The 115,343-nt window shown below is 55.0% G+C and carries 102 protein-coding genes, 1 tRNA gene, 1 pseudogene and 5 riboswitches; of the genes and pseudogenes, 87 read left to right on the top strand and 17 right to left on the bottom strand.

The window, feature by feature from the left end; genetic code table 11:
* The first annotated feature begins 90 nt into the window (after positions 1 to 90).
* The 4 genes from ACTNC3_RS00520 to ACTNC3_RS00505 all read left to right on the top strand — a co-directional run bounded on the left by ACTNC3_RS00520 (position 91) and on the right by ACTNC3_RS00505 (position 3,099).
* Positions 91 to 1,431 (top strand): hemolysin family protein, encoded by a 1,341-nt coding sequence (locus ACTNC3_RS00520; protein WP_441226114.1) that lies wholly within the window; start codon positions 91 to 93, stop codon positions 1,429 to 1,431.
* Positions 1,415 to 1,972: an NUDIX hydrolase gene (locus tag ACTNC3_RS00515; RefSeq protein ID WP_410042493.1), complete on the top strand. Its 558-nt coding sequence runs from the start codon at positions 1,415 to 1,417 to the stop codon at positions 1,970 to 1,972. Before ACTNC3_RS00520 ends, ACTNC3_RS00515 begins: the two co-directional genes overlap by 17 nt.
* 93 nt (positions 1,973 to 2,065) lie before the next feature.
* Positions 2,066 to 2,596, top strand: coding sequence for an adenine phosphoribosyltransferase (locus tag ACTNC3_RS00510; protein WP_441226113.1), 531 nt, complete (start codon positions 2,066 to 2,068; stop codon positions 2,594 to 2,596).
* The gene (locus tag ACTNC3_RS00505; protein ID WP_441226112.1) at positions 2,596 to 3,099 is read left to right on the top strand and encodes a GreA/GreB family elongation factor; all 504 of its coding nucleotides are present in this window, start codon (positions 2,596 to 2,598) and stop codon (positions 3,097 to 3,099) included. The genes ACTNC3_RS00510 and ACTNC3_RS00505 overlap by 1 nt, the downstream gene beginning before the upstream one ends.
* 214 nt (positions 3,100 to 3,313) lie before the next feature.
* On the opposite strand, the gene ACTNC3_RS00500 is transcribed toward ACTNC3_RS00505, so the two are convergent.
* Complete coding sequence (locus ACTNC3_RS00500; protein WP_410042496.1) at positions 3,314 to 3,754, bottom strand: CBS domain-containing protein; 441 nt, start codon at positions 3,752 to 3,754, stop codon at positions 3,314 to 3,316.
* 314 nt (positions 3,755 to 4,068) lie between these two features.
* Between ACTNC3_RS00500 and ACTNC3_RS00495 the strand changes: the two genes are divergently transcribed.
* From ACTNC3_RS00495 to brnQ, 19 genes are all read left to right on the top strand, one after another.
* Positions 4,069 to 6,327 carry a RelA/SpoT family protein gene (locus tag ACTNC3_RS00495; RefSeq protein WP_441226111.1) on the top strand — a complete coding sequence of 753 codons (2,259 nt, stop codon included), beginning with the start codon at positions 4,069 to 4,071 and terminating at the stop codon, positions 6,325 to 6,327.
* A gap of 101 nt (positions 6,328 to 6,428) precedes the next feature.
* The gene (locus ACTNC3_RS00490) at positions 6,429 to 7,124 is read left to right on the top strand and encodes an MBL fold metallo-hydrolase (protein WP_441226110.1); all 696 of its coding nucleotides are present in this window, start codon (positions 6,429 to 6,431) and stop codon (positions 7,122 to 7,124) included.
* Between the two features lie 70 nt (positions 7,125 to 7,194).
* Positions 7,195 to 9,018, top strand: coding sequence for a coproporphyrinogen dehydrogenase HemZ (gene hemZ / locus ACTNC3_RS00485; RefSeq protein ID WP_441226109.1), 1,824 nt, complete (start codon positions 7,195 to 7,197; stop codon positions 9,016 to 9,018).
* A gap of 67 nt (positions 9,019 to 9,085) precedes the next feature.
* Positions 9,086 to 9,257: riboswitch (Lysine riboswitch) on the top strand.
* Between the two features lie 200 nt (positions 9,258 to 9,457).
* Positions 9,458 to 11,077 (top strand): Na+/H+ antiporter NhaC family protein, encoded by a 1,620-nt coding sequence (locus ACTNC3_RS00480; RefSeq protein WP_410042500.1) that lies wholly within the window; start codon positions 9,458 to 9,460, stop codon positions 11,075 to 11,077.
* A gap of 558 nt (positions 11,078 to 11,635) precedes the next feature.
* Positions 11,636 to 11,857, top strand: coding sequence for a hypothetical protein (locus ACTNC3_RS00475; protein WP_410042501.1), 222 nt, complete (start codon positions 11,636 to 11,638; stop codon positions 11,855 to 11,857).
* A gap of 301 nt (positions 11,858 to 12,158) precedes the next feature.
* Entirely contained in the window at positions 12,159 to 13,001 is an 843-nt protein-coding gene (locus ACTNC3_RS00470) for an SDR family NAD(P)-dependent oxidoreductase (protein WP_441226108.1), read from the top strand.
* A 267-nt stretch (positions 13,002 to 13,268) separates the two neighbouring features.
* Positions 13,269 to 14,240 (top strand): substrate-binding domain-containing protein, encoded by a 972-nt coding sequence (locus ACTNC3_RS00465; protein WP_441226107.1) that lies wholly within the window; start codon positions 13,269 to 13,271, stop codon positions 14,238 to 14,240.
* Between the two features lie 239 nt (positions 14,241 to 14,479).
* Positions 14,480 to 15,379 (top strand): phosphate ABC transporter permease subunit PstC, encoded by a 900-nt coding sequence (gene pstC / locus ACTNC3_RS00460; protein WP_441226216.1) that lies wholly within the window; start codon positions 14,480 to 14,482, stop codon positions 15,377 to 15,379.
* Between the two features lie 11 nt (positions 15,380 to 15,390).
* The gene (pstA, locus tag ACTNC3_RS00455; protein ID WP_441226106.1) at positions 15,391 to 16,215 is read left to right on the top strand and encodes a phosphate ABC transporter permease PstA; all 825 of its coding nucleotides are present in this window, start codon (positions 15,391 to 15,393) and stop codon (positions 16,213 to 16,215) included.
* An 18-nt stretch (positions 16,216 to 16,233) separates the two neighbouring features.
* A complete protein-coding gene (gene pstB, locus ACTNC3_RS00450; protein WP_441226105.1) occupies positions 16,234 to 16,989 on the top strand; it encodes a phosphate ABC transporter ATP-binding protein PstB in 756 nt (251 codons plus the stop codon).
* Positions 16,990 to 17,002: 13 nt separating this feature from the next.
* Positions 17,003 to 17,209 (top strand): hypothetical protein, encoded by a 207-nt coding sequence (locus ACTNC3_RS00445; protein WP_441226104.1) that lies wholly within the window; start codon positions 17,003 to 17,005, stop codon positions 17,207 to 17,209.
* An 11-nt stretch (positions 17,210 to 17,220) separates the two neighbouring features.
* Entirely contained in the window at positions 17,221 to 17,985 is a 765-nt protein-coding gene (gene phoU, locus ACTNC3_RS00440; protein WP_441226103.1) for a phosphate signaling complex protein PhoU, read from the top strand.
* Between the two features lie 191 nt (positions 17,986 to 18,176).
* Entirely contained in the window at positions 18,177 to 18,890 is a 714-nt protein-coding gene (locus ACTNC3_RS00435; protein WP_441226102.1) for a response regulator transcription factor, read from the top strand.
* A 136-nt stretch (positions 18,891 to 19,026) separates the two neighbouring features.
* Positions 19,027 to 20,379, top strand: a complete 1,353-nt coding sequence (locus tag ACTNC3_RS00430; RefSeq protein ID WP_441226101.1) for an ATP-binding protein — start codon at positions 19,027 to 19,029, stop codon at positions 20,377 to 20,379.
* 431 nt (positions 20,380 to 20,810) lie between these two features.
* Complete coding sequence (locus ACTNC3_RS00425; RefSeq protein WP_410042510.1) at positions 20,811 to 21,860, top strand: 3-deoxy-7-phosphoheptulonate synthase; 1,050 nt, start codon at positions 20,811 to 20,813, stop codon at positions 21,858 to 21,860.
* Positions 21,861 to 21,945: 85 nt separating this feature from the next.
* Positions 21,946 to 23,166, top strand: coding sequence for a tyrosine--tRNA ligase (gene tyrS / locus ACTNC3_RS00420; protein ID WP_410042511.1), 1,221 nt, complete (start codon positions 21,946 to 21,948; stop codon positions 23,164 to 23,166).
* A 182-nt stretch (positions 23,167 to 23,348) separates the two neighbouring features.
* Positions 23,349 to 23,909, top strand: a complete 561-nt coding sequence (locus ACTNC3_RS00415; RefSeq protein WP_410042512.1) for a hypothetical protein — start codon at positions 23,349 to 23,351, stop codon at positions 23,907 to 23,909.
* Positions 23,910 to 23,989: 80 nt separating this feature from the next.
* Complete coding sequence (locus ACTNC3_RS00410) at positions 23,990 to 25,804, top strand: DUF5722 domain-containing protein (protein ID WP_441226100.1); 1,815 nt, start codon at positions 23,990 to 23,992, stop codon at positions 25,802 to 25,804.
* A 77-nt stretch (positions 25,805 to 25,881) separates the two neighbouring features.
* The gene (gene brnQ / locus ACTNC3_RS00405; protein WP_410042514.1) at positions 25,882 to 27,006 is read left to right on the top strand and encodes a branched-chain amino acid transport system II carrier protein; all 1,125 of its coding nucleotides are present in this window, start codon (positions 25,882 to 25,884) and stop codon (positions 27,004 to 27,006) included.
* 292 nt (positions 27,007 to 27,298) lie between these two features.
* On the opposite strand, the gene ACTNC3_RS00400 is transcribed toward brnQ, so the two are convergent.
* Positions 27,299 to 27,778 carry an S-ribosylhomocysteine lyase gene (locus tag ACTNC3_RS00400; RefSeq protein WP_410042515.1) on the bottom strand — a complete coding sequence of 160 codons (480 nt, stop codon included), beginning with the start codon at positions 27,776 to 27,778 and terminating at the stop codon, positions 27,299 to 27,301.
* A 296-nt stretch (positions 27,779 to 28,074) separates the two neighbouring features.
* Here ACTNC3_RS00400 and ACTNC3_RS00395 point away from each other — a divergent pair, with 296 nt between their 5' ends.
* Positions 28,075 to 29,316 carry an SPFH domain-containing protein gene (locus tag ACTNC3_RS00395; protein ID WP_410042516.1) on the top strand — a complete coding sequence of 414 codons (1,242 nt, stop codon included), beginning with the start codon at positions 28,075 to 28,077 and terminating at the stop codon, positions 29,314 to 29,316.
* A gap of 171 nt (positions 29,317 to 29,487) precedes the next feature.
* On the top strand, positions 29,488 to 30,672 hold the full coding sequence (locus ACTNC3_RS00390; protein WP_441226099.1) for a hypothetical protein: 1,185 nt from the start codon (positions 29,488 to 29,490) through the stop codon (positions 30,670 to 30,672).
* 65 nt (positions 30,673 to 30,737) lie between these two features.
* Here the strand turns inward: ACTNC3_RS00390 and leuB are convergent, their stop codons facing one another.
* A complete protein-coding gene (gene leuB, locus ACTNC3_RS00385; RefSeq protein WP_441226098.1) occupies positions 30,738 to 31,832 on the bottom strand; it encodes a 3-isopropylmalate dehydrogenase in 1,095 nt (364 codons plus the stop codon).
* 319 nt (positions 31,833 to 32,151) lie between these two features.
* Between leuB and uvrB the strand changes: the two genes are divergently transcribed.
* Positions 32,152 to 34,146, top strand: a complete 1,995-nt coding sequence (uvrB, locus tag ACTNC3_RS00380) for an excinuclease ABC subunit UvrB (protein WP_441226097.1) — start codon at positions 32,152 to 32,154, stop codon at positions 34,144 to 34,146.
* A gap of 49 nt (positions 34,147 to 34,195) precedes the next feature.
* Here uvrB and ACTNC3_RS00375 read toward each other — a convergent pair whose 3' ends face one another.
* Positions 34,196 to 35,053: a MurR/RpiR family transcriptional regulator gene (locus ACTNC3_RS00375; protein ID WP_410042520.1), complete on the bottom strand. Its 858-nt coding sequence runs from the start codon at positions 35,051 to 35,053 to the stop codon at positions 34,196 to 34,198.
* A gap of 184 nt (positions 35,054 to 35,237) precedes the next feature.
* Between ACTNC3_RS00375 and ACTNC3_RS00370 the strand changes: the two genes are divergently transcribed.
* The 5 genes from ACTNC3_RS00370 to ftsH all read left to right on the top strand — a co-directional run bounded on the left by ACTNC3_RS00370 (position 35,238) and on the right by ftsH (position 41,543).
* A tRNA-Arg gene (locus ACTNC3_RS00370) sits at positions 35,238 to 35,310 on the top strand.
* Between the two features lie 283 nt (positions 35,311 to 35,593).
* Complete coding sequence (serC, locus tag ACTNC3_RS00365; RefSeq protein ID WP_410042521.1) at positions 35,594 to 36,676, top strand: 3-phosphoserine/phosphohydroxythreonine transaminase; 1,083 nt, start codon at positions 35,594 to 35,596, stop codon at positions 36,674 to 36,676.
* Between the two features lie 110 nt (positions 36,677 to 36,786).
* The gene (locus tag ACTNC3_RS00360; RefSeq protein WP_441226096.1) at positions 36,787 to 37,956 is read left to right on the top strand and encodes a phosphoglycerate dehydrogenase; all 1,170 of its coding nucleotides are present in this window, start codon (positions 36,787 to 36,789) and stop codon (positions 37,954 to 37,956) included.
* A gap of 40 nt (positions 37,957 to 37,996) precedes the next feature.
* Positions 37,997 to 39,286 carry a DUF1015 domain-containing protein gene (locus tag ACTNC3_RS00355; protein WP_441226095.1) on the top strand — a complete coding sequence of 430 codons (1,290 nt, stop codon included), beginning with the start codon at positions 37,997 to 37,999 and terminating at the stop codon, positions 39,284 to 39,286.
* Between the two features lie 316 nt (positions 39,287 to 39,602).
* Complete coding sequence (gene ftsH / locus ACTNC3_RS00350) at positions 39,603 to 41,543, top strand: ATP-dependent zinc metalloprotease FtsH (RefSeq protein ID WP_441226094.1); 1,941 nt, start codon at positions 39,603 to 39,605, stop codon at positions 41,541 to 41,543.
* 104 nt (positions 41,544 to 41,647) lie between these two features.
* Here the strand turns inward: ftsH and ACTNC3_RS00345 are convergent, their stop codons facing one another.
* The gene (locus tag ACTNC3_RS00345) at positions 41,648 to 41,905 is read right to left on the bottom strand and encodes a helix-turn-helix domain-containing protein (protein WP_410042525.1); all 258 of its coding nucleotides are present in this window, start codon (positions 41,903 to 41,905) and stop codon (positions 41,648 to 41,650) included.
* Between the two features lie 265 nt (positions 41,906 to 42,170).
* On the opposite strand from ACTNC3_RS00345, the gene ACTNC3_RS00340 reads away from it, so the two are divergent.
* From ACTNC3_RS00340 to ACTNC3_RS00315, 6 genes are all read left to right on the top strand, one after another.
* A complete protein-coding gene (locus ACTNC3_RS00340) occupies positions 42,171 to 43,055 on the top strand; it encodes a metallophosphoesterase (RefSeq protein WP_410042526.1) in 885 nt (294 codons plus the stop codon).
* Complete coding sequence (locus ACTNC3_RS00335; RefSeq protein ID WP_410042527.1) at positions 43,040 to 43,846, top strand: segregation and condensation protein A; 807 nt, start codon at positions 43,040 to 43,042, stop codon at positions 43,844 to 43,846. Before ACTNC3_RS00340 ends, ACTNC3_RS00335 begins: the two co-directional genes overlap by 16 nt.
* Positions 43,846 to 44,661, top strand: coding sequence for an SMC-Scp complex subunit ScpB (gene scpB / locus ACTNC3_RS00330; RefSeq protein WP_441226093.1), 816 nt, complete (start codon positions 43,846 to 43,848; stop codon positions 44,659 to 44,661). The genes ACTNC3_RS00335 and scpB overlap by 1 nt, the downstream gene beginning before the upstream one ends.
* Positions 44,662 to 44,736: 75 nt before the next feature.
* On the top strand, positions 44,737 to 45,174 hold the full coding sequence (locus ACTNC3_RS00325) for a dUTP diphosphatase (protein ID WP_410042603.1): 438 nt from the start codon (positions 44,737 to 44,739) through the stop codon (positions 45,172 to 45,174).
* Positions 45,175 to 45,190: 16 nt separating this feature from the next.
* Entirely contained in the window at positions 45,191 to 45,823 is a 633-nt protein-coding gene (locus ACTNC3_RS00320; RefSeq protein WP_410042529.1) for a tetratricopeptide repeat protein, read from the top strand.
* Between the two features lie 211 nt (positions 45,824 to 46,034).
* Positions 46,035 to 47,378, top strand: a complete 1,344-nt coding sequence (locus ACTNC3_RS00315) for an aminotransferase (protein ID WP_410042530.1) — start codon at positions 46,035 to 46,037, stop codon at positions 47,376 to 47,378.
* 78 nt (positions 47,379 to 47,456) lie between these two features.
* Here ACTNC3_RS00315 and ACTNC3_RS00310 read toward each other — a convergent pair whose 3' ends face one another.
* Positions 47,457 to 47,975, bottom strand: a complete 519-nt coding sequence (locus ACTNC3_RS00310) for a DUF4364 family protein (RefSeq protein WP_410042531.1) — start codon at positions 47,973 to 47,975, stop codon at positions 47,457 to 47,459.
* A gap of 126 nt (positions 47,976 to 48,101) precedes the next feature.
* Between ACTNC3_RS00310 and ACTNC3_RS00305 the strand changes: the two genes are divergently transcribed.
* The 6 genes from ACTNC3_RS00305 to rlmH all read left to right on the top strand — a co-directional run bounded on the left by ACTNC3_RS00305 (position 48,102) and on the right by rlmH (position 56,744).
* Positions 48,102 to 50,771, top strand: a complete 2,670-nt coding sequence (locus ACTNC3_RS00305) for a DUF5717 family protein (RefSeq protein ID WP_441226092.1) — start codon at positions 48,102 to 48,104, stop codon at positions 50,769 to 50,771.
* Positions 50,772 to 50,784: 13 nt separating this feature from the next.
* Positions 50,785 to 52,017 (top strand): DUF5716 family protein, encoded by a 1,233-nt coding sequence (locus ACTNC3_RS00300; RefSeq protein ID WP_441226091.1) that lies wholly within the window; start codon positions 50,785 to 50,787, stop codon positions 52,015 to 52,017.
* Positions 52,018 to 52,031: 14 nt separating this feature from the next.
* Complete coding sequence (locus ACTNC3_RS00295; RefSeq protein WP_441226090.1) at positions 52,032 to 52,826, top strand: hypothetical protein; 795 nt, start codon at positions 52,032 to 52,034, stop codon at positions 52,824 to 52,826.
* Between the two features lie 96 nt (positions 52,827 to 52,922).
* Positions 52,923 to 55,562, top strand: a complete 2,640-nt coding sequence (locus ACTNC3_RS00290) for a valine--tRNA ligase (protein WP_410042535.1) — start codon at positions 52,923 to 52,925, stop codon at positions 55,560 to 55,562.
* A gap of 19 nt (positions 55,563 to 55,581) precedes the next feature.
* Positions 55,582 to 56,178 carry a cell wall-binding protein gene (locus ACTNC3_RS00285; protein ID WP_441226089.1) on the top strand — a complete coding sequence of 199 codons (597 nt, stop codon included), beginning with the start codon at positions 55,582 to 55,584 and terminating at the stop codon, positions 56,176 to 56,178.
* An 86-nt stretch (positions 56,179 to 56,264) separates the two neighbouring features.
* On the top strand, positions 56,265 to 56,744 hold the full coding sequence (gene rlmH / locus ACTNC3_RS00280) for a 23S rRNA (pseudouridine(1915)-N(3))-methyltransferase RlmH (protein ID WP_410042537.1): 480 nt from the start codon (positions 56,265 to 56,267) through the stop codon (positions 56,742 to 56,744).
* A 22-nt stretch (positions 56,745 to 56,766) separates the two neighbouring features.
* Here the strand turns inward: rlmH and ACTNC3_RS00275 are convergent, their stop codons facing one another.
* Positions 56,767 to 56,985 (bottom strand): hypothetical protein, encoded by a 219-nt coding sequence (locus ACTNC3_RS00275; protein WP_410042538.1) that lies wholly within the window; start codon positions 56,983 to 56,985, stop codon positions 56,767 to 56,769.
* A 252-nt stretch (positions 56,986 to 57,237) separates the two neighbouring features.
* Between ACTNC3_RS00275 and ACTNC3_RS00270 the strand changes: the two genes are divergently transcribed.
* From ACTNC3_RS00270 to ACTNC3_RS00240, 7 genes are all read left to right on the top strand, one after another.
* Complete coding sequence (locus ACTNC3_RS00270; protein WP_410042539.1) at positions 57,238 to 57,672, top strand: GtrA family protein; 435 nt, start codon at positions 57,238 to 57,240, stop codon at positions 57,670 to 57,672.
* Between the two features lie 90 nt (positions 57,673 to 57,762).
* Positions 57,763 to 60,489, top strand: a complete 2,727-nt coding sequence (locus tag ACTNC3_RS00265) for a YfhO family protein (RefSeq protein WP_441226088.1) — start codon at positions 57,763 to 57,765, stop codon at positions 60,487 to 60,489.
* A 29-nt stretch (positions 60,490 to 60,518) separates the two neighbouring features.
* Positions 60,519 to 61,865 carry an argininosuccinate lyase gene (gene argH / locus ACTNC3_RS00260; RefSeq protein WP_410042541.1) on the top strand — a complete coding sequence of 449 codons (1,347 nt, stop codon included), beginning with the start codon at positions 60,519 to 60,521 and terminating at the stop codon, positions 61,863 to 61,865.
* Between the two features lie 441 nt (positions 61,866 to 62,306).
* The gene (locus ACTNC3_RS00255) at positions 62,307 to 63,569 is read left to right on the top strand and encodes an argininosuccinate synthase (RefSeq protein ID WP_441226087.1); all 1,263 of its coding nucleotides are present in this window, start codon (positions 62,307 to 62,309) and stop codon (positions 63,567 to 63,569) included.
* A gap of 131 nt (positions 63,570 to 63,700) precedes the next feature.
* Positions 63,701 to 64,930 carry a bifunctional glutamate N-acetyltransferase/amino-acid acetyltransferase ArgJ gene (argJ, locus tag ACTNC3_RS00250; protein ID WP_410042604.1) on the top strand — a complete coding sequence of 410 codons (1,230 nt, stop codon included), beginning with the start codon at positions 63,701 to 63,703 and terminating at the stop codon, positions 64,928 to 64,930.
* A 1-nt stretch (position 64,931) separates the two neighbouring features.
* Entirely contained in the window at positions 64,932 to 65,816 is an 885-nt protein-coding gene (argB, locus tag ACTNC3_RS00245) for an acetylglutamate kinase (RefSeq protein WP_410042543.1), read from the top strand.
* 149 nt (positions 65,817 to 65,965) lie between these two features.
* Positions 65,966 to 67,171 (top strand): aspartate aminotransferase family protein, encoded by a 1,206-nt coding sequence (locus tag ACTNC3_RS00240; RefSeq protein WP_441226215.1) that lies wholly within the window; start codon positions 65,966 to 65,968, stop codon positions 67,169 to 67,171.
* Between the two features lie 147 nt (positions 67,172 to 67,318).
* On the opposite strand, the gene ACTNC3_RS00235 is transcribed toward ACTNC3_RS00240, so the two are convergent.
* Entirely contained in the window at positions 67,319 to 68,200 is an 882-nt protein-coding gene (locus ACTNC3_RS00235; RefSeq protein ID WP_410042544.1) for a bifunctional 5,10-methylenetetrahydrofolate dehydrogenase/5,10-methenyltetrahydrofolate cyclohydrolase, read from the bottom strand.
* 121 nt (positions 68,201 to 68,321) lie between these two features.
* The gene (locus tag ACTNC3_RS00230; RefSeq protein ID WP_441226086.1) at positions 68,322 to 69,005 is read right to left on the bottom strand and encodes a cyclodeaminase/cyclohydrolase family protein; all 684 of its coding nucleotides are present in this window, start codon (positions 69,003 to 69,005) and stop codon (positions 68,322 to 68,324) included.
* Positions 69,006 to 69,189: 184 nt separating this feature from the next.
* Positions 69,190 to 69,301, top strand: a riboswitch (TPP riboswitch).
* A gap of 60 nt (positions 69,302 to 69,361) precedes the next feature.
* On the opposite strand from ACTNC3_RS00230, the gene thiE reads away from it, so the two are divergent.
* The 4 genes from thiE to thiM all read left to right on the top strand — a co-directional run bounded on the left by thiE (position 69,362) and on the right by thiM (position 72,561).
* Positions 69,362 to 70,018, top strand: coding sequence for a thiamine phosphate synthase (gene thiE, locus ACTNC3_RS00225; RefSeq protein WP_441226085.1), 657 nt, complete (start codon positions 69,362 to 69,364; stop codon positions 70,016 to 70,018).
* A gap of 195 nt (positions 70,019 to 70,213) precedes the next feature.
* Positions 70,214 to 71,017: a bifunctional hydroxymethylpyrimidine kinase/phosphomethylpyrimidine kinase gene (thiD, locus tag ACTNC3_RS00220; RefSeq protein WP_410042547.1), complete on the top strand. Its 804-nt coding sequence runs from the start codon at positions 70,214 to 70,216 to the stop codon at positions 71,015 to 71,017.
* A 145-nt stretch (positions 71,018 to 71,162) separates the two neighbouring features.
* Positions 71,163 to 71,708 carry an energy coupling factor transporter S component ThiW gene (thiW, locus tag ACTNC3_RS00215; RefSeq protein WP_410042548.1) on the top strand — a complete coding sequence of 182 codons (546 nt, stop codon included), beginning with the start codon at positions 71,163 to 71,165 and terminating at the stop codon, positions 71,706 to 71,708.
* Positions 71,709 to 71,718: 10 nt separating this feature from the next.
* The gene (thiM, locus tag ACTNC3_RS00210) at positions 71,719 to 72,561 is read left to right on the top strand and encodes a hydroxyethylthiazole kinase (RefSeq protein ID WP_441226084.1); all 843 of its coding nucleotides are present in this window, start codon (positions 71,719 to 71,721) and stop codon (positions 72,559 to 72,561) included.
* Positions 72,562 to 73,041: 480 nt separating this feature from the next.
* Here thiM and thiT read toward each other — a convergent pair whose 3' ends face one another.
* Positions 73,042 to 73,575 (bottom strand): energy-coupled thiamine transporter ThiT, encoded by a 534-nt coding sequence (thiT, locus tag ACTNC3_RS00205; protein WP_410042550.1) that lies wholly within the window; start codon positions 73,573 to 73,575, stop codon positions 73,042 to 73,044.
* Positions 73,576 to 73,644: 69 nt separating this feature from the next.
* Positions 73,645 to 73,746: riboswitch (TPP riboswitch) on the bottom strand.
* Between the two features lie 212 nt (positions 73,747 to 73,958).
* Here thiT and ACTNC3_RS00200 point away from each other — a divergent pair.
* From ACTNC3_RS00200 to ACTNC3_RS00135, 14 genes are all read left to right on the top strand, one after another.
* Entirely contained in the window at positions 73,959 to 74,606 is a 648-nt protein-coding gene (locus ACTNC3_RS00200) for a ComEA family DNA-binding protein (protein WP_410042551.1), read from the top strand.
* A 153-nt stretch (positions 74,607 to 74,759) separates the two neighbouring features.
* Positions 74,760 to 75,146 carry an Asp23/Gls24 family envelope stress response protein gene (locus ACTNC3_RS00195; protein WP_410042552.1) on the top strand — a complete coding sequence of 129 codons (387 nt, stop codon included), beginning with the start codon at positions 74,760 to 74,762 and terminating at the stop codon, positions 75,144 to 75,146.
* A gap of 28 nt (positions 75,147 to 75,174) precedes the next feature.
* Entirely contained in the window at positions 75,175 to 75,717 is a 543-nt protein-coding gene (nusB, locus tag ACTNC3_RS00190) for a transcription antitermination factor NusB (protein WP_410042553.1), read from the top strand.
* Positions 75,718 to 75,732: 15 nt separating this feature from the next.
* Complete coding sequence (gene xseA, locus ACTNC3_RS00185; protein ID WP_441226083.1) at positions 75,733 to 77,133, top strand: exodeoxyribonuclease VII large subunit; 1,401 nt, start codon at positions 75,733 to 75,735, stop codon at positions 77,131 to 77,133.
* Positions 77,134 to 77,150: 17 nt separating this feature from the next.
* Positions 77,151 to 77,387, top strand: coding sequence for an exodeoxyribonuclease VII small subunit (locus ACTNC3_RS00180; RefSeq protein ID WP_410042555.1), 237 nt, complete (start codon positions 77,151 to 77,153; stop codon positions 77,385 to 77,387).
* On the top strand, positions 77,365 to 78,348 hold the full coding sequence (locus ACTNC3_RS00175; RefSeq protein WP_441226082.1) for a polyprenyl synthetase family protein: 984 nt from the start codon (positions 77,365 to 77,367) through the stop codon (positions 78,346 to 78,348). The genes ACTNC3_RS00180 and ACTNC3_RS00175 overlap by 23 nt, the downstream gene beginning before the upstream one ends.
* Before the next feature lie 121 nt (positions 78,349 to 78,469).
* Positions 78,470 to 80,407 carry a 1-deoxy-D-xylulose-5-phosphate synthase gene (gene dxs, locus ACTNC3_RS00170; protein ID WP_441226081.1) on the top strand — a complete coding sequence of 646 codons (1,938 nt, stop codon included), beginning with the start codon at positions 78,470 to 78,472 and terminating at the stop codon, positions 80,405 to 80,407.
* Positions 80,408 to 80,507: 100 nt separating this feature from the next.
* Positions 80,508 to 81,458 (top strand): TlyA family RNA methyltransferase, encoded by a 951-nt coding sequence (locus ACTNC3_RS00165; RefSeq protein WP_441226080.1) that lies wholly within the window; start codon positions 80,508 to 80,510, stop codon positions 81,456 to 81,458.
* Positions 81,459 to 81,507: 49 nt separating this feature from the next.
* Entirely contained in the window at positions 81,508 to 82,323 is an 816-nt protein-coding gene (locus ACTNC3_RS00160; protein ID WP_441226079.1) for an NAD(+)/NADH kinase, read from the top strand.
* Positions 82,324 to 82,439: 116 nt separating this feature from the next.
* A complete protein-coding gene (gene argR, locus ACTNC3_RS00155) occupies positions 82,440 to 82,898 on the top strand; it encodes an arginine repressor (RefSeq protein WP_410042560.1) in 459 nt (152 codons plus the stop codon).
* Positions 82,899 to 83,014: 116 nt separating this feature from the next.
* Positions 83,015 to 84,664, top strand: coding sequence for a DNA repair protein RecN (gene recN, locus ACTNC3_RS00150; RefSeq protein WP_441226078.1), 1,650 nt, complete (start codon positions 83,015 to 83,017; stop codon positions 84,662 to 84,664).
* A 127-nt stretch (positions 84,665 to 84,791) separates the two neighbouring features.
* Positions 84,792 to 86,237, top strand: a complete 1,446-nt coding sequence (gene glgA / locus ACTNC3_RS00145) for a glycogen synthase GlgA (protein ID WP_441226077.1) — start codon at positions 84,792 to 84,794, stop codon at positions 86,235 to 86,237.
* A gap of 18 nt (positions 86,238 to 86,255) precedes the next feature.
* On the top strand, positions 86,256 to 86,714 hold the full coding sequence (locus ACTNC3_RS00140) for a divergent PAP2 family protein (protein WP_410042563.1): 459 nt from the start codon (positions 86,256 to 86,258) through the stop codon (positions 86,712 to 86,714).
* A 16-nt stretch (positions 86,715 to 86,730) separates the two neighbouring features.
* The gene (locus ACTNC3_RS00135) at positions 86,731 to 87,711 is read left to right on the top strand and encodes a peptidylprolyl isomerase (protein ID WP_410042564.1); all 981 of its coding nucleotides are present in this window, start codon (positions 86,731 to 86,733) and stop codon (positions 87,709 to 87,711) included.
* 105 nt (positions 87,712 to 87,816) lie between these two features.
* Here ACTNC3_RS00135 and ACTNC3_RS00130 read toward each other — a convergent pair whose 3' ends face one another.
* A complete protein-coding gene (locus ACTNC3_RS00130; protein ID WP_441226076.1) occupies positions 87,817 to 88,671 on the bottom strand; it encodes a DegV family protein in 855 nt (284 codons plus the stop codon).
* 311 nt (positions 88,672 to 88,982) lie between these two features.
* Here ACTNC3_RS00130 and ACTNC3_RS00125 point away from each other — a divergent pair, with 311 nt between their 5' ends.
* Complete coding sequence (locus ACTNC3_RS00125) at positions 88,983 to 90,596, top strand: polysaccharide deacetylase family protein (protein WP_441226075.1); 1,614 nt, start codon at positions 88,983 to 88,985, stop codon at positions 90,594 to 90,596.
* Between the two features lie 209 nt (positions 90,597 to 90,805).
* On the top strand, positions 90,806 to 91,114 hold the full coding sequence (locus tag ACTNC3_RS00120; protein ID WP_441226074.1) for a YerC/YecD family TrpR-related protein: 309 nt from the start codon (positions 90,806 to 90,808) through the stop codon (positions 91,112 to 91,114).
* A 43-nt stretch (positions 91,115 to 91,157) separates the two neighbouring features.
* Here ACTNC3_RS00120 and ACTNC3_RS00115 read toward each other — a convergent pair whose 3' ends face one another.
* Positions 91,158 to 91,778: a DUF1836 domain-containing protein gene (locus ACTNC3_RS00115; RefSeq protein WP_441226073.1), complete on the bottom strand. Its 621-nt coding sequence runs from the start codon at positions 91,776 to 91,778 to the stop codon at positions 91,158 to 91,160.
* A 262-nt stretch (positions 91,779 to 92,040) separates the two neighbouring features.
* Between ACTNC3_RS00115 and ACTNC3_RS00110 the strand changes: the two genes are divergently transcribed.
* The 4 genes from ACTNC3_RS00110 to ACTNC3_RS00095 all read left to right on the top strand — a co-directional run bounded on the left by ACTNC3_RS00110 (position 92,041) and on the right by ACTNC3_RS00095 (position 97,661).
* On the top strand, positions 92,041 to 94,566 hold the full coding sequence (locus ACTNC3_RS00110; protein ID WP_441226072.1) for an ATP-dependent helicase: 2,526 nt from the start codon (positions 92,041 to 92,043) through the stop codon (positions 94,564 to 94,566).
* Positions 94,567 to 94,634: 68 nt separating this feature from the next.
* The gene (locus ACTNC3_RS00105) at positions 94,635 to 94,946 is read left to right on the top strand and encodes a DUF4366 domain-containing protein (RefSeq protein WP_410042572.1); all 312 of its coding nucleotides are present in this window, start codon (positions 94,635 to 94,637) and stop codon (positions 94,944 to 94,946) included.
* 141 nt (positions 94,947 to 95,087) lie between these two features.
* Entirely contained in the window at positions 95,088 to 96,575 is a 1,488-nt protein-coding gene (locus ACTNC3_RS00100) for a class I SAM-dependent RNA methyltransferase (RefSeq protein ID WP_441226071.1), read from the top strand.
* 267 nt (positions 96,576 to 96,842) lie between these two features.
* Complete coding sequence (locus tag ACTNC3_RS00095) at positions 96,843 to 97,661, top strand: carbohydrate kinase family protein (protein WP_441226070.1); 819 nt, start codon at positions 96,843 to 96,845, stop codon at positions 97,659 to 97,661.
* 95 nt (positions 97,662 to 97,756) lie between these two features.
* Here the strand turns inward: ACTNC3_RS00095 and ACTNC3_RS00090 are convergent, their stop codons facing one another.
* On the bottom strand, positions 97,757 to 97,927 hold the full coding sequence (locus tag ACTNC3_RS00090) for a DUF362 domain-containing protein (protein ID WP_410042575.1): 171 nt from the start codon (positions 97,925 to 97,927) through the stop codon (positions 97,757 to 97,759).
* A gap of 458 nt (positions 97,928 to 98,385) precedes the next feature.
* Here ACTNC3_RS00090 and ACTNC3_RS00085 point away from each other — a divergent pair, with 458 nt between their 5' ends.
* From ACTNC3_RS00085 to ACTNC3_RS00055, 7 genes are all read left to right on the top strand, one after another.
* Positions 98,386 to 99,246 (top strand): YitT family protein, encoded by an 861-nt coding sequence (locus tag ACTNC3_RS00085; RefSeq protein ID WP_410042576.1) that lies wholly within the window; start codon positions 98,386 to 98,388, stop codon positions 99,244 to 99,246.
* 160 nt (positions 99,247 to 99,406) lie between these two features.
* Positions 99,407 to 100,285, top strand: a complete 879-nt coding sequence (locus ACTNC3_RS00080; RefSeq protein ID WP_441226069.1) for a class B sortase — start codon at positions 99,407 to 99,409, stop codon at positions 100,283 to 100,285.
* Between the two features lie 258 nt (positions 100,286 to 100,543).
* Positions 100,544 to 100,620: riboswitch (cyclic di-GMP riboswitch) on the top strand.
* 107 nt (positions 100,621 to 100,727) lie between these two features.
* Positions 100,728 to 100,802, top strand: a riboswitch (cyclic di-GMP riboswitch).
* Between the two features lie 11 nt (positions 100,803 to 100,813).
* Positions 100,814 to 101,251 carry a CAP domain-containing protein gene (locus ACTNC3_RS00075; protein ID WP_441226068.1) on the top strand — a complete coding sequence of 146 codons (438 nt, stop codon included), beginning with the start codon at positions 100,814 to 100,816 and terminating at the stop codon, positions 101,249 to 101,251.
* 372 nt (positions 101,252 to 101,623) lie between these two features.
* A complete protein-coding gene (locus ACTNC3_RS00070) occupies positions 101,624 to 101,821 on the top strand; it encodes a hypothetical protein (protein WP_410042579.1) in 198 nt (65 codons plus the stop codon).
* A gap of 289 nt (positions 101,822 to 102,110) precedes the next feature.
* On the top strand, positions 102,111 to 102,563 hold the full coding sequence (locus ACTNC3_RS00065; RefSeq protein ID WP_441226067.1) for a hypothetical protein: 453 nt from the start codon (positions 102,111 to 102,113) through the stop codon (positions 102,561 to 102,563).
* Positions 102,564 to 102,699: 136 nt separating this feature from the next.
* Entirely contained in the window at positions 102,700 to 104,934 is a 2,235-nt protein-coding gene (locus ACTNC3_RS00060; protein ID WP_441226066.1) for an EAL domain-containing protein, read from the top strand.
* Between the two features lie 69 nt (positions 104,935 to 105,003).
* On the top strand, positions 105,004 to 106,695 hold the full coding sequence (locus ACTNC3_RS00055; protein ID WP_441226065.1) for a GspE/PulE family protein: 1,692 nt from the start codon (positions 105,004 to 105,006) through the stop codon (positions 106,693 to 106,695).
* Positions 106,696 to 106,802: 107 nt separating this feature from the next.
* On the opposite strand, the gene ACTNC3_RS00050 is transcribed toward ACTNC3_RS00055, so the two are convergent.
* Complete coding sequence (locus ACTNC3_RS00050) at positions 106,803 to 107,600, bottom strand: TraX family protein (protein WP_441226064.1); 798 nt, start codon at positions 107,598 to 107,600, stop codon at positions 106,803 to 106,805.
* Positions 107,601 to 107,918: 318 nt separating this feature from the next.
* On the opposite strand from ACTNC3_RS00050, the gene ACTNC3_RS00045 reads away from it, so the two are divergent.
* The 5 genes from ACTNC3_RS00045 (at position 107,919) to ACTNC3_RS00025 (ending at position 112,585) form a co-directional block, all read left to right on the top strand.
* Positions 107,919 to 108,974, top strand: coding sequence for a type IV pilus twitching motility protein PilT (locus ACTNC3_RS00045; RefSeq protein ID WP_441226063.1), 1,056 nt, complete (start codon positions 107,919 to 107,921; stop codon positions 108,972 to 108,974).
* Between the two features lie 295 nt (positions 108,975 to 109,269).
* A complete protein-coding gene (locus tag ACTNC3_RS00040; RefSeq protein WP_441226062.1) occupies positions 109,270 to 110,487 on the top strand; it encodes a type II secretion system F family protein in 1,218 nt (405 codons plus the stop codon).
* A gap of 103 nt (positions 110,488 to 110,590) precedes the next feature.
* Complete coding sequence (locus tag ACTNC3_RS00035) at positions 110,591 to 111,043, top strand: type IV pilin protein (RefSeq protein WP_441226061.1); 453 nt, start codon at positions 110,591 to 110,593, stop codon at positions 111,041 to 111,043.
* A 234-nt stretch (positions 111,044 to 111,277) separates the two neighbouring features.
* Positions 111,278 to 111,862 (top strand): type IV pilin protein, encoded by a 585-nt coding sequence (locus tag ACTNC3_RS00030; protein WP_441226060.1) that lies wholly within the window; start codon positions 111,278 to 111,280, stop codon positions 111,860 to 111,862.
* Between the two features lie 228 nt (positions 111,863 to 112,090).
* Entirely contained in the window at positions 112,091 to 112,585 is a 495-nt protein-coding gene (locus ACTNC3_RS00025) for a type IV pilin protein (RefSeq protein WP_441226059.1), read from the top strand.
* Between the two features lie 386 nt (positions 112,586 to 112,971).
* On the opposite strand, the pseudogene tnpC reads toward ACTNC3_RS00025, so the two are convergent.
* A pseudogene (gene tnpC / locus ACTNC3_RS00020) lies at positions 112,972 to 113,868 on the bottom strand (IS66 family transposase); the annotation flags it as partial.
* A 20-nt stretch (positions 113,869 to 113,888) separates the two neighbouring features.
* Here tnpC and ACTNC3_RS00015 point away from each other — a divergent pair.
* Positions 113,889 to 114,125 carry a type IV pilin protein gene (locus tag ACTNC3_RS00015; RefSeq protein WP_441226214.1) on the top strand — a complete coding sequence of 79 codons (237 nt, stop codon included), beginning with the start codon at positions 113,889 to 113,891 and terminating at the stop codon, positions 114,123 to 114,125.
* A 109-nt stretch (positions 114,126 to 114,234) separates the two neighbouring features.
* Here ACTNC3_RS00015 and ACTNC3_RS00010 read toward each other — a convergent pair whose 3' ends face one another.
* A complete protein-coding gene (locus tag ACTNC3_RS00010) occupies positions 114,235 to 114,654 on the bottom strand; it encodes a putative toxin-antitoxin system toxin component, PIN family (RefSeq protein ID WP_441226058.1) in 420 nt (139 codons plus the stop codon).
* A gap of 11 nt (positions 114,655 to 114,665) precedes the next feature.
* A complete protein-coding gene (locus ACTNC3_RS00005; protein WP_410042593.1) occupies positions 114,666 to 114,947 on the bottom strand; it encodes a type II toxin-antitoxin system RelB/DinJ family antitoxin in 282 nt (93 codons plus the stop codon).
* Positions 114,948 to 115,343: the final 396 nt, after the last annotated feature.

Genomic DNA, 115,343 nt, shown 5'->3' with positions numbered 1-115,343 from the left:
GTGCCCTTTGCGATATGGTGAATAGATGAGTGCCGGAAAACGGGCACGGGAACGTTGTGTGGTGCCACGCGGAGGGTGGTAAGTGAATTTATGGTTGGACGATTGTTACTGCTGATTGTGCTGATTCTGATTAATGGACTTTTTTCCTGCGCAGAGATTGCCGTGCTGCAGGTCGGTGATGCGAAGCTTCGCAAGCTGAGCGAGGATGGCAATAAACGGGCAGACAAGCTGCTCAGGCTGACCGTCGAGCCGGCGAAGTTTCTGTCGACGATTCAGGTGGCGATCACGCTGGCCGGATTCCTGTCGTCGGCGTTTGCGGCGGACAGCTTCGCGAAGCCACTCACCGATGTGGTCCTGCTGACCGGACTTCCGGTCGCACGGGAGGTCATCGAGAACGTCGCGATCATCCTGATCACCATGATCCTTTCCTATGTCAGCATCGTGTTCGGCGAGCTGGTTCCGAAGCGGCTGGCACAGGCCTATACCGAGAAGATCGCACTCAGCATCGCCGGCATCCTGGAGCTGGCATCGACGATTTTCGCCCCGTTCGTATGGCTTCTTACCGCTTCGACCAATCGTGTACTGCGCATGCTGGGCATACGGCCGGAGGATGTCGAGGAGAAGGTGTCCGAGGAGGATATCAAGCTGATGCTGGATGAGGGGACCGAGAAGGGTACGATCGAAACCGTCGAGAACGAGATGATCCAGAACGTCTTCGAGTTTAACGACCTGACCGTGGAGGATGTCTGCACGCACCGTCCGGATGTGGCGATGCTGTATCTCGAGGACACGGACCGGCAGTGGCGGAAGACGATCTACAGCCATCGCTATGCGATCTATCCGATCTGTGGAGAGGATGATGACGATATCGTCGGTGTACTCGATACGAAGGACTATTTCCGCCTGCCGGATCAGTCCCGTGGAAATGTCATGAAAAATGCGGTTGACAAGCCGTTCTTCGTGTCGCAGAACATGAAGGTCTCGGATCTTTTCGCGACGATGAAGCGCACACGGAAGTACTACGCCATCGTCATCGATGAGTACGGCGGTATGACCGGCATCGTCACCGTGCATGATCTGATCGAGGCCCTCGTGGGTGATCTGCAGGATGAGGATGAAGTGCCGGAGCCGGATCCGATCGAAGCGATCGGCGAGAACGAGTGGATCGTACTCGGCACGGCGGACATCGAGGATGTCAACGAAAAGCTGAAGGTGAACATCCCGACGGAGGATGCGGATACCTTCGGCGGTTATCTGATGGGCATCATCGGTACCGTGCCGGATGATGGCAGCTCCTTCCATCTCGAGACGGATGAACTGAATGTCGATGTTGCCTACATCAAGAACCGGCGCATCGGAAAGACGATCGTCCGGAAGAAAGTGAAGGAGAGTGCGGAAGCACAGGAGAACAGTTATGTTGAACGAAAATAATGCAGAGAAACCGGTAAAGCTGATCGAGCGGAAGCTTGCATATCAGGGCAAGGTCATCACCGTTTATGATGACTATGTGGATGTCGGCGGGCATAAGACCCACTGGGACTTCATCCATCATAAGGGCGCCGCTGCGGTACTGCCGGTGCTTCCGGATGGTCGTATCCTGATGGTGCGCCAGTTCCGTCATGCACTCGACCGCTATACCCTGGAGATTCCGGCGGGAAAGCGCGATCGGGAGGACGAGCCGTTTGAGGAGTGTGCGATGCGTGAGCTCGAGGAGGAGACCGGATATAAGACGGATCACCTCGATTTCCTGCTGTATGTCAATACGACCATCGCCTTTCTCGATGAGAAGATCGGCATCTATGTGGCGGATCATCTCGAGAAGGGAAAGGTTCACTGGGATGAGGATGAGGAGCTCGGGGTCGAGGCCTGGGAGCTCAAGGATCTGCAGCAGCTGATCTATGATGGGAAGATGACGGATGGAAAGACCGTCGCCGCGATCATGAGCTATGCAGCAAAGTACCATAAGAATTAAACGATGATGCGACGGGGCTTCTTTGCAGGCCCCGATCCGTCTGTACGGCGAGTCATCGCCGGTATAGTATGAAACGAAAAGCGAGGAGACGTTATGAAGAGAGAGCATTTGGAAGATTATGTACTGACCATTCCGGATTTCCCACAGAAGGGCATCATGTTCCGTGATATCACATCCATGGTACAGGATCCGGACGGCCTGCAGGATGCGGTGGATGGTCTCATCAAGGCCCTGGAGGGCGTAGATTTCGATGTGGTGCTGGGCCTGGAGTCCAGAGGCTTCATCTTCGGAACCGCGATCGCGTATGCGATGCATAAGGGCTTCGTGCCGGTGCGTAAGAAGGGCAAGCTTCCGCGAGAGACCGTTTCTGCGAAGTATGATCTCGAGTATGGTCAGGCAGAGATCGAGATCCATAAGGATGCGATCAAGCCGGGCGAGAAGGTCGTGATCGTCGATGATCTGATCGCAACCGGTGGTACACTCGCTGCTGCCTGCAAGCTGGTGGAGCAGCTCCAGGGTGAAGTGGCACAGATCGCTGTCGTGATGGAGCTTGCGGGACTGAACGGTCGTGATCAGCTTCGGAAGTATCCGCTGACCTCCCTGATCACCTACGAGGGTAAGTGATGGGACAGGAGCTTACGAAGTCGGACGTCGAGAAGATCCAGGCCGAGATCGACCATCGGAAGCTGGTGCTCCGTCCGCAGATCACGAAGGAAATCGCGGAGGCAGCCGCGCAGGGGGACCGCTCGGAAAACTTCGAGTATTATGCTGCGAAGAAGGCCAATCGTGAAAATAACGGCCGTATCAATTATCTGGAGCGGGTTCTTCGCTTCGCACGGATCATCGATGATTCGTCGAAGGACGACGAGGTCGGGCTCAATAATACCGTGACCCTGTACTTCGAGGAGGATGATGAGGAGGAGACCTATCGCATCGTCACCTCGATTCGTGGAAACAGTATTCACGGACTTATCTCGAACGAATCACCGATCGGACGTGCCATCATGGGACATAAGGTCGGCGACCGCTGTACGGTTCGGATGGAGAACGGCATCAGCTATGATGTCATCATCCGAAACATCGAAAACACCGGGGAATCGGCGGATGATCAGATCAAGGCATACTAAGCCTTGGCGGATCGAAGCAGGCGGACGAAAAGAAAATCAGAACAGGCAAAAAGGCTGTTGCAGAGAATCCTGCGTGGCGGAATCTGATGTACATCAGAACCGCTGCCGGCGGATTCCTGCAGCAGCCTCTTTTGGATGGGTGGGTACGTGCCCCACGGATCGTTTACATTGACCGACGATGCATTGCCGGGATCGTCAATGAAAAAGAAATCGCTCAGATGACCTTTTTTACGGCGTCGAGAAGGGCATCCTTGATGTCGGAATGCTCGTAGAGATAATTGATCAGCTCCTTCCGTCGGATCATACCGATGAAGTGGTCCGAATCATCGACGACCGGAACGAAGTTCTGCCGGGAAGCGCGCTTCATGATATCTTCCATGCTGGCGTTGACCTTCACCGGCTCATAGTGATTTTTCATCGGGATGTCGGCCACCCGGATCTTTTCCGTGTCCTTCAGCTCCATGTGGAGATCATTTTTGATTTCCCAGAGCAGGTCACCCTCGGTCATGGTGCCATAGTATTTGCCGTCCTTCGTCAGGATCGGGATGGTAGAGTAGCGGTGGAACTCCATTTTTTCGAGCGCCTGCCGCAGTGTATAATCTTCCTCGAGATATGCAACATCACATTTCGGAGTCAGGAAGAAAAGAATATTCATGAAAAGTCCTCCATTTGTTTTCGATTCTATATATATTTTAACCGAAAGGTATGTACAAGCTATGACGGAATCGTTAAAAATTCATAAAGATTGTATGGATATTTGTACAAGGCGCGGCGGCGCGTGATGCAGAAGTACATGCGAAGCCGGGCATACGACGCGCGAACAGCGCCTGGATATGCCGAAAATCGATACATCTTTTGACATTATTCCATACTGATAGTAAAATTTAAATTTGACTATATGTTTATAAAGAGAAGTGTGCGCAGCGCATCTGTCTGCGCGGAACAGCACTTCATGATGAGGATAGCGCTATGATGACAGAGGAAGAAGTAGTACTGGAGAGACCTGCGGATAACACACCACCGGAGGAATTATATAAGGAACTGATCAGAGCCATCCGGGCATATCATCCATCCGATGATCTCACGATGATCGAGAAGGCCTATCAGGTAGCGAAGGAACAGCATAAGGATCAGAAGCGGAAATCGGGTGAACCATACATCATTCACCCTCTTTGTGTTGCGATCATTCTCGCCGATCTCCAGATGGATAAGGAAACCATCGCCGCGGGACTTCTGCACGACGTCGTCGAGGATACCGGCATGACGCTCGAGGAAATCACGAAGGAGTTTAATCCGGATGTGGCACTGCTCGTCGATGGCGTCACGAAGCTGACACAGCTCAATCTCAATACCGATAAGGTCGAGATGCAGGCGGAGAATCTCCGAAAGATGTTCGTTTCGATGGCGAAGGATATCCGTGTCATCATCATCAAGCTCGCTGACCGTCTCCATAACCTCCGGACCCTGGAGTACCAGACCCCGGCGAAGCAGAAGGAGAAGGCGCGTGAGTCCCTCGAGATTTACTCACCGCTCGCGGAGCGTCTCGGTATCAGTAAGATCAAAATCGAGATGGATGATCTGTCGCTGAAGTACCTCGAGCCGGATATCTACTATGATCTCGCGGCGAAGGTCAACCTGAAGAAGGAAGCCAGAGAAGCCCGGATCAGAAACATCGTCTCTGAGGTCTCAAAGCATATCAAGGAGTCCGGCATCGATGCCGAGATCAGCGGACGTGTGAAGCACTTCTTCTCCATCTATCGTAAGATGGTGAACCAGAATAAGACCATCGACCAGATCTATGATCTGTTCGCGATCCGTATCATCGTGGAGACGGTGCGGGACTGCTATGCGGCGCTCGGCGTAATCCATAAGATGTATACCCCTATTCCGGGCCGCTTCAAGGACTACATCGCGATGCCGAAGCCGAACATGTACCAGTCGCTGCATACGACGGTCATCGGCTCCGACGGTGTACCGTTCGAGATCCAGATCCGTACCTTCGAGATGCACCGTACGGCAGAGTTCGGTATCGCAGCGCACTGGAAGTATAAGGAGTCCGGCGGATCGAAGGAAAAGGCCAGCGAGCAGGAAGATGTGAAGATGAACTGGCTGCATGAGATCCTCGAGTGGCAGAAGGATGAGTCCGACTCGAAGGAATTCATGAACATGGTCAAGTCCGACCTGAATCTCTTTAACGAGAACGTTTTCTGCTTCACACCGACGGGTGATGTTAAGAATCTGCCGGCCGGCTCCTGCCCGATCGACTTCGCGTATGCGATCCACTCAGCGGTCGGCAACAAGATGGTCGGTGCGAAGGTCAACGACAAGCTGGTGCCGGTCACCTATCAGCTGAAGAACGGCGACCGTGTCGACATCATCACCTCGCAGAACTCGAGAGGTCCGAGCCGTGACTGGCTGAAGATCTGCAAGTCGACGCAGGCGAAGAACAAGATCAACCAGTGGTTCAAGCGTGAGCAGAAGGACGAGAATATCGAGCGCGGTAAGGACCTCCTCACGAACTATGCGAAGTCGAAGGGCTACACGCTCGGCGAGCTGACGAAGCCGGAGTATGTCGAGAGCGTCATCCGCCGTTACAGCTACACCGACTGGGAGTCCATGCTGGCGTCCGTCGGCCGTGGCGGGCTCAAGGAGTCTCAGGTCATCTCGAAGCTCATCGAGCTAAAGCATAAGTCGGATGAGGCCAATGTCTCGGACGAGGATATCCTGCACAACATCGAGGGCATGACGAAGAAGCCGGAGGTCATCCGGAAGTCGAAGTCGGGCATCGTGGTGAAGGGCATCCATGATCTCGCCGTGCGCTACGCGAAGTGCTGCTCGCCGGTGCCGGGCGATGAAATCGTCGGTTTCGTCACCCGTGGCCGTGGCATCACGATCCACCGCACGGACTGCATCAATATGATGAACCTGCCGGAGGACGAGAAGGCCCGTCTCATCGAGGCCGAGTGGCAGTCCGATAACGCACAGGAAACCTACGCAACCGAGCTCGAGATCTTCACGACAAACCGTGTCGGCCTCCTCGTCGACGTCTCGAAGGTACTGACCGATGCGAACATCGACATCAAGTCCCTGACCTCCCGTGTCGGTAAAAACGAAAAGGCGACGATCACCGTCTCCTTCGACATCCATAACAAAGAAGAACTCAGCTCACTGGTTTCGAAGCTTCGTAAAATCAGTGGCGTAATTGATATAGAAAGAGCACAAGGTTAATCACGGTTGTGCGCTGAAAGTGCACAACCGTGATGCCCTAGTGGCGAACGTATTCAAAGCCTTGCCAGCGGCAAGGCTACTTTGTAAATCCCGGAGGGATCATGTTAAAAGTATCAAAGTATGTAACCGGCGTGGTGCAGACGAATGTCTACTTCTGCTACGATGATGAAACGCGTGCCTGCGTCATCATCGATCCAGCAGCGAACGCACCGCATATCATCAAAATCATCGAGGAGGAGCTCCATCTGAAGCCGGAGGCGATCCTCCTCACCCACGGCCACTTCGACCATATCATGGCAGCGAAGGATGTGGCGCAGCATTTCGGCATAAAGATCTTCGCCTGTGCAGATGAGGCGGAGACCCTCGCGGATCCGAAGCGGAACCTGAGCGGGAACTTCGGCGTCGAGGTCACCCTGCAGCCGGGGGAGTATGAGACCTTCCGGGACGGCGATACCCTGCACCACCTCGGTCGGGAGTGGAAGGTGCTGGAAACCCCAGGCCATACGCCGGGCTCCTGCTGCTTCTATATCGCCGACGGGCTGTCCTTCCAGCCGGAGGGCGCGACGGAGCCGAAGATCTATCCGGTGCTGTTTTCCGGTGATACGCTCTTTAAGGAGTCCTTCGGACGTACCGACTTCGTGGGCGGATCGCAGGAAGCCATCGTGAAGAGCATCGTAGAGAAGCTGCTGGTGCTCCCGGCGGATACCAGTGTATTCCCGGGCCATGAGGCACAGAGCTCGATCGGAAACGAGCAGAAGTACAACCCGGCGGTATTCTTAGGCAGGGTGAATCTTTAAATTGAGAAGGGCAGGCGCTGACATCACCGCACCTGTCCTTTTACGCGTACAGGATGAAGAGGTAGAAACATTGATCCGATTAGTTTTAGACAGTATCGCAGCAGGCTATGAGCAGGACATCCGGGAGCTGGTGCAGGCCTTCTATCCGGGGGAGGAGTTCGAGATCCGGACCCCGGAGGGCGTGCATTTTTCGAACACCACCCAGGAGGAGAAAAACGCGCTGAAGCAGGCGCAGGCCACCGGTGAGGTGACCGCCGTCAATAAAAAGTCCACGAAGAACCGTGCCCGCATGGTGTCCGAGGTCACCCCGGAGGGGATGGAGGAGGACAGCATTCGCCTGAGCTTCACCGTAGAGGCCGCCGCGCTTCCGCTGACCGGTGTCCGAAAGGAGGATAAGTCCGTCATCAAGGCCGAGCTCTACGACACCCTGGTCGGCATGACCGGGAAGGAGCTCCCATGGGGTGACCTCACCGGTATCCGTCCGGTGTCCCTCGTGAGCCCGCTGCTGGAGGCACTGCCAGGGCATACGTTCCCGGAGGAGGCGCTCCGGAAGATCCGTGCCGATCTCCGGCGAGAGTACTGCATCCGCGGAGAGAAGCTCGATCTCATGGTCGACATCGCGGTCCGGGAGCAGCGCATCCTCGATCGCATCCGCGAGACCACCGGCCGGAGCTATAAGGAGGGCTGGAGTCTCTATATCGGCATCCCGTTCTGTCCGACCCGCTGCCTCTACTGCTCCTTCCTCAGCAACACGATCGACGCCTGGGAGAAGCGCCTCGGCGACTATATGGAGAACCTCCGGAAGGAGCTCCGCTTCACCGTGCAGCATATGTGCGGCGAGCTTCACCGCCCGCTGCAGACCATCTACATCGGCGGCGGCACGCCGACGGCCCTCGACGAGCACTGGCTGCAGGTCCTGATGGATCTTGTCCACGAGATCTGCGGGGAGGCCAATGTCTCCATCCTGCGTGCGAACGCAGCGCCTGTTGCAGACGAAGCGCAGCGTGACGATGGCACGGCGGAAGCATTGGCGAAGCCGGCAGCGGCGGACATGGACGAGGCACCGTGGATGCATACCGTGACGGGGATGCCGGGGATCGTCGAGTTTACGGTCGAAGCAGGACGACCGGATTCGATCACGCGGGAGAAGCTGGAAATTCTGAAGGCGGCCGGTGTTGACCGGATCTCGGTGAACCCGCAGACCTTCTGCCAGAAGACCCTCGACCTGATCGGTCGAAAGCACAGCGTGGAGGAGGTCATCGAGAAGTATCGGCTCGCGCGGGAACTCGGATTCGATAACATCAACATGGACATCATCCTGGGCCTGCCGGGCGAGAAGCTCCCGGAGGTGACGCATACGCTCTCGGAGATCGGACGGCTCCGGCCGGACAGCCTGACCGTACACAGCCTCGCCATCAAGCGGGCGGCGCGGCTGACCCTCGAGCGCGATTTCTGGGCCGGTGTGTACCGTGCGGGTGACGAGCACGAGATCCTCGCGGAGACGCAGCAGCAGGAGAACGCTGCTGTGGCCGACTTCCGCTATCCGGAGATCACGCGCATGATGCTCGCCTCGGAGTATACCGCAGAGCTCCTCGGGATGAAGCCGTACTATCTCTACCGGCAGAAGAACATGGCCGGCAATCTCGAGAACGTCGGGTACTGCGAGGAGGGCAAGGAATGCCTCTATAACATCCTCATGATGGAGGAGAAGCATACCGTCGTCGGCTGTGGCGCCGGCACGAGCACGAAGGTCGTCCTGCCGTCCCGTGATGGGGATCTCTACCATAAACGGGTGGAGCGCTGCGATAACGGCAAGTCGATTCCGGACTATCTCGACCATATCGACAAGTTTATCGAGCGAAAGAAGAGCTTATTCGCCCTTTTTAAGGATTGACGGATATAATAGGAAAGCATATAATGCATGCATGTATCGCGTTGCGATGCATATGAAAATTTAACAGGTTGACAATAGAGGCGCGTTGATTATCAGTAGCTGCATGGAGACCGCATAGTCCATGAGATGCAGTGAAAGGATGAGACGCCGAAACCGGAGTGTGATGCACACGCACCGAGTTGGGCTGCCGTTTAAGAGACGGCAGACTCTCACAGAAATGTGTTGGAGCTATTGTTTCATAGAATGCATATTTATGAGGCAGTGGTTCGTATGAAATCACTGCCTTTTTCTTAAGAATTTCGTAAGGGGGTCTGACCCCCTTACAAAATTCTTAAGACCAGAGCCCGGAGGGCCGAAACTGTTCTGCGAAACGGCTATTGTCTACCCAGGATTCTCCCGGGAGGGAGCAGAGGGGCACGCGCCCCGGTAAGGAGATTTTATGCAGTTTAAAGACAGAGAGCATCGAAGCAACCGCTTCGCATCGCTGACCGCCATCGCTGTCGTCCTCGTGTTTATCGTGGTCGCCGGCTTCATCACCACCGCTGATACGGTGCAGCAGACCGCCTGGGCACTCGTGCCGCCGGTCATCGCCATCGCCCTCGCGCTCATCACGAAGGAGGTATACAGCTCCCTTTTCTTCGGTATCCTGACCGGTGCACTCCTGTTTTCCGGTTATCACTTCGAGGGCACCATCAACCACATCTTCGTCGATGGTATCATCTCGGTCCTGTCCGACAGCTATAATGTCGGTATCCTCTGCTTCCTCGTCATCCTCGGTGCGATGGTACAGCTCATGAACCGCAGTGGTGGCTCTGCCGCGTTCGGTGACTGGGCATCGAAGCACATCAGGACGAGGGCCGGCGCACAGCTCGCCACGATCGCCCTTGGCTGCCTCATCTTCATCGACGACTACTTCAACTGTCTGACCGTCGGCTCCGTCATGCGTCCGGTGACCGATAAGCATAAGATCAGCCGTGCGAAGCTGGCGTACCTCATCGACTCCACCGCAGCTCCGATCTGCATCATCGCCCCGATTTCCTCCTGGGCGGCGGCCGTGTCCGGTTTCGTCGAGGGAGAGAACGGCATGAGCCTCTTCCTGCAGACCATCCCGTATAACTTCTACGCACTGCTCACCATCGCGATGATGATCCTGATGGTGGCCCTGAAGGTGGATTTCGGCCCGATGCACCAGCATGAGGTCAATGCGATCGAGCACCACGATCTCTATACCACGCCGGAGCGTCCGTTCGAGAATGCGGCCGACGAGGCGAGACGAGAGGGCGGACACCTCATCGACATGCTGGTTCCGATTTTCTCACTCGTGATCTGCTGCGTTATCGGTATGATCTACACCGGCGGCTTCTTCAGTGGTGTCAGCTTCATCGATTCCTTCGCCGGCTCGGATGCCTCCGTCGGTCTCGTCTTCGGTTCCTTCTGCGCACTGGTCATCACCCTTGCGTTCTATCTGATCCGTAACGTACTCAGCTTCAACGAGTGCATGGACTGCCTGCCGGAGGGCTTCAAGCAGATGGTTCCGGCCATCCTGATCCTCACGCTCGCATGGTCTCTGAAGGCCATGACCGACAGCCTCGGTGCGAAGGAGTTCGTCGCCGGTGTCGTACAGGGTTCAGCCAAGAACTTCCTGCAGTTCCTTCCGGTCATCATCTTCATGATCGCCATCGGATTAAGCTTCGCAACCGGTACCTCATGGGGTACCTTCGGAATCCTCATCCCGATCGTCGTGGCCTGCTTCCAGGGCATCGACCACAACATGATGATCCTTTCCATGTCGGCCTGCATGGCCGGTGCGGTCTGCGGTGACCACTGCTCACCGATCTCCGATACCACCATCATGTCGAGTGCCGGCGCGCAGTGCCTGCACATCAACCACGTATCGACCCAGATCCCGTATGCGCTGACCGCGGCACTTTCCTCGGCGATCGCTTATATCGTGGCTGGTTTCACGAAGCATGCGGTCTCCGGACTGATTTCCGGCTTCGTCGTATTGCTTCTCGCGATGCTTGCGTTCCGTCACGCCACCGGTAAGGAATCAGAATAAACAGCGCACTGAATGATCAAAGCGGCTCTCATAGGAGGGCCGCTTTTTCTATGGCAGGATGATATCACTACGCCAGGCTCCCGGAGGGGCGGCAACCGAAACACAGTACTGCGAGCTCGGAAGACTCTAAGCCGGGACCCTAAGCGGCACTAGGCCCTCTGCAATCACTGAGTTTTCTTGATGAAAACTCAGCATTGCAGAGGGTTCCAAGGAGAGATAGCACCAAGTGCCGCCAAGGGGCCACGGCTTGATTCTTCACGACCTCTCCGTATGGTTTCTGTTGCCGGCCCTCCGGGGCTCTGGCTGATCGGTGTAGTTTGAAATATACGATTTGTCCGCGTGCTGCGGACAAATGTGCGCGTAGAATAACTTCGATTAATCGGAACTATAAAAGAAATTTATCATTCATATAAAGCTCTTCACAACTGGAAAAAATGCGATACAATATAAATAGAAGGAATGAGAACCATTCCCACAGGATGTTTCACAGGCTTTTTTCATGACAGCAGCTGTCTGCTGTACGTGGTCATGAGAGCATGGTCGAGAGGAGATGTTTTTATGAACGATACGTCAAGAATCAATGGATTTATGGATTTCGTTTCGGAGCTCCTGGTTACATTCGAGGCAGGAGCCATCGTGGTTGCATGTGTCACACTGCTTCTCAGCGGACTGCTGATGAGTGCAGGTCTTCCGGCAGCAGCGCAGTGCTTACAGTATTTCTTCGTAGCCATGGTCGGCATCGTGGCATGCGGTATCGTGGTACATTATGTAGATGCCTGAAGGCGTCTGGATCGATTCCTGCATGATGATAGTTGATATTTTCTTAAATTGATAACCCCTATAGATGATTGCTCCGTGTATCTGTTGCAGAAGACAGATGCGCGGAGCAGTTTTCTTTTGCGTGGTCTCGCTGTGAAGGCTGCCTTTTCGGGCTTGGTGAACGAGGCTTGTGATTTCAGCAAAAGCACGAAATTACGCACGGTAAACCGGTTAATAATTTAACGCTCGACATCTGGAAACGGGTAGTGCATAATGACAGCAGATTCATGATTTCTACAGAGAATGGCAGGAGGAAGAAACGATGGACGTACCATTTAAGATTGATCTCAGCGGACAGGTGGCCGTGGTGACCGGCGGCACCGGTGTCATCGGCGGCATGTATGCACGCGCACTGGCAGCGTGTGGCGCGAAGGTGGCCGTGCTCGGCAGAAGCAGGGAGAACGGAGAAAAGGTCGTGGCGGAAATCGCGGCGGATGGTGGCGAGGCCATGGCGGTGTCTGCGAATGTACTCGACCGGGAAAGTCTGATCTCCGCCCGCGAAGAAATCCTCGCCCACTACGGTCACCTCAACATCCTCGTGAACTGTGCCGGTGGCGCCGTGAAGTCCGCGCAGGTTCCGCAGGATTACTTCTGCGAGGCCGCCGAGGGAGAGGATACCTTCTTCTCCATCGACCTCGAGAATGTGCATCGTGAGCTTGACCTCAACATCTACGGCACCATGCTGCCGACCCAGGTCTTCGGCGAGGCACTGAAGGGGCAGGAGAATGCGAACATCGTGAACATCTCTTCGATGTCTGCATATCACCCGCTGACACGTATCCCGGGTTACTCCGCAGGGAAGGCCGGCGTCGCCAGCTTCACTGAGTGGTGCGCGATCTACTTCGCAAAGAGCGGCATCCGTGTAAACGCCGTCGCACCAGGCTTCTTCCATACCACACAGAATCACGCCCTCCAGTATAACGAGGACGGCACACCGAAGCCACGCACACAGCACATCGTCGACAGCACCCCGATGGGCAGCTTCGGCAGAATCGAAGACCTCGTCGGCGGCCTCCTCTACCTCGTCGACCCACGTGGCTCCCGCTTCGTCACAGGCACCATCCTCCCGATCGATGGCGGCTTCCACATCTACCAGGGCGTCTGAAAAACAGAACATGATGTCTGCTGCTTTTCCGCAGAAAACTCCGGAGGGCCGGTAACAACACCATTGGTGTTTCGTTACCGGCCCTCCGGCTGTTTTTACAGAAAATTTACAGAAGCATGAGGGCCGACTTTACAAAACTCCCCTAGTATGTAGGCGTAGTCAGGAAAACATGACAAACGTAAAAAGAAAACAAAAGGGATCGATGGGGATAAAAAGAGAGGTCGACAGACGACCGCCCCATGGCCCGCACATGAGGAGGATTAAATTATGAAGAAGTCAATCAAGCTTGCACTTGGCGCTGTGATGGCAATGTCGATGATGACCGCATGTGGCGCGAGCACCACAGAGACCGCTGCACCAGCTGCAGACACAACTGCAGCGGCAGTCGCAGATACCACAGCCGCAGATACCGAGGCCGCAGCAAGCGAGGCACAGACCGAGGCAGCCGGCGCTTCCATGGAGGGTGCCATCGATGTCATCTCCCGTGAGGATGGTTCCGGTACCAGAGGCGCATTCATCGAGCTTTTCGGTGTAGAGCAGAAGGATGCTTCCGGTGAAAAGGTCGATTACACCACCGATGACGCAGAGATCACCAACTCCACCGAGGTTATGATCACCTCCGTCGCAGGTGATAAGCAGGCCATCGGTTACATCTCCCTCGGATCTCTTAACGATTCCGTAAAGGCACTGAAGATCGACGGCGCAGCCGCAACCGTAGATGACATCAAGGATGGCACCTACAAGATCGCACGTCCGTTCAACATCGTCACCACCGGTGAGGTTTCCGATGTGGCACAGGATTTCATCAACTTCATCTTCTCCGAGGAAGGCCAGAAGGTCGTTGAGGACAACGGTTATATCTCCCAGGGCAACCAGGGCGCGTATACAGCATCTGGTAAGAGCGGTAAGGTCACCGTCGCAGGCTCCAGCTCTGTTACACCGGTGATGGAGAAGCTGGCAGAGGCATACAAGGCACTCAACAGTGATGTAACCGTAGAGGTTCAGCAGTCGGATTCCACCACTGGTGTTACATCTTCCATCGAGGGCGTATGTGATATCGGTATGGCTTCCCGCGATCTGAAGGATGAGGAGACCGCCAAGGGTGCACAGGGTCAGGTCATCGCGATGGATGGTATCGCCGTTGTGGTAAATAACGACAACCCGGTCGATGATCTTACTTCCGAGCAGGTAAAGGACATCTATGTAGGTGACACCACCGACTGGTCCGACCTGGCATAATTCCATCCTGTGAAAGATGAAACGTTGAGACTTCACTTAGATAAGGAAATCGTATGGAAAACGAACTTACATTACATCATGTAGTCCACGAAGTTCATGAAACAGCTGCAGAGAGCCCGGTAACGGGCTCCTCTGTGTGTATGAACATCGCAAACGATCAGGTACTGGGAAATACGCCGGTATCGCAGGGCCTTGCAGGAAGAGCGGATGCACAGCAGGCGGAAAAAACGAGTGCGCGTGTGACCGGTGACAACCCGCTTCGTGGCAGCGGCGCCGCAGCGGTTCGCGAGAGCATCGCAAAATATGTGTTCATGCTGCTCGCAAGTATGAGTATCTTTCTCGTCATCCTGATCTGTTATTTTCTCTTCTCCAATGGTATTCCGGCGATTCTGAAGATCGGTGTGAAGCAGTTCCTGACCGGAACTACCTGGAAGCCGAAGAATAACATCTTCGGTATCCTGCCGATGATCGTGGGCTCGGTTTATGTAACCATCGGTTCCATCCTCGTCGGCGTGCCGATCGGCATTCTGACGGCGGTATACCTGTCGAAGTTCTGTTCGAAGAGAGTTTATAAAATCATCAATCCGGCCGTCGAGCTGCTCGCCGGTATCCCATCGGTCGTCTACGGCTTCTTCGGTCTCGTCGTGATCGTTCCGATCGTCGCCATGCTGACCCGGCCGTTCGGAGGCAAGGGCAAGTCGATTCTGACCGCGTCCATCCTGCTCGGTATCATGATCCTGCCGACCATCATCAGCTGTGCGAAGGCCGCCATCGATGCTGTGCCGGAAAACTACTATGAGGGCAGCCTCGCACTGGGTGCGACCCATGAGCGTTCCATCTTCCATGTGATGGTTCCGGCCGCCCGCTCCGGTATCTTCGCCGGTATCGTCCTCGGCGTCGGCCGTGCTATCGGTGAGACGATGGCCGTCATCATGATCGCCGGTAACCAGCCACGTATGCCGAAGGGCATCTTCCAGGGTACACGTACCATGACCGCGAACATCGTCCTCGAGATGGGCTATGCCGTGGGTCTTCACCGTGAAGCCCTGATTGCGACGGGCGTCGTCCTGTTTATCTTCCTGCTGTGCATCAACCTGATCTTTAGCTTCATCAAGCACAAGTCGGAATCCAAGTACTAAGAGGGTAGGACATGAACCAGAAAACTGAAAGTATTTTATTACGTGCGGTGACCCTGCTGTCCGCAGCGCTGACCGTCGGTACACTGCTGTTCCTCATCATCTATATTCTGATCCGCGGTATCCCATATCTTCAGCCGAGCCTCTTCGCCTGGGAATACAATACGGAAAACGTTTCACTGATGCCGGCGATAATCAACACCATCGTGATGACGGTGCTGTCACTTCTGATCGCGATTCCGATGGGCGTCGGTTCTGCCATCTACCTCGTCGAGTATGCGAAGCGCGGATCGAAGTTCGTTGAGCTGATTCGATTGACAACCGAGACCCTGTCCGGTATTCCGTCCATCATTTACGGACTGTTCGGATACCTCCTGTTCGTCATCCAGCTGCACTTCGGCTACTCCATCCTAGGTGGTGCCCTCACGATCTCCATCATGATCCTGCCGCTCATCATGCGTCAGACCGAGGAGTCACTGAAGGCGGTGCCGGATCTTTTCAGAGAAGGCTCCCTGGGACTCGGCGCCGGTAAGCTGCGCACGATTTTTTCCATCGTGCTTCCATCCGCCGTGCCGGGTATCCTCGCGGGTATCATCCTCGCCATCGGACGTATCGTCGGTGAGACAGCGGCGCTGATCTATACCGCAGGTACGGTCGCCGGCATTCCGAACTCCATCATGGGTTCCGGACGAACCCTCGCGATCCACATGTATGTGCTCACGAACGAAGGCCTCTATACGAACCAGTCCTATGCAACCGCGGTGGTACTGCTTCTCGTTGTTACGATGATCAATGCACTCTCATCGATGCTGGCAAAGAAACTCGCATCGAAGGCGTAAGGAGAAAGAATAACGAAGATGATGGATAAGTTTGAAATCAAAGATGTGAATTTACATTATGGCGCATTCCATGCGCTTCACGACATCAACCTGAATATTGCGCCGAATGAGATCACGGCCTTCATCGGACCGTCCGGCTGTGGCAAGTCCACGCTGCTCAAGTCGCTGAACCGTATGAACGACCTGGTGGAGGGCTGCCGCGTCGATGGTCAGATCCTCCTCGATGGGCAGGACATCTATCAGAAGGATGTCGATGTCAATACACTTCGTAAGCGGGTCGGCATGGTCTTTCAGAAGCCGAATCCGTTCCCTATGTCGATTTATGACAATGTTGCCTACGGCCCACGTACGCACGGTATCCGCAACAAGAAGACGCTCGATGAGATCGTCGAGACCTCTCTTCGTGAGACGGCGATCTGGGATGAGCTGAAGGATCGTCTCGGAAAATCCGCACTCGGTCTGTCCGGTGGACAGCAGCAGCGTCTCTGCATCGCCCGTGCACTGGCCGTCAAGCCGGATGTCCTGCTCATGGATGAGCCGACCTCCGCACTCGACCCGATCTCCACCTCGAAGATCGAGGACCTCACCCTGCAGCTGAAGAAGGATTTCACGATCGTCATCGTCACCCACAACATGCAGCAGGCGACCCGTATCTCCGACAAGACCGCGTTCTTCCTTCTCGGAGAGCTGGTCGAGGCAGACAAGACCGAGAAGCTGTTCTCGATGCCGAAGGACAAGCGGACAGAGGATTATATCACGGGACGTTTCGGTTAATCAGAGGAAAACGATGATGAAAAGCTATGATTTATTTGATCTCTTCGCTGCATGGTTTACATGGACGGCGAAGCCGCGTCTCTTTCTGACAGGAAAGCTGCAGGAGGCCGGCTTCGTGCTGGAGCACAGTCTCCGGGAGAAAAAGAAGGAAAAGGCAGAGGTGTACCGCATGCGCGATGTACGCCGCACACAGAATATCGTACAGAATGGTGAGATGTAAGGAGGAACAGGATGCGTAGCAGGTTGGATCGACAGCTGGATGAGATGAAGCAGAACCTGATTGAGATGGGCTCCTGCTGTGAAAACTGTATCGGACAGGTGGCCCTGACCCTGCAGGAGATCGCAGCGACAGAGAGTACAGAGCTCAGCGAGAAAAACCGCCAGATGATCAATAAGATTTATGAGTCGGATGCGGAAATCGATAAGCTCGAGCGACTGATCGAGTCGGAGTGTCTCCGCCTCTTACTGGAGCAGCAGCCGGTAGCGAGGGACCTTCGCTACATCAGCTCGGCACTGAAGATGATTTCAGATCTCGAGCGGATCGGTGATCAGTGCTCGGATATCGCCGATATCGCAGAGTATCTCTATGGTAAGGATCAGGATGGTATGGAGTCGACGATTCGAATCCAGGATATGGCCAGCGCGACGATGCGCATGGTGACGAGGGCCGTCGAGTCCTTCATCCAGAAGGACCTCGCGCTTGCGAAGAGTGTGCAGGAATCGGATGATGTTGTGGATAACATGTTTGACGAGATCAAGAAGGAAATCGTCGAACTGATCGCGAGGTATCCGGATCGTGGCGAGATGATGCTGGATTTCCTGATGGTGGCGAAGTATTTCGAGCGGATCGGCGATCATGCGACGAATGTAGCGGAGTGGGTGGAGTTTTCCATCACCGGTGAGCGCCCGGTGATGACGAAGTATACCTTTGATCAGAAGACCATGGAAGAAAAGAAGCTGGCCCGAGATGAACGCGTTTTCAAGCGCGTACAGTAAAGCAACGGCCTGCCTGAGGGAACGGTTACGTCTGGACGAGAATTTAAACAGAAAATTCCTATTCTGTCGTAGTCAGGTATTCCAGAGTTTTTTATAATGGGGAAAAGCGAAACGCATCGGCTTCCGCCGACATCCCTGGTCAGTGCTGGATGCAGCGGTGTTCAGGATGCATACAGTACAGGAGATAAGAGATGACGAGAATTGCAGTTGTAGAAGACGATGAGAGTATTCAGAAGCTGATAACCTATGCGCTGACCGCCAATGGCTACGAGGCGCGCGGCTTCAGTGATGGCCAGACCTTCCTTGATGATGCCGAGAAGTTCGACCCTGCACTGGTGCTGCTGGATGTCATGATGCCGGGGATCGATGGTATCCAGGTCCTGCGCTGTCTCCGGAGAAGCGCGAAGTTCGCGGAGATTCCGGTGATGATGCTGACCGCAAAGTCGGCCGAGGCGGATAAGGTCTCCACCCTCGACCTCGGTGCCGATGATTATATGACGAAGCCGTTCGGCGTCATGGAGATGCTGAGCCGTGTCAAGGCTCTGCTCCGGCGCGCGAAGATGGGTGGAGGACAGAAGGGGACAGAGGAGGTCGTACGACCTGCGCTCCGCTTCCGTGAGATCACCCTCGATGAGGCGAAGCACCGGGTAAGCGTGCAGGAAGGCGGCGAGGAGCTTCATCCGGAGCTCACGCTGAAGGAGTTCGAGCTGCTTGACTATATGATGCATAATCAGGAGCTCGTGCTGACCCGTGATCAGATCATGGGTCAGGTATGGAATTATGATTATGAGGGCGAGAGCCGTACGATCGATATGCATGTGAAGACACTCCGCCAGAAGCTGGGGGAAGCCGGACAGTACATCAAAACCGTCCGTGGCGTCGGCTATCGTCTGAGTGCAGACTGATGCTATCGTGCGACCGATGGATCCGCTTGCAGGATGACGGCTGCGAAACAACCACCTGTACAGCAGGTGGTTCTGGTTCGTTCAGGCAGCCGACAGCTCATACAGGTAGAACAGCCTGTTTTAAAGAGGAAATAGATTGAAACAGCGTATTTACAGAAGCCTATGTATCACAGCCCTGCTTGCACTGATCCTCAGCACGCTCGCAAGTCAGGTGCTGTATTTTCGGTTTTACGATAAGCAGACCGATGAGAATCTGATGCTGCAGACCGACGCACTCTGTGCCGGCATCAATGAAATCGCGGAAGAGGGAAGCGAGAAGGTAGAGAATTTTCTGAATGAGTATCTGAAGGATATCCATCGCTCGAAGAATGCAGAGCTGCGTATCACCCTGGTGGATGCGGGCAGTGGTCAGGTCCTGTATGACTCGAAGGGAAACACCGAAACCATGGACTCGCATCTCGACCGGACGGAAATCGAGGAAGCCATGGCGAAAGGTGCGGGGCATGCCGTGCGACTCTCGAAGACCCTCGGACGAAATGCTCACTATGCAGCGATGCTCACCGCCGGCGGGCGATATGTCATTCGCCTCGGTCTGGAAACCTCAAACATCATCGGGATCTTCCTCCGCATCCTGCCGGCGATTCTCAGCATCATGGTGCTGCTCTTTCTGCTCGCGACGCAGATGGCGAATCGGCTGACGCATCAGATCGTGGCACCGCTCGATCATATGGCAGAGCAGATTCAGAAGATGGATACCCCGACGGTGGACCTGCCGGATGAAGATGTTTATGAGGAGCTACGACCATTTGTGAATTCAGTGAAACAGTCACAGCAGGTAAGAGAAGAATTTTCGGCCAATGTCTCGCACGAGTTGAAGACGCCGCTCACGAGCATTTCCGGCTTCGCCGAGCTGATGAAGGATGGCATGGTGACCGATGCAGCTCATGTGCGGGAGTTCTCGACGACCATCTATGATGAGTCCCAGCGTCTGCTGGCGCTGATCGATGACATCATGCATCTCAGCCGACTGGAAGCCGGTGTTGAGATGGAGCAGGAGCCGGTGAATCTCTATCTCCTTTCAGAGACGATCATCCATCGTCTCCGCGATAAGGCGATGAAGCATCAGGTTTCGGTCGATCTGTCGGGCGGCAGTGCGGAAATCACCGGTGTCCGTACGAACATCGAGGAGATGATCTATAATCTCATCGATAATTCGATCAAGTACAACCATCCGGATGGGCATGTCTACGTCATCTGTGAAGGCAGGTCCATCACGGTACAGGATGACGGCATCGGTATCCCGGAGGAGGATCTGAACCGCGTCTGGGAGCGCTTCTTCCGCGTCGATAAGTCCCACAGCCGCGCCATCGGTGGCACCGGCCTCGGCCTCTCGATCGTGAAGCACGTCGCAGAGCTCCACCACGCAAAGGTGGACATCAGCTCGCAGTTGAACCGCGGCACGAAAATCACCATCACCTTCCCGAAATGATGCATGGCAGCGATGGGCAAGGGCCCCGGAGGACCGGCAGCAGAAGCCATACGGAGAGACCGTGAATAAATCCAAATCAGGATCTTAGAACCAGTTAGTACTTTTCCCTGGACCCTCTAGCAACGCTGAGTTTTCATCAAGAAAACTCAGCGATTGCAGAGGGCTTACTGGTTCTTAGGTCCTGATTTGTGATTTTTCCGGTCACGGAGTACTGTGCTTCTGCTGCCGGTCCTCCGGGGCCCTCCCTGTACGAAGGGAATATGTGCCATGCCACGTGGTCACTTGATTTTGGCGTCCTTTCCGCGTATACTTGCGGGTATGCGGCTGAGTGGACCTTCGTGGCTATGCGCGCAGGTGCCGGATGTAGACATTGGCAGACTCAGTCCTCGGAAAGGACCAGCAGAGGGCCCGTTCAGAAGAAGGAGACCAGTATGGGATTTGAATTTAGATCGAAGCTTCCGACCAGCGCAGAAATCCGTGAGCAGATTCCGCTTCCGGAGAACCTTGCGAAGATCAAGGCAGAGCGCGATGAGGAAATCAAGGCAATTTTCAGAGGGGACTCACATAAGTTCCTCTTAATTATAGGACCGTGTTCGGCGGATCATCCGGATCCAGTACTCGAGTACTGCAATCGTCTGAAGGAGATTGCGGACGAGGTGCAGGATAAGATCATGATCGTGCCACGTATTTATACGAACAAGCCACGTACGACGGGTGAGGGCTATAAGGGCATGCTGCATCAGCCGGATCCGGAGAAGGGGGCGGATGTGCTCGCCGGTATCGGAGCGATCCGCCGTCTGCACATGGAGGTGCTTCGTCAGACCGGCTTCAGTACCGCGGATGAGATGCTGTATCCGGATAATCTGCGCTATCTCAGTGATATCATGAGCTATGTGGCCGTCGGTGCGCGTTCGGTGGAGAACCAGCAGCACCGCCTGGTGGCGTCCGGTATCGATGTACCGACGGGTATGAAGAACCCGACGTCCGGCGACCTCGGCGTCATGCTGAACTCGATCTATGCGGGACAGCATGCCCATGATTTCATCTTCCGCGAGTGGGAGGTAAAGTCGGACGGAAACCCGTATACCCATGCGATTCTCCGCGGTTCCCAGTCGAAGCACGGCCAGATCGTTCCGAACTATCACTACGAGGATCTGAAGCTTCTGTACGATCTCTATATGAAGAAGGATCTCGTGTATCCGGCCGTCGTGGTGGATACGAACCACTGCAATTCGGCGAAAAAGTACAAGGAGCAGCTGCGGATCTCTCAGGAAATCATGCACTCCAGAAAGTATTCTCCGGAGCTCGCTGGTTTCGTCAAGGGACTTATGGTAGAATCCTATATCGAAGAGGGAAACTGCAAGCCGGAGGATCATATCTTCGGAAAGTCCATCACCGATGCCTGCATCGGCTGGGATGATACGAAGCGTCTGATCTCGACGGTCTATGATTATGTATCTGTAACGGATTTTAATCATTAAAGAAGAGCGTTCCCCTGAAGGGCAGGATCCTGTAGGGGATGAAGCCTGAAGTTTATAAAGATGTGATTTATAAGGAGCAAGTAAAATGGGTGTTTATGAGGAGCTGGTAGCCAGAGGACTGATTGCGCAGGTTACCGATGAGAAGGAGATTCGTGATCTGGTCAATAACGGGAAGGCGACCTTCTATATCGGCTTTGACCCGACGGCAGATTCTCTGCATGTAGGTCACTTTATGGCACTGACCCTGATGAAGCGTCTGCAGGAGGCCGGCAATAAGCCGATCGCCCTGGTCGGCGGTGGTACCGGTATGATCGGTGACCCGTCCGGTCGTTCCGATATGCGTAAGATGATGACCATCGAGCAGATCGATCATAACTGTGAGTGCTTCAAGAAGCAGATGAGCCGTTTCATCGAGTTCGGACCGGGCAAGGCCCAGATGGTCAATAACGCCGACTGGCTGCGTAATCTGAACTTCCTGGATTTCATGCGTGAGATCGGACCGTGCTTTTCGGTCAATGATATGCTGCGTGCACGCTGCTATACCAATCGTATGGAGCAGGGCCTGACCTTCCTGGAGTTTTCCTACATGCTGATGCAGGGCTATGACTTCTACCGTCTGTATAAGGACTACGGCTGCAATATGGAGTTCGGTGGCGATGATCAGTGGTCCAATATGCTGGCCGGTACGGAGCTGATCCGTAAGAAGGAGGGCAAGGATGCCTATGCGCTGACCATCACCCTGCTGACCAACAAGGAAGGCAAGAAGATGGGCAAGACCGCGGGTGGTGCGGTATGGCTCGACGCAAATAAGACTACACCGTATGAGTTCTACCAGTACTGGAGAAACGTCGATGACGCCGATGTCATCAAGTGCCTGAAGCTGCTCACCTTTATCCCGATCGAGGAGATCGAGGAGATGGCGAAGTGGGAGGGCGCAGACCTCAATAAGGCAAAGGAGAGACTCGCATACTCCCTCACCGATCTCGTCCATGGTAAGGAAGAGGCGGAGAAGGCAGAGGCAGCCGCAAAGGCGATCTTCGTCGGCGGTGGCGACAGTGAGCATATGCCGAAGTACACCCTGAAGGCAGAGGATTACCGCGATGGCAGCATCGATATCTGCGGTATGCTCTTCGTTTCCGGCCTGTCGAAGTCGAGATCCGAGGCTCGTCAGAATGTGCAGCAAGGCGGTGTGCAGGTCGCTGGGGAAAAAATCACCGATGTGAAGAAGAGCTTCACCGCGGAGGATTTCAAGGACGGCGTCGTCGTTCAGCGTGGTAAGAAGAACTTCGTAAAGATCTTCAGCTAAGCGCGGGGCCGCCGGTCTGTGTTCATCACAGGCGCCGGGGCGTTCCTTACAATAAACTTACAAAAACGGGAAGTGTCTTGAACACTTCCCGTTTTTTCTTTATAATGCAAGAAACAGATATTAAAAAGTGAATTTTCAAATTTGATTTTTCATTTTTTTGAGTAGAGGAGCCCTGAGTAATCATGGTTTTTAAGAGAGGTATACGTGTGCTGATGCTGACGGCCATGCTTTCCTGCATGATGGTGGTGACGGCACTCGCGGCGAATCGTACGATCGCCAACAAGCTGGAGAGTCCGGTAAAGCTGGTCGTCGACAGCGACTATATCACAGGTAAGGTCAATGATCCGGTTTCGCGTCAGACGAAAACGGCTTTTATCGTGCGCGATAACGCGGCTTTCCATCTGGAGTCCACATCGATGGAGAGCACGGATGTGATTTTCTATATCAATTCCTTCGTCGAGGGACAGGATATGGGCATCCATAATCGTGTCCAGAAGAAGCTGGCGAAGATCGGCGAGGATCTGACGATGCTCCCGGAGGACGTCTATGAGAGCTGCACCGCGGATGGTACGGGCTATGATTTCCTGAACCGCTGCTATGATATCCGCGTCTATCTGGATCATGACGGAAAGCTCTACGAGGATTACTACTTCGGCCTCGTGGATGACCAGACCTATGAGCAGATGAAGGCGGAGTATGAACGTGTACAGGAGGAGCTGAAGGCGCTGAAGATTTCGGCGTAGCTGCATCCGTAAAATGGGTATATGAAATACGAATGGAGGCGGAGCACCGAAAGGGCTCCGCTTTTTTGGAGGATGAAAGAATGAGACATCATGTAGTACATAAAGATTCATATCGAACATCAGATACAGGAAGGCTTCTGCCGGCACTGGTGCTGGCGGGTGCGATGACGCTTGCGTGTGCTGGTACGGCGGTGGCAGGCAGCGTGGCAGCCAGCGGTGTCGATGTGTCGGCGTACCAGATGAGCCTGCCGGGCGGTGGAAACAGTGCGACTGCCGGACAGAGCGCAGCGGCAGCGCTACCGACGGGCGGAGCGGCGATCGCACAGGACCAGAGCATTGGCGCCCACTACGCGACGGTGCAGTCGGCGGAGATCGATACCGCAAATCCGGCGGTCATCGATATCACGGTCGATGCAGCGTCACTCGTCGGCAGCGGGCAGCAGCTGTACCTCTTTGCGGTGAAGCCGTACCAGATGAACCTCGATGGCCGGACAGACTATCTGGCGGTGCAGGAGGTCGGAAACGGCAGTCTTCAATTCACGGCAGACCTGCAGGACGGCCCGAACAGTCTTCGGACCTATGATGCATTCGTAGTTGCCATCGCCAGTGGGAACGGCTATCAGATCGTATCGAACCGTTGCTACATCGGGAATCCGGAGCTGATCGCGGCAGACCAGTCGCCGGCGCTGAACCGCGGGAAGAAGGGACTGCTGGTGGATCCGAACATCCTCGATGATGCCATCGACCTCGGGATCAAGCATGCCTTTATCCCGGTCACAACCGCACAGCTTTTCGGCACCGGCGTCAGCTACAACTATGATGGAAAAGTCTATTCCTTCGATTCGGCCCTGATTCAGCAGCTGGATCAGGAGATCAGCCGTCTTTCAGGCGCAGGGGTGGCGGTCACGGTAAACCTCGTAAATGGATGGAATCCGACGCAGCCGGCGCTCTACCGTCCGGGCACGAAGGTGGTCACGAGCGATGCGGCGCTGTACTATGGCTTCAATGTCGAAACCGAGGATGGCTTCCAGCTGGTGAAGGCGATGGCGACCTTCCTTGCGAGCCGCTACAACGGGCATAACGGGTACGGAAAGATCACAAACTGGGTCATCGGAAACGAGATCAATAACCAGTACTGGAATTATGTCGGAAATTACAGTGTCCGGGACTATACGCGGATTTTCCAGCGGACCTTCCGTGTGTTCTATACCGCCATCAAATCGGTTTCGGCGAGCGATAATGTCATGTTCTCGCTGGATCAGTACTGGACGATCCGACCGGAGGCCGGATCGGTCGGAAAGTATCCGGGAAAGGATGTGCTGGATAACTTTATGTTTATCGATCAGGAGGAGGGAAAGACCAACTGGGCACTGGCGATCCATCCGTACCCGTATCCGTTGACCGATCCGAATTTCTGGGATGATTTCTCCTCTGGCAAGGTGACGAACGACCTCACCACACCGGTCATCAGCTATGCAAACCTTTCGGTATTGACGAACTATATGCACAGTCAGTATATGCTGGATAAGCTCGGTCAGGTACGAAATATCTTCATGACCGAGGAGGGCTTCAGCTCCGTCCGGAAGCTTACACAGGACGCACAGATGGAGCAGGCGGCGGCCGTCGCCTATGGCCACTATATCGTCGAGAACAACCCGGACATCGATGCCTACATGCTTTCCCGTCAGCTGGACAATGCCGCCGAAACGAAGGATGGACTCTACTTCGGACTGTCTTCCGTCGGCGCAGATGGTGCCTCGCTCGTCGCGAAGCCGGCCCGCGAGGTCTTCAAGTACATCGACGATCCGAACACCTCGCTCATGGTATCGGATTTTGCGAAGACCATCATCGGCATCAGCGACTGGGCACAGGCCATTCCGGGATTTCATTTCTGATGTTTTAAACTTACACTTGCCTCCATAGATAAATAGGGATTATAATTGCTATAATTTTTTTATTAGAGGAGGCAATTATGCAAAAACTAGGATTTCGACAGACGATCACGATCGGCTTCATGCTGTTCTCTATGTTCTTCGGCGCTGGTAATCTGATTTTTCCACCGCTTCTCGGCGCACAGGCTGGAAGCAGTACGGTTCTGGCGATGGTCGGACTGACCATCACCGCCGTCTGCTTCCCGATTCTGGCCGTCGCTGCCGTCGCGAAGCATGATAATCTCGTGAAGCTCGGTTCGATGATCCATCCGGTGTTTGCATCAGTGTTTACGGTCCTCATCTGCCTGATGATCGGCCCCTTTGTCGCGATCCCGCGTACCTGCAGTACTTCCTTCGAGATGGCGGTCGCACAGTTCCTGCCGTCTGAGAGCGGATCGGTCCTCATGATGGCACGTATTCTCTACTCCATGGTATTCTTCGCCGGTGCGACCTTCGTGGCCCTGCACCCGAATAAGCTGAAGGATATCCTGGGCAGAATCATGACGCCGATTCTGGTCATACTGATCGTCGTCACCTTCGTGGGAACCGTGATGAAGCTGCCGGTGACGGTCGCAGCGCCATCCACCATCGGCTATCAGGAGCATCCGATCATGACCGGCTTCATGACCGGTTATCAGACGATGGATATCCTGGCGGCGCTCAACTTCGGACTCGTCATCGCGATGAACATCGAGGATTTCGGTGTGCATGATCGTCGGGCGATCGCAGGTGAAACGGTGAAGGCCGGGCTCATCGCCGGTGTCATGCTGGCTCTTGTATATTTCGCAACCTCCTATATCGGTGCGATCTCGAGTGGCGTTCCGGGACTCCTGACCGAGACGGAAACCGGTGCCGGTATCCTGTCGTATGCGATCCAGCAGTGCTTCGGTGCGGCGGGACAGATCATCGCCGGACTCATCTTCTTCATCGCCTGCTTCAACGTCTGCTGCGGACTGCTGTCCAGCGGCTCGGAGTATTTCCATAAGCTGGTGCCGAAGATCAGCTATAAGACCTGGCTGTTCGGCTTCGCGATCTTCAGCTTCGTGATTTCCAGCGCCGGACTGTATCGTATCCTGAGCTTCTCCTTCCCGGTCCTGAAGGTAATGTGTCCGATCGCCATCGCCGTGACGATCTTCGGCCTCGTGAAGAAGCGCCAGGCGGAGTAATCGGTCAGAAGAGCGGGGAAGCTATTCGTTTCGCCATGGCCTCGAAGGGCCGGCAGCAGAAGCACCATAGAGGCAGAAAGGTTTTTGTGACTCTGCCGAGGATGTATAAAAATCTTAAAACGGAACCCTTAGTGGCACTTGGATTTATTTTCCTTAGCACCCTCTGCAACACTGAGTTTTCATAAAGAAAACTCAGTCGTTTGCAGAGGGCCTAGTGCCACTTAGGGTTCCGTTTTTGATTTTTAACACCGCAGGCAATGGCTAAAAAAACCTTTCTGCCTCCATGCTTGCTTTAGGCCGGATACACCAGATGCGTGTCATCGATCACGTAGAGCGTTTCGTCGAGGTAGCGCTTCGCGAGCCAGTTTGCCATGCCGAGGTTCTGGTCGAGGTAGTTTCCGCAGTCGCGAGGTGCCGCGCCCGGGATCGGGTCATGGAAGTCGCGGATGAACTCAAACATACGCGTGATGACGGATACGATGTCGCGGGAGCTGAGATCGCCGGCGAAGATGACGTAACAGCCGGTGCGGCAGCCCATCGGTCCGAAGTAGATGGTCTTCTCGGCCCATTCCGGGTCGTTTCGGAGGAAGGTGGCACCTAAGTGCTCGATGGTGTGAAGCTCGGCGGTATTCATGACCGGCTCACGATTCGGTCTCGTCATACGAAGATCGAAGGTCGTCAGGGTCTCGGCGCCGACTTTATCTTTTCTGGAAACGTAGATGCCCGGCTCCAGCTTCTCGTGATTGATGGTAAAGCTTGCGATTTTTTCCATGGTGTACCTCCTGGAAGAGAATAGTAGTGTGTAAGTTCAATTATTATAGAAAAAAGCGCTGGTGTGCGCAAGCTGTGCGTGAAAACGAAGCACAGTACAGTGGCGCTTCTTCGGCAGCGCCTGGATGAATGCCGGAATGATGAAAAAGCGGAGGATCATTGAAAATATAGAGTTGAAATTAATTTCCTCGATTTCACCGATATTGATTGAGCGTTTCCGCGTTCTCGCTTATAATAAAGCTAGAGTATGGCCGTGAAACCGTTTCGACGGAGTATTATCGAAAAGGAGGAAATAATATGGGCCTTTTACAGGTTGGTTTAGGCGCTGCGGAATCTGTTCTTTCGGATCAGTGGCGTGAATATTTTTACTGCGATGCGTTGACAGAAGACGTCCTCATGAAGAAGGGCGAGGCGCGGCAGGCGAGAAGAGCATTTAATACGAAGAAGTCAGATAACCTCATCACGAACGGCGCGATCATCGCGGTGAACGAAGGTCAGTGTATGATCATCGTCGACAACGGTGCGATCGTAGAGGTCAGTGCCGAGCCGGGTAAGTTTGTATGGGATGCGTCGACCGAGCCGTCGATTTTCTATGGTGGACTGAAGAAGGGTATCGTGGATTCCTTCAATACATGGAAGAAGCGTGTGGCGTTCGGAGGCGATACCGCGACGGACCAGCGCATCTACTTCTTCAACACGAAGGACATCATCGGAAACAAGTATGGAACACAGAATCCGATTCCGTTCCGTATCATCGATCGAAACATCAACCTCGATACCGATGTTGCGGTTCGTTGCCATGGTGAGTATGCATATCGTCTGGCCGATCCGATCCTGTTCTATAAGAAGCTCTGCGGAAACGTAAGCGATGAGTTCCGGAGAGATCGTATCGACAGCCAGCTGAAGACGGAGCTGCTTACGGCACTGCAGCCGGCATTCGCCGCTGTATCCGAGCAGGGCGTACGTTATTCACAGCTTCCGGCGCATGCAGATGACATCGCACGGGCACTGGATGTGGAGCTTTCGAATACCTGGGGACAGAACTACGGTATCGAAATCGCAGCCTTCGGTCTCAGCTCCGCGACGATTTCGGACGAGGATGCAGAGCGCATCAAGGTGCTTCAGATGAACGCAGCACTGAAGGATCCGACGATGGCAGCCGCAACGATCGCAGCTGCGCAGGCACAGGCGATGAAGGATGCGGCGAACAATACCGCGACCGGACCGATGTTGGCCTTCGCCGGTATGAACATGGCGAACATGGTCGGTGGAATGAACAGTCAGCAGCTCTATGGTATGGGTGGCGCACCGCAGCAGACACCGCCGACGACACCGTCACCGGCGGCCGCAGGTGTTGGCGTAGCTGCCGCTGCTCCGGCAGGCAGCTGGACCTGTGCATGTGGAACCGTGAATACGGGCAACTTCTGCTCGAACTGTGGAAGCCAGAAGCCACAGCCGTCGACCTGGACCTGCCCGAAGTGCGGACATCAGGGCAATACAGGTAATTTCTGCTCGAACTGTGGAACACCGAAGGCGTAAGCGGATGCAGTAGATTTGTGGTGCGATGTCCGAATGGACATCGCACTTTGTATATGTATCTGAAACAGGGGCATTCGGAGGGTGGATTCTGCGACAGCGTCTCCGAAGTCTTCTCTTTGAGAGACGAATGTGAGATCGAAGATACATATGAGAATGGAAGGAGGGACAGAGATGCAGACGGCACAGGCGAATACCAATGTAACGAACCGCGCGAGTGGATCCGCTGCCGAGGATCGCGAGACCACGATGACGAACACCCTGCAGGAGACGGATCGAAAGTGCCCGCAGTGTGGTGGAACGCTCGAATTTGATCCATCGACCGGTGGGCTGAAGTGCCCATACTGTGATTATACCGAAGCGATCCAGCATGAGGAGGAAGCGAAGGAGAGCGGCACGATCGATGATGAGGGCAGATTCGTCGCGACAGAGCATGCCTATACCGGAAAGGAGGACACCGCGACGACCGACTGGGGTACGGCGACGAAGACGGTCATCTGTAAGTCCTGTGGCGCGGAAATCATGTACGACGCAAACGCCATCGCAAACGTCTGTCCGTACTGCGGATCTACCCAGGTGATGGAAGCCGGCGATCAGAAAGAGAAGATCATGGCACCGGGTGGGGTGGTGACCTTCGATGTCGATCAAAGGCGTGCGGCAGAGCTCTTTAAGACCTGGATCGGGCATAAGTTTTTCTGCCCGAAGCTGGCGAAGGAGAGTGCGGAGCCGGATAAATTCCATGGCGTGTATGTGCCGTACTGGACCTTCGATGCAGAGGCAAGCGGTGACTATACCGGTGAGTATGGTATCAACCGTACCGTGAAAAAGGACGATGGGAAAACCGAGATCGTCACGGACTGGTATGGCTGCAGCGGCGAGATCGAGCACTTCTTCGATGATGTGCTGGTGACCGCTTCGGATCGCTATGATCAGAATATACTTCAGTCGGTGGAGCCGTATCGTACAGATGATGTGAAGCCATACAAGCCGCAGTATCTGGCCGGCTTTATGGCCGAGCGTTATACGCTGAAGCTGACGGATGCCTGGCCGAAGGCGCAGAGCATCATGGATGAAGAGATGCATGAGCTTGCAGAAGATGATATCCGTGATCAGCATAACCCGGATGATGTTCGTTCAGTCAGCATCGAGGCGAAGTATGCCGATGTAACGTATAAGTATCTGCTGCTTCCGGTATGGATCTCCTGCTTCCGTTACCAGGATAAGATCTATCGTTTCATGGTCAACGGACAGACCGGAAAGGTATCCGGCAAGACGCCGATCAGCTGGATCAAGGTAGCGCTGACCACGATCGCCGTGATCGCGATCATCATGCTCCTGTATTATCTGCTTGGGGATTAAAAACGTATACGAAAAGAGGACTGCCGGCGGTAGTCCTCTTTTTATACTCGGGCTCGGAAGCTTCGTTATCTGATGAGCGAGGCGATCTTATCCCCCATCTCGTCGGTGTGCAGGCAGGTGAGACCCTCTACGTCATCTTCCATGATATCACCGGTGCGGAAGCCGGTGCGAAGTGCTTCGGCAACCGCATCCTCGATGGCGTCGGCTTCCTTCGTGAGATTCAGTGAGTAGCGGAGCAGCATCGCTGCGCTCAGAATCGTCGCAAGCGGATTCGCGATGTTCTGACCGGCGATATCCGGTGCCGATCCGCCGGACGGCTCATAGAGACCGAAGCTGTCCTCGCGGAGGGAAGCGGATGGCAGCATGCCGAGGGAGCCGGCGATCTCTGCCATCTCATCGGAGAGGATGTCACCGAACATGTTCTCGGTCACGACAACATCGAACTGACCCGGATTCCGAACGAGCTGCATCGCCGTGGAATCCACGAGTGCATGCTCGAGCTGTACATCCGGATGCTCCGCCGCCACTTCCGTAACGACCTTCCGCCACAGTCTGGACGAATCGAGAACATTGGCCTTATCCACGGAGGTCACATGGCCGTGGCGCTTCTCTGCAATCTCGCAGGCCTTCTTTGCGATCCGGCGGATTTCATAGTCGTGGTACACGAGCGTATCGGTTGCGACCTCCTCACCATCGACGGTTTCGGTTTTCCGTGCGCCGAAGTAGAGACCACCGGTGAGCTCACGCACCATCATCACGTCGAAGCCCTGCTCTGCGATCGACTCGCGCAGCGGACACGCCCTCCGAAGCTCCGGATAGAGATGCGCCGGGCGGAGATTGCAGAACAGTCCGAGGGACTTCCGAAGCTTCAGAAGCCCGGCCTCCGGACGCTTCTCCGGTGGCAGCTCATACCAGTGGGACTGGCCCACCTTGCCGCCGATCGAACCCATGAGCACGGCATCTGCGGACTGGCAGGCCGCGACCGTCGCATCCGTCAGCGGCTCACCATATGCATCGATGGAGCAGCCGCCCATCAACACCTTCTCAAACGTAAACTGGTGACCATAGACCTCGGCTACCTTCTCGAGCACCTTCTGGGCCTCGGCCACGATCTCCGGACCGATGCCATCTCCCGGTATCGTCACAATCTTTGCATTCATCGACATTCCTCCCCGCATCCTTTGCGGCTCTCTGTATTTAAATCGCAGGCCAATGCCTACATCAGAATTCTACACCCATAACTCTACATTATTATCTGCCGAGTTCCAATACCGATCGGTTATGCAAGACATGAACGCAGCAGAGGGCCTAGTGCCGCTTAGGGGTCCCGACTTAGAGTCTTCCGAGCTCGGAGTACTGTGTTTCTGCTGCCGCCCCTCCGGCCTCTGCTGTCCATGACAGAAAATCTTGAAAGCACGCCAAACAAGTGTTCAATGCAGCGCTTCTGTGCTATACTGAAAAAACGATTTGGAGGGCGCTATGGAACACAACGAATTCAAGCTTCATTCTGACTATGCACCGACCGGTGACCAGCCGCAGGCCATCGAAAAGCTGACGCTCGGCTTCAAGCAGGGAAATCAGTTCGAGACCCTGCTTGGTGTTACCGGCTCCGGCAAGACCTTTACGATGGCGAACATCATCCAGCGACTGCAGAAGCCGACACTGATCATCTCACATAACAAGACCCTGGCGGCACAGCTGTATTCCGAGATGAAGGAGTTCTTCCCGGAGAACGCGGTCGAGTATTTCGTTTCCTACTATGATTATTATCAGCCGGAGGCGTATCTGCCATCGACCGATACCTACATCGAGAAGGATTCGGATATCAATGACGAGATCGATAAGCTGCGCTGCTCGGCGATGGCTTCCCTGAACGAGCGTGATGATGTCATCGTCGTATCCTCGGTTTCCTGCATCTACGGTCTCGGTGAGCCGAAGGAATATGCGAACATGGCGATCTCCGTCTGGAACGGTGCCCGGAAGGACCGGGATCACTTCATCCGTCAGCTGATCGATATCCAGTATAACCGGAACGACATCGACTTCAAGCGTGGTACCTTCCGCGTGATGGGCGATGTCGTGGACGTGTTCCCGGCGTCGGAGGGCGAGGAGGCGTACCGCGTCGAGTTTTTCGGTGATGAGGTCGATCGCATCACGAGGATCAATGCACTCACCGCGAAGGCGACGGCGGTCATGGACCACATCGTCATCTATCCGGCGAGCCCGTATGTCATCCCGCAGGAGAAGCTGAACCGTGCGTGCGAGAATATCCTGCAGGAGATGGAGGCGCAGGTCCGTTACTTTAAGGATAACGATAAGCTGATCGAGGCACAGCGCATCGCGGAACGGACGAACTATGATGTCGAGATGCTGAAGGAGACCGGCTTCTGCTCCGGCATCGAGAACTACACCCGGCACTTAAGCTTCGGAAAGCCGGGAGATCCGCCATATACCCTCATGGACTACTTCCCGGATGATTATCTCGTCATCGTGGATGAGTCGCATGTCACACTGCCGCAGGTACGTGGCATGTATAACGGAAACCTCTCCCGGAAGGAGACGCTCGTGGATTTCGGCTTCCGTCTGCCATCAGCCCTCGATAACCGTCCGCTGAATTTCACGGAGTTCGAGCAGAAGATCGATCAGATGCTCTTCGTGTCGGCGACGCCGGGCGAGTATGAGGCGGAGCATGAGCTTCTCCGGGCGGATCAGATCATCCGTCCGACCGGCCTGCTGGATCCGGAGATCGAGGTGCGTCCGACGAAGGGACAGATCGATGATCTGATCGCCCAGATCCATCGTGAGATCGAGGGGAAGCATAAGATTCTCGTCACGACCCTGACGAAGCGCATGGCGGAGGACCTGACGAAGTACCTGAAGGACGCCGATATCCGCGTACGCTACCTCCACTCGGACATCGACACCCTGGAGCGCGCGTCCATCATCCGTGACATGCGTCTCGATAAGTTCGATGTGCTGGTCGGCATCAACCTGCTCCGTGAGGGCCTCGATATCCCGGAGGTCGCGCTCGTCGCCATCCTCGACGCGGATAAGGAGGGCTTCCTCCGTTCGGAGACCTCGCTCATCCAGACGGTCGGTCGTGCTGCGCGTAATGCGGATGGCCATGTCATCATGTACGCGGATACCATCACGGATTCCATGCGCCATACGATCGATGAGACCGAGCGACGCCGGAAGATCCAGATGGCGTATAATGAAGCACACGGTATCACACCGACCACGATCCATAAGGCGGTCGCTGATCTGATCGCGATCGGAAAGGCCGTCGATGTGGATGATCCGCATGGCATAGAGAAGGATGTGGAGTCGATGACGCATCAGGAGATCGAGAAGCTGATCCGTGAGCTGTCGAAGAAGATGCGTGCCGCTGCTGCGGAGCTCAACTTCGAGGATGCGATGAAATACCGCGATAAGATCGAAGAAATCCGGAAAAAGTCAAAAGGCGAGGAGTGAATCGAAGAAGGGCAGCCTCGTGAGGCTGCCCTTCTTCGGTGGTTATAGATCAGTAGTTTTTATCAGCGATGGAGTGGGCCGTCTTGTCCCAGTTCGGTTTGCAGCGCTTATAGTGGCGACGGAAGTACTCGCTGTACATCACATCCACGAGGAAGAGCTGCGAGATCTCTGCCGAGGTGGAGCCGTTCTGGAGGGTGCCTTCATTGGCTCCGCAGAGCAGTATGATGTCCGCAAACTCGGTGAGCGGGGACTTCGTAAAGCGGGTGATCACGATCGTCTTCGCACCGGCGGCCTTCGCGGAACGGGCGATCTCGACCGTATCCTTCGTCGAACCGGAATAGGAGAAGATGAGAGCGACATCCTGATCGGTCAGCGTCGACGCGGTGATCAGCTGCATGTTCGCATCCATGTTACAGATGACCTTCGGCTCGATGCGAAGGAACTTGTTCATGGCCTTCATCGCGGTCAGCATCGAGGTGCCGACACCGAAGAAGACGATGCGCTTCGCGCTGCTGAGGGCATCCATCGCTGCCGTCATCTGCTTCACATCGATGAGGGAATAGGTTTCCTGAATCGCGGAAACATTCTCCGACAGCACCTTCTTCGCGAGCTCAGAGATGTTATCCTCGAGGGTGATGGTCGTATCCTCGGTATCCGTCAGCGGGGACTCACTCGCGCGCATACTGAGCGAGAGCATCATCTTAAACTCCTGATAGCCCTTCACATTCATCGTCTTACAGAATCGGAAGACGGAGGTGTCGCCGACGTCGCAGGCACCGGCCAGGTCGGAAATCGACATGAAAAGTACCTTCTTCGGGTTTTCCAGAATGTAATCCGCTACTTTTTTCTCCGCCTTCGTAAACTGATTATAGGCGGAGCGTATTTTGGTAATGTAATCGTCCTGCATACTCGTTTTCTCCTCTCAAGCAGTAGTCCACCGAAACAAAATCACAGTAGTACATACGGCATTATCATAGCATTATCGGAAATTTGTTTCAACAAAAATAATTTTCAAAATCTCGCCTCCACATTCTTTCCTTGTATTTTTCGGGCCAATGCCTTATAATATACAAGTTCGTAAAACCGAATAGGTTCTTATAGCTTAACTGGATAGAGTACCGGCCTCCGACGCCGGTGGTCGCGGTTCGAGTCCGCGTAGGAACATCTTTTGCCCGGTGCATCTGCACCGGGCTTTTTCATGCCCGGAGACTTCCGCGGAGCCGAGGGGTCAGACCCTCGCCTGGATTTGGCCTTCTCTTACCGCATTCCAGAAGAGGGTCTGACCCCGGAAACTTCCGGAAGATGCAGAATTTTGTCTGCCTGTCCTGTTGAGAATTGTACAAAAGCCGATACATAAAAATTATTTATATACTATATAAAGCGCAACGGTGCTATCATATGCCTAATCAAGGGAAACCTTCAAATACACGATTCAAAGGAGATAGCGATGAGCAGAGTCTATAATTTCAGTGCGGGACCAGCAGTTTTACCGGAAGAGGTTCTTCGGACAGCGGCAGCAGAGATGCTGGATTATCATGGATGTGGGATGTCCGTGATGGAGATGTCTCATCGCTCGAAGGACTTTCAGGCGATCATCGATACAGCCGAGGCAGATTTCAGAGAGCTGCTCGGGGTACCGGAGAATTATAAGGTACTGTTCCTGCAGGGCGGAGGAAACACGCAGTTTGCGATGGTGCCGATGAACCTGATGCGCCATGGCGTGGCCGATTACATCGTGACGGGCCAGTGGGCGAAGAAGGCCGCAAAGGAAGCGGAGATGTACGGTAAGGTGAACGTCGTCGCCAGCTCAGCCGACAAAACCTTCAGCTACATCCCGGATCTTCAGAACCTCGCCATCGATGACGACGCAGATTATGTATACATCTGCCAGAACAACACGATCTACGGAACCACGATCCGTGAGCTTCCGAACACGAAGGGCAAGGACCTTGTATCCGACGTCTCCTCCATGTTCCTGAGCGAGCCGATGGATGTTTCGAAGTACGGTGTCCTCTGGGGTGGCGTGCAGAAGAACGTGGGTCCGGCCGGTGTGACCATCGTCGTGATCCGTGACGACCTCATCCGTGAGGACGTGCTTCCGGGCACCCCGACCATGCTCCGTTACAAGACCCATGCCGATGCGAAGTCTCTGTACAACACGCCGCCATGCTACAACATCTATGTATGCGGTCTCGTGTTCAAGTGGCTGAAGGAGATGGGCGGCCTCGGCGTGATGAAGGAGCGGAACGAGCAGAAGGCGAAGATCCTGTATGATTACCTCGATCAGTCGACGATGTTCCGCGGCACCGTCGCGCCGAAGGATCGTTCCCTCATGAATATCCCGTTCATCACCGGCGATGCTGACCTCGATGCGAAGTTCATCGCAGAGGCATCCGCAGCCGGCTTCAAGAACCTGAAGGGTCACCGCACCGTCGGCGGTATGCGCGCATCGCTCTATAACGCGATGCCACAGGAGGGCGTCGTAAAGCTCGTCGAGTTCATGGATGCATTTGAGAAGAATAACCGATAAGAAACGTGTTGAAGGCAGCGGCGAATGCTTCTGCCGGCGATGCGGTACCATACCGGAGGAACACGCGGACCGGCCATGACGCTGGTGCCCGTACGGAAAGGACGAACATCATGAAGAATCGTGAAATTTACTGCTTAAACAATATCAGCCGTGTCGGAACCGGACGTTTCCGGAAGGGCTATACCCTGGTGGACGAGATCGACCACGCCGCCGGCGTGTTGGTGCGCTCCGCCGATATGAAGGCGATGGACTTCCCGCCGACGCTCCGTGCCATCGGACGTGCCGGTGCCGGCGTCAACAACATCCCGCTCGACCGCTGTGCCGAGCAGGGCATCGTCGTATTCAACACCCCGGGTGCTAATGCAAATGCCGTGAAGGAGCTGGTGATCGCGGGTCTGATGTTGGCGAGCCGTGACATCATCGGCGGCAATCAGTGGATCCGGGAGCATGCCGATGTCCCGACCATCCAGAAGGATGCCGAGAAGGCAAAAAAGAACTTCGCCGGCTGTGAGATCAAGGGCAAGACCCTCGGCGTCATCGGCCTCGGTGCGATCGGCGTACTCGTCGCGAATGCCGCCGTCGATCTCGGGATGGAGGTCTATGGCTATGATCCGTACCTCTCCGTGAAGTCTGCCTGGGATCTCTCTCAGAAGGTGCATCACGCGGCGATCCTCGATGAAATCTACGATAAGTGTGACTATATCACGATCCATGTACCCGCCGTCGACAGTACGAAGGGCATGATCAACCAGGAGGCCATCGCACGCATGAAGGACGGTGTCCGCATCCTGAATTTCGCCCGCGATGTGCTGGTCGTTGATGATGACATGGCAGAAGCATTGACCAGGGGCAAGGTAAAGGCCTACGTAACCGACTTCCCGAATCCGAAGTCGGCGGAGATGCCGGGAGCCGTCGTCCTGCCGCATCTCGGCGCGTCTACCGAAGAGGCCGAGGACAACTGTGCGGTGATGGCAGTCGAGGAGGTACAGGATTACCTCGACAACGGCAACATCCATCACTCCGTGAACTTCCCGGATACCGATATGGGTGTCTGCAGCAGCGGCGGACGTATCGCGATCCTGCACCGGAACATCCCGAACATGCTCGGACAGATCACGAAGGCCCTCGGCGATGCGAACATCAACATCGACGGTCTCCAGAACAAGTCCCGCGGTGACTATGCGTATACGCTGATGGACATCAACCAGCACCTGACCGAGGAGGGCTTCCACAATCTCGGTCTCATCGATGGCATCCTCCGTGTACGAAAGGTGATGTAAGTGCTATCCGAGGATTTATCATGAGATAAAGGAGGAGTTTATGGCAACCGTTAAACCTTTCAGAGCGATCCGTCCGGATGCCGCGTGTGTTCGGGAGGTAGCAGCACTTCCATATGATGTATATTCCCGTGCGGAGGCACGTGAAGCGGTGGCCGGCCATCCGCTTTCCTTCTTAAATATTGACCGACCGGAAACCCAGTTCCCGGAGACGCAGGATATGTATGCGCCGGAGGTGTACCAGAAGGCGTCGGATATGCTGCAGGCAGAGATCGCAGATGGGACCTTCGTGCGTGAAACGAGCGCATGCTACTACGTCTATGAGCTGACGATGGAGGGACGGGCACAGACCGGTATCGTCGCGCTCAGCTCGATCGACGATTATCTGAACGGGATCTGTAAGAAGCATGAGAACACGGTGGAAGAGAAGGAGCAGGATCGTATCCGCCATGTGGATACCTGCTCGGCGCAGACGGGTCCGATCTTCCTCGCCTATCGTGCACATGCCGGTATCCAGGCGATCGTGGAGGAGGTAAAGAAAGAAACGCCACTCTATGCGTTCGTGACGGATGATGGCGTCGCACATCGGGTATGGAGAATCGCAGACAGCGAGCGGGTAGCGACGCTGGAGGCACTTTTCGAGAAGGTGCCGGCGACCTATATCGCGGATGGCCATCATCGCGCAGCGAGCGCGGTCAAGGTCGGTCTCCGACGTCGGGAGGCGCATCCGGACTATGATGGCACGGAGGAGTTTAACTACTTCCTGTCGGTGCTGTTCCCGGATAAGGAGCTGAAGATCATGGACTACAACCGTGTCGTCCAGGATCTTCATGGGATGGATCCGGAGGATTTCATGTTCTCCATCGAGGAGGATTATCAGGTGTTCCATCTGACACAGCCGATTTCTCCGAAGGTGAAGGGCGAGATCTGCATGTACCTCGGCGGTGAGTGGTTCCTGCTTCGTGCACGCGCGGAGCTGCTGTCGGCGCGGTCTATCGATCCGGTCAAGGCACTGGATGTATCGCTTCTGCAGGATACGGTTCTCGGACCGCTGCTGGGGATCGGGGATCCGCGTACCGATAAGCGTATCGAGTTCGTCGGTGGGATCCGGGGACTTCGGGAGCTGGAGAAGCGCGTGAATCAGCATACCTATGCACACGCGATGGATGGCAGCCTCGAGGAGCTCGGTCCGGCGGTCGCCTTCGCGATGCATCCGACGGCGATTACGGAACTCCTCGATGTCGCGGATCATCATCTGCTGATGCCGCCGAAGTCCACCTGGTTTGAGCCGAAGCTTCGCTCCGGTATTTTTATTCACGAAATCGAACGATAAGATTTATCCAGGGGCTGCGGAGGGGCGGCAACGGATACACAATACTACGAGACCGGCTTGATTTCACACGGTCTCTCCGTATGGTATCCGTTGTCGTCCCGCCGCGGCCTCTTCGGCTGAAATCCTGCATTTTACGTTTATGTTTTATAAACTGTATACAGAAGGAATCTTGATTTTGAGGATGGGCTTCCGTATAATTATGTTTACTGCAAAAATGGAAGTTTTCTGCGCATGATATGTGCTGAGGATTCCGAGGAAAGATGCAGCGGGCCATCCGGTGGACAGGATTCCGGCGGGTGAAAGAAATGGAGAACAGATGGAGAATAATAACAACCAGGGGAACGACGGCCGAGGCTTCCGGCATTCGGGTCAGACATTTATGATTCTGATCATCGCTGCGGTCATCACCTTTTTCGTATATACGCTGATTCGTGGCGCGTTTGTTACGGGCGTGACGCAGGAGATCAGCTATACAGAGTTCGTGACGATGGTCGACAGTGATCAGGTCGAGAAGGTGGAGTGGGGCGACAGTGATATCACGATCATCCCGAAGGAGGGTGCGTCGATGCCGTCGGACAGCGCCGGTGAATACAGTCCGTACCTGAATCAGGTGGATGTCCGCTACTATGTCGTGCCGGTCGGTGCAGACGCGCAGAAGCTCGTGGACCGTATGCTCGAGCATGGGGTCGTCATCTATAAGAAGAAACCGGACAATTCCGGATTTATCATGGAGGCCCTCATCAGCATCGTCCTCCCGTTTGTTCTGATCTTCGTCGTCATGAATATGACCATGCGTCGCATGGGAAACGGAAACGGCGGCATCATGGGCGTCGGCAAGTCGACCGCGAAGATGTATATGCAGAAGGAGACCGGTGTCACCTTCAAGGATGTGGCCGGTGAGGATGAGGCGAAGGAGTCGCTGATCGAGATCGTCGACTTCCTGCATAATCCGACGAAGTATACGGCCATCGGTGCGAAGCTTCCGAAGGGCGCCCTGCTGGTGGGTCCTCCTGGAACCGGCAAGACCTTACTTGCGAAGGCCGTGGCCGGTGAGGCACAGGTGCCGTTCTACAGTCTGTCCGGTTCGGATTTCGTCGAGATGTTCGTCGGTGTCGGTGCGAGTCGTGTGCGTGATCTGTTTAAGCAGGCGACGCAGTCGGCACCGTGCATCATCTTCATCGATGAGATCGATGCCATCGGTAAGACGAGAGATACCCGCTTCGGTGGAAACGAGGAGCGCGAGCAGACCCTGAACCAGCTGCTGTCGGAGATGGATGGCTTCGATGCCTCGAAGGGGATCATGGTCATGGGTGCGACGAACCGTCCGGAAATCCTCGACCCGGCACTGCTGCGTCCGGGCCGTTTCGACCGTCGTATCGTCGTGGAGAAGCCGGACCTCAAGGGACGTGTCAATATTCTGAAGGTGCATGCACAGGATGTGCAGCTGGATGATTCCGTCGATTTCAACGAGATTGCACTGGCGACTTCCGGTGCGGTCGGTGCAGATCTCGCAAACATGATGAACGAGGCAGCCATCACGGCGGTCAAGCATGGTCGTAAGAAGGTGTCCCAGGCGGACCTCTTCGAGGCGGTCGAGGTCGTGCTCGTCGGTAAGGAGAAGAAGGACCGTATCCTCAGTCAGGAGGAGCGTCGTATCGTTTCCTACCATGAGGTCGGACATGCGCTGGTTTCCGCGATTCAGAAGGATGCGGAGCCGGTACAGAAGATCACCATCGTACCACGTACCATGGGTGCACTCGGCTATGTGATGCAGGTGCCGGAGGAAGAGAAGTATCTGAACACGAAGGCAGAGCTTCATGCGATGCTGGTGACCTTCCTGGCGGGTCGTGCAGCAGAGGAAATCGTATTTGATACGGTGACGACCGGCGCTGCCAACGATATCGAGAAGGCGACGAAGCTGGCACGTGCGATGGTAACGCAGTATGGTATGTCGGAGCGCTTCGGACTGATGGGTCTCGAGAGTCAGGAGTCCCTGTATCTCAATACCGGACGGACAGTGATGAACTGTGGTGATGATACCGCGACAGCCGTCGACCAGGAGGTGATGCAGGTGCTGAAGTCCTGCTACGAGGAGGCGAAGCGGATCCTCAGTGAGAACCGTGAGGCACTGGACCAGATCGCTGCGTTCCTGATCGAGCGGGAGACCATCACCGGTAAGGAGTTCATGGATATCCTGCACCGGATCCAGCATCCGGCGGAGTCCGTGACGGAGCCGGCCGATACCGAATGCGTATAAATGCAGAGCTGTCTGCTGGATGATCTCCGCAGACAGCTCTTTTCTCATACATGTCTTCTGACTTTCGTCAGCCGGTCGTGTCGTCGCCTCGAGTCCCGGACGCTCTATAGATCCTGCAGGGTAGGAACCTCTTCTGGCAGGAAGGTGAAAATCTCCGACGGAACGACGTCGAGATAGTCGCAGAGCATGGCGACGGATTTCAGTGAAATCGGTGCGTCCGAACGCAGACGCTGCATCATGCTGCTGGAGATGCTCATATGTGCGACGAGATCATACTGTGTCAGATTTTTTCTGTGCAGTGTACGCCAGAAAGGCGCGTAGGAAATCATTTTGTCATATGAACGCTTTCGCTTGGAGCTCATGGTGGATACCGTCCTTCTTTTATTTTTTCCTGGGATTGTATCGGAAAATAAAAGGCACATCGAACCGGTTTGAAACAGCCAGCGAGCGTGATTTTCAGAAATAGGATTTGGCTGAGGAGAGGATATCAAACAGATAAATAATGTTCTTTAAATTTATTATATATAACGAGGGTGGGAGAGAATGCAGAGAATGCTCATTATATTATTACTGTTGACTATACCAGCCATTCTTGCAACTATATCAAGGCACGAAAGAAGTATACTGATGCCGGAAAGATACAGCTTCTGTTCCAGCCGTATCCGACGGCCGCATCGCTTTGTTTTCCTCTCGGATCTTCATGAGGTTGAGTTCGGAAAGGATAATCAGCGCCTGCTGGAAGCGATCGACGCAGAGCATCCGGAGTTCATACTGATCGGCGGTGACTTCATCCGCTGTCATAAGGTCCGGCCATGGACAGGCCATCGACACCAGGACAGTGTCGAGGTGAGCTGCCGCTTTCTGGAGGCCATCCGGAAGCGCTATCCGACCTACTATGCCATCGGAAACCATGAGGCACGATTGCGGGAGAAAGCCGGAATCGTGCGTTGCACGAGTGGGGCGAAATATGATACATATATACAGGATATGGCCCGGGCAGACTATGCACGACTCGAGGAAGCGCTGAAGGGCGTCCATGTACTGGATGATGACTGTGTGGTGCTCGATGAGCTCGAACTCAGTGGACTGACCCTGGATCTCAGCTACTTCCGGAACATGCTGACGCACCCGCGGAAGCCGCTTCGGGAAGAGGAGATCCGCGCGAAGGTCGGTACGCCGGACCGATCGAAGTTTTCGATCATGCTGCTGCATACGCCGATGTATGGGCATGAGGCACTGCGACATGGAGAGGATCTGGTCCTCAGCGGTCACTACCATGGCGGTACGATCCGGATTCCAGGGATCGGCGCGCTGATGACGCCGCAGTTTCAGTTTTTCGTCCGGGAGTGCGCCGGCATCTTCCGGGAGGGAGAGGGCATACTGCTCATCAATCGCGGACTCGGTACACACTCGATCAACATCCGCATCAACGATAAGCCGGAGATCTCCGTGATCACACTGCTGCCGGAAGGCACCGGCCCTGCACAGGAAAAAGAATGGCACAGGAATTAAGATTTAAACTGGAAAAATTTGAGGGTCCGCTGGACCTGCTGCTGCATCTGATCGAGCGCGATAAGATCGATATCTTCGATATCCCGATCGTGCAGATCACGGCAGAATATATGGACTACATCACGACGATGGAGGAGGAAGATCTCGATCTCGTCTCGGATTTCCTCGTGATGGCGGCGACGCTTCTCGAAATCAAGTCGCGCATGCTGCTTCCGAAGGAGGTGGATGAGGAGACCGGTGAGGAGGTCGATCCGCGTGCAGAGCTCGTTGCGCGTCTGCTCGAGTACCGGAAGTATAAGTACATGGCAGAGCAGCTCGAAAACCAGGAGGATCAGGCAGAGCTTTACTTCTATAAGCCGCCGACGATCCCGAAGGAGGTTGAGAAATATGTACCGCCGATCGATCTCGATGCACTGCTGAAGGATGTGACCCTCGAACGTATGCGGAAGATCTTCGAGGATGTCATGAAGCGGAGAGACGAGTCGGTCGATCAGGTACGCTCGCGCTTCGGTGTGATCAAGCGGGAAAAAATCTCGCTGGAAGGCCGCATCCGCGATGTGCTGAAGTATGTCCGCGGTCATCATCGCGTCTCCTTCCGGCATATGGTGGCGGAGAAAAAGGATAAGATGGAGGTCGTCGTCAGCTTTCTGGCGATCCTGGAGCTGATGAAGATGGGCCGCATCACGGCCGTACAGGAGCAGCCGTTCGGTGACCTCGATATCGCAGAGGTGGAACGCCCGGAGGGCTCGGATGACGAGCTCGACATGAAGGGACTGGAGGATTTTGACTGATGGAAAAGGAAGAGCAGAAGACGAGGGCGGAGGATACGACGGTGGAAACAGCGACGCCGGCCACCACGGCAGATACCGGCACCGCAGCAGCACAGGAGGACAATGCCTCCGTCGGACTCGATGCGGAAACACAGAAGCTGGCCGAGGAAATCGATCAGGAGTTCTCCGCAGATCTTCTCGAGGAGGAGCGCATCGTCGAAGCGCTGCTGTTTACGATGGGACGCTCCGTCGGCCTCGATGAGATCGCGACGGCCCTCAATGCAGGAAAAAAGATCGCGCAGGATGCGGTCGAGCGGCTCATCGCGAAGTATGAGGAACGCAAGGGCGGCATGGTGATCAGGCGGCTCGAGAAGCGCTACCAGATGGCCGCGGATCCGGACTGCTATCCGGCACTCATCCGTGTGGCGAAGCAGCCGAAGAAACCGGTACTGACCGACGTCGTGATGGAAACCCTGTCCATCATCGCCTATAAGCAGCCGGTCACGAAGGCGGAGATCGAGCGTATCCGTGGTGTCAGCTCGGACCATGCGGTCAACCGTCTCGTCGAGTATGGGCTCGCGTATGAGGTCGGACGCCTCAATGCACCGGGACGACCGGCGCTCTTTGCGACCACGGAGGAGTTTCTCCGTCGCTTCGGCGTGAGCTCCATCCAGGAGCTTCCGGACCTGAATCCGGAGGTCGAGGCAGAGATCAAGCAGGAGGTCCATGACGAGGTCGTGGATATCATGGGCCATGCCGAGGAGGCAGCGCCGGAAGAAGGAACGGCAGACAGCGGGGACGATACGCCGGCAGATGCCGGCGGAGGATCACAGTGATTGAACCTCGCATGTATACAGCGTACAGCTCCGCCTCAGATCAGATGAAGGCGGCTTCACAGGAAGGACAGCATGATGGAAAAAACAATGCGTATCAAATATCATTCCGATGAGATCGAGAAGCTCGAGTACATCGCCGGAAAGAGCGACTGGATCGACCTCCGTGTCGCAGAGAACGTCACCCTGCAGAAGGGCGAGTTCCGCCTCATCAGCATGGGCATCTCCGTACAGGTGCCGGACGGCTACGAGATGCTGCTCGCACCGCGCAGCTCGACCTTTAAGAACTTCGGCCTGATTCAGACGAACTCTCTCGGTATCATCGACGAGAGCTACTGCGGTGATCACGACATCATCCGGATGCCGGTGTATGCGACCCGCGATACCGAGCTGCATGTGAACGACCGGATCTGCCAGTTCCGCATCCTCGAGCATCAGCCGCACATCGTATTTGAAGAGGTGGACGCCCTCGGTAACCAGGACCGTGGCGGCTTCGGCTCCACCGGGAAGAACTGAGGTGCAGGTGATGCATATGCTTAAGCCAATGAAGACGGCCGCATGGGTCGGATGCGTGGCCCTGCTGCTGACCGGCTGCGGAAACAGGGTGGAGGAGCTCCGCCTGCAGGGCATCGATCTCGTGGAAAAAGGAAAATATGAAGAGGCGATCACGACCCTCGATGAGGCGATGGAGCGAAGCAAGGGCCGGGTCGGTGCCGAACAGTATGACATCCTGCTGTATAAGGCGGAAGCCGAGTACATGCTCGGTGACTATGATGCGGCCCGGAAAATCATCGAAACCCTGCGTGAGGTGAATGGAGATCAGGAGGTATATCTCCAGTTCCAGACACAGCTCGACGCGCGACAGTACATCGAAAGTGCGACGAAGGCGCTGAATGACGGTGATATGGACGTGGCCCGCGAAAGCCTCGACCAGGCGAAGGCCGCCGGCCTCACGAATGATAAGGACTACCAGTTCGATGAGCTCGTGTACCTCGAGAAAACGGCACAGTGGACGGAGGCCTACGAGGCGGTCCAGACCTTCCTCGAAAACTATCCGGGGGATGCGGATGCGACCCGCGAGCTCGCGTTTCTGCGGACCCGGATCGATGAGCTCTCGGCGAACACGGCTGCCGGCGGCACCGGTGTCCCGTCGACGACCGGCTGAGAAGCACGCGGTCCGACTACGGATGTGACAGACCTCTGTCGGCACTTCCCGTGTCGGTATCTGCTGTTTTCGGGCGGATTTGCTGTAATTTTACCGAATACGGACGCAGAACATATATCGATGTTTGACAGCCTGATGCTTGCATGCATCAGGCTTTTTGATTATACTTTTTTTGTTTTGTTTGTGTTCACACCGTTAGGAGGATCTCGCTATGAAATCATACACGAAGATGACGAAGGACGAGCTCGAGAAGGAGCTTCACGAGCTGAAGAAGCAATACGAGAAGTATCAGGCGATGGAGATGAGCCTCGATATGAGCCGTGGTAAGCCATGTAAGGAGCAGCTGGATCTCAGCATGGGCCTGATGGATGCACTGACCAGCGGCTGTGATATGTACTGTGCGGACGGTACCGACTGCCGTAACTACGGTGTACTCGGCGGTATCGAAGAGGCGAAGGAACTGCTCTCGGATATGATGGAGAACAACCCGGACAACATCATCATCTATGGAAACTCTTCACTGAATGTCATGTATGATTCCATTTCGAGATCGATGACCCACGGCGTTATGGGTTCCACGCCATGGTGTAAGCTCGATAAGGTGAAGTGGCTCTGTCCGGTACCAGGCTACGACCGTCACTTCAGTATCACCGAGTATTTCGGCATCGAGATGATCAACGTCCCGATGACACCGACCGGCCCGGATATGGATATCGTCGAGAAGCTCGTGAAGGAAGACGACGCCATCAAGGGCATCTGGTGCGTTCCGAAGTACTCCAACCCGCAGGGCTACAGCTACAGCGATGAGACCGTGCGCCGGTTCGCACGTCTCCAGCCGGCTGCACGTGACTTCCGTATCTACTGGGATAACGCTTACGGTGTACATCACCTCTATGATAAGAACCAGGATTACCTCATCGAGATCCTCGCCGAGTGTAAGCGCGCGGGTAATCCGGATATGGTCTATAAGTTTGCCTCGACCTCGAAGATCACCTTCCCGGGTTCCGGCCTCGCAGCGCTGGCGACGAGCTCGAACAACCTGGATGATATCCGTAACCAGATGAAGCACCAGACCATCGGATATGATAAGGTAAATCAGCTTCGTCATGTGCGTTTCTTCAAGGATATCCATGGCATGATCGAGCATATGCGCAAGCATGCGGATATCATCCGTCCGAAGTTCGAGACCGTAGAGGGCATCTTCGAGAAGGAGCTCGGGGGTCTCGGTATCGGTGAGTGGACGAAGCCGAACGGTGGATATTTCATCAGCTTCGATACCATGCCGGGCTGTGCGAAAGCGGTCGTAGACCACTGCAAGAAGGCCGGTGTAAAGCTGACCGATGCCGGCGCAACCTTCCCGTATCATCACGATCCGGAGGATACGAATATCCGTATCGCGCCGACCTATCCGCCAGTCGATGATCTGAAGATCGCGGCGAATCTGTTCTGCCTCTGTGTAAAGCTCTGCTCCGTAGAGAAGCTTCTCTCCGAGAAGACACACCAGGCCGTAGAGGTTCTGGATGCACCGGAGTCCGAGGCACCGGCACAGGCATAAATTAAAATTCCGCCGAGGGCCGTCTCAGAGGTATTCTGAGACGGCCCTCGGCGGAATTATTTGATTATACCCTGTACATCAGTTCAGGAGCTGCTTCATGATATATGCGTAGATCTCCTGATTGTTGGCGGCCCACTTCGCACACATGCGCTCGGCGAAATCCTGATCCGGAACATTGATATCGACAGAGAACAGGATGGAGCTTTCCTCCCGGACCTCCATATGCACGATATAGTTCCCGTTATCATCCTGCTCATAGTCTGTATAGTTGGAGGACTCCTGACGCAGCTTGATCTTGTTGGCCTTCAGAAACTTGTTCATATCCTCGATCGCACCCGACGAGATATCGCTGCCGAAGAGCTCCAGCGTCTCGGAGCCCTCCCGTGTGATCTCATAGCGCGTCGCATTTCGCGTCGTATGGGCGGTGATCAGGTGCGCGTCCTCCAGTGCGGATATCGCCTGCTGCAGGGTGAAGTAGGTCGTGTACTCATAATCCAGAAAGAAAGCACTCAGCTGATTGTTCGTCAGCGGGTAGTTGATGGACTTCAGCAGATAGAGAATCATCAGCTTATACAGGGTTAAAGGCTCGGTAATCATAAAATGCCCTTTCTATCGTTCTATATTTCATTATAATAACAGGAAAGAGGGGGTATTTCAATGTGACGGACCCTTTTACACATGGCTTTTCTGTGTTAAAATATACGTTCATGGAGATTTTTGATTATGAAAGAACGCATAAATAAGCTGGCCAGGGGCATCGTCGATCTGGCCTGCCCCGAGCTTCGTCTCAGCGATACGGCCTTCCACGGCATGGTCTGCGCGGGCGAGACCTTAAAACTGGATCTGACCCTGACATCTGAGAATGGCATCCTTCTGAAGGGCCTGATCTACTCGGACAGTCCATATGTGACGATTCAGAAGAATACCTTTCTCGGACTGCGTACCCGCATCAGTGCGCTCGTCGACGCACGTGCGCTGGAGGATGGCGATCATATCGAGGGGGGACTGTGCATCGTATCAAACGGTGGAGAAACACGGATTCCGTTTGCCTTCGAGGTTCGTTCCTACGCATCGGCCGAGGTGATTCCGGGCTTACGTACGCCGGAAGACTTTGTAAAGCTGTATCAGACAAACGGGGGCGCGGCTCTCCGTGTATTTGAATATGATGATTTCGTCCGTGCACCGTTTATGAACGATGCACGTTTTCGTGCGCTCTATGATGGCCTCCGGAAGGGGCCGGACAGGGTACATGCACTCGAGGCCTTTCTGTATGCCATCCGGTATCCGAAGCAGGAGACGACGACACGGATGCCTCGTGCAGAGAGTGGGTGCACGAAGGAGACATTGAACAGAGCAGACGTACCGGTGGAAGCGCTGGAGGACGCGGAGCTCATCGAGGAGGCGGCCGGCTGCTGTATACGTGCAGGTGCGACGACGGAGCTGGCGTTTCGGATCTATCAGCGGGCGATCGAGATGCAGTCACAGATCACCCGGCTGTACGAGTACTATATGTATGCGATGCCGAAGGGCTACCAGGGGCGTCTGCCACGCGAGGTCTATCTCTACTTCGCCTATGAGTACGATATCCCGGAGAACATGAAGCTGCCACTGTTCTATAACGTCGTGATGAACTTCGGCGCGGAGGAGGATATCTATCAGCGCTTCGAGAAGAAGATCCAGAAGTTCACGATCGACCAGCTGCTGAAGTCGGCCTTCGACCAGCGTCTGAGTGTGCTGTATGAGCGTATGGTCCTCGTGGATATGGTGGACGAACGGATCGGTACGGTACTGCCGGCGATTCTTCGCGCCTATCGCGTGTCGACCAGCGACCCGCGGATGCGCTATGTCGTCGTGCGCTACCTGGAGCTTCAGCGAGAGGAGCTCTATCCGCTGAAGGAGGGGAGTGCGTATATTCCGCTGTTCTTTGAGAACAGTGTGCTGCTGTTCCAGGATGCGTACGGAGACCGTTACACGGATATCAGCTATGAGAAGACCCGGATCATGGAGAAGCCGGAGCTCGAGAAGCGCTGCTTCCAGGTGGTGCCGGAGCAGCCGATGCTGAAGCTTGCCCGGGCACGGCGCATCGCACGAAATGGTATTCAGAGTGCGGAGGAGCTGCAGCTTCTCGAATCAGTGATACGCGAGATGCCACTCGCCGGACCATACCGCGCCTATCTTCTGAATGTGATTCTGAGATATCTTGATAAGCTGCGGGACTCGGAGCCTGAGCTTAGTGAGGAGGAAAAGCAGTTCCTTGCGGAGATCCCTCAGCAGGAGCTCGACCACAGTGAGCAGAAGATGCTGCTTCGGACACTGATCCGGCAGAATATGTTTGAGGAAGCCTATCGCCGGATGCTGGCGAGCGGTGAGCGTGATCTGGATCGTCCGTACCTCGAGAAGCTGGTACGAAGCCTTGTCGCCTCGGAGCGCCATACGCGTTCCGCGGAGCTCATGGATCTCGGCTACGATCTGTTTACGCTCGGTACGAAGGATAAGACGATCCTGCGTTATCTGATGGAGTACTACAACGGTCTGTCCGGGGATATGCTGGCGATTCTGCTGCGTGGACAGAAGCTGAAGGCGGACGGGCAGCGGGAGATGGCGGAACGTCTGCTGGCGCAGATGCTGTTCAGCCGGACCGAGCAGGGGCTCGACGATGTATTCGAGCTCTACCGGAGCTTCCCGGATGCGGAAAATGTGCTGCTGCGTGCCTATATCACGAAGCGCGCGGTGGATTACTTCATCGATGGTCGGGTGATCCGGGAGAAGGTGTTCTCGGATATCTATGGCATCGTGCGGGATGAGCGCTATAAGGAGCGTGTCCCGGTGATCTATCTGCTGGCGATGTCGAAGCACATGTCCGAGCAGAAGGATCTGAACGGAGAAGAAAAGCTCGTGCTTCAGGATACGATGGACTATCTGATCCGAAAGAAGCTGATTTTTGCATATACGAGAACGCTGTACCGTTTCGTGCGGATTCCGGACAGCGTGATGGACCGGTACTATATCGAGTACCATGGTCATAAGGATATCCGCCCGTCTCTGTATCTCCGTATCCTCCCGGATCAGGGGGATTACGAGGAGGAAGAGATTGTGAGAATCTATCAGAATATCTATGTGCGTCCGGTGACACTGTTTGCCGGAGAGCGCGCAGAGTACCAGATCTATGAATCTACGAAGGACCAGGTGCCGGCGACCAGTGGCAGCATCGCCTGGGACGGTACCGTGCGCCTGAAGGGAGACACCTACGATATTCTGAGCGAGATGTCTGGACTGATCGGAAAGGACCAGGATCAGGAGTTATACGAGGCCATGCACCGTTATGTTCGGAATGAAGCCGTCATCGAGGCCCTTTTCACGAAGGAGATGACGGAAGCGAAGAGTGTGGAGTAAGGAGAGCAGTTCTGTGAGTCGATATATAGGAATTTCATTGGACGATGACTATACGAATGTCTGTATCAATGATGAGACGGTAACGAAACCGCTGCCGACAGTCATCGCCAAACATAAAAAGGACGATCGCTGGACGGTCGGAGAGGAGGCCTATAAGGAAACCCTCGCCGGCTATGGTGTGATCGTCGATAAACTGGTCAGCCTGCTCGAAAAAAACGGGACGGCCACCATCTCGCGCGTGAAGTATACGGCGATCGATATCGTCTATCATTACTTTCAGGAGCTCCTCCGGACAGAGGAGGATCCGAGCGAGGAGGATCGAAGCGGAGACATCGTCGTCGTCACGATCCGAAAGGCAAGCCGCGACATGGTGGAGAAGCTGCAGGAGGCCATCCTCCGGACCGGTGTCCGGGAGGAGAACCTGCACATCATCAGCCATACGGAAAGCTTCGCGCATTTCGTGCTGCACCAGGATTCCAGCCTTTACAATCGTAAGGTGGGCATGTTTGAATTAAATAATCAGTGTCTCTGCTACTATGAGATGCATGTATCCCGCGGAACCCGTCGCTTCGCGCTGCTTGGTTCGGAGGCGGAAACGGAGGCCTTCAACCTCGATATCCTGAAGACGACCTCCGGCGGGAAGATCGCCGACCGGATACTGACGACCGTTGCGGAGCGGACACTGGGGAAGGACGCCTACTCTGCGGTCTTTCTCTGCGGGCGCGGCTTCCGGGATACGAATTTCGCGACGAACTTCATGAATTTCATCTGCAATCGTCGCCGTGTGCTGATCGAGCCGGGACTCTTCTGTATCGGTGCAGAGATTCATGCCCGGAACATCGATGAGGGAAAGAGCGAGGAGTACACGATTCTCTGCGATACACGCGTGCGTGCGGATATCTCTGCACGTGTCGTGATCAACGAGAAGGAAGAAAATCTGCCGATCGTCAAGGCCGGTACGAACTGGATGGACTCGAGAACCTCCTATGAGCTGATCGAGGACGACCAGGACTACATCGATTTTCAGGTCACCTCCCTCGCCCATCCACGTCGTCCGATCCGTCTTCGCATGATGCTCGACCTCTTCCCGAAGCGGGAGAACCGTACGACGAGGATACGCATGTCGACGGAGTTTGTGGATGCGGAGACCCTCCGCGTCACCGTACAGGATCTCGGCTTCGGTGACCTCTTCCCATCCAGCGGACAGGAAATCACCGAGGAGATCGACCTCGCGGACAAGGTTTAAATAAGGCGGGAAATATGGGCTTATTACTATGTACAAGGTGTGCACAGCACCCGTTCTACTATGAAAAACTGGATATCAATCTCTGGTCGATCCAGGAGCTTTCCTATGTGATCTACCACTATCCGATCATGCTGCCGACCGATCTCGTGGACCGGAAGCTGAGTGGCTGGATCCGTGATGAGCTGCACATGGGTATCCTCGCCGCGAAGCTCGAGCAGTACATGGGCTCCGGTGAAGGTGGAGAGCTCCAGGAACGTCTGCTGCTCATGATTCTCCGTGAGAGCAACTACTACAAGCAGCAGGAGATCAGTTACTTCGAGACCGAGTACAGGCGTCTTCGTCACATCGATCGTGACCAGTTCTATGATCTGCTCGGCGATGCATACTTTCACATGGGCCGCTATGGCCGGGCGATCGAGGCCTATACCGAGTCGCTGCACTATCAGGACAGCATGCTCGTCAAGATGAAGCTCGGCAGTGCCTGCGTGACGGTCATGCAGTTCCGCCGTGCATCGGATATCTTCGAGCAGGTCTTCGTCGAGACCGCGGCGATGGAACCGCTGCGTAAGCTCTACTTCATCTCGAAGCTCGAACCGTCCGTCAAGACGATCGAAAAGTATATCGACCATATCGATACGGAAATGCTTGCAGATTGGGAGCTTCAGTATGATAATGTACTGACACAGGCAGAGGATTCCGAGCATGTCCGCCAGATCGACGACGTCTACCAGCGGGATCGCAGCGAATTCCGGAAGGAAGCGAAGCTCTGGCTGGTTAAGTGGAAAAAGGAATACCGCGAGAAGGTATAAAAGAAGTGGCGTCTCCGCCCTGCGGAAGATCAGGTAGTGCAGACGACCGGAACACCATCACCCATCTCAGAATATAGATAGAAGAAGGAAATGATTATGAAAGAACTTGCAAAGCAGTACAACCCGGAGGAGGTTGAGGATCGCATCTATGACATGTGGCTGAAGGGCCACTATTTCCATGCGGAGGTCAACCCGAACAAGAAGCCGTTTACCATCATGATGCCGCCACCAAACGTTACCGGTCAGCTGCACATGGGCCATGCCCTCGATAACACACTGCAGGATTCCCTGATCCGCTGGAAGCGTATGCAGGGCTATGAAGCACTGTGGCAGCCGGGCAGTGATCATGCGGCGATCGCAACGGAGGTGAAGGTCACCAATCAGCTGAAGGAGAGAGGCATCGATAAGCATGCGCTCGGTCGTGAGGGCTTCCTGAAGGAGGCCTGGAAGTGGAAGGAGGAGTACGAGTCCAGAATCGTCAACCAGCTCCACAAGATCGGCTCCAGCGCCGACTGGGACAGACTTCGTTTTACCATGGACGAGGGCTGCACACACGCCGTTCAGACTACCTTCATCAATCTGTATAAGAAGGGCTATATCTATAAGGGCTCCAGAATCATCAACTGGTGTCCGGTCTGCCACACTTCCCTCAGTGATGCAGAGGTAAACCACGAGGAGCAGGAAGGTCACTTCTGGCATATCCTCTATCCGCTGGCGGATGGTTCTGGTCAGATCGAGATCGCAACCACCCGTCCGGAGACTCTGCTCGGTGATACCGCCGTCGCCGTCAATCCGGAGGATCCGCGCTATAAGGACATGATCGGCAAGATGGTGAAGCTTCCGCTTACGGATCGTGAGATCCCGATCGTCGGTGATGAGCATGCGGATATGACCTTCGGAACCGGTGCTGTAAAGATCACACCGGCACACGACCCGAACGACTTCGAGGTCGGCAAGCGTCACAATCTGCCGGAGATCACGATCCTGAACGATGATGCGACCATCCACTGCCCGGGATCGAAGTATGATGGCATGGACCGTTATGAGGCACGAAAGGCCATGGTACAGGATCTGACCGATCTCGGTCTGCTGGTGAAGGTCGTTCCGACGAAGCATAATGTCGGTACCCACGACCGCTGTGGTACCACGGTCGAGCCGATGATCAAGCCGCAGTGGTTCGTACGTATGGAGGAGATGGCGAAGCCGGCGATCAAGGCCATCGAGACCGGCGAGCTCCAGTTCGTTCCGGAGAACTACAGTAAGACCTATCTTCACTGGCTTGAGAATATCAAGGACTGGTGTATCTCCCGTCAGCTCTGGTGGGGACACCGTATCCCGGCTTACTACTGTGAGGACTGCGGTGAGATGGTGGTCGGGACCGAGGCACCGGAGAGCTGCCCGAAGTGCGGTGGACATCACTTCCGACAGGATGAGGATACCCTCGATACCTGGTTCTCCAGTGCACTCTGGCCATTTGAGACCCTTGGCTGGCCGGAGGATACCCCGGAGTACAGATACTTCTATCCGACGGATGTACTCGTGACCGGCTACGATATCATCTTCTTCTGGGTAGTTCGTATGGTATTCTCTGGGCTCGAGCAGACCGGTAAGGTTCCGTTCCATAAGGTCCTGATCCACGGACTCGTACGTGATGATCAGGGACGGAAGATGAGTAAGTCGCTCGGCAACGGTATCGATCCGCTCGAGGTCATCCGGAAGTATGGCGCCGACGCCCTTCGTATGACCCTCCTCACCGGTAATGCACCGGGTAACGACATGCGTTTCTACTGGTCGAGAGTCGAGGCCTCCAGAAACTTCATGAATAAGGTATGGAATGCGTCCCGCTTTATCATGATGAACCTCGATAAGGCAGATCTTCCGGAGACGATGCCGGCGAACCTGACCATGGCGGATAAGTGGATCCTCAGCAAGGTGAACAGCCTCGCTGCCGATGTGACCCGTAATCTGGAAGCCTTTGACCTCGGAATCGCCCTCGATAAGGTACAGAACTTCATCTGGGAGGAGTTCTGCGACTGGTACATCGAGATGGTGAAGCCACGTCTCTGGAACGAAGAGGATGAGACGAAGGCAGCCGCTCTCTGGACACTGAAGCATGTGCTGATCACGTCGCTGAAGCTTCTGCATCCGTTCTGCCCGTTCATCACCGAGGAGATCTTCGATACCCTCGAGAACCCGGAGACACCGCTGATGTGTCAGTCGTGGCCGGAGTTCAGTGAGACACTGAACTTCCAGGAGGATGAGGCGGAGATCGAGACCATCAAGGAAGCCGTACGTTCGATCCGTAATGTTCGTACGAATATGAACGTTGCACCGTCCAGAAAGGCGATGACCTACGTTGTGACCGAGAATGAGCGCGTAAGAAAAACGTTCGAACATAGTAAGGTATTCTTCGCTACCCTCGCCTATGCATCGGATGTTATAATTCAGAGTGATAAAACAGGCATCGCAGACGATGCCGTAACGGTAGCGATTCCGGATGCGGTGATCCATATCCCGTTTGCGGATCTCGTTGACATCGCAAAGGAGATTGAGCGTCTCGAGAAGGAGAAGCAGAAGTGGGAAGCAGAGATCCGTCGTTCCACCGGTATGCTGAACAACGAGCGCTTCACTTCGAAGGCACCGGCAGAAAAGGTAGAGGAGGAGCGTGAAAAGCTTCAGCGGAATACACAGCTTCTTCAGCAGGTGACCGAGCGTCTCGCTGCCCTCAGAAAGTAAACGTGGGAGGAAACAGATCATGAAACGTACACATATAGTGGGTGTCGCTCTGGCACTGGCCCTTTCGATGACTGCGCCAGTGGCAGCTATGGCGGCCGAGCACCCTGCAAGCGCGGTCGAGCTTCAGGAGGTAGCTGCGACACAGAAGAGCAAGTTCGCCTGGGAGAATACCGGGACGAGCTGGCGTCTTCTGTATCTGACACCGTCCAGCACACAGTGGACCTACGCCCATAAGTGGGTACAGATCGGTGCGAGCTTCTACTATTTCGACGAGCAGGGCGATATGGTCGAGGGCTGGTTCCAGGATGCGAGCGGCCGCTGGTTCTTCGCACAGTATGATAACATGGCCCGGAACAACCCGGATGCCGGAAAGGTCATCAGCGGCTGGGCACAGATCCGGGCGACGAACGGAAGTATGCAGTACTACTACTTCGGAAGCGATCCGACGACCGGCATTCCGAGCGGTATGTATGGAAGTGATACGGCAGGCTACTATAAGAGCTATATCATCGACGGTCAGGAGTACCAGTTTGACGCGAACGGTCACTGCGTACAGACGATGATCGGCATGGCGAAAACCTACGGACGCAATCGAACGGAAGTAAGTGATTTATAAGGATGAAGGCAGGAAGCGGATGAGGCTCCGAAAATCCGGAGCGCTCGAGGCTCCCTGCCTTTTCGGTATCGGGACAGGCAGGATATATGAAGATTAATCTGATTGTTGTGGGAAAGGTGAAGGAGAAGTACCTCCGGGATGCGATCCAGGAGTATGCGAAGCGGCTGTCTGCATACTGTGATCTCAGCATCATCGAGGTTGCGGATGAGAAGACACCGGAGCATGCGCCGGAGACGGTGGAGGCCCGGATCAAGGAGACCGAGGGGGAGCGTATCCTCGCGAAGATCAGTGATCGGAGCTATGTGGTCGCGCTCGCCATCGAGGGGGATATGCTGAGCTCCGAGCAGCTGGCGGAGCGGGTGCAGGAGCTGATGCTGCGCGGACGCTCGGACATCAGCTTCATCATCGGCGGTTCACTGGGACTTAGTCCGGCCGTGCTGAAGCGTGCGGACAGAAAGCTCAGCTTCAGCCGCATGACCTTTCCGCACCAGCTGATGCGGGTGATCCTGCTCGAGCAGGTGTACCGTGCGTTTAAGATCAATGCGCACGAGCCATATCATAAATAAAAAGGACCCATGAGGGTCCTTTTTAAATGGCATTTTCCTGTACGAGCGTCTGGTGGATCAGCTTTGGAACTTCGTCCTTCGGCACGTCGAAGATGATGGAGAGCTCCATATAGAGGATGTTTTCAGCCTGCTCGAGGTAATGAATATCTAGGTCCTCCTTCTTTTCAAATTCTTCTCCATTCGTCCTTTCCAGCGAATGAGACGCACGCCTTCGGGGCGGTGCGCATTTGCAGTTAACCATAATTTACATATAGTTTATATCAAAAATTCCTTTTCGAAAAGTCAGTTTCACACAATTTAATTGCATTTCGTTGTGATGGTGGTGACAGTTTAGGCTGGGGACCCGGAGGGGCGGCAACGGAGTCACAGTACTCCGAGATCGGTGAACTCTAAGCCGTGGCCCCTGCCTGCCGAAGCCGTGATGCCGTCTTCTTGCGAAGAATGGGGGATTTATGTATACTCTACCCTGTTGATGATCATAAAGGAGATTATTATGAACCTGCTTCAGAGTTTATATGCGCGTTACAAGGAAATCGTGCACTACCTGATCGTCGGGGTGCTGACGACCGTGGTGAGTCTCGGGGTCTACTATGGGCTCGTGCTGACGGTGCTGGATCCGGGGAATCCGCTGCTGCTGCAGCTGGCGAATATTCTGTCCTGGGTCGCGGCGGTGACCTTCGCGTATTTTATGAGCCGGAAATTCGTGTTTGAGAGTCACAGTACGAAGATGCGTGCGGAGGCGGCCCGCTTTTACATGTCACGTGTGGGCACACTGCTGCTCGATATGCTGATCATGTTTGTGACGGTGACACTGCTCGGCATGAATGACAAGCTGGCGAAGCTGCTGGTGCAGGTGGTCGTGACGGTGCTGAATTATATTTTCAGTAAGTTTCTCGTGTTTGGGAAGGCGAAGGATGAAGCGCCGTGATGGCCGGAAGCCTGTTCGTTCATACTGTGGATATGAGGATATTGAGGTCTGCATGGCGCCGGAAAAAGACATGCATAAAGGAGCTGTAAGATGGAAAAGCACAGTAAGCAGGGCAGGAGAGCCTGCCTGATCGCGTTTGTCGTCCCGGTCGTGGCGATGATTCTGATTTTTATTTTCCGGGGGATCTTTCCGTTCGGACAGGAAACCTTTCTGCGTACCGATATGTATCATCAGTATGCGCCGTTTTTCTCGGAGTTTCAGTATAAGCTCCATCATGGCGGTTCACTGCTGTACAGCTGGGATGTCGGTCTCGGCATCAATTTCAGCGCGCTCTACGCCTACTATCTCGCGAGCCCGCTGAACTGGCTGCTGCTCCTCTGCCCGAAGGGACTGATCCTCGAGTTCATGACCTATATGATCGTCGTGAAGATCGGGCTCGCAGGTGTTGCGATGTGCTGGTACCTGCGTCGCCGCTTTCCGCAGCAGACACTCGGCTGCAGCTTCATCGCGATTCTGTATGCGCTGTCCGGCTATATCTCTGCGTACAGCTGGAATCTCATGTGGCTCGACTGCATCATCCTGTTTCCACTGATCATGCTGGGGTTCGAACGTCTCGTGCGGGGGGAGAGCGCGATGCTTTATGTGATCGCACTGGGACTCTCGATTCTTTCGAATTACTATATTTCCATCATGACCTGCATCTTCATGGTCATCTACTTCATCTGTCTCAATGTTCTCGAGGGGATCGGAGATGCACGTGTCGTGGGACTTCGTGTCCTGCGCTTCGGGATCTACTCTCTGATCGCGGGCGGACTGGCAGCGGTGACACTGCTGCCGGAGATCTATGCGCTGCAGATGACGGCGTCGAGTGACGTGAACTTCCCGCAGACCGCGACGCAGTACTTCACGATCATCGATATGTTCGCGCGGCATATGCCATTCGTTGAGACGGAGCAGGGCCTCGATCACTGGCCGAACATCTACGCCGGCGCACTCGTGTTCCTGCTGCTGCCGCTGTACTTCATGAACCGGAAAATCGGGCTTCGGGAGAAGATCGTAAACGGCCTCCTGCTCGTTTTCTTCTATCTGAGCTTCAGCGTCAACATCCTGAATTTCATCTGGCATGGCTTCCATTACCCGAATTCACTTCCATGTCGCCAGAGTTTCATATATATTTTCCTTATCCTCGTGCTCTGCTACGAGGCCTGGCTCGATCGGGCAGCCTCCTCTGCGAGGGAGGTCAATGCTTCCTTCGGGATGGCCATCGCGTTTCTCCTCGTCACGCAGAAGGTCGTGACGGATGATGCGATCCACTTCAGTGTGTTCTATCTGAGCGGTCTGTTCGTGCTTCTGTACTACGGCTTCCTCTATACCGAGCGGACACGCACGAAGAGGACACATCGCTGGACGGCCATCGCGATGCTGGTGGTCGTTTCCGTGGAGGCAACCCTCAACATGGCCGTGACCTCGGTGACGACGACCTCACGTACGGCGTATGTCAGTGACAATCAGGATGTCGAAAAGCTCGTGCAGGCCGTTCGTGCAGAGGATGACGGCTTCTACCGCTTCGAGAAGATCACGCGGAAGACGAAGGACGACGGTGCCTGGATGAACTTCCCGAGTGTATCGCTCTTTTCATCGACGGCGTACGCTCACTGCTCGGATTTCTTCAAGCGTATGGGCATGGAGTCCTCGACGAACGCCTACTCGATCACCGGCTCCACGCCGCTCATGAATATGCTGATGTCTGTGAAATACGACATCTACTCCGAGGAACCGCAGGCACCGGGAGAGATGGGACTGAGCTATATCGCGAGCTCCGGTATGACCAGTATCTACCAGACAGAGTTCGCACTGCCGCTCGGCTATATGCTGCCTGGGTCGGCGCTGGATGCCTGGGATACCCATGCCGGCACGCCGGCACTGGCGCAGAACAGTCTGTGCGAGGCCCTCGACTGTGCACCGGTCATGGACAGTGTGCTGGGTGAGTTCTATGACGCGGACTACAGCTTCACGGCTGATCAGGCAGGGGAGTACTATGCCTACGTGAACAACGCGGCGGTGAAGCAGGTAAGCGCGAATTACGGCTACACCGAGAAGAGCTTCAACAATGTCGACCGCGGGTATCTTCTGGAGCTCGGCTATCTTGAGGCTGGCGATACCGTGACCCTGCATAGTAAGACCGAGGGGCAGAGCGTGTCGGCGGATGTATATCGTTTCGATTACAACGCGCTGCGCGCGCTGCAGGATGTGCTGCAGGACGAGAGCCTGGAGCTCACGAGCTGGAAGGATACGAAGCTTTCCGGGACGATCACGACGGAGAAGGGTGGCGTCATGATGACGAGCATCCCGTATGATCCGGGCTGGAAGATCTTCGTGGACGGTGTGGAGACCGACATCACCGAGGTGAAGGATACCTTCCTCGGGGTAGAGCTCACGCCGGGCACGCATACGATCGAACTGCGCTTCATGCCGCAGGGCCTCGTCCTCGGCGGCCTCATCACGGTGCTCAGCCTCGTGATGCTGCTGGCGATCTGGCTGATCACACGGCGCTTCGGACTGCTGAGCGACGGGCTCCGGGAATATGAGGAGCTGACGCAGGAGGATGAAGATGCGGATCCGTCTGCGACCACGGAACATGCGGTCGTAGAGGACGACGAAGCAGCTGTGTTCGAGGAGGAACTTCAGGCGGAGGATGACCTGAATACAGCGGCGCCTGCGGATGGTGACGATGCGACGCCGGAAGCATTGGCAGAGGATACGAACGGAAACGAAGACGATGCGGATCTCGAGATCATCGCAATTCATGAAGAATAAAGGACGGGAAACGTCCGGAGGGGGAAATTATGAAGCTTTGGGGTGGACGATTTACAGAGGCGGAGGATCAGCGGACGGAGGAATTTAACGAGTCGCTGAGCTTCGACAAGCGGATGTACCGGCAGGATATCACGGGCTCGATCGCACATGCGGAGATGCTCGGACGGCAGGGGATCATCTCGCAGGAGGACAGTGCGGCGATCATCGCAGGTCTCAAGGGGATCCTGCAGGATATCGAGGACGGGAAGCTCGTCATCGAGGGTGACGCCGAGGATATCCACAGCTTCGTCGAGGCGGAGCTGACGGAGCGCATCGGGGAGCCGGGGAAGCGTCTGCATACCGGACGGAGCCGGAATGACCAGGTGGCGCTCGACATGAAGATGTATACGCGGGACCACATCGATGAACTGATTGGGCATATGCAGGCGCTGCTTGATACGGTCGAGGGGATCATGGCGGAGAACCGGGCGAGCTATATGCCGGGCTTCACGCATCTCCAGAAGGCCCAGCCGACGACGCTGGCGCACCACATGGGCGCGTACCGTGCGATGTTCCTGCGCGATGTCAGCCGGCTCGGGGATACCAGGGACCGACTCAATGAGTGTCCGCTCGGTGCCGGTGCCTTCGCCGGGACGACTTACCCGCTCGACCGCGACTTCACTGCGCGGAAGCTCGGCTTCCGGAAGCCGACCGAGAACTCGATGGATTCGGTGTCGGATCGTGACTATCTCCTCGAGTACCTCTTCGATCTCGCGACGATCCAGATGCACCTCAGCCGTCTCAGCGAGGAAATCTGCATCTGGAACTCGAACGAGTATAAGTTCGTGAAGATCTCGGACAAGTATTCGACGGGCTCGAGCATCATGCCGCAGAAGAAGAATCCGGATATCGCGGAGCTGATCCGTGGCAAGTCCGGTCGGGTATATGGTGCGCTGATGAGTCTCCTGACGGTGATGAAGGGGCTGCCGCTCGCCTATAATAAGGATATGCAGGAGGATAAGGAGCTCGCGTTCGACGCGATGGATACCGTGCAGAATTCGGTGATTCTCATGAAGGATATGCTGGCGACCATGAGCTGGAACCGGGCGCGGATGGAGGAGTCGGCGAAGCTCGGCTTCACGAATGCGACGGATGTGGCGGATTATCTCGTGCGGAAGGGTGTGCCGTTCCGTACGGCGCATGGCATCGTCGGGGAGCTGGTGCTGCTCTGTGAGCAGAAGGGCTGTGCGCTCGATGATCTGACGATCGATGAGTATCATACAGTATGTGACGAGATCGATCCGGATATCTATGAGGCGATTTCGCTGGAGACCTGTGTGCGGAACCGGAAGACGCTGGGCGCGCCGGGGGCACTGCTCGAAACTACGAATGAATGAAAGAGCCCGGAGGGCCGGCAACAGAAGCACAGTACTGCGAGCTCGGAAAAATCTAAAATTCCACCCCTAAGAAGTACTAGGCCCTCTGCAATCACTGAGTTTTCTTTATGAAAACTCAGCGTTGCAGAGGGTGCTAAGGAAAATCACTCCAAGTACTTCTAAGGGGTGGAATTTTGATTTTTCACGACCTCTTCGTATGGCTTCTGTTGCCGGTCCTCCGGGCCATATTCATTTGCAAGGTGTATATTAATGAGTTATATCAGCCATAATATACATTTGATATGCATAAAAACGGAAATTAATACATTTTTTAATGCATAAATATACAAATTTGCGCTTGCAATCTGTTTTTTGATGGCGTATGATAACGGCATCGTAAATGAGGGGTGCTTCCGGGGATGCGTTTATGCGTCGGGGGCGTTTTATAGAGGAGAAGTGATTATGAGTAATCTGGTACCAAAGAATAACACGCAGGGTGAGAAGGTCGTTCTGGCTTACTCCGGTGGTCTCGATACGACCTGTATCGTGCCGTGGCTGAAGGAGACCTTCGGCTATGAGGTGATCTGCTGCTGTGTCGATGTAGGGCAGGGCAACGAGCTGGATGGTCTGGCAGAGCGTGCGAAGATCTCGGGTGCGTCGAAGCTGTACATCGAGGATATCACTGACGACTTCTGCGACAACTATGTGCTTCCGTGTCTCAAGGCCAATGCGACCTACGAGAACAAGTACCTGCTCGGTACCTCGATGGCGCGTCCAGCGATCGCGAAGAAGCTGGTCGAGATCGCACGGAAGGAGGGCGCGAAGGCGATCTGCCATGGTGCAACCGGTAAGGGAAATGATCAGATTCGTTTCGAGCTGGCCATCAAGGCACTGGCCCCGGATCTTGATATCATCGCTCCGTGGCGTATGACGGATATCTGGACCTTCCAGTCCCGTGAGGATGAGTACAACTACATCAAGTCGAAGGGCATCCCGCTCACCTTCTCCGAGGATAATTCCTACAGCCGTGACCGGAACCTCGTGCATATCTCGCATGAGGGCCTCGAGCTGGAGGATCCGTCTCAGGAGCCGAACTACGATCATATGCTGATGCTGTCGGTGACACCGGAGAAGGCACCGGATCATGATACGGATGTCGAGATCAAGTGGGAGAACGGTGTTCCGGTCGAGCTGAATGGACAGAAGATGACCGTGAAGGAGATCATCCTCGAGCTCAACAAGCTCGGTGGTGAGAACGGGATCGGTATCATCGACATCGTCGAGAACCGTGTCGTCGGCATGAAGAGCCGTGGCGTCTATGAGACCCCGGGTCTTACGATCCTCATGGAGGCACACAAGCAGATCGAGGAGCTGATCCTCGACCGTCAGACCATGGAGTTCAAGAACATGGTGGATGTGAAGTTCTCGCAGGTCGTCTACGAGGGCAAGTGGTTCGATCCGCTTCGTGAGGCACTCGAGGCCTTCGTCCAGAGCACTCAGAAGTATGTGACTGGTACGACGAAGATGAAGCTGTACAAGGGCAACATCATCAAGGCCGGCACGACCTCACCGTACTCACTCTACAACGAGTCACTGGCGTCCTTCACGACGGGCAGCATGTATGATCACCACGATGCCTCCGGCTTCATCACCCTCTTCGGTCTTCCAGAGAAGGTACGTGCGATGAAGCTGCTCGAGGTACAGAATCTTACAAATAACAAGTAATCATCCATTCGGTGGACAGGTGAGGATGAGATTCCGGAAGCATTGACCTGATGACGGAAGGACATCCACCACCTGTCCGCGCAGGATACCGATGGACATAAAACAGATATGAAAAGGGAGTAGTCATGGGAATGATAGCAGTCAAGGGTGGCATCTGTGCTGCCGAGGGGTTTATGGCAGCGGCGACCGCTGCGAAGATCAAGTCGAAGCGTCGGGATGATATGGCGATGATTTTTTCCGAGAAGCCATGCGTCGTGGCCGGTACCTTCACGAGCAACGTGGTGAAGGCGGCACCGGTCCTCTGGGATCGTGAACTGGTCGACAGTGGTCGTCCGGTCCATGCCGCCGTCATCAACTCTGGTATCGCCAATGCCTGCACCGGTCAGATGGGACTGGATATCTGCAAGGAGGAGGCCGACGCGACCGCGGAGGCCTTCGGTCAGGTGATTTCTGCGGATTCCGTGCTGCTGGCATCCACCGGTATCATCGGTCTGCAGCTTCCGATCGAGAAGATGAAAAATGCGATTTCCGAGATGGTACCGAAGCTCGAGGCGAGCGAGGCAGCCGCTACCGCAGCCAGCAAGGCCATCATGACGACCGATACGACGAATAAGGAGTTCGCACTCGAATTCACGATCGGCGGGAAGAAGGTCCACCTCGGCGGTATGACGAAGGGCTCCGGCATGATCCATCCGCAGATGTGCACGATGATCTGCTTCCTGACAACCGATCTCTCGATCACGAAGGAGTTGCTGCAGAAGGCCCTCAGCGAGAACGTCGTTGATACCTTCAACATGATCTCCGTCGATGGCGATACCTCGACGAATGATACCTGCGTGATCCTCGCAAACGGTGCTGCGGAGAATCCGATCATCGATACGGAGGGCGAGGACTATGAGACCTTCAAGACCGCGCTCCTCCAGGTGTCGAAGACCCTGGCACGTGAGATGGCGGCCGATGGGGAGGGTGCATCCCACCTCTTCACGGTTCATGTCACCCAGGCAAAGGACAAGCAGGAGGCCCGGACAATCGCACGTTCTGTCGTTTCCTCGACGCTCACGAAGGCGGCGATCTATGGTCGCGACGCGAACTGGGGCCGTGTGCTCTGCGCGATGGGCTACAGTGGCGCGAGCTTCGACCCGAATAAGGTGAACCTGTATTTCGTCAACGACATCGGAAAGATCGAGGTCTTCCACCAGGGAGTACCGGTCGATTTCGATGAGGATTATGCATCCGAGATCCTCGGCTACCAGGAGGTCACCGCGCTCATCGAGATGCATGAGGGCACAGAGGAGGCCACGGCCTGGGGCTGCGACCTCACCCACGAGTACGTAAACATCAACGCGGATTATAGGAGCTGACATGGAAATCGAGAACAGGATCATGGATAAGGCGGCGACCCTCGTCGAGGCACTGCCATATATTCAGAAATTTCAGGATAAGGTCGTCGTCGTAAAGTACGGCGGATCCGCGATGACGGATGAGAATCTGAAGAAGCATGTCATGCAGGATGTAGCGATCCTGAAGCTGGTCGGCCTGAAGCCGATCATCGTTCATGGCGGCGGCAAGGAAATCTCGAAGTGGATCAGCAGGGTCGGCATGGAGCCGCACTTCGTGAACGGACTCCGCGTGACGGATGAGGATACCATGGAGATCGCCGAGATGGTGCTGAACAAGGTCAACAAGTCCCTGGTGCAGCTCATCAACAACCTCGGTGGCAAGGCCGTCGGTATCTCCGGTAAGGATGGAAATCTCCTGAAGTGCGTGAAGAAGTACTCAAAGGGAGAGGATATCGGCTTCGTCGGCGACATCGTCGGTGTGGATACCACCATCATCGATGATCTTCTGAGCGACGGCTTCATCCCGGTGATCTGTCCGATCGGTTTCGATGAGCGTGGCCAGAGCTACAACATCAACGCGGATGACGCGGCCTGCGCGATCGCGGCAGCGATGCACGCCGAAAAGCTCGCCTTCCTTACGGATGTCGAGGGTGTATATAAGGATTTCAACGATAAGAGCTCCCTCATCACGACGCTTTCCATCGAGCAGGCACAGGAGATGATGGATGCCGGTGAGCTGGTCGGCGGCATGCTGCCGAAGATACAGAACTGCATCGATGCGATGAAGAAGGGTGTAAACCGTGTTCATATCCTCGACGGACGTGTGCCGCACTGTCTGCTCCTCGAGATATTCACGAACCAGGGCATCGGCACGATGATCGAGAAGTCGATCGACGCGTGGTTCTGAAAATTTCAGGGAAGAGGTGCTGTGCATCGTGGCGGAAGTGCCCGTGCGGGCGGGTGCTGTGAGAGTGCATTGGCCGAAACATGCGGCGGATAGACAGATGAGGGGTGAAAAAAATGAAATTTATGGATGATTCCATCGTGAAGGGAAATATCGTGAATGACCGCCTCGTAACGGAGGGCGAGCAGGTACTGTATAAGACCTACAATCGTTTTCCGGTAGCGTTTGATCACGCGAAGGGCGTCGAGCTCTACGATGCGGGCGGACATGCGTACCTCGATTTCGGTGCGGGCATCGCGGTGGCAGGGCTCGGCTATGGCAACACGCTGGTGGACCAGGCGATGAAGGAGCAGATCGACCGGGGGCTGCTGCACACGTCGAATCTCTTCTACAATGAGCCGTCCATCGAGGCGGCGGAGAAGCTGCTTGCGGCGAGCGGAATGGACCGTGTGTTCTTCACGAACTCCGGTACCGAGGCGATCGAGGGCGCGCTGAAGATCGCGCGTCGCTACCACTATAATAAGGGCCGGGCCGGCTGCGAGATCATCGCGATGCAGGGCTCCTTCCACGGTCGTTCCATGGGCGCGCTCAGCGTGACCGGCAAGGATCACTACCGTGCGCCGTTTGAGCCGCTGATCGGAGGTGTGCGCTTCGCAACCTTCAACGATCTCGATTCCGTAAAGGCGCAGATCAATGAAAACACCGGTGCGATCATCATGGAGACGATCCAGGGTGAGGGCGGTATCTATCCGGCGACGGAGGACTTTCTCCGGGGCGTACGGCAGCTCTGCGATGAGCATGATCTGCTGCTGATCCTCGATGAGATCCAGTGTGGCATGGGCCGCTCCGGCGCCATGTTTGCATGGCAGGCCTACGGCGTGAAGCCGGATGTCCTGACGGTGGCGAAGGCCCTCGGAAACGGCGTGCCGATCGGTGCCTTCCTCGCCTGTGGCGAGGCTGCGCATGCGATGCAGCCGGGTGACCACGGCTCCACCTACGGTGGAAATCCGTTTGTCTGCGCCGCGGCATCCGCAGTGCTGGATGTCTTCAAGGAAGCAGATATCCCGGGCCACGCGAAGGCACAGGGTGCGTACCTCTGGAAGGCCCTCGATGAAGTGAAGGCCGCTTTCCCGGAGATGGTGAAGGATCACCGTGGCATGGGCCTGATTCAGGGCCTCGAGATCTCCCCATCCGTACCGGCTGGGGAGATCGTCCGGAAGATGCTGCTCGAGCAGCAGGTCATCCTGATCGCGGCGGAGCACAACACGATTCGTTTCGTGCCGCCACTCGTCATCGAGCATGAGCACATCGACGCAATGAAGGAAAAACTGGAAGCCGTGCTGGCAGAGCTGGCATGAGGCATCGACGATCGAAATGGCATATCGAAGAAGATAGGAATAGAAAGCCCCGGCGGAGCAGTCCGCCGGGGTTTATTTTTGGTATTGCAGGCATGAATTCGGTTCGAATCATGCAACGTGTCTACGGAAATCGTGTCCTGTATAGCATCAGGAGAGGTATTCATCTGCGCTGTCGTCGATCGGTGCGAGCTTCATCTGAAGCTTCGCGGCCTGGACGAGGTGCTTCGCAAGGACAGCAGTAGTGACGGTGCCGACACCACCTGGTACCGGGGTAGCGGCTCCGGCCTTCAGGATGATCTGATCCCAGTCACAGTCGCCGCAGAGATTGCCGGCCTCGTCGACATTGATACCGACGTCGATGACGGTTGCATCCTCCTTCACATAGCCGCTGCTGATGAACTTCGCCTTACCGATGGCCGCTACCAGAATATCCGCACGGCTGGCCACGGCCTTCAGGTCTTCGGTCTTACTGTGGCAGACGGTCACAGTCGCATTCTCCTGGAGCAGCAGCATGCTGAGCGGCTTCCCGACCACCATGGAGCGGCCGATGATGCAGACCTCCTTGCCGGCCATCTCGATCTGATGGCCCTTCAGGATCTCCACGACGGCCTGGGCCGTACATGGTGCGAAGGCATCCGCATCGCCACGCATGACGCCGGCGACGTTTGTGTCGGTGATACCGTCGAGATCCTTCAGCGGATTCATCTTGCGAAGCATCGCTGCCTCGTCGATCTGCTTCGGGAGCGGACGCATCACGAGAATGCCGTGGATCTCCGGATCCTGGTTGATGAAGTCGAAGACCTGCTGAAACTCTTCGTTCGATACGTTTTCCGGAAGCTCATAGTCCTTCGCCTCCAGGCCGAAATCCATGAAGCGCTTCTTGATGCTGCGCTCATAGCTGAGATCGGCCTCCTTGTGGCCGACACGTAGAATCGCCAGCGCCGGCAGGATGCCGTTGTACTGTCCGACGAAGTCCAGGCACTCGCCCTTGATTTGATCTGCGATGATTTTTCCTCTTAATTCCTGCATATATTCACACTTTCTCTCGTTTTATCTGTTTGATTTTCTTCTATAGAGTAGCTCGGGACTTCTACGCGGGGCATGCAGCTGTCTGCTATGAAACAGCCTGCAGGGCTCCGGGCCATCTCTCTTACGAGAAGTCCACCTTGTTCCGGTCGATGCGGTCCAGCTCCGGATCGTACTGCGGCTTCACCTTATCCTCGACCGCCTCGTAGATCAGACGACTCTTCGCGCGACCATCCATGAGCAGCTTTCGGGCGTATTCATTGAGCTCGATCATACGGTTCTGATTCTTCATCATCTTCGTGTTGATGTAGACATTCATCACCGCGCCCTCGAGGGCGGTGCCGAGATAAGCAGCGGCCACACCGACGTCACTCTGCATGAGCTTCGAGCCATGCGCCTCCAGCTCGCCGAGATAGTCGAGCGCTTCACAGACCCGCTCCATCACCTTGATCGGTGTCATGGATGCGGTGCTCAGGCAGGTTTCCAGGGTCGTCTCCTTGAAGTCCTTCTCCTCCGGCGTACTGTCCGGGAGGCCATAGGCCTGACTGAGCGGCAGGAACACCTTCTCATCCTCGTCGGAGAGCGCCAGGAAGGCCTCACGCAGCTTCGCGAGCCGCGCCTCGATGTCCCGGATGCGCGGCTCAACCTCCGCATATGTTTTCTTCCCGATGGTGAATGCACAGACCATCATGCCGAGGCTTACACCATAGGCACCGGCCAGCGCACTCGCGCCTCCACCGCCCGGCACGGATTCCCGCGCACCTAATCGCTCCAGATATGTCCGAATCGTCGTCTCCCCTGATGTCATCGTATGTTCCTTCTTTCTCGTGATTCTTCGATGTCATAATACTCGATTTTTTCGCAAAAGAAAACCCTGTGATTCAGCAAGGGGCCCCGGCTTGATTTTACACGATCTCTCCGTATGGCATATGTTGCCGCCCGTCGGGCCCTTGCTGAGCGTCCTGTCCCGTGCTATAATGACGAAGTTTAATAAAAGTACACGGGGGTGTCGGTCAGAACCGGCTGAGATGGGAACTGTGCGTTCCGGACCCTGGAAACCTGATTTGGATCATGCCAACGTAGGGAGATGGGCTTTTTGCACGCGTATTCCAGGCTGTCCGATCGGGCAGCCTTTTTTGTTTGTGATTTGAAAGAAACACAATTATGAATAGAGATTTACTTCGATTATATGCGATCACCGATCGGCACTGCCTGAAGCAGTCTTCGACCTCCGAAACAGAGGCACTGGCCATGGCTGTCGAGCAGGCGATCCTCGGTGGTGCGACCATGGTGCAGTTCCGTGAAAAGGAACTTACGGGCGCGCGGCTCGAGCAGGACGCGCGGGCCGTACAGGCGGTCTGCCGGAAGCATGGGGTACCGTTCATCATGAACAACGATGTCGACCTCGCGCAGAAGCTGGACGCCGACGGCGTGCATGTCGGGCAGAGTGATCTGCCGGCGGCGGAAGCCCGTCGTCGCCTCGGTCCGGCGAAGATCATCGGCGTAACCGCGCGGACGGTGGCGGAGGCGCAGGCAGCGGAAGCGGCCGGCGCGGATTACCTCGGCTCCGGCGCGGTGTTCGGCACGAGCACGAAGCTCGATGCGAAGACGATGCCGCTCGAGACCTTCCGGGTCATCACGGCGTCGGTTCAGATTCCGGTCGTGGCCATCGGCGGGATCAGTGCGGCCAATGCAGGCGCCCTGAAAGCCCATGGCGCTGCGGGACTCGCCGTCGTCAGCAGTCTCTTCGGCGCAGCGGACATCACGGAAGCGGCGCGGACGCTGCGGGCGATCGCAGATGACCTCGTCACCGATCGGTGACGAGGCGTCCGACAGAAGAGCAGCGGTTTCGCTTTCTGACTGGAAGAATATCTGATCTCTGCATGGACAGTGGCAGACGTTCCGACGGACACTTTTAACGGTTTGACCGCGCTAAGCGTTCAAATACATCACAGCGGCAGGTTGGGGGCACCACCTCAGGTCGCTATACAAAATTAATGCGTGTGGAGGAGTACTATGTATACAGCATTAACAATCGCAGGAAGTGACTCCTGTGGAGGCGCCGGCATCCAGGCAGATATCAAGACAATGCTCGCAAATCATGTGTATGCGATGAGCGCGATTACGGCATTGACTGCCCAGAATACGACCGGTGTAAAGAGTATCATGGAGTCGACGCCTGATTTCCTGAAGGATCAGCTCGATATGATTTTTACGGATATCTATCCGGATGCAGTGAAAACGGGAATGGTTTCCTCTGGTAGCCTCATCGAGGTAATCGCAGAAAGACTCACATTCTACAAGGCCAGAAACATCGTGGTGGACCCGGTGATGATCGCCACCAGCGGGGCGAAGCTGATCAGTGACGACGCGGTCGATACACTGAAGTCGAAGCTGCTGCCGCTTGCGACGGTGATCACACCGAACATTCCGGAGAGTGAGGTGCTGTCCGGGATGACGATTCGCAGTTCCGCGGATATGGTGGAAGCGGCGAAGCGGATCCACGCAGCGTTCGGCTGTGCCGTGCTTACGAAGGGCGGCCACAGCCTGGACGATGCGAATGATGTGCTCGTGCATGGAGAGCAGGTGACCTGGTTCCACGGCAGACGAATCGAGAATTCGAACACGCACGGAACCGGTTGCACGCTGTCCTCAGCGATCGCGTCGAATCTGGCCAAGGGATATGATCTCGAAACATCCGTACAGTACGCGAAGAACTATATCTCCGGCGCACTGAATGCGATGCTGGATCTCGGAAAGGGCAGCGGTCCGATGGACCACGGCTTCAGGATCCAGGGCGATTATTCGGCATCTGTCTGAGCCGCTGACCCGCGAAGCAGCAAAACGACCTCGGTGGAGGTCCGGCTGCAGGCGGTCAGATCTCAGGCAGTTAAGAACACGGCCTCGTAAGGCGGTGAGGTGAACCTTCCTTCGGCGATGCTTAGATTGTAAAAGGAGATTCATGATGCGTAACGAAAATTCTGCTGCGGCAAGCGTAGCAACCACAAGTGTAAACACGAAGAAGCTGGCCCTCGCGGCTGTATTTGCCGCCATCGCGGTGGTTGGCTCGACCTTTTCTGTGCCGGTTTTCGGCTCGAAGTGTGCGCCGGTACAGCACCTCGTCAATGTGCTGTGCGCGGTATTTCTCGGCCCGGCCTACGGCGTGGCAGCGGCGTTCATCGCCAGTGTCATCCGAAATCTGATGGGCCTCGGCTCGTTGCTTGCGTTCCCGGGCTCCATGTGCGGTGCCTTCCTGTCTGGCTATCTTTATAAGAAGCTTCGGAAGCTTCCGGCAGCCTATGTCGGCGAGATCTTCGGCACCGGCATCATCGGTGGCATCCTGTCCTACCCGATCGCAGCCTTCATCATGGGCAACACGAAGGCGGCCGTCTTCACCTTCGTCGTTCCGTTCCTGGTGAGCACCTGCGGCGGTACCCTGATCGCGGTGATCATCACCGTAGCGCTGAGCCAGACCGGCTTCCTCGAGCGTGCGAAGGAAATGCTGAAGTGAGGATGTGAAAATGAGCGACGAGCGCTTTCAATATCAGATATATACATGGATGGACGCGATTCAGCGCACCGCGCCCCTCGTGCACTCCATCACGAATTATGTGACGGTCAACGACTGCGCGAACGCCCTGCTTGCGATCGGTGCGCGCCCGGTCATGTCGCATGATCCGCGGGAGGCGGCGGAAATCACCCGCGGCAGTCAGGCGCTGGAGCTGAACCTCGGCGCCACGGAATACCTCGATGCGATGTTCCTGAGCGGACAGGCGGCGCGGGAAAAGGGCATCCCGCGGGTCATCGATCCCGTGGGGATCTCCGGCTCGACCTTCCGACGCGAAGCGCTCCACCGTATGCTCTCTGAGCTGCAGCCGACGGCTATCCGCGGAAACTACTCGGAGATCCACGCACTCCTCGCCGGTACAGACACCGGCACGGGCGTGGATGCGGTCGTTGATGCAGCGCATCCGGCACTTTCCAGGGACGCACTGGCACAGGGGATGCAGAACTACCTCCGTACGCTTGCGTTTCCGATGATCCTCGTGGCATCCGGCCGGGAGGACATCGTCGCTTCACGGGATGCACTCTGCTTCGTGAGGAATGGCAGTCCGCGCATGTCGCGCGTGACCGGCACCGGCTGCATGGCGACCGAGCTGCTCGCTGCCTTCCTGGCGGTGGCATCCGGCGAGGCGGCCTTCCACGCGGCGGTAGTCGCTACCGCATTTATGGGCATCGTCGGTGAAATCGCAGAGGAGACGGCCCCACGCGGCAGTGGAAGCTACCACATCGCACTCATCGACGCACTGTCGACCATGACCGCAGAGGATATTGCTGGCAGGATTTCAGTCGGAGAAGCCTGATCTGGCCCCGAGTGATAAAGAAAAAACTCGCCTTCGGGCGAGTTTTTTTGTGACGGAATGCATATCTGAGATTTATTAAAAGCATGGACAGGCGCCGATTTTTGATGGCTTCTTGTATTTCTTCGGCGGTTCGTGTAGAATCAGTGTATCTGACAAATAGGTGTCGATCACGGGCAGATTTCTTCTGTCCGGTTCTCAAAATTTAAAACTTCATAATGCACGCATGGCATCACCATGCGTGCAGAAGCTGCGTCTTCGGCTGGATAAAACTGCAAAGAAAAAAGAGCGCCGCGGTATGCGACACTCTTTATCGTGGACTATATATACGGCGTAAAGGCCTTGGATAGAACAGCACATCCGTCGGCCGGTCGATCCGTACTTTGTACGGTGTAAAGGTCTTTAAAGATATCCCGCAGAGGCATTTCTACGCTGCATGAAGTCGGGTGAACCGATGGTGGATAAGCAGAACAGGATATCGTGTCACTGCAGTGCACTGCGCTTCGTGCGCTGGATGGCAGTGGACATCGCCGGGATCGAAAGGATGATCAGGGTGATGACCGCCTCTGCACCGATGTAGATGAGATTATAGACCGCAGAGTAGGCTGCCGGATTCCAGCCCTCCCAGGCATACTCACCGAAGAATACCCAGCCGCTCAGAAAGGCGAAGACGTATCTTCCGATGCAGGCAGCGATGTAGCCGAGGCGAAGACCGTTCTTATGGCTTGCGAAGAAACCGGAAATACCGAATGCACCGAAGGCGAACACATAATCGAGGATCGCCTGTACCGGTGTCAGTACGTATGGGTCAATGATGAACTGCAGGATACCATAGGCTACACCCGCCGCGATGCCGATCGCCGGACCGAAAAAGAAGCCAGGCAGCATCGCGAAGAGCATCGAGCACAGGGTGATGGAGCCACCGGTCGGGAACTCAAACACCTTGATCATCGAGGTGACCGTCGCAAGTGCGATGCATACCGCACAGTAAACCAGAACCTTGACATTTTTTGACATAAAAAAACCTCCTTTGAATCGCACGGATCATCCGTGACTTGGCCAGGAGGGGCAGAATATAGACAGCAGAAAAATGCTGTCATGCTTCCCTACGCAGGTACTGACCTGATCAGGTGAGAAGGGTTGGTTCTATGAAGAATCCTCTCAGCATAAGCGCCCCTAGCAATCAAGCACCATTATAAAACAGAGGAAAGTCATGTCAATAGCGGATATGCACGATCAAACGACGAAGATGTAGAAGTTTGTAACAGTTCCGGCAGGGGCCTGGAGGGGCGGTAACATGAAGATTTCGGCAACATTGCACAGACAGTGGGATTAACGAAAGGACGTTGTGGGAGGAGGACAGCGTGTCTTTGAAATGTGGAAAACAGAAAGGAACAGAGATGGGAAATTATCCGCTGACTGCGAAAGAGCAGCATAAACGAAAAGAAAAACTGGCAAAAATCCGCCAGACCGTGATGATCATCCTTATGGCAATCGCCGGCCTCTATTATATGACCGTTGAGCGTGGCCAGGTGACGAATGCAGCGATCATGACGAACGTGGACGAATCAACAGTGAAAACAAATAGAAATCAAGATAAAGAAGTACAGGAAACGAAGTTCAAAATCGAGAGCTATCTACAGCCGGAGACGACAGACGATGAAACATGCCAGACCATCCTACAGGAAATTGAAACGCCGATGGAAAGCCAGGTGGAATCGACAGAAAAAACTTTGCCTGATGCAAACCAGATCACGCAGATCATACCGAGCACTGCTGTGAACGTAACAGATGCTTCGATGATGGTAACGCAGACGGAATCGGCCGCTGATCCAACGGTGGTGCCGGTTGAAGACAAACGCGTGAACCTGAACACCGCCACTCTGGAAGAACTCGACGCACTCCCCGGCGTCGGCCCCTCCACTGCCAAAAACATCATCGCTTACCGCGAAACCCACGGCGGTTTCGCCGCTCCGGAAGAAATCATGAACGTGAAACGGATCGGCGAGAAGACCTTTGATAAGCTGAAGGCACATATTACTGTTTAAAATCATATAAAACTGCTACAATCGAGATAAGTTGACAGGATGCATAAAATATGTTTTTACATTGGTTTTATGCATGTTTTGTGGTATCATGTTCCCATAGTTTAGTCTTAATTCTCGGATTATGCCCGGGTGCAGTACATACGGAGGTTCTATATGGAACAGAATGAAGAGAGAGCAACACATGTTGTATATGAGAAGGATGAGCATGGTCAGATCGTCATCGCGGATGAGGTCGTCGCGATCATCGCAGGCATCGCAGCGACCGAGGTAAAGGGTGTCGATTCCATGTATGGCGGCTGGTCCGGCGAGATCATCTCCAGAATGGGTATCCGCGACCTCAGTAAGGGCGTAAGCATCAGCATCGAGGATGGGCACGTTTCCGTGAAGCTGAGCCTGAACGTAAGGTACGGTTACTCCATCCCGGATGTATCGAGAAACGTACAGGATAAGGTCGCTTCGGCCATCGAGTCCATGACCGGTCTCAGTGTGCTGGATGTCAACATCCGCATCGCCGGTGTGGTCAATGCTGAGAACGAGTGAGTTGAAATAAAGTATAGGTAAGGAAATCATGAATAAACGAGAAGAAAGAGATCATAAGTTTAAGCTCCTGTTCTGCACACAGTTCTACCCTGGGCAGGAGATTCCGGAGCAGCTCGCACGCTATTTCGAGTCCCCGGATTACGAGGATGGCGATGGCGTCGTGCACATCGAGAATCTGAGCGAGGAGGACCAGCAGCGTCTGGAGGCGGAGGTGGAGAAGATCACCGCAAAGCTCCCGGAGCTGGATGCGCGTATCGATTCCGCTGCCGAGGGCTGGAAGACCGATCGTATGACGAAGACCGACCTGACGGCGATTCGTCTCGCACTTTATGAGATCGAGTATGACGAGACGGTCCCGGACAGGGTAGCCATCAACGAGGCGGTCGAGCTCGCGAAGAAGTATGGTGGCGACGAGTCCGGCTCCTTCGTCAATGGTGTCCTGGCACGTCTTGTGAACAGCGACCGCGTATCGACGCGAAGCGTGAAGGCACCACGTAAGCAGCAGGGTGAGCTCACGGAGAAGAAGACTGCCGGTAAGGGCGTTCAGATCATCGTGAACCGCAACAGATAAGAATAAAGGATTCCTATGAATAAAGACAGTCGTGCATATACTGTGTCCCAGGTGAACCGATATATCGCAAACATGTTTTCATCGGATTTCGCACTGAAAAATATCACGATCCAGGGTGAGATTTCAAACCTGAAATACCATCCGACCGGGCATATTTACTTTACACTGAAGGACGCAGCTTCGCAGATCTCCGGTATCATGTTTGCCGGTGACCGTGCGGGGCTTCCGTTTAAATTGGAGAATGGCATGCGCGTACTCTGTACGGGCAGTGTCGGCGTCTATGAGCGTGGCGGCAGCTATCAGATCTACGCGAAGCGCTTCATGGCGGATGGGATCGGAGATCTCTACATCCGTTTCGAGCAGCTGAAAAAGGAGCTCGAGGAGATGGGACTCTTCGATCCGATGTATAAGAAGCCGATCCCGAAGTATGCGCAGCGGATCGGTGTCGTGACCGCGAAAACCGGCGCAGCTGTCCGCGATATCATCCAGATCTCGAAACGACGGAATCCATATGTGGAGATCGTCCTCTACCCGGCACTGGTGCAGGGGGAGGGGGCGGTTCCGTCTATCGTACATGGGATACGGACACTGGACCAGCTGGGCCTCGACGTGCTGATCGTCGGACGTGGCGGTGGCTCCATCGAGGACCTGTGGGCGTTTAACGAAGAGCCCGTGGCCCGGGCGATCTTCGAGGCGGATACCCCGATCATCAGCGCGGTCGGCCATGAAACGGATACGACCATCGCAGATTATGTCGCGGATCTCCGTGCACCGACCCCGAGTGCAGGCGCGGAGCTTGCGGTCTTCGACTATCAGAAGCTGATGGAGGAGATGGCAGGCTGGCATGCGACCCTTGGGAGCGTGATGAACGAGCGCATACAGGATGAGCGTCAGCGGCTCGCGATGGAGAAGCTGCGGCTCAACCAGTTGAGCCCTGGCAGCATCCTGAAGGAGTACCAGAAGCGGAGCCTTCAGTACGAGACGCAGCTCCGCGATGCGATGCGGGAGAAGCTGCAGGACGCGAAGGACCGTGCACGCCGCTATGACGGCTTACGCACAGAGATGAAGACACAGCTGCAGCAGGCGAAGGACCGGCTGGCGGGCTACAGCGGCCTCCGGGAGCAGATGCTTCAGCGACTGCACGACGCGAAGGAGCAGCTGCACCGCTACGATGCGCTGCCGATGTGGATGACGCAGACACTGGACCGCGCCCGTCATGGGCTTGCGCTCCGGACCGAAAAGCTCGAGGCCGTGAGTCCGCTTCGGAAGCTGAGCAGTGGCTACGGCTATGTGCAGGATGTCGAGGGACATCGCGTGGACTCGGTCGGAAAGCTGGCGGTCGGTGAGCTGATTACGACGCAGCTTCAGGACGGAAGCTTCCGGAGTCGGGTGGAGCAGATCACGACGACGAAGTAAATTCGGAAAGGATAGTTATGCCGGTGAAAAAGAGTGCGGCAGCCGCCGCAGAAAAAGAAAAGGAACAGAAGCCTCTCCAGGAGGTGTTTGCAGAGCTTGACGAGCTCGTCGAGAAGATGAGCCGTGAGGAGAGTCTCGAGAAGACCTTCGATATGTATCAGAAGGGCGTGACGCTTCTCCGGAGTGCAAATGACAGTATCGATCGAATCGAAAAACAGGTAAAGGTGCTGGATGATGAAGGATTTCTCTCTTGAACTGAAAACGACAGTCGCGGAGGTCGACGCGATCGTCCTCGCGCAGCTCCCGAAGGTGGAGGGACAGCAGAAGACCGTGCTGGAGGCGATGCAGTATTCCGTGACCGCCGGCGGAAAGCGGATCCGTCCGATCCTCGTGAAGAAGTGCTATGCGCTCTACAAGGACCGAAAGGACGCCGGCTGGGACCGCTTTATGAAGCCGATCGTCGAGGCCTTCATGGGGGCGATCGAGATGATCCATACCTTCTCGCTCTGCCATGATGACCTTCCGTGCATGGACGGGGATCAGTATCGTCGTGGTCAGGAATCGACCTGGTATAGGTTCGGCGAGGACATGGGCACCCTTGCAGGGGATGCACTCTCCCTCTATGCTTTTCAGCGGGTGACGGAGGTGTATCTCCGCCAGCTTTCCCGTGCGGCCGTGACCGGTGGCGTGGACAGCCCGGATGAATCCTCGAAGTTTGCAAACGCCGTACTGAAGGCGACGGCTATCCTCGCCGGAAAGTCCGGTGTCGATGGCATGCTCGGCGGTCAGACCGTCGACGTCGAGATGACCGGAAAGCCGCTCAGTGAGCCGCAGCTTCAGTTTGTGTATGAGCTGAAGACCGGGGCACTGCTGGAGGCCGCCATGATGATGGGCGCGGTTCTCGGAGGTGCATCGCAGATGGAGCTTCGGCGGCTCGAAGGCATCGCCCGCAGCATCGGTGTGGCCTTTCAGATCGAGGATGATATCCTCGACGAGACGAGCACACAGGAGGTGCTGGGGAAGCCGATCCACTCGGACGAGGAAAACAACAAGACGACCTGGGTGTCGATTCACGGACTCGAGGCGGCCCAGGCCGAGGTGCAGCGTCTCTCGGAGGAAGCCATCGAGGGACTGAAGAGCCTTTCGGAGGTCGATGAAGACGCCCGTCAGTTCCTCATCGCACTCACCGAAGAGCTGATTCATCGGAAAAAGTAAAAAGGAGAATGCGTTCACAGGCGGACGTGGCAGCAGGACGCTGCAGGCGGATGCTCGTGACGCTGTACCGGAACGTGGAGCAGAGACAGCGGCGAAACGTGCACCGGGATAAGTGAAAAGTATGTTACTGGATGATATACATGGACCGGAGGATCTGAAGAAACTGAATGATCATCAGCTCAGAAAACTCGCGTCCGAAATCAGACAATTTATCATAGAGAAAACCTCCGAGTACGGAGGCCACCTCGCCTCGAATCTCGGGGTGGTGGAGCTGACCATCGGGCTGTATCTGGCCCTCGATCTGCCAGAGGATAAGATCGTGTGGGATGTAGGCCATCAGGCCTATACTCATAAGATCCTGTCCGGTCGAAAGGAAAACTTCGACGGACTCCGGCAGTATCATGGCATGAGCGGCTTCCCGAAGCGGGCGGAGAGTCCGTTTGACTGCTTCGGTACGGGCCACAGCTCCACCTCGATTTCCGCCGGGCTCGGCATCGCCGCGGCCCGCGATATCAAGGGCGAGCACTATACCGTCGTGTCCGTCATCGGCGATGGCGCGCTGACCGGTGGCCTCGCGTATGAGGGACTCAATAACGCAGCCCAGATGAAGAAAAACTTCATCATCGTGCTGAACGACAACAAGATGTCGATCTCCCGAAACGTCGGCGGTATGTCGAAGTACCTGAACGGACTGCGTTCGAACCGTGGCTATAATCAGCTGAAGATCGATGTCGGCAGTACGCTGATGCGCGTACCGGGCGTCGGACCACAGCTCGTAAAGCGGGTGCAGCGGGCGAAGAACTCGCTGAAGCAGCTCCTCATTCCGGGCATGCTGTTCGAGGATATGGGCATCACCTACCTCGGGCCGATCGACGGTCACAACATCCGTGAGGTGGAGCGGACCATCGAGGGGGCGAAGAAGATCGACCACGCGGTGCTCGTGCACGTCCTGACCACGAAGGGCAAGGGCTATGCACCGGCAGAGCAGAATCCCGCGCACTATCACGGGGTTTCTCCGTTCGATCAGAAAACCGGAAAGGCGCTCTCGCCATCGAAGGAGAGCTACACCTCTGTTTTTTCGAAGACGCTGTGCCGTCTCGCCCGCGAAAATAAAAAAATCGTCGGCATCACCGCCGCGATGCCGGACGGTACCGGGCTCAGTGCGTTCGCAAAGGAATTCCCGGATCGTTTCTTCGATGTGGGCATCGCGGAGCAGCACGCCGTCACCTGTGCCGCCGGTATGGCAAGCAACGGCCTGAAGCCGGTGTTTGCGGTCTACTCGAGCTTCCTGCAGCGTGCCTACGACCAGATCGTGCATGACGTCTGCCTCCAGAAGCTGCCGGTCGTGTTCTGCATCGACCGTGCCGGCCTCGTGGGCTCCGACGGTGAGACGCACCAGGGGATCTTCGACTACAGCTATCTCACGCACATCCCGCACATGACGGTGATGGCACCGAAAAACGCCGATGAGCTCACAGCGATGCTGGCATTTGCGATGAAGTATCCGCTGCCGATCAGCATCCGCTATCCGCGTGGTGCGGCTTACCAGGGGCTTCGTGAATTTGCGGCACCGATCGAGCATGGCCGCGCCGAGCTTCTCTATCAGGGCAGTGATATCGCCCTCGTGGCCGTCGGTTCGATGGTCTCCACGGCGGAGCACATACGTGAAAAGGCCGTATCCTACGGCCATCAACTGACGCTCGTGAACGCGCGCTTCGTGAAGCCGATCGATACGGATATGCTGGATCGTCTCGCAGAAAACCATACCACGATCGTGACCCTCGAGGAGAACGTGAAGCAGGGTGGCTTCGGTATCCAGGTCGAGGCGTATATCCATGAGCATCATCCGGAGGTGAAGGTCGTGACGATCACCCTCCCGGACAAGTACGTGGAGCACGGCGATGTGACGAAGCTCCGCGCCTACCTCGGCATCGACAGCGACTCGATCATCGAGCGGCTCCGCCAGGAGGGCGTGATTCCGGCGGGGGATCCGGCCAATGCAGACGAGCGGAACGAAGAGAGCTCCGCGGGCGCTGAACCGGCGGACGAAACGAAGTGAAAACGCGCCGGAACGGGGACAGATGCGCCAGAATATGTGCATCGCCGACCCGGGCGTAGAAGAATACAAAGGGCAGAACACAGCCCGGAAAGAGTCATCAGTGAAGAAAGAACGACTTGACGTGCTGCTGGTCAATCGAGGACTGGCAGAATCCAGAGAAAAAGCGAAGCGCACCATTATGGCCGGCATCGTGTATGTCGATGGCCAGAAGGAAGATAAGGCCGGCTCTACCTTCGATCCGGAATCCGAGATCGAGGTCCGCGGTAACGTGCTTCCGTACGTCTCCCGTGGCGGTCTGAAGCTCGAGAAGGCGATCCGCGAGTTCGGCGTATCCTGTGAAGGCAAGGTCTGCCTCGATATCGGTGCCAGCACTGGCGGCTTCACCGACTGCATGCTGCAGAACGGTGCGGTCAGGGTCTTCGCGATCGATGTCGGCCACGGCCAGCTCGACTGGAAACTCCGAAACGATCCGCGTGTGGTCTGCATGGAGAAGACAAACATCCGCTATGTGAAGCCGGAGGATATCGGAGAGAAGGCACGGCTCGTGTCTATCGATGTCAGCTTTATCAGTCTGCAGCTCGTGCTGCCGGTGGTGAAGACCCTGATCGCCGAGGACTGTCAGGTCGTCTGCCTCATCAAGCCGCAGTTCGAAGCGGGTAGAGAGCAGGTCGGCAAGAAGGGCGTGGTCCGTGATAAGGCGGTCCATGTCGAGGTCATCGAGAAGACCATCACCGCCGCCTATGCCCTCGGCTTCATGCTGAAGGAGCTGACCTTCAGTCCGATCAAGGGACCGGAGGGGAATATCGAGTACCTCGCAGAGCTGATGCTCCGGCCGGATACCGCAACGGAGAACGATGATATGACCGTTTCCGACGCGACGGTGGAGAAGCCGGACGCAGCGGAGCACGAAGAAAACGCGGCCGACGGTGACGATGCAGCGGATCCGAAGCATTGGCCGACCGAGGGGGAGGAAAGCCCGGCACCGGCGTGGCTGCATGCGCGTGCGGTGGAGGTCGTAAAGGCATCCCACGCGATGCTCGACATCAAGTGAGGGCGATGCGCGCGGATAGAGGATCCTCTGGTTCGGGAGATGATGAGACATGAATATCACACTGGTAGTAAATGCGAAAAAGCCGGACTCCTGCCGCTATGCAGAGAGCATCCGGCAGTACCTCGAGGCGCGGGATGTGCAGGTGAAGGCGCTGTACGGTGAGTATACACGGGACGACTTCTCGGATGCGGACGCCATCATTTCCATCGGAGGTGATGGCACGATGCTTCGTCTCGCGGGCGTGCTGCGCGGACAGGATACACCGCTGCTCGGGGTCAATGCAGGCCACCTGGGGTATCTGACCCAGGTCTCGCAGGCGGACCAGATCCCGGGTGCGCTTGATCGGCTCCTCGCCCATGACTATACACGCGATGTGCGCGCCATGCTGCATGGCAGTGTGCGTCGAAATGGCGAGGTGATCCGCCGCGGAACCGCGCTGAATGAGATCCTGATCTCACGCTGTGAGGGCATCAGCGTGCTGCGCTTCACGGTGCTCTGTGATGGCGAGGAGCTCAGTCACTATACAGCGGATGGCATCCTTTTCGCGACGCCGACCGGCTCGACGGCCTATAATCTGTCGGCGGGCGGACCGATCGCGGCACCGGAGACCAGGGTCATCATCATGACGCCGATCTGCGCCCACTCGACGAACAGCCGACCGGTGATCCTGCCGGATACCAGCCATATCGAGGTGCGCATCGAATCGGAAAATGAAATCGTGGCCTTCGACGGTGAGCGGATCGTGCGTCTGCAGCCGGGCGACGTCGTGAAGGTGCGGCGTGCGAATGAGATGACCACCTTCGGGAAGCTTCGCGCGTCCAGCTTCCTGGAGACCCTGCGCGAGAAGATGGACGACGAAGACTGATGTACGCGGGCGTCGAAGATGCCCGGCTGAAAGACCACGGGTGCGTCCGAGGGACGTGGGGACACCGGTGATACGAGCGCTGCCGGGAGCGGCAGCATCCATGAAGAGGTTTACAAATGAAGAAATCCAGACACCAGAAAATCATCGATCTCGTGCAGCATACACGTATCGCAACGCAGGAGGAGCTGGCGGATATCCTGAACCAGGAAGGTTATAAGGTGACGCAGGCGACCGTTTCTCGTGATATCAAGGAGCTCAAGCTAAGCAAGGTCCCGGGACCGGGTGGCGTACAGTACTACCAGCTGCTGGAGCCGGAGGAGCAGGCGTACGCTGATAAGTATATCCGTGTACTGCGCGAGGCGCTGATGAGTATGGATACGGCAGGAAACCTGCTGGTGATCCGCACCATGTCCGGTATGGCGAACGCGGTCGCGGCGGCGCTCGATCACTTCCGCTTCGAAGAAATCGTCGGCACGCTGGCCGGCGATGATACCATCATGTGTGCAACGAAAAATGGTGACGATGCGGAGCGTATCATGCATAAGGTCAGAGGACTCCTCGGAGAGAAGAGCTGACGGAGCATCCAGGTACAGAGAATCTCCGCAGCGTACGCAGGTGGAAGAATCATGCAGACTGGGCGCTACGGCGTCCGGTCTTACTACATATAACGGAAGTTTCGGAGGAAACGCATATGTTATATCATCTTCATGTAAAGGATCTCGCCCTGATCGACTCCGCCGAGGTGGAGTTCGAGCCAGGGCTCAATATTCTGACCGGTGAGACGGGTGCCGGAAAGTCGATCCTGATCGGCTCCATCAATCTTGCGCTGGGCTCGAAGGCCAGCCGGGACATGATCCGCAGCGGACAACCGTATGGACTCGTGGAGCTTGTCTTCGGTGATTTCAGCGAGGAACTCGTCGGGAAGCTGCGGGCGCTCGACATCGAGCTGGAGGACGGGCAGCTCATCATCCGCCGGAAGATCTCCGCTACGCGTTCGGAAATCAAGATCAATGATGAGACCGTGACACTCGCGAAGCTCCGGAAGGTAACAGAGCTCCTCATCGACATCCACGGGCAGCATGAGCATCAGTCGCTCCTCCGGGACGGCTACCATCTGAAGATCCTCGACGATTTCCAGCAGAAGGAGACCGGGGCACTGCGTGCGGAGATCGCAGAGAAGTACCATGACTGGACGGCGCTCCGGGAGAAGCTCGCCGGCTTCGACATGGATGAGGCGCAGCGTCAGCGGGAGCTTGATTTCCTGCAGTTTGAGATCGACGATATCGAGAAGGCGGCACTGCGCGAGGGTGAGGAGGAAGAGCTCGCCCAGAAGTACCGGAAGTACCAGAATGCGCAGCGCATCTACGGTTCGGTCGCACGGACGCGGGAAATCCTCGACGGCGTTGATTTCTCGTCGGCGATCCACGAGATGCAGGATGCGCTTCAGTACGACAGCGCGCTTCAGAACGTCAGCGACAGCCTGTATGACCTCTCCTCGATCTCCGAGGATACCGTGCGTGCGCTCGACCACTATATGGAGGACAACGAGTACGACGAAGAGGATTTCCAGCTGGTGACGGAGCGGCTCGACTATATCCGCTCGATCATGATGAAGTATGGCGGAACTGTCGCGAAGGTGGAGGACACCCTCGTGGCGAAGAAGCAGCGCCTCGCTGAGCTCGAGGACTATGATGCGGCACGATCACGCTGCGAGAAGGCCGTGGCAAAGGCGGAGTCCGTGCTTCGGGCACGCTGTGCAGAGCTCACGAAGGCCCGTGAAAAGGGCGCGAAGCAGCTGAGTGAGCGCATCCGTCAGGAGCTGTCGGAGATGGGCTTCCTGGATATCCGCTTCGAGCTTCCGCTCAGCGCACTGAAGGAGCCGGGGGCGAATGGTATGGATGAGGCCCATTTTGTCGTGAGCCTGAACCCAGGTGAACCGCTGCGACCGCTCAGTGAGGTGGCGTCCGGTGGTGAGCTCAGCCGTATCATGCTGTCCATCAAGACTGTGCTGGCCGACAGCGATGAGATCCCGACCCTGATCTTCGACGAGATCGATACCGGTATCTCCGGTCGGACGGCAGAGAAAGTCTCAGAGAAGCTCCGGAAGATTGCACAGCTTCACCAGGTCATCCTGATCACGCATCTGCCGCAGATCGCAGCGAAGGCCGATCAGCATTTCTGCATCGAGAAGTCGGTGTCCGACGGCCATACACATACCAGGATCCATGCGCTCTCGGAAGAAGAATCCGTTCTTGAGCTTGCGCGACTGCTTGCGGGTGGCCAGATCACGGACGCAGTGCTCGCGAACGCGCGGGAGCTGAAGAAGCTGGCGCGACGGTGAGTGCGTGCCGGTCGACGGCATTGGCCGAACGAAGCTAAAAGCCTTGCGTAGCGCTTGACGAAGGATTAAAATAGATGCTATCTATAATTTATATTTCTATTTAAGAAATATGGACCGGAGGACTATAATGAAAAACATACTCATGCTCGCATCGGAGGCCGTGCCTTTCATCAAGACGGGCGGACTCGCGGACGTTGTCGGCTCGCTTCCGAAGACCATCGACAAGCAGTACTATGACTGTCGTGTCATGATTCCGAAGTATATGTGCATCCCGTGGGAGTGGCGCCAGAAGATGGAGTACGTGACCCACTTCTATATGAATTATCTCGGACAGGACCGCTATGTCGGTGTCCTGAAGTATGAGCACCAGGGCGTGACCTACTACTTCATCGACAACGAGTCGTATTTCTCCGGTGACCGTCCATACGGTGACTGGTACTGGGATCTCGAGAAGTTCTGCTTCTTCTGCTATGCAGCGCTGTCTGCGCTGCCGCTGCTCGACTGGCATCCGGATGTGATCCACTGTCACGACTGGCAGACCGGTCTCGTTCCGGTACTGCTGCATGACCGCTTCGCCGGCGGAGAGTACTACCGCTCCATCAAGTCGGTGATCACGATTCATAACCTCAAGTTCCAGGGTGTATGGGATGTGAAGACGATCCAGCGCTTCACCCAGCTGTCCGACTACTACTTCACACCGGATAAGCTCGAGTGTAAGAAGGATGGTAACCTCCTGAAGGGTGGTCTCGTGTATGCCGACGCGATCACGACGGTTTCCGATACCTATGCGGAGGAGATCAAGATGCCGTTCTACGGAGAGGGCCTCGATGGACTGCTTCGTGCACGTGCGCATGATCTCCGCGGCATCGTTAACGGCATCGACTATGATGACTGGAATCCGGAGACGGATAAGTACCTCGTAAAGCCGTTCAACGCACGCAACTTCCGGAAGGAGAAGGCGAAGAACAAGAAGGCACTCCAGGAGCAGTTCGGCATGAACGTGGATCCGGGCAAGATGATGATCGGTATCGTATCCCGTCTCACCGACCAGAAGGGTCTCGATCTCGTCGAGTGCATCATGGATGAGCTTTGCCAGGATGATATCCAGTTCGTGGTGCTCGGTACCGGGGATGAGAAGTATGAGAACATGTTCCGTCACTATGACTGGAAGTACCATGATAAGGTATCCGCACAGATTTACTATTCCAATGAAATCAGCCATAAGATTTATGCTTCCTGCGATGCATATCTGATGCCGTCCCTCTTCGAGCCGTGCGGACTCAGCCAGCTGATCGCCCTCCGCTACGGAACGGTTCCGATCGTACGTGAGACCGGTGGTCTGCGCGATACCGTACAGCCATATAACGAGTACGAGGATAGCGGAAACGGCTTCTCCTTCTCGAACTACAACGCGCATGAGATGCTCGGCACGATCCGCTATGCCGAGAGCGTATACTACGACCATAAGCGTGAGTGGAACAAGCTCGTGGACCGTGCGATGGCTGCGGACTATTCCTGGAAGACCAGCGTCATGAAGTACCAGGAGCTGTATGACTGGCTCATAGGGTACTAATCAGAAAGAACATACTAGATGAATTTTTTGGATGACTTATTACAGAACTATATGCTGGTTTCGGCGGTGGTTTCCTGGTTTCTCGCGCAGGTGATCAAAACTGCGCTGGATGCCTATCTGAACCACGGCATCAGCTGGGAGCGTCTCACCGGATCCGGTGGGATGCCGTCGAGCCACACCTCTACGGTTGTGGCACTGACGACCGCTGCCGCACTCCAGTATGGACTCCAGTCGCCGGCCTTCGCGGTCAGCTTCATCCTGGCCAGCGTCGTCATGTACGATGCGACCGGCGTACGCATGGAGACCGGAAAGCAGGCGGTGCTTCTCAATAAGATCCTCGAGGATAACCCGTTTAACTGGAAGCCGGAGGAGTTTCAGATGAAGCTGAAGGAGTATGTCGGCCACACACCGCTGCAGGTGCTGATGGGGGCGATCCTCGGCATCGCGACGGCCTTCTGGATGCGCGGCTTTTATTAAAAGAAAGAACTACTGAATGACGTTTAAACGACTTTTCAAGAAAACAGTGCTTGTACTGAGCTGCGTGCTGATGGCATGCAGCTTCATTTCGTGTAAGGGTATCGAAATCACGGGTAAAACAGAGGATGTCGACGGCTATACGGAGGCACAGGCGATGATCGTGATCGGCTCCGAGCGAAACCGCTATCAGAATCAGCTCGGTGCGGAAATCTGGGATCTGCCGGTGGAAAACCAGCAGGAGAGTACCTACGGTCCATACTTCGTTGCGAAGATGAAGGAGTTTCTTCAGGACATCAAGACGCTGAATCTGCTGGCGACCGAGAAGGGGATCATCGCGACCTCGACGGATATGGAGAAGATCCGTACTGTCGCACACGACTTCTACGACGGCCTGAGCGCAGAGGATATGGCCTTCATGGGTGACTGCACGCTCGAGGATGTCATCTCGATCTATACCGAGTATTTCGTGGCCTGCAAGACCGCCGAGTACCTGATCTCGGATGTGGATTCCGAGGTCTCCGATGCAGATGCGAAGATCATCCGTGTGCAGGAAATCGTGGTCTCGGATGAGCTCCTCGCAGAGCAGCTTCTGCAGCAGGTGAATGTTTCGGGCGCAAACTTCTCCTACTACGCGCGTCAGAACAGCGAGGATCCGAACATCGAGAAGACGCTCGCGAAGTCTGAGAAGGAGGACGCTATCTACCAGGCGGCCTTCGCCCTCGAGGAGGGACAGATCTCGGATATTATCGAGCAGGATGGCAAGTACTATATTCTGAAATGCATCGATGCCTACGATGAGGCGGCGACCCTCGAGCGTAAGAAAAAGCTCGAGGAAACGATTCGCTCGAATGCACTCCTCAAGCAGTATACGGCGTACGCGGATGAGCACATCGTCCGTTTCCGTGAACCGTTCTGGAAGGAGATCGATCTCACGGCACATCCGGAGAGCGACGCCGATAATTTCTTTTCGCTGTTTGATGAGAACATCACGTTCTGATGAAACAACGCTTGCTGAGACGGGCGCAAAAGCTTAGATCCGAGCCGTTGAAAAAATAAAAACGAACCCCTGGAAATCTCCAGGGGTTCGTTTTTTTGAAAAACATCAAAGTCCGATGACGATCCCGCCGTCCTCTGCGTAGACGGTGGCGACGCCCATGGCGTCGGTGATCACGATCTCGCGGAATGATGCGAGCTTCAGAAACTCTTCTTTTACGAGCTCGGCACGGGCCGGGTTGTTCACGTGCGTGATACAGAGACGGAGAAGAGCGGTCTTCTCTGGACCGCCGGCCTTTTCAACCGCGATCTGGCACATACGCTTCAGTGCCTTGTTGATGCCGCGCTGGTTCTCGAGCTGGATGATGACACCGCCGTTGGCACTCATGATCGGCTTGATGTTGAGGGCGGATGCGAGGAAGGACTTCACGGCAGACAGACGTCCATTCTTCCGGAGGGTGTCGAGGGATTCAATCACGAAATAGGTCTTCATCGTCTGGATCTTTTCGTTTACGAGGGTGACGACCTCGTCGAAGCTTTTTCCGGCTTCCTTTAATTCCTTAATCGTAAGGCAGAAATTCAGCTGACCGGCTGATGCGGTATCGGAGCTGAATACATAGATCTTTCGTCCGTCGTCCGGGTGCTCCTCCTCGTACATCTGCTTTCCGATGACGGCGGCCTGATAGGAGCCGGAGAGATGCTCGGAGAGGGTGATGACATATACTTCATCGGCATCACTTTCCTCCATCGCCTTCATATAGGCTTCCGGAGACGGGCAGGCGGTTTTCGGTCCGATCGGTGAGGCGTGTACACGCTTCAGAAAATCGAGCTGATCGAAGTGGTCGTCATCCACGACGGAATAATCTCCGATTTCCAGCGTGAGCGGAACGAGCGTAAAATGCGGATCCGCCTTCAGTGCCGGGGTATAATCACAACAGCTGTCACCTATAACCTTATAGTTCATGCTTCGCCTCTTTAACAACACATAGTTTTCAATACTAGATATTATAGCAGACGGGCATGACATGTCAATCGGGAGTCTAGGTGTGATGGGGCTCAGACATGCAGGGGCCCCTCCGGGGCTCCCTGCCTGTTGAAAAACCTTAAGGAAGTCGTTCTTGCCTATAGGGAGCTTCTGGGTTAAGATGTAGGCATAATTGACAAAAACGTAATTGTAGATCTTTACGCTTTTATAGATATTGGTGAGAGTGATTTATGAAGGAAAAGAATTTGAAGCAAGGTTTAGCGGATGATCTGGACATTGAGGATATAGATTTGAAGAATGAAGGTCCGGTTGAGAATGCAGAACCGGATGGTTATGATGTCGCGACGGGTGAGCCGGTGTATGATACCTTTGACGAGGATCCGAAGGAGATGGAGCGGCTGTATGAGGAGCGGCTCGCGGCGCGTCGGGCGGAGCGTCAGGCGCGGTACCGTGCGCGGGTGCGGAAGGCCTGGTTCTACCGTATTCTGGCGGCGTTTATTCTGATCGATGTGATCCTGCTGCTCGCAGTCGGTGTGCGTGCGCTCGGTGGGAAGCTTCACTTCGGGAAGCAGGGCGAGACGCAGGAGAGTGTGCTGAACCCGGGCAGCGATGCGTCGGATGAAGCCAATGCAGGCGACGGGACGGTGGTGGTGACTTCGGGAGAGAACGGCGGCGAAACAGAGACCGCTGCTGCGCCACGGGATGCGCGGACAGCACTCTTTGCGAAGGCAGATCGACTCGCTGCGATGTATGACTATGATGCCGCGGCAGAGACATTGGCGAACTCCGACTATAAGGAGGACCCGGAGGCGCTGAGCCGGATCGAGCGCTATCAGGCGACCGCAGCGACGATGGTGGCGGCGGACAACAGTGAGATCACGCATGTGTTCTTCCATATCCTGACGGTGGATACGGAGCGCGCGTTTACCGATGACAGGCAGGGGAAGGACTTCAATCAGGTCATGACGACCATCCCGGAGTTCGAGAAAATCCTGCAGCAGATGTATGAGCGCGGCTACGTGCTCGTGGGGCTCCATGACATCGCGGAGGTGCAGAAGCAGGACGACGGCACGGAGAAGATGGTGTCGAAGAAGATCATGCTGCCGGAGGGGAAGAAGCCGTTCGTGATGTCGGAGGACGACGTCTGCTACTATGAGTACATGGAGGGCCGCGGCTTCGCGGATAAGATGGTGCTCGACGAGAACGGGAAGCTGAAGCTGCAGTATACGGATGCTGCGGGCAATGTCTCTATCGGGGATTATGATATCGTCCCGATCCTGGACAACTTCGTCGACGAGCATCCGGATTTCTCCTATCGTGGTGCGAAGGCCATCATGGCGTTCACGGGCTACAACGGTGTGCTCGGTTACCGTACGGATGAGACCTACGATGCGAGCTCGCCGAACTATGATCCGAAGAATACGGCGAATCCGAACATCGAGGCGGATCGGGAGACGGTGAAGACGCTGATGAAGGCGCTGGTAGAGGATGGCTATGAGCTCGCTTCCCACAGCTGGGGTCACATCAACTTCACGAACCGGAGCCTCGCGGATCTCACACGGGACACGGATCGCTGGGAGCGGAATGTCGAGACGCTGATGCCGGAGCCGTGTGATATCATCCTTTATCCGTTCGGTGCGGATATCGGCGACTGGCACCCGTACAGTGCCGACAATGAGAAGTTCCAGATGCTTGACAAGGCGGGCTTCCGCTACTTCTGTAATGTCGACTCCACGAAGGCATGGACGCAGATCAGTGGAGACACCATGCGCCAGGGGCGCCGGAATCTCGACGGCTATCGCCTCTGGAAGGACTACTGTGGCGAAGACACGAAGCTCAGCGACCTCATGGACGTGCAGAGCGTCTTCGACACCAGACGGCCGACACCGATTGAGTGGAATTAATCGCTGAACACCGCAGAAGGCGGTGCTTAGCGATGCCCCCGGGCAGTGTCTCCTTGTACAGATTACATTTAATCTGCTTGAAAGTCGGGGGCGGTGGTGTTATACTACTTTTGCAAATTAAAGCATGAAAGCTCACACGTTGAAACTGAGAACCAGTAAAGCAGTGTGCAGCTTTCGTGCTTAAGTAATATACAGGAGTTGTTAACAGGATGAATAGTAAGTTAAAAACAAAGGAAGTTGATCATTTATTTGATGCGGTGCTGACGCTGGAGTCGAAGGAGGAGTGCTACAAGTTCTTCGAGGATGTATGCACGATCAATGAGCTGCTGTCCATGGCACAGCGCTATGAGGTGGCGAAGATGCTGCGTGAGGGGGAGACCTATCTCAACATCGCGAAGGCGACCGGTGCGTCGACGGCGACGATCTCCCGTGTGAATCGTTCGCTGAACTACGGTGCCGACGGCTATGATATGGTCTTCAGTCGTCTGGGACTCGAGGATAATCTGAAGAAGAAATAAGATGAGGCAGGAAACCCCCGCTCCGAAAGGAGCGGGGGTTTCATTATTTTTTCACCTTCGATGCGCGCTCGGCGGCCTGGCGCTCGAGGTCGATGTCGTGGAGCTGATCCGCGACCTTCTCCATAAGGAGCTTCTTCAGGTAGATGTCGGTGCCGATCTCACAGAGGAAGAGGAAGAGCTGGAGCTCCTTCCGGTCCTCGTCGGAGAGCTGCTGGAAGCGAGGGTCGCTTTCCTGAAAGGTTTCCTGTGCATTGACGCCCATCTCGCTGACATCGCGGAGGGTTTTCGCCTTCACGGCCGGCTCGAGGTCGAAGATTTCATCGTAGATGTCCTTCAGCTTCGCGTCGCCCTGGCCATCGAAGTACTTCTCCTTCAGCGGGCGGAGGATCGCCTCGATATCGTTCAGCTGGAGGATGCTCTTATAATAGTAGATGAAAAGCAGGATCAGCATATGATCGCGACTGTAGCGCTTCTTATCCGGCGGCGGCAGAAGCTTGTTCTTCGCATAGTTGTTGATCATCGTCTTCGTCAGCACCTTATCCTCCGGATGCCGCTTGATGGTCGTGAGGTGGCTGTCCATGAAGCCGGTTACCTGATCCATGTAGAGCTCGAGGTTCGGGATGTCATCGGAGGCGATGTGCCCGATCGACTGCAGATATTCCATTAAATTCTGAAAAAAATGTTCGTCCATAGCAGCGATTATAACACATTCACACCGGAGCGACAAGACATGGTTTTCTAAACCATGTGGATGTTACTGCTCAATCGTAGCTCGGCAACCGTCCTCCGAGCCACTCCTTGACTTAACTACGTTTGAGCACTGACGAGGGTTCTCCGGGGCAGCTCTTTGCTTGAATTCAACTGGACTTCTGTGCTATAATTCACGCACATTCGTTTTGATAAATAATCTGAGATTTAGGAGAGTTATGGAAAATCTGGAGAAGATTCTGAATAAGGAGCAGTGTGAGGCGGTGCGCTGCACGGAGGGGCCGCTGCTGGTGCTGGCGGGTGCGGGTTCCGGGAAGACGCGTGTGCTGACGCATCGTGTGGCCTACCTCATCGAGAACTGTGGTGTCGCGCCGTGGAACGTCCTTGCGATCACGTTCACGAATAAGGCGGCGGGGGAGATGCGGGAGCGTGTCGACCGGCTGATCGGAACGCAGGCGCGTGAGGTCTGGGTATCGACCTTCCATTCGATGTGTGTTCGCATCCTCCGGCGCTATATCGATCGTCTCGGCTACAAATCGGATTTCTCCATCTATGATACGGATGATCAGAGGACGCTGATGAAGCAGGTGCTGAAGGAGCTCAGCATCGACCCGAAGATGTTTAAGGAGCGCGTGGTGCTGTCGGTGATTTCCGGTGCGAAAAACCGGGGCGTGAGCCCGCTCGAGTTCCGAAAGGAGGAGGCCAGCGGCGGGGACCTGCGCATGCGGAAGATGGCGGACTGCTTCGAGCTTTATGAAAAGAAGCTGCATCAGAACGACGCGCTCGACTTCGACGATCTTCTGCTGAAGACCGTGGAGCTGTTCGAGACGGAGCCGGAGGTGCTTCAGTACTATCAGGAGCGCTTCCGCTACATCATGGTCGACGAGTACCAGGATACGAACGATATTCAGTTCCGTCTCGTGCATGCGCTCGCGAAGAAGTACCGGAATCTCTGTGTCGTCGGCGATGACGACCAGAGCATCTATGCCTTCCGTGGTGCGAACCTCGAGAACATCCTGAGCTTCGAGAAGAGCTTCCCAGGTGCACGCGTGATCAAGCTCGAGCAGAACTATCGCTCCACCGAGAAGATCCTCGACTGTGCCAATGCGGTCATCCGCCACAATCATGGCCGGAAGCAGAAGAAGCTGTGGACCGAGAAAAAGGGCGGTCCGGATGTCCGCTTCCAGGAGTTTGAGGGAGCCAATGATGAAGCACAGGCGGTGATCCGGGAGGCCCGGAACTGCGGCAGGGCGTATCATGACCAGGCGGTGCTCTACCGGACGAACGCGCAGTCGCGACTGCTCGAGGAGCAGTGCATCAAGATGAGCGTGCCGTATCAGATCATCGGGGGTGTCAACTTCTACCAGCGCCGGGAGATCAAGGATGTCCTCGCGTACATGAAGCTGATCGCGAACGGTGCGGATGATGTCGCCTTCGAGCGTATCATCAACGTGCCGAAGCGCGGCATCGGCGAGGCGACCCTGCAGAAGCTCCGGAGCTATGCGGCAGATACATCGACTGCGGAGCATCGCATCACCCTGCTCGAGGCGGCGGAGCGTGCACCGATGATCGGGATCGGCGGAAAGGCGGGCACGAAGCTGACGGAGTTCGTCGAGCGCATGGACGACTGGCGGGAGAAGCTCCGAAGAGCCGGTTACCTCGAGACCGAGGCGGAGCCGGGTGAGGAGGACAGCTTCTCGATTCAGGCACTGATCGAGTCGGTGCGGGATGATACCGGTTACGGTATGGAGATCCGGGCGGAAGGAACGATCGAAGCCGAGACCCGCTTTCAGAACATCGAGGAGATCATCAGTAAGGCAGCGGACTATCAGGCACAGAGCGACGCGCCGAAGCTCGGTGAGTTCCTGGAGGATGTGTCGCTGGTGGCAGACATCGATCGGAAGGACGAGGGACAGGATCTTCTGACGCTGATGACGCTGCATGGTGCGAAGGGACTCGAGTTCCCGAAGGTGTACCTCGTCGGGATGAACGACGGACTCTTCCCTGGCTTCGCGTCTATCGGAAATCCGGAGGATCTCGAGGAGGAGCGTCGTCTCTGCTACGTCGGCATCACCCGTGCCCAGGAGGAGCTGGTGATGACCTCTGCGCGGAGCCGTATGCTGAACGGCGCGTATGAGCGGATGAAGCCGTCGAAGTTCATCGATGAGATCCCGGATGAGCTCTGCGATAAGAAGCTGCTGAAGAGCTACGACGATATGTTCCAGGATGACGACTATGGCGACTCGGATATCTTCGGCGGGGGCGCACGACGCTTCGGTGCGAAGGGCGGACGCTCCGGCGGATATGGTTCCGGCAGCAGTTATGGCAGCCGTGGAGGCAGTTCGAGCAGCTACGGCGGTGGATCTGGCTCCGGCAGCTACGTCGGACGATCGGGCGCGTATGGATCGGGCAGTGGCAGCAGCTTCGGGGCTGGTGCCGGCAGCTTCGGGGCGAACAGCTATGGTCTGCAGGGCATGGGTTCAGTCGGCTATCTCGCGAAGAGCGGGGCAGGTGCAGCCCGGAAGAAGGGCGCAGGCATTCCGAAGAGTCTAGTTCAGACCGGCATCCAGAAGCTCGAGACCCTCGACTATGCGGTCGGTGATCGTGTGAAGCACATCAAGTTCGGAGAAGGTACCGTCGAGGCCATCGAGGACGGAAAGAAGGATTATACCGTGACGGTAAACTTCGATACCGCTGGCCAGAAGAAGATGCTTGCGAGCTTCGCGAAGCTGAAAAAGCTGTGAAAACGTAGTCAAACGGGGTCGGCGATGGTATACTTTTCTTAATAGAAAAACAGCGCAGGAGGTGCCATATGGAGAAGCTGGATATGAATGCATTGAGAACAAATGCAAGAGAGTTCGCGGACAGTGTCAGAACATATAAGGATGATGCCAGAGATCACGCGGAGCTTCTGCTTCAGAAGCTGAAGCTGCAGGAGTACATCCAGGAGAAGAAGGAGGATGAGCGTCTGAAGAAGACGATCCTCACCGTGCTCGCCATCATCGGATGTGTCGCGACCGTCGCAGGGATCGCGTATGCCGTTTATCGTTTCATGATGCCGGATTACCTCGAGGACTATGATGACTTCGAGGATGATGCGGATGATTTCGAGGACGAGGACTGAAGATTTATACGATTTACAACAGGGTCGGCAAAGGCCGACCCTGTTTTTCTGTCGTGAGATGTGGTAGAGTGTGATCACAAAAAAGAGTCAGGAACGCGGATGCAGGCATGGGCCGCACCGCGATGGAGAAGGATGAAGAGTATGAGAGTATGTGATAATGCGGAAATCTGTGGCGGCTGCTTCTATCAGGGCACGAGCTACGAGGAAGAGCTGAAGACGAAGGAGGAGACGCTACATGCACTGTTTGAGCCGGTGGTACGCTCGAATGCGTATACCTTCGAGCCGATCGTGCCGTCACCGGTCTCTGAGGGCTACCGGAATAAGATGGAGTTTTCCTTCGGCGACTGCCGGATGGGCGGGGAGCTGACGCTGGGACTCCACCAGAAGCGGAGCTTCTTTAACATCATCGATGCGGATGTCTGCCAGCTGACGCATCCGGATGCGGGCGTGATCGTGCAGGCGACGCGGGCATACTTCGCGGAGCTGGACATCACCTACCTTCATAAGAAGACACGGGAGGGCTACCTCCGTCATCTGCTCTACCGCCGTGCAGTGAAGACCGGCGAGATCCTCGTGGATCTCGTGACCTCGACGAACTGGGCGAGTGCGAAGCGTGTGCCGGCATCCGAGGAGCTGATCGCGGAGCGTCAGAAGGGACTCGACGAGTGGTTCGAGCGACGCTACAGCCCGAAGGCTCAGCAGAAGCATACCCGTCCGACCGCAGACCGCTTCGTGCGGGTGCAGCCGGAGCTCTCCGAAGAGGAGGTGCTCGCCGGCTGGCGCGATCGACTGCTGCAGCTGAAGGCCGAGGGAAAGATCGAGGGTACCTTCGCCGGTATCCTGCATACAAAGAACGACACCCTGGCGGATATCGTCGAGGACCAGGGCACCGAGGTACTCTACGGCGAACGCTTCTTCTATGAGGAGATCCTGGGACTTCGCTTCCGCATCACCCCGTTCAGCTTCTTCCAGACGAACTCCCTCGGTGCGGAGAAGCTCTACACGAAGGTGCGCGAGTATGCCGGATTTACGGAGCTGCAGGCGGCGCAGCAGGCCGCAGTCAATGCAGGCGACGCGGGGGCAGACACTGCGCAGAAAGGTGTGGACGCTGGTCAGCCGGGCCCGGCCGATCCGGCGCGAGCTTCGGTGAAAAAGCCGGTGATTTACGACCTCTACTCCGGCACCGGTACGATCACACAGCTGATGAGCTCCGTGGCGAGCATGGCGGTCGGTGTCGAGATCGTCCCGGAGGCCGTGGCGGCTGCGCACGAGAATGCGAAGCTGAACGGCATCGAGAACTGCGATTTCATCGCCGGCGATGTGCTGAAGGTTATCGAGGAGGGCGGCCGCCTCATCCGTGAGGACGGCAGCTACGAGGACGCACCGCGCCCGGATATGATCATCCTCGACCCGCCGCGGGACGGCATCCATGCGAAGGCGCTCGCAAAGATCATCGACTACGGCGTCGACCGCCTGATCTACGTGGCGTGTAAGCCGAAGAGCCTCGCCCGTGACCTCGTGCCGCTTCAGGACGCCGGCTACGAGGTCGAGAAGCTCTGCCCGGTCGACATGTTCCCGCGCACGAACAACTGCGAGTGTATCTGTCTGCTCAAGCGCAGAAAAGCGTGATTCCAATCATGGGGCCAGCCTCTTACGTAAGGGGGTCTGACCCCATTAAATTTTTATAAACTCGCGACGGGAATTCCCCACTTGTGTTTTTCCGTATATATCGTATAATTTTCGAGTCAATATTCAGTAAAGAAGTATGGGAGAGGTAAGCATGAGTAAGGGAATCGTCGTGATCGGGGCTACGTTCGTGGATATCAAGGGGTATCCGGAGGGGAAGTACGTGCCGGCCGGCGAAATGCAGGCACGGTCTGCGAGGTGCATGGTGGTGTGAGCCGGAATGTGGCGGAGGATATCGCGAATGTGGAGCTGCGGCCGACCTTCGTCAGTGTGGTGGATAACTCCGGGATCAGTACGGATGTCATCAACAAGCTGAACCGGCATAAGGTGGATACCAGCTACATCCGTCGCACCGAGGATGGGCTCGGTACGTGGCTCGCGGTGTTTTCACATAACGGTGATGTGGTCGCGTCGATCTCGAAGCGTCCGGATCTCTCAGAGATCTCGACGATTCTGAAGGAGCAGGGCGATGAGATCATCGCAGATGCAGATGCCGTGACGGTCGACATCGATATGGAGTCCTATATTCTGAAGCAGATCCTGGACCTCGCGGAGAAGTACCATAAGCAGGTCTATGCGGTGGTGTCGAATATGTCCATCGCAATGGAGCGTCGTGACCTTATGAAGCGAACCGCATGTCTCGTGTGCAATGCGCAGGAGGCCGGGCTGCTGTTCTCGGATGACTATAAGAAGCTGTCACCGGAGGAGCTGGCGCCGATCATCGGTCGCAAGGTGAAATCTGCGCAGTATCCACGTATGGTCGTGACCATGGGCGAGCAGGGCGCTGTCTATGCGGAAATCGATGGAAGCTTCGGCATCTGTCCGCCGATCAATGTCGCCGTCGTCGATACGACGGGTGCCGGGGATGCATTCTTCTCCGGTGTGACCATCGGCCTCACCTACGGAAAGACCCTCGGCGAGGCCTGCCATATCGGTGCGCGTCTCGCAAGCTCGGTGATTTCCACGACGGATAATGTATGCCCGCGTTTCATGCCGGAGGAGTTTGAGCTGAAGGTGGATAGATTTTAAGCTCGGTGAAGGGGCCCTCCGGGGCGTTTCACTGAACTAAAAAGAGCGATGGTTCATCGAACCATCGCTCTTTTACTTTTACGTATCGCTTCTAATTATTCAGCGTGGATAGCGCCTGTTGGGCAAGCTTCCTCGCAAGCACCACAATCGATGCAGGTACCAGCGTCTACAACATACTTGCTGTCGCCAGCAGAAATAGCCTCAACCGGGCAGGTAGATGCACAAGCACCGCAGCTAACGCACTCATCAGAAATAACATGTGCCATGATAAAATTCCTCCTAGAATAAAGATTTAATTGAATGGTTTTCGTACTTCCGTACGACCTATGCCTGTATATTAATATAGATTCTCGAAAACTACAACCTGAAAAATTTCAAAAAATGTATTTTTTTGAAAAATTCTTTTAGTTAAGGCTAACCATATCATACCTAGTAAATAGGGGATATTTGAGACGGCACATCACTATATATTGTGGTCTGACGTCGAGAAAACGGATACGGTTATGGATGCATTTCTCTGGAGTTATGATAAAATACCTGTGGGCACGCCGGGCGGACGGATGCTATACTGATGCGTGCTATGGGATGCAGAGACAAGTGCGGGTGCGCCCCGTTTGAGTCGGACTCGGGGGTCTGGATGTCGCGCTTATCTACTATATAAACCTCTTCAGGCTGCCTGCGGATGCGAAGCGCAGGTGCGGCCTGAATCATGAAAGGGAAATGTATGAAACAGAATCTCTCTTATCGTCTGATCCTGAAGGATCTCCTGCTGATGACCGTTGCGTGCACGATCATCGCCGCTGCGGTCTTTTTCTTCCTGGTTCCGAGCCATGCGGCGGTGTCGAGCATCTCGGGTCTTGCCATCGTGCTGCAGCACTTCGTGCCGCTCAGCATCTCGCAGCTCACGATGATCATGAACGGCATCCTGTTGATCGTCGGCTATGCGGTGTTCGGAAAGGAATTTGGCTTCAAAACCGCCTATACCTCGATCATCCTGCCGCTGATTCTCGGCCTGTTCGAGCTGCTCTTCCCGCACTACACTTCGCTCACCGGCGATGCGACACTCGACGTCGTGGCGTACTGCATCGTCGTGTCGGTCGGCTGCAGTATCCTGTTTAACGACAATGCTTCCTCCGGAGGGCTCGATGTCGTCGCGAAGCTGCTGAATAAGTATTTTCATATCGAGCTCGGGAAGGCGATGACCGCTGCGGGCGTCATCATTGCCCTCTCCAGTGCGCTCGCCTATGACTCGAAGACGGTGGTGCTCAGTCTGCTCGGCACCTACTTCAACGGGATCATCCTCGACTACTTCATCTTCGGTCAGACGATCAAGAAGCGCGTCTGCATCGTGTCGCAGAACCACTGCGAGGAGATCCGGCAGTTCATCATCCGCGAGATCGGCGGTGCGACGCTCTATGAGGCGGTCGGCGCCTACAATCTCGAGAAGCACACGGAGATCATCGCGATCGTGACGAAGCATGAGTTCCGTCGACTGATGGATTTCGTGATGAAAGTCGATCCGAAGGCGTTCGTGACGGTGTATAACGTGAATGAGATTCATTATCAGCCGAAGCCGAAGTTCTGAGCGGTTACCATGTTTCGCTACGTCTTGACTTAACTGCGTTTGAACAGTAATTCGTCGTTGGATGTGAGGTCGTGAATAAATGGCTGGCTTGACGTAAAACTGGAGATAGACGTATTCTTATGTTATCGATTTATGCCTTGAAAACCAGGAGGGATGTGTGATGGCTTCGGGTGAGATGAGTGAGGGAGGAAAGAAGAAATCGTCCGGGATCGGGGGACTTCTGTTCTATATGGTGCCGGTGGTTGCGGTGGCGGCGATGCTGATTTTCGGCGGGCTGTTCCTGCGTGATTACATGGAGTATAAGGCGGCGGGGGATGAGTACGCGGATCTCGCAGCGGACTATATCCGTGGCGGGGATGCGGATGAGGCCAATGCAGTCGCCGGAAACGCAGATGGCGCTGCGGGAGAGAGTGTGGGCGTGAAGTCACTGCCGTATCCGTCTCTTCAGATCGACTACGATGCGCTGCTGAATACGAATGCGGATTTTGCCTGTGTTCTGTACATTCCGGTGCTGGAGCTCAGGTATCCGGTCGTATACTCCAGTGACAATGTCGACTATCTCCATAAGACCTTCGAGGGAAAGCAGAACTTCGCCGGTACGATTTTCTATGACTGTCTGAGTCCGCATGATTTCCGTGCGAAGAATACCTTTTTCTTCGGTCACAATATGAAAAACGGCTCGATGTTCGGTACGCTGAAAAAGCTTGAAAAGGAACCGGGGCTCTGCGCTTCGAATCCGTATATCTATGTTTATACGAAGGGACATGTGCGAAAGTACCGGATCTTTTCCTTCTATGAAACGACGGATGGGAGTGCTACCTACGATGATTTCGAGGGTACGGATGGCTATGATCAGTATGTGAAGCGCTGTCTTTCGAAGTCGACACTCGCCATCGATGAGCATACCATCGACTTCGCGAAGCGCCCGGCACTGCTCACCCTGTCGACCTGTATCGGACGCTCCGGCGGGAATCAGCGCTTCGTCGTGCATGCGGCACTCGAGGGCGCGTATAATATCACGGGGGAGTGCCGCCCGTAGGGCGCGGGGGCCCCCGTGATGCCTTAGTGGCGAACGTATTCAAAGCTGTGCCTTAGGCACAGCTTCTTTGTATCAGCAGGATTAGTCTGAATTTTCTGACATGAGCTCCGGAGGGCCCCTGTCAGAAAAATCTTCGAAAATCACGAAAAAGTATTGCTATAAATCAAATTAATGATAAAATAAAGAATGTAAAGAGGTGAAGAGGAAAAAAAGGAGCTTCGTGCTCGCGTCTCTTTAACGGTGAGAATCCGACCTAGGTTCTCATTTGAGCAAAACCGAAGTAATTCGGCGACGCAAAGCTAAAGGGCCCCACAGTGGGGCAGCCAGTTGCAATCTTCATGGAGAAATCCGAAGGTTAGTTCTCGAATCAAGAATTAATTCAAAGAAGGTTCTAGGTTAACTGGCAGCGGGAGAGTTCCCGGTGCCGATTTTTGTACCTGATTCATTTAAATAGCAAACCCGGAGCAATCCGGCGACGCAAAGCTACAGGGCCCCACGCGGGCAGCCAGTTGCACTTGGAAGGACAAAATGATGAAGAAGCTTCTTAGAACTTTATTCGTTGTTGCATTTTTAGGCATTATGATGAGCATGACCGGTTTCGCACAGAACAACACCGAAGCCGAGGTGATTGCAAAGGTCAACGATATCCGCGTTGCAAACGGTTTAAACGCACTTCGTTACGATGCTTCTCTGGAAGCAAGTGCAGCAGTAAGAGCAAATGAGCTTAATGCTCGTTTCTCTCACACAAGACCAGATGGATCTGACTGGTACACTGTAAATCCGGATCTCATGTATGGTGAGAACCTCGCAGATGGCTATAACACCGCAGACGCAGTCGTAAACGCGTGGATGGCATCTCCAGAGCATAAGGCGAACATCTTAAAGCCGGATTTTACAACCGTCGCTGTCAGCACAGCCGTAAAGAACGGCAAGACCTACTGGGCACAGGAGTTCGGCATGGACTGATCGCCGGTACGAGTCGCATGACAAGTGAAAAAAAACGAACTGTAGCGCCCATGGCTGATAAAAGCCATGGGCGCTTTCTTCATGTCTGCGTATCCGTCTTGCGTGCCGGACCGCCATCTTAAGAAAAAATTAATGGGGTCTGACCCCATTAATTTTTTCTAAACAGAATCTAAACAGAAGTTTATGGGGTCAGACCCCATAAATTTGCAAAGATTGAGCATGATTTAATGGATTTTTTAAGAGAAGATAAGCTATACTAATCATATTAAGGATGTGCCGGGCGTAAGCGATCCTTTTCGGGGGATATGAATCCTGGTTTATGGGATAGGCACAGATGGTTTCGCAGATGACGATCGAACAGGTGGATGCAGCATGGAAGAGAACGGAGCAAAGAAACACAGGGGGACATTTATCGTCGAGGTCTGCTGTCGCGAGAATGCGAGCTGGCAGGGAAAGGTGACCTGGGCAGATAAGGGACGGTCGCAGCACTTCCGTTCGGCGCTGGAGCTTCTCAAGATGATGGACCAGGCGCTGGATGAGAGCGATCCAAAAGACGACGAAGAGATGTGAGCTGCTTCGCAGGATGCCTCTTCTCTCTTTTTCAAGAGCGGTTTGCAGACAGGGTGGATGTTAGGCATTTCACCGGGGCTTCGAAAAGCAGACCAGGAATCTTCATATAGTACAAACATCCGGAAGTTCAGCTTCTGGATTTTTTTGACCGTGTTTCGAGAACGATTTCGTAAGAAGCGCGAAGATATTTAAATATCGCAGATTTACTTTTTTGGCCGGAACAAGTAGAATACAAGTGACTTTGTAAAGTAGTTTACTAGCGTGGGCACGACAGAAGAGGTGTGGATAAATGGACAGACTGTATGGCATCAATCTAATCGCGGTGCTCATCGATGCGTATGAGAACCAGGAGTTCAGCGGGCGTCTCATGCATCCGTGGAGTGCGGAGGCGATTCCATTTGCGTCCTGCATGGAGCTGATGACGAAGATGGAGGCGCTCTACGATGCGTGGGACTATCCGGAGGCGGCACAGGGCATGCGGGTGTTTATCCGTCATCGAAGTGATGCGGCACCACGGGCGTTTGTTTCAGAGAAACGGCTGACGGAGCTGTCGAAGGAACAGACGCCGCGGGACATCTGGGGAGAGCGTGGCCGTCTCGCGAGCATTTTCGTGCGGACGGAGATGCGCCAGCATGCGAGCTGGCAGGGTGTCGCTGCCTGGATCGAGGGCGATCGCAGCTTCGCTTTTTCGAGCACACTGGAGCTGTTCCGGGCGATCGATCAGAGCGTGAGCGCGCAGTGACGATGTAGAGATCGAACACATCCGCAGTGGATACAGGCAGGATGTGCAGCAGACGCGCAGTGACGATGTAGAGAGCGACTGCATTGGCACAGGATAGAAGAGACCGACTGCGATGGTGCAGCGGAGACGCCGGCCCGTGAAGAAAGAAATGGCGGGCGATAAGAAGAACCTGCAGTCAGGGAGGAGAAACGTGGAGAAGCTGTTTTATGACATGATCACAGAACTTCATATTCGTGAGGGATTTGCGCAGATCACCTACCAGAATCCGGCGCTTTTTGCTTTCCCGACCACGCCGTTCGGCTACTATGAGGCACGGGAGCACTTCCTGCGGCAGGAGGTGTATGGCGAGGATGCGGATCGTGTCGAGAACTTCTGGAACGGGGACAAGGTGCGGACCTTCCTCGGCAACGGAAGCCGCCCGGCGATGCAGAAAATCGAGTTCCGCATGCACACGAAGAAGGGGCTCCGCTGGGTAGAGCAGGTCGCGTTCTTTGCGTCTGACGAGGGACGGCAGGGCGGACTCATGGTCCTGCTTCGCGATATCACGGATGCGAAGGGTGAGCGGATGGATGCGCTCAATGAAAAGGATCGGTTGCAGCGAGAGAAGGTTGGCCTCCCGGATGTTTTTACTTTCTATCAGAATGCGGAAGCACTGCTCGCGCAGTATCCGGAGAATAAGTTCCTCCTGTTTACCACGGATATCAATAATTTCAAGCTCTATGAGGCGATCTATGGCGAGGAAAAGAGCGAGGCGCTGCTGATGATGGCAGCGGACGAGCTGAAGAAGCAGCTTCAGACGACGCTCGGCACCGCGGGCTACCTCGGGGATGACTACTTCTGCTGCATGTTCGCGACGGAGCGGGACACGCGGGAAGTCGTAGAGATCGTACAGAAGACGATTCAGCAGCTCGCGGATGCGACTATGGGCTTCTCCGAGTCCGTCGGCATCTATGAAATCACCGACCGCAGCGAGCATATCGAAAATATGTACGATAAGTCGCTGCTCGCGCTGAACACCGTGCGCTATAACCATAAGGAAAACATCGCGGTATTCCGCCCGAACATGTTTATGTCGAAGGACCGGGAGGCCGAGATGATCCAGGATATCATCCGCGGCATCCAGGCCGGGGAATTCACCTTCTATACGCAGCCGGTCGTGGATATCAGCTGCGGTAAGCCGGTCAGCATGGAGGCGCTCGTGCGCTGGGTGAAGGACGGTCACGTGATCTCGCCGGGCGAGTACATCCCGCTCCTCGAGCGCAGCGGCTACGTGGTTATGCTTGACCAGTACATCTGGGAGCGGGTCTTCGAGCGGCAGCGCGCGATGCTCGATCAGGGTGTCGAAACCATCACCTGCTCGGTCAATGTTTCGAGAATCGACTTCGAGCTCATCGACGTAGCACAGCTTTTCGCGTCACTGAAGGAGAAGTACCGTATCGATCCGCAGATGATCGGGATCGAGGTGACGGAGTCTGCCTATGTGGATAACTATGACCGCGTGCAGAAGACCGTCTCGCGCCTGCACGAGCTCGGCTTCCGGATCTATCTCGACGATTTCGGCTCTGGCTACTCGAACCTGAACTCCCTCAGCGACATGAAGCTCGACATCCTGAAGCTCGACATGAAATTCGTGCAGGGGAAGGATGAGCAGAAGACGATCAAGATCATGGAGTCCATCATCAACATGGCGCATCTTCTGAATCTGCCGGTGGTCTGTGAGGGCGTGGAGACAGAGGCCCAGCTTAGGATGGTGAAGGCGCTCGGCATCTACTACGTGCAGGGCTACTACTATTACCGCCCGTTCCCGTACGATCGCATGGAAGAGATCCTGCGGGAGGGCGGCCGCGTCGAGACGGAGGGGATCCGTCTGCATCAGGCGAACCGTATCCACATGGTGGAGATGTTTGATGACAATGTCTACAGCGATACGCTCCTCAATCATATCCTGGGACCGGTGGCGTTCTATGAGATGGATCCCGAGAAGCATGTGGAGCTCGTGCGGGTCAATGATCTCTACTACAGCATAGTGGGCAGCGAAGCCCTGGTGGATGAGAACTACCGCAACCACATCACGGATTATGTCATCAATAAGGAGGATATCGTTCATCTCCTGGAGGCTGCGGAGGTCGATGCACTCACCGGCAGTCAGGCGGACATCCTGTATAAGCGTGCGGACGGGAAGATCATGACGATTCATGCGCATGCCTTCTTCATATCGAAGAGCTCGGATGGGATCGGAAGATATTTCGTAAGTCTTCGAAATTTCACCGTATTGTATGATAAAATACGGAAAGAAGTGACGGCAGAAATCGGGCAGGGGGAAACCGGGCGCCCGGGATGTGCAGTCGCGTCGGCGAAGCGGAAGTCGTAACCGGGCGGCCGTGCGCCGGAACGCGGACAGGGCAGAATCTGTGCGCGACGCGCTGAAGGAGAATGAAATATGAGAACGAAACGACTGGGCGATATGCTGGTGGAGATGAGCCTCATCACCGAGGAGCAGCTCCAGCAGGCCCTGAAGATACAGAAGGAGGAGCACGACCGACTGGGTGCGACGCTGGTGAAGCACGGCTTCATCACGGAGGCGCAGATGGTCGACGCGCTGCGACTGCAGCTGGGTATCGACTACATCGACCTGACGAAGACGGATATCAAGCCGGAGATGTCGCAGTATATCCCGAAGGCGCTGGCCCGCGAGAACCGTATGGTGCCGGTGTCCGTATCGAAGGATATGCTCTTCCTCGCGATGGCCGATCCGACGAACTTCATGGCGATCGAGCAGGCGAAGATGGTCAGCAAGAAAAACATCGTGCCGATGATCGCGGCGGGCAATGCTGTCGACCATGCGATCAGTACGCTGTATGGCAATGAAGGCGCCGCGCAGGCGATGGCGCAGATGCGCGCAGAAGCCGGACTCGGCGAGGATGAGGTGACGTCCGGTGAGGCGTCTGCCATCACCGAGAGCGGAGACGTGGCGGCACCGACGATCCGGCTCGTCAACTCCATCATCGAGCGTGCCTTCATCGAGAACGCCTCCGATATCCACTGGGAGCCGTCCGAGAAGGATATGATTATCCGCATGCGTATCGATGGACGACTGCATAAGATTCTGACGATCCCGCGGAACCTGCAGGAGTCGGTCATCTCCCGTGTGAAGATCATGTCGCACCTCGACATCGTCGAGCGGCGTGTGCCACAGGATGGCCGCGCCAAGGTACGCCTGAAGGGCGAAGACATTGACCTGCGAGTATCGACGCTGCCGACGATCTACGGCGAGAAGATCGTCATCCGAATCCTGCGCCGGGACGGCAGTCAGCTGAACCGACGCGGCATCGGACTGCCGGTGGGTGAGGACGCGAAGATCGATAAACTGCTGGGCCTCACGTCCGGCGTCATCATGATCGTGGGCCCGACGGGTTCCGGTAAGTCCTCGACCATGTACGCGCTCGTGAACGAGCTGCTGAGTGAGACGACGAACCTGATCACGCTGGAGGATCCGGTCGAGTACAACATCCAGGGGGCGACCCAGGTGCAGATCAACGAGAAGGTGGGACTGACCTTCGCGTCGGGTCTGCGTGCGATCCTGCGTCAGGACCCGGACATCATCTGCGTCGGTGAGATCCGAGACGGTGAGACCGCGGAGATCGCGATGCGTGCCGCGATGACCGGACACCTCGTCATCACGACGATCCATACCGAGGACGCGGTGTCGGCGATCGACCGACTAAAGGACATGGGCGTCGCGCCGTACCTGATTTCGGCGGGCGTGCGTGGCATCATCTCGCAGCGACTGCTGCGCCGGATCTGCCCGAACTGTAAGGTGGTCGAGCAGATGACCCCGGATAAGCTTGCGGCCGCTGGACTGCCGTCGCGCCCGGGGCGGATCTTCTACCACGGCCGTGGCTGCGATAACTGCTTCAACACCGGCTACCGTGGACGAATCGGTGACTTCGAGGTGCTCGTCATGAACGACGCGCTCCGAAAGTGCATCACCGACGGCGCCGACAAGCAGGAGTTCCAGCGCCTCGCGCACGAGACCGGCTACGTCACCATGCTCGAAAACGCCGACAAGCTCGTCGACGAAGGCATCACCACCGTCGACGAAGTCATGCGGACGATTACAGGAATAGACTAAACAAACGCCGCCAGCTGTGCGAGAAGCATGGCCGGCGGCGATTTTTGGTATAACAGCTTAGTCAGGGGACACTGCCTGAACGGTTACGGTTTTGTTTCACAGAAGTTTTACATTGCGTGCAGCGCCCACAGCACCAAAAGGTGAACCGGATAGTAGATATAGAAGAAATATTTATGAAACTTCCGGTGGGTCGCCGCCTGCTGACCGTTATAGAAGTATGCGATGCACACGAAGCCCAGCACCATGCCGAGCGCCTCCGTCAGGCCCTCGAACATCCCATTCGTGAGGCAGGATACCAGAAGAAAGTATGCGACACACTTCAGCATGCCTAGCCGCTGCTCCGTCGGGGCCATGTAAAACTGCTGCTCTTTTGCCTGACTCTTCATCAGAATAGTTTCTCCGTTTTGATACTGATTGGCAGAGTGATCCACTATAGGCGCCGCCGGATGAAACGCCGGGCGCAGGAACAGCACGAGCGGTACGGACAGGAAATTCCAGTCCGTGAAGAGACTCGCGAAGAACAGCAGTACATACAGAAGCTTTCGAAGTCCCCCGTCGGTCACATGGTCAGGCACATACAACACACCGAGGCAGATGAGCAACGTGAATAGCATATTCCCGAAGAAGCCACCGATCGCCAGACTAAACGGTAGCTGCGACAGCAGCGCAAAGAGCAGCAGACGTTTCGCATATCCCCGCACATCATGTGTGTAGAAGTAGCCTTCGATCAGGAAGTAGATCATCACCGGCCCTGTAAACGTCCCGATGCAGAGAAACAGCCGGTAGAGCAGTGACTGCGGCTCCAGAAATATATATGCGACATGATCCAGCGTCATCGCCACGATTGCCAGATATTTGATGGCATCACGCGTCATGAACCGCATATCTGTTTTATTTTCACCCATATTCTTCATCCTCAAAAATAATATCAGAAACCATTATACTCCCTGGAAGCCATGCATGAGTACCGGAAATATGCGGTGAAATCCAGCTGAGCTGTTATCATTTAGATACTTGCTGTGTCGGATTCACTCAATTCTCTAATTGTTGTTTCGGTTTGAATGTTGTACCATTAATGTCAGTGATTTTTCGTGACAGTTTAGTCAGTGAGCTTGGAGAGTAGCAGGAAAACACAGGATTCCGATTTCGGAGTACTGTGCTTCTGATGCTGGTCTGACGGCACCGGACTGAGCAATTACAGACGTTTGATAACAGGGGGCTTTATGAAGATAGCGGAGTATGTTTCACTGGCGGCGGAGCGTGGCGCGTCGGATATTCATCTGATCGCGGGGCTGCCGGCGAAGTGCCGTCTCGACGGACAGATCATGAATCTGAGCGAGGAGGTGCTGGCACCGGAGGACTGTGAGCGCCTCGCGCGCGAGATGGCCGGGGTGGACTACGAGAAGATCGAGTCGATCGGCGAGCTCGATTGCGCGGCAACGATCGCGGGGGAACGTGTGCGTATCAATCTGTTCCGGCAGCAGGGCCACATCTCAGCGGCGCTGCGCATCCTCAGTAACCGCATCCCGGCGCTCGACACACTCGGCCTGCCGAAGGTGGTGAGCAGCTTTCCGTCACTGCAGAAGGGCATCGTGCTGGTCACCGGTGAAACCGGCTCCGGTAAGTCGACGACGCTGGCGGCGATCCTCGATCAGATCAATCACACGCGGAACGAGCACATCATCACGCTGGAGGATCCGATCGAGTATGTCTACACGCCGGACCAGTGCATCATCAATCAGCGCGAGATCGGCACCGATACGCAGTCCTACGCGGAGGGCCTGCGCGCCATCCTGCGTGAGGACCCGGACATCATCCTGATCGGCGAGATGCGTGACCTCGCCACGATCGAGACCGCGCTGACCGCCGCCGAAACCGGCCACCTCGTCTTCGCGACGCTGCACACAAACAGCGCCGTGGACTCGATCGACCGAATCGTGAGCGTGTTCCCGGAGGCGCGGCAGGGCCAGATCCGACTGCAGCTCTCGACGACCCTAAAGGCCGTCCTCAGCCAGCAGCTCCTCGTACGCGCGAACGGCCATGGCCGCGTCGTGGCAGCAGAAGTCATGATCGTCACCCAGGCGATCCAGAACCTGATCCGCGAGGGCAAGACGCCGCAGATGCAGAGCTTCATGCTCTCGAGCGCCGACCAGGGCGCCATCACGATGGACAACTGCCTCATCCAGATGGCGATGGACGGCAGGATCCTCCCGCAGACCGCCGAGGAAGCCGGCGTCGACCGCGATTACATCCGGAAGAAGCTGCAGCTCGCGTGGTGAGTGAGGCCAATGCCTACAGCAGACATGCTGCGGATGAGCCGGATGACCGCTGATGTAACGGTGCGGAACGTGACGGAGTAGTGGCGTAGACATTGCCCGAAGTGTTAAAATTCGGCGAGAATTTGCACGGCACGTGCTGTGTTTAAGAATATCGAGAATGATTATTAATATTCTAAATAGCGATATTGACTTTAGTTTGAGGCATGATAGAATCTAGTTAGCAATCAAAAACCGTGGTTTCTGTAGCGTAATGTGCATGAGAAAAAACGGTTTTTCAGTGAGAGAGGGGAGCTGCTTGGTTACATATTCATACAGAGCGCTAAGTGCGGACGGGAGCGAAACCAGAGGCGTCGTGCAGGCCGTGGATGAGTATGCGGCGGTGGCGCAGATCCGGCAGAAGTGCCCGGTCATCACGAGTATCACCCCGGTCAGAACAGGCGGCGCGGCGAGCGGACTCCTGAACATGGAGCTCGGAAGCCCGCGGGTCAAGATCCGGTCGCTGGCGCTGATGTGCTCACAGTTTGCGATTACGCTGAAATCCGGCATGCCGATCGGCCGCGCGATGGAAATGATCGCCCGGCAGACGGATGATAAGAAGCTTCGAAAGATCCTGCTGGATGCAGCTGAGGACGTGCAGGGCGGTTCGACCGTCGCGCATGCCTTCGAAAAATACAAGGACGCGTTTCCGCTGACCTTCCTCGAGACGGTGCGGGCGGGTGAGCTGTCCGGTACACTCGATAACTCCTTCGCGCGGATGCACCGCTACTACGAGAACAGCGCGAAAAACAGTGAGAAGGTGCGCGCCGCGCTGACGTATCCGATCTTCGTCGTGTGCGTCGCCGTCGTCGTCCTGATCATCATCATGGTGAAGGTTATCCCGACGCTCGCGCAGGTCTTCGAGGGCCTCGGCGGTGAGCTGCCGCTGATGACACGCATGATGATCGCGATGGCGAACTTCTTCGCGAAGTGGTGGATGTTGCTCGTCATCGTCGTGCTGGCGCTGGTGGTCGCGTGGAAGCTCTTCACGAAGACCGAGCGCGGCATGAAGCTGAAGGGTCAGATCCAGTTGCATCTCCCGGTCATCGGGAAGATCAATATCATGAACGGCGCAGCGGAGTTCGCAAATACGATGTCGACGATGCTCGCGTCCGGACTGACGCTGAACAACGCCGTCTCCGTCACCTCGAAGGTGCTCGACAACTACCTCCTGCAGGAGGATGTCGCCGCGATGATCTCACAGATCGAGCAGGGCAAACAGCTCGGGGACTGCATGAAAAACTGCGCGTACTTCCCGGGCACACTGAAGGAAATGTGCTCCGTCGGCGAACAGACAGGTGAACTTGACCAGACACTGAACGTCATCGGCGAGTACTTCACAGGCGAGACGGACCGGAGAATACAGCAGGCGATCTCGATGCTCGAGCCGACACTGCTGATCCTGATGGCGATCTTCGCAGGATTCCTGGTCATCTCGATCTATCTGCCGATGTTTACTATGTATAACCTTTTCTAAGGTTGCACAATTCTTATGATATGAAAGTGATCCGTGCAAGACACTTTTATATAAATGAACATACCTATCAAGGGGAAACGAACATATCTAGGAGGAAAAAATCATGTTCAAGAAGTTAAACAAAAAGGGATTCACCCTGGCTGAGCTGCTCGTCGTAGTAGCAATCATCGGTGTTCTGGTAGCGATCTCGATTCCGATCTTCACATCGCAATTGGAGAAGGCTAGAGAGGCGACTGACCTTGCGAATCTTAGAGCTGCCTATGCAGAGTGCTCTGCGGCTGTTTTAACTGGAGAAACAGTTGATAATTCAGCAACTGGTGGAGTTAAATGTGGCCTTAGCACAACAACTGGAAAAGAGGGAAACTATGTGGCTACAAAAGTTGTAAAATTAAAACAGAAACAGACAAAATGGCAAACTGGTGCTGTCGAAGTTGGAGGTATCACATTAGGTGCAGATAAACTGACAGCTTTAACGGATGTAACTGTAACTGTAACTGATGATGGAAGTGCACCTACCTTTAAACAGGGAGATACTGATCTTAAGGCAACTAACTAAGGACAGGGGGACGGTTCTCTGTCCGAATCCTAGCAACACAGGACAAGGGGACGGTTCTGTGTCCGGATTGCCGTTACATACCTCAACTGTCAACGCCCGCAAACGGCAAGGTAGTTGATTGAAAACTTATTGACGAATAAAAACCATGAAGCCGTTACATCAACAATAGAAATGTTGGTGTGACGGTTTCTTTTCAACCAGGGAATAGATCCAGGGAGAGGTTGTAAGAATAAAATGAAAAAAAGAAAAGCGGGATTTACACTTGCAGAACTTTTAATTGTAGTGGCGATAATAGCTGTACTGGTTGCGATTTCTATTCCCATATTTACGTCACAGTTAGAAAAAAGCAGACGAGCTGTGGATCTTTCTAATGCTAGAAATGTGAAATCTATTCTGATGAATTCATATGCAGGTGGTTCCATTCAATTCCCAAATGAAACAGAACACGTCAATGGTACTGGTCAGGTAAAAACCTATGTTGCTGTGATTGTAAAAAAAGATGGTACATATTATCGCGCAAGTGGATCAGTACTCGTTGATGGGGTTAACTGGAACGGGGATAATGGAAATCCATACGCCCGTGTGAAGAAGTTGTTTGAAAACACGGGATTTGGTTCAATTAAGGTTCATGCAAATAGTACAGAAAACGATGGATGGGCTTGCTACGGAGCGGTATTGTTCTCTGATGGCAGATGCCGTATTTTCTCTTCTGAGGAAGATATTGATTTAGGAGGAAATTCTGGAGGTGTTTTTGAAACAAAGCTTGAAGGGGTTTTGAATGTGAAAGAAACAGGGATTGAAAAAGCAATGGGGCAATGAGGGACAGAGGGACGGTTCTCTGTCCAGTTCCTAAAGCCAGGGGGACAGGTAGGTGTCCGGATTTCCCCTACATTGCTCAAATGTCAACGCCCACGAACGGCAAGGTAGTTGATTGAGAACTCATTGACGAATAAAAACCATGAAGTCGTTACATCAACAATAGAAACGTTGGTGTGACGGTTTCTTTTCAATCAAGGAATAAATCCAGGGAGAGGTTGTAAGAATAAAATGAAAAAAAGAAAAGCGGGATTTACGCTTGCAGAGCTTTTAATTGTAGTTGCGATAATAGCTGTACTTGTTGCCATTTCCATTCCTATTTTTACGAGCCAGTTGAAAAAAGCCAGACTGGCTGTTGACCATTCTGCCATGCGGGATGCGTATGCTCTGGTGCAAATTGCCAATAATGTGCGGGAGGTCGAAATAGACGGAATAGTCAAAACCTTTGATCAATTGGATAAGGATGTAGAAGGTGCAAATATGCTATATTTCCTTTCAAAAGATTGCAGTTCTTTAGTCCCGTCCTCCTATTTAATGTCGTCGGATTCAATTTATAAATTTCGAGAAGATGGTGTAGATTCATCTGGCATTTGCCAAACTTGTAAGCAATGGGATAATGTTACTTCCGACTATGTACAACCATCAGCAATACATAAGAAAGATTGGGCTATTGGTATTATATATGATAAGGCGACCCATCAATTATATTTAGGGTTGACGTTCTGATGTTATCTAATCGGATGAGAAATAATGGTGGAAAGGTCAGGGGGAAGGTTTTCTATCCCAATCCTTACAACACACCCAACTGCCAAAGCACCTAGGAAGGCAAGTTAGTTGATTGAAAAATCATTCATGAACGAAAAGCGAGAAATCGTCACATCAACAAAAGAAACATTGGTGTGGCGATTTCTTCTCGTCTCTAGGAGAAATTTTTGAGTTGCTGATTTTGTATCAAAAAGCCAAATTGCGAACAGATTGTAAAAATCTGATGACGTTATTTATTTCGTTTGCCGAGGGCATTTTTTGTTTTGTCAAACGTAACCGCCAAATAATAATGCGGTCAGATATAAAATTACCCCAGCCCTTTGCGAGTTGGAGTAATTCACTATAATTCACATGCGATTTTTGATAGATTGGAGTTTTTCACTCCAGGGTGCAAGTTCTGCGAGCTGATCATCGGTCATCTCTTTCGTTGGCCGACGTTCCAGCAGAAATTTCAGATATCCGTAAATGTTCAGGTCGTGCGCCTTTGCCATCTCAACCATTGTATAGACTACAGCACTGGCATTGGCTCCTTCTACAGAATCACTGAACAGCCAGTTCTTCCGGCCAACTGCAAACGGACGGATTGCGTTCTCGCTTAGATTGTTTGTGAAACTACAGCGGCCATCCTCCAGATAGGTCTCCGCTGTTTCCCGCCGGTTAAGGACATAATTCACCGCTTTATCCATGCGGGTATTCCGGACTGGCTTTTGTTGCTCAAGCCACGACCAGAAAGCCTCCAGAACAGGTTTTTCCTTCTCGAGACGCAGTTGCTTCCGTTTTTCATAATCACCAGGATATTTTTTGTTAATGGAATCCTCTATGGCAAACAGGCGGTTACAGTACTGGACTCCCTGTACTGCCGGCTGGCTGTAATCATACTGTTTCCCTTTGGGAACGGCGTCGATAAAGTACCGGCGGATGTGTGCCCAGCAGGAACATCGCTTGATATCCGGCAGACTGTTGTAGCCCTGATAGCCATCCGTTTCCAGATATCCGTGATAGCCTTCCAGAAACTCCTTTGCATGGCTGCCGCTCCTGGTTGGAGAATAGCCATATAGGATAATGGCAGGAAGTCCGTCTTCGCCGCTGCGGAACAGCCACATGAAGTATTGCGTCTGTGCCCGGCGCTCTTCTTCCTTCAATACCTGGACTCTGGTCTCATCTGCCATTGCGAAGCTGCGCTTCAGCAGTTCCCGGTGGAAGTAATCATACATTGGCTGAAAGTAATTCCTGAAAAAATGGATTTACACTTGCAGAACTTTTAATTGTAGTGGCGATAATAGCAGTTTTGGTGGCGATTTCAATTCCCATCTTTACAAATCAGTTAGAAAAAGCCAGACGGGCTGTTGATTTACACACTGCCAGATCGATTGAATCTGTATTGGCAATTGCTGTAAATGATGGAACGATACAATTTCCAGCACCAACGAGTAAAGATAATTACAAGTGGTGGGGCCAGGCCCCGGGAAGAAAGAATAAACAAATTCTAAAATATCTATAAACTTATAAGCAGCTCAGCGGAGTGACTGATGGATATCACTGGCTGGGCTGCTTATGATTTTCTTATGGACCGATACCTGAAAAATGGAGTCATCGCTGGATGTGTCAGGTTATTCGTTCGAAGATTCCAGAATCAGATCCAGCATTTGTCTTGGGGTGACAATAAAAGGCTTTGTCGGAAAATGCTTGATATTGCCAGTGATCAGATGTGCGTCTTCGCTTTCACGAGCCTTCATGGTGACTTCGTAGAATACGCAATCCTTCGGATCGGGGAGTTCAACGTCAAGATGTTCTTCTGAAACATCGATGGCGCGTGCTTTCATTTCATCAAGAATATCCGTTACGATCAGTTCTGTCAGATGAAACTTGGGGCGGAGAAGGACGGTTTTGTATTCGTTTAGAATTTCCTGATTCACGAGAGGAATGATGACATCGTTAAAAGTAAGATCAATGATATTTCCCGGAACGGAATTCCACTTAAGAACAGCAAAACCTAATACATTGGTGTCGATTACCGCATAGTATTTCACGATAGGACACCTCACTTCCTGGCGTCAGCGATTTCAGCATTGATTTCGTCTAATGACATGTCAGATATGCCATTCTCTTCCGCAATGCGGCTGGCACGTTTCATTGCTTCGATACCTCTGTTCGATGATGACTGATTAATGGTCATGCTGAAAGGAATACCCTTTGCGGACACTAGTCTCGACACACACATTCTGAGGTAGGATGGCATGTCCAGTCCGAGCTGCTGGAGAATACTGACAGCTTCCATTCTTTCTGTTTCGTCAGCACGAAATTGAATAAGTGTATTTGCCATATTAAACACCTCCTTCTGAAGTTGAATATAACACAAATGAATGCAGATGAAAACAAATGATTTTAAATTAGCAATTAGCAATATACTGGATCAGTTTCTGCTGATAGAGGTAGTGTGATGATGTGAAGACGGAGGCATTGGCCACGCGATGTGAAATGGAGCTATGCCCAATAGGGGCTGCTAAAACCAAAATATTTTTTGAAGGCGAAAACCTCGGAACCCCTTGAAAACACTGGAGGTAAACCGCTCAATATAGTCTGTTTGACGACGATATGCAATTCTGAATGCATATTGCGGAGCTAATCGGCCGGGTTTGCGAAGCAAAACGGCCGCATTCCGTTTCTGAACGGTCGGCACGAGCTCTATCTTAGTGGTCCACTCCTTTATAATGATGCT

Origin of the sequence: Oribacterium sp. HCP3S3_B9 (assembly GCF_052064255.1) — a bacterium.
Lineage (GTDB): Bacteria > Bacillota > Clostridia > Lachnospirales > Lachnospiraceae > Oribacterium.
This window is presented reverse-complemented; position numbering and strand designations above follow the sequence as displayed.

Bases quoted from the DNA above. Each gene is read 5' to 3' on its own strand.
- ACTNC3_RS00520 (WP_441226114.1), top strand. From the start codon at position 91: ATGGTTGGACGATTGTTACTGCTGATTGTGCTGATTCTGATTAATGGA.
- ACTNC3_RS00515 (WP_410042493.1), top strand. From the start codon at position 1,415: ATGTTGAACGAAAATAATGCAGAGAAACCGGTAAAGCTGATCGAGCGG.
- ACTNC3_RS00510 (WP_441226113.1), top strand. From the start codon at position 2,066: ATGAAGAGAGAGCATTTGGAAGATTATGTACTGACCATTCCGGATTTC.
- ACTNC3_RS00505 (WP_441226112.1), top strand. From the start codon at position 2,596: ATGGGACAGGAGCTTACGAAGTCGGACGTCGAGAAGATCCAGGCCGAG.
- ACTNC3_RS00500 (WP_410042496.1), bottom strand. From the start codon at position 3,754: ATGAATATTCTTTTCTTCCTGACTCCGAAATGTGATGTTGCATATCTC.
- ACTNC3_RS00495 (WP_441226111.1), top strand. From the start codon at position 4,069: ATGATGACAGAGGAAGAAGTAGTACTGGAGAGACCTGCGGATAACACA.
- ACTNC3_RS00490 (WP_441226110.1), top strand. From the start codon at position 6,429: ATGTTAAAAGTATCAAAGTATGTAACCGGCGTGGTGCAGACGAATGTC.
- ACTNC3_RS00480 (WP_410042500.1), top strand. From the start codon at position 9,458: ATGCAGTTTAAAGACAGAGAGCATCGAAGCAACCGCTTCGCATCGCTG.
- ACTNC3_RS00475 (WP_410042501.1), top strand. From the start codon at position 11,636: ATGAACGATACGTCAAGAATCAATGGATTTATGGATTTCGTTTCGGAG.
- ACTNC3_RS00470 (WP_441226108.1), top strand. From the start codon at position 12,159: ATGGACGTACCATTTAAGATTGATCTCAGCGGACAGGTGGCCGTGGTG.
- ACTNC3_RS00465 (WP_441226107.1), top strand. From the start codon at position 13,269: ATGAAGAAGTCAATCAAGCTTGCACTTGGCGCTGTGATGGCAATGTCG.
- pstA (WP_441226106.1), top strand. From the start codon at position 15,391: ATGAACCAGAAAACTGAAAGTATTTTATTACGTGCGGTGACCCTGCTG.
- pstB (WP_441226105.1), top strand. From the start codon at position 16,234: ATGATGGATAAGTTTGAAATCAAAGATGTGAATTTACATTATGGCGCA.
- ACTNC3_RS00445 (WP_441226104.1), top strand. From the start codon at position 17,003: ATGATGAAAAGCTATGATTTATTTGATCTCTTCGCTGCATGGTTTACA.
- phoU (WP_441226103.1), top strand. From the start codon at position 17,221: ATGCGTAGCAGGTTGGATCGACAGCTGGATGAGATGAAGCAGAACCTG.
- ACTNC3_RS00435 (WP_441226102.1), top strand. From the start codon at position 18,177: ATGACGAGAATTGCAGTTGTAGAAGACGATGAGAGTATTCAGAAGCTG.
- ACTNC3_RS00425 (WP_410042510.1), top strand. From the start codon at position 20,811: ATGGGATTTGAATTTAGATCGAAGCTTCCGACCAGCGCAGAAATCCGT.
- tyrS (WP_410042511.1), top strand. From the start codon at position 21,946: ATGGGTGTTTATGAGGAGCTGGTAGCCAGAGGACTGATTGCGCAGGTT.
- ACTNC3_RS00415 (WP_410042512.1), top strand. From the start codon at position 23,349: ATGGTTTTTAAGAGAGGTATACGTGTGCTGATGCTGACGGCCATGCTT.
- ACTNC3_RS00410 (WP_441226100.1), top strand. From the start codon at position 23,990: ATGAGACATCATGTAGTACATAAAGATTCATATCGAACATCAGATACA.
- brnQ (WP_410042514.1), top strand. From the start codon at position 25,882: ATGCAAAAACTAGGATTTCGACAGACGATCACGATCGGCTTCATGCTG.
- ACTNC3_RS00400 (WP_410042515.1), bottom strand. From the start codon at position 27,778: ATGGAAAAAATCGCAAGCTTTACCATCAATCACGAGAAGCTGGAGCCG.
- ACTNC3_RS00395 (WP_410042516.1), top strand. From the start codon at position 28,075: ATGGGCCTTTTACAGGTTGGTTTAGGCGCTGCGGAATCTGTTCTTTCG.
- ACTNC3_RS00390 (WP_441226099.1), top strand. From the start codon at position 29,488: ATGCAGACGGCACAGGCGAATACCAATGTAACGAACCGCGCGAGTGGA.
- leuB (WP_441226098.1), bottom strand. From the start codon at position 31,832: ATGAATGCAAAGATTGTGACGATACCGGGAGATGGCATCGGTCCGGAG.
- uvrB (WP_441226097.1), top strand. From the start codon at position 32,152: ATGGAACACAACGAATTCAAGCTTCATTCTGACTATGCACCGACCGGT.
- ACTNC3_RS00375 (WP_410042520.1), bottom strand. From the start codon at position 35,053: ATGCAGGACGATTACATTACCAAAATACGCTCCGCCTATAATCAGTTT.
- serC (WP_410042521.1), top strand. From the start codon at position 35,594: ATGAGCAGAGTCTATAATTTCAGTGCGGGACCAGCAGTTTTACCGGAA.
- ACTNC3_RS00360 (WP_441226096.1), top strand. From the start codon at position 36,787: ATGAAGAATCGTGAAATTTACTGCTTAAACAATATCAGCCGTGTCGGA.
- ACTNC3_RS00355 (WP_441226095.1), top strand. From the start codon at position 37,997: ATGGCAACCGTTAAACCTTTCAGAGCGATCCGTCCGGATGCCGCGTGT.
- ftsH (WP_441226094.1), top strand. From the start codon at position 39,603: ATGGAGAATAATAACAACCAGGGGAACGACGGCCGAGGCTTCCGGCAT.
- ACTNC3_RS00345 (WP_410042525.1), bottom strand. From the start codon at position 41,905: ATGAGCTCCAAGCGAAAGCGTTCATATGACAAAATGATTTCCTACGCG.
- ACTNC3_RS00340 (WP_410042526.1), top strand. From the start codon at position 42,171: ATGCCGGAAAGATACAGCTTCTGTTCCAGCCGTATCCGACGGCCGCAT.
- ACTNC3_RS00335 (WP_410042527.1), top strand. From the start codon at position 43,040: ATGGCACAGGAATTAAGATTTAAACTGGAAAAATTTGAGGGTCCGCTG.
- scpB (WP_441226093.1), top strand. From the start codon at position 43,846: ATGGAAAAGGAAGAGCAGAAGACGAGGGCGGAGGATACGACGGTGGAA.
- ACTNC3_RS00325 (WP_410042603.1), top strand. From the start codon at position 44,737: ATGGAAAAAACAATGCGTATCAAATATCATTCCGATGAGATCGAGAAG.
- ACTNC3_RS00320 (WP_410042529.1), top strand. From the start codon at position 45,191: ATGCTTAAGCCAATGAAGACGGCCGCATGGGTCGGATGCGTGGCCCTG.
- ACTNC3_RS00315 (WP_410042530.1), top strand. From the start codon at position 46,035: ATGAAATCATACACGAAGATGACGAAGGACGAGCTCGAGAAGGAGCTT.
- ACTNC3_RS00310 (WP_410042531.1), bottom strand. From the start codon at position 47,975: ATGATTACCGAGCCTTTAACCCTGTATAAGCTGATGATTCTCTATCTG.
- ACTNC3_RS00305 (WP_441226092.1), top strand. From the start codon at position 48,102: ATGAAAGAACGCATAAATAAGCTGGCCAGGGGCATCGTCGATCTGGCC.
- ACTNC3_RS00295 (WP_441226090.1), top strand. From the start codon at position 52,032: ATGGGCTTATTACTATGTACAAGGTGTGCACAGCACCCGTTCTACTAT.
- ACTNC3_RS00290 (WP_410042535.1), top strand. From the start codon at position 52,923: ATGAAAGAACTTGCAAAGCAGTACAACCCGGAGGAGGTTGAGGATCGC.
- ACTNC3_RS00285 (WP_441226089.1), top strand. From the start codon at position 55,582: ATGAAACGTACACATATAGTGGGTGTCGCTCTGGCACTGGCCCTTTCG.
- rlmH (WP_410042537.1), top strand. From the start codon at position 56,265: ATGAAGATTAATCTGATTGTTGTGGGAAAGGTGAAGGAGAAGTACCTC.
- ACTNC3_RS00275 (WP_410042538.1), bottom strand. From the start codon at position 56,985: ATGGTTAACTGCAAATGCGCACCGCCCCGAAGGCGTGCGTCTCATTCG.
- ACTNC3_RS00270 (WP_410042539.1), top strand. From the start codon at position 57,238: ATGAACCTGCTTCAGAGTTTATATGCGCGTTACAAGGAAATCGTGCAC.
- ACTNC3_RS00265 (WP_441226088.1), top strand. From the start codon at position 57,763: ATGGAAAAGCACAGTAAGCAGGGCAGGAGAGCCTGCCTGATCGCGTTT.
- argH (WP_410042541.1), top strand. From the start codon at position 60,519: ATGAAGCTTTGGGGTGGACGATTTACAGAGGCGGAGGATCAGCGGACG.
- ACTNC3_RS00255 (WP_441226087.1), top strand. From the start codon at position 62,307: ATGAGTAATCTGGTACCAAAGAATAACACGCAGGGTGAGAAGGTCGTT.
- argJ (WP_410042604.1), top strand. From the start codon at position 63,701: ATGATAGCAGTCAAGGGTGGCATCTGTGCTGCCGAGGGGTTTATGGCA.
- argB (WP_410042543.1), top strand. From the start codon at position 64,932: ATGGAAATCGAGAACAGGATCATGGATAAGGCGGCGACCCTCGTCGAG.
- ACTNC3_RS00235 (WP_410042544.1), bottom strand. From the start codon at position 68,200: ATGCAGGAATTAAGAGGAAAAATCATCGCAGATCAAATCAAGGGCGAG.
- ACTNC3_RS00230 (WP_441226086.1), bottom strand. From the start codon at position 69,005: ATGACATCAGGGGAGACGACGATTCGGACATATCTGGAGCGATTAGGT.
- thiE (WP_441226085.1), top strand. From the start codon at position 69,362: ATGAATAGAGATTTACTTCGATTATATGCGATCACCGATCGGCACTGC.
- thiD (WP_410042547.1), top strand. From the start codon at position 70,214: ATGTATACAGCATTAACAATCGCAGGAAGTGACTCCTGTGGAGGCGCC.
- thiW (WP_410042548.1), top strand. From the start codon at position 71,163: ATGCGTAACGAAAATTCTGCTGCGGCAAGCGTAGCAACCACAAGTGTA.
- thiM (WP_441226084.1), top strand. From the start codon at position 71,719: ATGAGCGACGAGCGCTTTCAATATCAGATATATACATGGATGGACGCG.
- thiT (WP_410042550.1), bottom strand. From the start codon at position 73,575: ATGTCAAAAAATGTCAAGGTTCTGGTTTACTGTGCGGTATGCATCGCA.
- ACTNC3_RS00200 (WP_410042551.1), top strand. From the start codon at position 73,959: ATGGGAAATTATCCGCTGACTGCGAAAGAGCAGCATAAACGAAAAGAA.
- ACTNC3_RS00195 (WP_410042552.1), top strand. From the start codon at position 74,760: ATGGAACAGAATGAAGAGAGAGCAACACATGTTGTATATGAGAAGGAT.
- nusB (WP_410042553.1), top strand. From the start codon at position 75,175: ATGAATAAACGAGAAGAAAGAGATCATAAGTTTAAGCTCCTGTTCTGC.
- xseA (WP_441226083.1), top strand. From the start codon at position 75,733: ATGAATAAAGACAGTCGTGCATATACTGTGTCCCAGGTGAACCGATAT.
- ACTNC3_RS00180 (WP_410042555.1), top strand. From the start codon at position 77,151: ATGCCGGTGAAAAAGAGTGCGGCAGCCGCCGCAGAAAAAGAAAAGGAA.
- ACTNC3_RS00175 (WP_441226082.1), top strand. From the start codon at position 77,365: ATGATGAAGGATTTCTCTCTTGAACTGAAAACGACAGTCGCGGAGGTC.
- dxs (WP_441226081.1), top strand. From the start codon at position 78,470: ATGTTACTGGATGATATACATGGACCGGAGGATCTGAAGAAACTGAAT.
- ACTNC3_RS00160 (WP_441226079.1), top strand. From the start codon at position 81,508: ATGAATATCACACTGGTAGTAAATGCGAAAAAGCCGGACTCCTGCCGC.
- argR (WP_410042560.1), top strand. From the start codon at position 82,440: ATGAAGAAATCCAGACACCAGAAAATCATCGATCTCGTGCAGCATACA.
- recN (WP_441226078.1), top strand. From the start codon at position 83,015: ATGTTATATCATCTTCATGTAAAGGATCTCGCCCTGATCGACTCCGCC.
- glgA (WP_441226077.1), top strand. From the start codon at position 84,792: ATGAAAAACATACTCATGCTCGCATCGGAGGCCGTGCCTTTCATCAAG.
- ACTNC3_RS00140 (WP_410042563.1), top strand. From the start codon at position 86,256: ATGAATTTTTTGGATGACTTATTACAGAACTATATGCTGGTTTCGGCG.
- ACTNC3_RS00135 (WP_410042564.1), top strand. From the start codon at position 86,731: ATGACGTTTAAACGACTTTTCAAGAAAACAGTGCTTGTACTGAGCTGC.
- ACTNC3_RS00130 (WP_441226076.1), bottom strand. From the start codon at position 88,671: ATGAACTATAAGGTTATAGGTGACAGCTGTTGTGATTATACCCCGGCA.
- ACTNC3_RS00120 (WP_441226074.1), top strand. From the start codon at position 90,806: ATGAATAGTAAGTTAAAAACAAAGGAAGTTGATCATTTATTTGATGCG.
- ACTNC3_RS00115 (WP_441226073.1), bottom strand. From the start codon at position 91,778: ATGGAATATCTGCAGTCGATCGGGCACATCGCCTCCGATGACATCCCG.
- ACTNC3_RS00110 (WP_441226072.1), top strand. From the start codon at position 92,041: ATGGAAAATCTGGAGAAGATTCTGAATAAGGAGCAGTGTGAGGCGGTG.
- ACTNC3_RS00105 (WP_410042572.1), top strand. From the start codon at position 94,635: ATGGAGAAGCTGGATATGAATGCATTGAGAACAAATGCAAGAGAGTTC.
- ACTNC3_RS00100 (WP_441226071.1), top strand. From the start codon at position 95,088: ATGAGAGTATGTGATAATGCGGAAATCTGTGGCGGCTGCTTCTATCAG.
- ACTNC3_RS00090 (WP_410042575.1), bottom strand. From the start codon at position 97,927: ATGGCACATGTTATTTCTGATGAGTGCGTTAGCTGCGGTGCTTGTGCA.
- ACTNC3_RS00085 (WP_410042576.1), top strand. From the start codon at position 98,386: ATGAAACAGAATCTCTCTTATCGTCTGATCCTGAAGGATCTCCTGCTG.
- ACTNC3_RS00080 (WP_441226069.1), top strand. From the start codon at position 99,407: ATGGCTTCGGGTGAGATGAGTGAGGGAGGAAAGAAGAAATCGTCCGGG.
- ACTNC3_RS00075 (WP_441226068.1), top strand. From the start codon at position 100,814: ATGATGAAGAAGCTTCTTAGAACTTTATTCGTTGTTGCATTTTTAGGC.
- ACTNC3_RS00070 (WP_410042579.1), top strand. From the start codon at position 101,624: ATGGAAGAGAACGGAGCAAAGAAACACAGGGGGACATTTATCGTCGAG.
- ACTNC3_RS00065 (WP_441226067.1), top strand. From the start codon at position 102,111: ATGGACAGACTGTATGGCATCAATCTAATCGCGGTGCTCATCGATGCG.
- ACTNC3_RS00055 (WP_441226065.1), top strand. From the start codon at position 105,004: ATGAGAACGAAACGACTGGGCGATATGCTGGTGGAGATGAGCCTCATC.
- ACTNC3_RS00050 (WP_441226064.1), bottom strand. From the start codon at position 107,600: ATGGGTGAAAATAAAACAGATATGCGGTTCATGACGCGTGATGCCATC.
- ACTNC3_RS00045 (WP_441226063.1), top strand. From the start codon at position 107,919: ATGAAGATAGCGGAGTATGTTTCACTGGCGGCGGAGCGTGGCGCGTCG.
- ACTNC3_RS00035 (WP_441226061.1), top strand. From the start codon at position 110,591: ATGTTCAAGAAGTTAAACAAAAAGGGATTCACCCTGGCTGAGCTGCTC.
- ACTNC3_RS00030 (WP_441226060.1), top strand. From the start codon at position 111,278: ATGAAAAAAAGAAAAGCGGGATTTACACTTGCAGAACTTTTAATTGTA.
- ACTNC3_RS00025 (WP_441226059.1), top strand. From the start codon at position 112,091: ATGAAAAAAAGAAAAGCGGGATTTACGCTTGCAGAGCTTTTAATTGTA.
- ACTNC3_RS00005 (WP_410042593.1), bottom strand. From the start codon at position 114,947: ATGGCAAATACACTTATTCAATTTCGTGCTGACGAAACAGAAAGAATG.